The sequence below is a fragment of the Flavobacterium cutihirudinis genome (assembly GCF_003385895.1).
Lineage (GTDB): Bacteria > Bacteroidota > Bacteroidia > Flavobacteriales > Flavobacteriaceae > Flavobacterium > Flavobacterium cutihirudinis.
In genome coordinates this window covers 115,344-230,686 of record NZ_QRDQ01000010.1, presented here as the reverse complement: position 1 = coordinate 230,686, position 115,343 = coordinate 115,344, and the positions used below count along the sequence as shown (strand labels likewise).

At 34.6% G+C, this 115,343-nt stretch carries 85 protein-coding genes (2 of these 85 cut by a window edge); 38 read left to right on the top strand and 47 right to left on the bottom strand.

Annotated features, from left to right (window positions below; all coding sequences use genetic code 11):
* Positions 1-1,614 carry the 5' portion of a TonB-dependent receptor gene (locus tag BD847_RS15650; protein ID WP_115889202.1) on the bottom strand. 786 nt of this gene lie to the left of the window's left edge, so 1,614 of the gene's 2,400 nt are visible here — the first part of the coding sequence; its start codon is at positions 1,612-1,614; its stop codon lies off the left edge, out of view.
* A gap of 240 nt (positions 1,615-1,854) precedes the next feature.
* Here BD847_RS15650 and BD847_RS15645 point away from each other — a divergent pair, with 240 nt between their 5' ends.
* The 3 genes from BD847_RS15645 to BD847_RS15635 all read left to right on the top strand — a co-directional run bounded on the left by BD847_RS15645 (position 1,855) and on the right by BD847_RS15635 (position 6,068).
* Positions 1,855-3,135 carry an acetyl-CoA C-acetyltransferase gene (locus BD847_RS15645; RefSeq protein WP_115889201.1) on the top strand — a complete coding sequence of 427 codons (1,281 nt, stop codon included), beginning with the start codon at positions 1,855-1,857 and terminating at the stop codon, positions 3,133-3,135.
* 171 nt (positions 3,136-3,306) lie between these two features.
* Positions 3,307-5,217: a fumarate reductase/succinate dehydrogenase flavoprotein subunit gene (locus BD847_RS15640; RefSeq protein ID WP_115889200.1), complete on the top strand. Its 1,911-nt coding sequence runs from the start codon at positions 3,307-3,309 to the stop codon at positions 5,215-5,217.
* Positions 5,218-5,321: 104 nt separating this feature from the next.
* Positions 5,322-6,068: a succinate dehydrogenase/fumarate reductase iron-sulfur subunit gene (locus tag BD847_RS15635; RefSeq protein ID WP_115889199.1), complete on the top strand. Its 747-nt coding sequence runs from the start codon at positions 5,322-5,324 to the stop codon at positions 6,066-6,068.
* 170 nt (positions 6,069-6,238) lie between these two features.
* On the opposite strand, the gene BD847_RS15630 is transcribed toward BD847_RS15635, so the two are convergent.
* Complete coding sequence (locus BD847_RS15630) at positions 6,239-6,988, bottom strand: 4-hydroxy-tetrahydrodipicolinate reductase (RefSeq protein WP_115889198.1); 750 nt, start codon at positions 6,986-6,988, stop codon at positions 6,239-6,241.
* Between the two features lie 348 nt (positions 6,989-7,336).
* On the opposite strand from BD847_RS15630, the gene BD847_RS15625 reads away from it, so the two are divergent.
* The 8 genes from BD847_RS15625 to BD847_RS15590 all read left to right on the top strand — a co-directional run bounded on the left by BD847_RS15625 (position 7,337) and on the right by BD847_RS15590 (position 17,395).
* Entirely contained in the window at positions 7,337-7,771 is a 435-nt protein-coding gene (locus BD847_RS15625) for a DUF1810 domain-containing protein (RefSeq protein WP_115889197.1), read from the top strand.
* A 128-nt stretch (positions 7,772-7,899) separates the two neighbouring features.
* Positions 7,900-8,250 carry a hypothetical protein gene (locus BD847_RS15620; RefSeq protein WP_115889196.1) on the top strand — a complete coding sequence of 117 codons (351 nt, stop codon included), beginning with the start codon at positions 7,900-7,902 and terminating at the stop codon, positions 8,248-8,250.
* A gap of 246 nt (positions 8,251-8,496) precedes the next feature.
* Positions 8,497-9,192, top strand: a complete 696-nt coding sequence (locus BD847_RS15615; RefSeq protein ID WP_115889195.1) for an ABC transporter ATP-binding protein — start codon at positions 8,497-8,499, stop codon at positions 9,190-9,192.
* 95 nt (positions 9,193-9,287) lie between these two features.
* On the top strand, positions 9,288-11,519 hold the full coding sequence (locus BD847_RS15610) for a TonB-dependent siderophore receptor (RefSeq protein WP_244201621.1): 2,232 nt from the start codon (positions 9,288-9,290) through the stop codon (positions 11,517-11,519).
* A gap of 190 nt (positions 11,520-11,709) precedes the next feature.
* Positions 11,710-13,161 (top strand): ABC transporter permease, encoded by a 1,452-nt coding sequence (locus tag BD847_RS15605; RefSeq protein WP_115889193.1) that lies wholly within the window; start codon positions 11,710-11,712, stop codon positions 13,159-13,161.
* Between the two features lie 2 nt (positions 13,162-13,163).
* Positions 13,164-14,507, top strand: a complete 1,344-nt coding sequence (locus tag BD847_RS15600; protein ID WP_115889192.1) for a DUF3526 domain-containing protein — start codon at positions 13,164-13,166, stop codon at positions 14,505-14,507.
* Between the two features lie 176 nt (positions 14,508-14,683).
* A complete protein-coding gene (locus BD847_RS15595) occupies positions 14,684-15,328 on the top strand; it encodes a hypothetical protein (RefSeq protein ID WP_115889191.1) in 645 nt (214 codons plus the stop codon).
* Positions 15,329-15,823: 495 nt separating this feature from the next.
* Entirely contained in the window at positions 15,824-17,395 is a 1,572-nt protein-coding gene (locus tag BD847_RS15590; RefSeq protein ID WP_115889190.1) for an arylsulfatase, read from the top strand.
* A gap of 70 nt (positions 17,396-17,465) precedes the next feature.
* On the opposite strand, the gene BD847_RS15585 is transcribed toward BD847_RS15590, so the two are convergent.
* Complete coding sequence (locus BD847_RS15585) at positions 17,466-19,466, bottom strand: heavy metal translocating P-type ATPase (RefSeq protein ID WP_115889189.1); 2,001 nt, start codon at positions 19,464-19,466, stop codon at positions 17,466-17,468.
* Between the two features lie 500 nt (positions 19,467-19,966).
* Here BD847_RS15585 and BD847_RS15580 point away from each other — a divergent pair, with 500 nt between their 5' ends.
* On the top strand, positions 19,967-21,088 hold the full coding sequence (locus tag BD847_RS15580; protein ID WP_115889188.1) for a hypothetical protein: 1,122 nt from the start codon (positions 19,967-19,969) through the stop codon (positions 21,086-21,088).
* A gap of 12 nt (positions 21,089-21,100) precedes the next feature.
* Positions 21,101-21,877: a porin family protein gene (locus tag BD847_RS15575; protein WP_115889187.1), complete on the top strand. Its 777-nt coding sequence runs from the start codon at positions 21,101-21,103 to the stop codon at positions 21,875-21,877.
* A gap of 473 nt (positions 21,878-22,350) precedes the next feature.
* Here the strand turns inward: BD847_RS15575 and BD847_RS15570 are convergent, their stop codons facing one another.
* The 5 genes from BD847_RS15570 to BD847_RS15550 form a co-directional block, all read right to left on the bottom strand.
* Positions 22,351-22,920 carry a chemotaxis protein CheB gene (locus BD847_RS15570; protein WP_244201620.1) on the bottom strand — a complete coding sequence of 190 codons (570 nt, stop codon included), beginning with the start codon at positions 22,918-22,920 and terminating at the stop codon, positions 22,351-22,353.
* Positions 22,920-23,729: a CheR family methyltransferase gene (locus tag BD847_RS15565; RefSeq protein ID WP_115889185.1), complete on the bottom strand. Its 810-nt coding sequence runs from the start codon at positions 23,727-23,729 to the stop codon at positions 22,920-22,922. Before BD847_RS15565 ends, BD847_RS15570 begins: the two co-directional genes overlap by 1 nt.
* 19 nt (positions 23,730-23,748) lie before the next feature.
* Entirely contained in the window at positions 23,749-24,114 is a 366-nt protein-coding gene (locus BD847_RS15560) for a response regulator (protein ID WP_115889184.1), read from the bottom strand.
* 69 nt (positions 24,115-24,183) lie between these two features.
* A complete protein-coding gene (locus tag BD847_RS15555) occupies positions 24,184-27,633 on the bottom strand; it encodes a response regulator (RefSeq protein ID WP_244201619.1) in 3,450 nt (1,149 codons plus the stop codon).
* A gap of 139 nt (positions 27,634-27,772) precedes the next feature.
* Positions 27,773-28,987, bottom strand: coding sequence for a hybrid sensor histidine kinase/response regulator (locus BD847_RS15550; RefSeq protein ID WP_115889182.1), 1,215 nt, complete (start codon positions 28,985-28,987; stop codon positions 27,773-27,775).
* A gap of 285 nt (positions 28,988-29,272) precedes the next feature.
* Between BD847_RS15550 and BD847_RS15545 the strand changes: the two genes are divergently transcribed.
* Together BD847_RS15545 and BD847_RS15540 are read left to right on the top strand one after the other, a co-directional pair.
* Positions 29,273-30,121, top strand: a complete 849-nt coding sequence (locus tag BD847_RS15545; protein ID WP_115889181.1) for an SDR family oxidoreductase — start codon at positions 29,273-29,275, stop codon at positions 30,119-30,121.
* An 18-nt stretch (positions 30,122-30,139) separates the two neighbouring features.
* Positions 30,140-30,403, top strand: a complete 264-nt coding sequence (locus tag BD847_RS15540; protein WP_115889180.1) for a SemiSWEET family sugar transporter — start codon at positions 30,140-30,142, stop codon at positions 30,401-30,403.
* 12 nt (positions 30,404-30,415) lie between these two features.
* Here the strand turns inward: BD847_RS15540 and BD847_RS15535 are convergent, their stop codons facing one another.
* A complete protein-coding gene (locus BD847_RS15535; RefSeq protein WP_115889179.1) occupies positions 30,416-30,892 on the bottom strand; it encodes a CinA family protein in 477 nt (158 codons plus the stop codon).
* 214 nt (positions 30,893-31,106) lie between these two features.
* Between BD847_RS15535 and BD847_RS15530 the strand changes: the two genes are divergently transcribed.
* The 3 genes from BD847_RS15530 to BD847_RS15520 are packed head-to-tail and all read left to right on the top strand — an operon-like array spanning position 31,107 to position 32,219.
* Positions 31,107-31,493, top strand: coding sequence for a hypothetical protein (locus BD847_RS15530; protein WP_115889178.1), 387 nt, complete (start codon positions 31,107-31,109; stop codon positions 31,491-31,493).
* A gap of 21 nt (positions 31,494-31,514) precedes the next feature.
* Positions 31,515-31,910 carry a hypothetical protein gene (locus BD847_RS15525; protein WP_115889177.1) on the top strand — a complete coding sequence of 132 codons (396 nt, stop codon included), beginning with the start codon at positions 31,515-31,517 and terminating at the stop codon, positions 31,908-31,910.
* A 33-nt stretch (positions 31,911-31,943) separates the two neighbouring features.
* Positions 31,944-32,219 carry a PrgI family protein gene (locus tag BD847_RS15520; RefSeq protein ID WP_115889176.1) on the top strand — a complete coding sequence of 92 codons (276 nt, stop codon included), beginning with the start codon at positions 31,944-31,946 and terminating at the stop codon, positions 32,217-32,219.
* Positions 32,220-32,534: 315 nt separating this feature from the next.
* Here BD847_RS15520 and BD847_RS15515 read toward each other — a convergent pair whose 3' ends face one another.
* From BD847_RS15515 to BD847_RS15505, 3 genes are all read right to left on the bottom strand, one after another.
* Positions 32,535-32,909 (bottom strand): SpoIIAA family protein, encoded by a 375-nt coding sequence (locus tag BD847_RS15515; protein ID WP_115889175.1) that lies wholly within the window; start codon positions 32,907-32,909, stop codon positions 32,535-32,537.
* 242 nt (positions 32,910-33,151) lie between these two features.
* Complete coding sequence (locus tag BD847_RS15510; RefSeq protein WP_115889174.1) at positions 33,152-33,637, bottom strand: hypothetical protein; 486 nt, start codon at positions 33,635-33,637, stop codon at positions 33,152-33,154.
* 32 nt (positions 33,638-33,669) lie between these two features.
* A complete protein-coding gene (locus BD847_RS15505; RefSeq protein ID WP_115889173.1) occupies positions 33,670-34,332 on the bottom strand; it encodes an outer membrane beta-barrel protein in 663 nt (220 codons plus the stop codon).
* A gap of 360 nt (positions 34,333-34,692) precedes the next feature.
* On the opposite strand from BD847_RS15505, the gene BD847_RS15500 reads away from it, so the two are divergent.
* Positions 34,693-36,015: a hypothetical protein gene (locus BD847_RS15500; RefSeq protein ID WP_115889172.1), complete on the top strand. Its 1,323-nt coding sequence runs from the start codon at positions 34,693-34,695 to the stop codon at positions 36,013-36,015.
* Positions 36,016-36,462: 447 nt separating this feature from the next.
* Here the strand turns inward: BD847_RS15500 and BD847_RS15495 are convergent, their stop codons facing one another.
* The 8 genes from BD847_RS15495 to BD847_RS15460 form a co-directional block, all read right to left on the bottom strand.
* The gene (locus tag BD847_RS15495) at positions 36,463-37,968 is read right to left on the bottom strand and encodes an aminotransferase class V-fold PLP-dependent enzyme (RefSeq protein WP_115889171.1); all 1,506 of its coding nucleotides are present in this window, start codon (positions 37,966-37,968) and stop codon (positions 36,463-36,465) included.
* A gap of 12 nt (positions 37,969-37,980) precedes the next feature.
* Positions 37,981-39,984: a protein-disulfide reductase DsbD family protein gene (locus BD847_RS15490; RefSeq protein ID WP_115889170.1), complete on the bottom strand. Its 2,004-nt coding sequence runs from the start codon at positions 39,982-39,984 to the stop codon at positions 37,981-37,983.
* 246 nt (positions 39,985-40,230) lie between these two features.
* Complete coding sequence (locus BD847_RS15485; protein ID WP_115889169.1) at positions 40,231-43,023, bottom strand: M16 family metallopeptidase; 2,793 nt, start codon at positions 43,021-43,023, stop codon at positions 40,231-40,233.
* A gap of 78 nt (positions 43,024-43,101) precedes the next feature.
* Positions 43,102-44,235 (bottom strand): TlpA disulfide reductase family protein, encoded by a 1,134-nt coding sequence (locus BD847_RS15480; protein WP_115889168.1) that lies wholly within the window; start codon positions 44,233-44,235, stop codon positions 43,102-43,104.
* Positions 44,236-44,422: 187 nt separating this feature from the next.
* The gene (locus BD847_RS15475; protein ID WP_115889167.1) at positions 44,423-45,625 is read right to left on the bottom strand and encodes a TlpA disulfide reductase family protein; all 1,203 of its coding nucleotides are present in this window, start codon (positions 45,623-45,625) and stop codon (positions 44,423-44,425) included.
* A 68-nt stretch (positions 45,626-45,693) separates the two neighbouring features.
* Positions 45,694-47,100 carry a RagB/SusD family nutrient uptake outer membrane protein gene (locus tag BD847_RS15470; RefSeq protein WP_115889166.1) on the bottom strand — a complete coding sequence of 469 codons (1,407 nt, stop codon included), beginning with the start codon at positions 47,098-47,100 and terminating at the stop codon, positions 45,694-45,696.
* Positions 47,101-47,117: 17 nt separating this feature from the next.
* Positions 47,118-50,696 carry a SusC/RagA family TonB-linked outer membrane protein gene (locus tag BD847_RS15465; RefSeq protein WP_115889165.1) on the bottom strand — a complete coding sequence of 1,193 codons (3,579 nt, stop codon included), beginning with the start codon at positions 50,694-50,696 and terminating at the stop codon, positions 47,118-47,120.
* A gap of 164 nt (positions 50,697-50,860) precedes the next feature.
* Positions 50,861-52,012, bottom strand: coding sequence for a FecR family protein (locus tag BD847_RS15460; RefSeq protein WP_115889164.1), 1,152 nt, complete (start codon positions 52,010-52,012; stop codon positions 50,861-50,863).
* 280 nt (positions 52,013-52,292) lie between these two features.
* Between BD847_RS15460 and BD847_RS15455 the strand changes: the two genes are divergently transcribed.
* Positions 52,293-52,901, top strand: a complete 609-nt coding sequence (locus tag BD847_RS15455) for an RNA polymerase sigma factor (protein WP_115889163.1) — start codon at positions 52,293-52,295, stop codon at positions 52,899-52,901.
* Positions 52,902-52,935: 34 nt separating this feature from the next.
* Here the strand turns inward: BD847_RS15455 and BD847_RS15450 are convergent, their stop codons facing one another.
* The 4 genes from BD847_RS15450 to BD847_RS15435 form a co-directional block, all read right to left on the bottom strand.
* Positions 52,936-53,571, bottom strand: a complete 636-nt coding sequence (locus BD847_RS15450; RefSeq protein WP_115889162.1) for an HAD family hydrolase — start codon at positions 53,569-53,571, stop codon at positions 52,936-52,938.
* Between the two features lie 359 nt (positions 53,572-53,930).
* Positions 53,931-55,256, bottom strand: a complete 1,326-nt coding sequence (gene xylA / locus BD847_RS15445; RefSeq protein WP_115889161.1) for a xylose isomerase — start codon at positions 55,254-55,256, stop codon at positions 53,931-53,933.
* Positions 55,257-55,264: 8 nt separating this feature from the next.
* Positions 55,265-56,746, bottom strand: coding sequence for a xylulokinase (locus BD847_RS15440; protein ID WP_115889160.1), 1,482 nt, complete (start codon positions 56,744-56,746; stop codon positions 55,265-55,267).
* A gap of 3 nt (positions 56,747-56,749) precedes the next feature.
* The gene (locus tag BD847_RS15435; protein WP_115889159.1) at positions 56,750-57,757 is read right to left on the bottom strand and encodes a GntR family transcriptional regulator; all 1,008 of its coding nucleotides are present in this window, start codon (positions 57,755-57,757) and stop codon (positions 56,750-56,752) included.
* Positions 57,758-57,974: 217 nt separating this feature from the next.
* Between BD847_RS15435 and BD847_RS15430 the strand changes: the two genes are divergently transcribed.
* From BD847_RS15430 to BD847_RS15410, 5 genes are all read left to right on the top strand, one after another.
* Positions 57,975-58,424 (top strand): YhcH/YjgK/YiaL family protein, encoded by a 450-nt coding sequence (locus BD847_RS15430; RefSeq protein ID WP_115889158.1) that lies wholly within the window; start codon positions 57,975-57,977, stop codon positions 58,422-58,424.
* A 3-nt stretch (positions 58,425-58,427) separates the two neighbouring features.
* The gene (locus BD847_RS15425; protein ID WP_115889157.1) at positions 58,428-59,099 is read left to right on the top strand and encodes a beta/alpha barrel domain-containing protein; all 672 of its coding nucleotides are present in this window, start codon (positions 58,428-58,430) and stop codon (positions 59,097-59,099) included.
* Positions 59,100-59,108: 9 nt separating this feature from the next.
* Positions 59,109-59,921: an SDR family oxidoreductase gene (locus tag BD847_RS15420; protein ID WP_115889156.1), complete on the top strand. Its 813-nt coding sequence runs from the start codon at positions 59,109-59,111 to the stop codon at positions 59,919-59,921.
* A gap of 56 nt (positions 59,922-59,977) precedes the next feature.
* On the top strand, positions 59,978-61,165 hold the full coding sequence (gene uxuA / locus BD847_RS15415) for a mannonate dehydratase (protein WP_115889155.1): 1,188 nt from the start codon (positions 59,978-59,980) through the stop codon (positions 61,163-61,165).
* Between the two features lie 198 nt (positions 61,166-61,363).
* Entirely contained in the window at positions 61,364-61,927 is a 564-nt protein-coding gene (locus BD847_RS15410; protein ID WP_115889154.1) for a DUF2911 domain-containing protein, read from the top strand.
* Between the two features lie 58 nt (positions 61,928-61,985).
* Here BD847_RS15410 and BD847_RS15405 read toward each other — a convergent pair whose 3' ends face one another.
* The 3 genes from BD847_RS15405 to BD847_RS15395 are packed head-to-tail and all read right to left on the bottom strand — an operon-like array spanning position 61,986 to position 65,813.
* Entirely contained in the window at positions 61,986-64,190 is a 2,205-nt protein-coding gene (locus BD847_RS15405; RefSeq protein ID WP_115889153.1) for a xanthine dehydrogenase family protein molybdopterin-binding subunit, read from the bottom strand.
* Positions 64,191-64,197: 7 nt separating this feature from the next.
* The gene (locus BD847_RS15400; RefSeq protein ID WP_115889152.1) at positions 64,198-65,178 is read right to left on the bottom strand and encodes an FAD binding domain-containing protein; all 981 of its coding nucleotides are present in this window, start codon (positions 65,176-65,178) and stop codon (positions 64,198-64,200) included.
* Positions 65,175-65,813 carry a (2Fe-2S)-binding protein gene (locus BD847_RS15395; protein ID WP_115889151.1) on the bottom strand — a complete coding sequence of 213 codons (639 nt, stop codon included), beginning with the start codon at positions 65,811-65,813 and terminating at the stop codon, positions 65,175-65,177. The genes BD847_RS15400 and BD847_RS15395 overlap by 4 nt, the downstream gene beginning before the upstream one ends.
* 339 nt (positions 65,814-66,152) lie before the next feature.
* On the opposite strand from BD847_RS15395, the gene BD847_RS15390 reads away from it, so the two are divergent.
* Entirely contained in the window at positions 66,153-67,289 is a 1,137-nt protein-coding gene (locus tag BD847_RS15390; RefSeq protein ID WP_115889150.1) for a cysteine desulfurase family protein, read from the top strand.
* 249 nt (positions 67,290-67,538) lie between these two features.
* On the opposite strand, the gene BD847_RS15385 is transcribed toward BD847_RS15390, so the two are convergent.
* The 3 genes from BD847_RS15385 to BD847_RS15375 all read right to left on the bottom strand — a co-directional run bounded on the left by BD847_RS15385 (position 67,539) and on the right by BD847_RS15375 (position 70,121).
* Entirely contained in the window at positions 67,539-68,141 is a 603-nt protein-coding gene (locus tag BD847_RS15385; RefSeq protein ID WP_244201618.1) for a nucleotidyltransferase family protein, read from the bottom strand.
* The gene (locus BD847_RS15380; RefSeq protein ID WP_115889148.1) at positions 68,119-69,255 is read right to left on the bottom strand and encodes an XdhC family protein; all 1,137 of its coding nucleotides are present in this window, start codon (positions 69,253-69,255) and stop codon (positions 68,119-68,121) included. The genes BD847_RS15385 and BD847_RS15380 overlap by 23 nt, the downstream gene beginning before the upstream one ends.
* Positions 69,256-69,344: 89 nt before the next feature.
* Positions 69,345-70,121, bottom strand: a complete 777-nt coding sequence (locus tag BD847_RS15375) for a response regulator transcription factor (protein ID WP_115889147.1) — start codon at positions 70,119-70,121, stop codon at positions 69,345-69,347.
* 102 nt (positions 70,122-70,223) lie between these two features.
* Here BD847_RS15375 and BD847_RS15370 point away from each other — a divergent pair, with 102 nt between their 5' ends.
* On the top strand, positions 70,224-70,973 hold the full coding sequence (locus BD847_RS15370; RefSeq protein WP_115889378.1) for a DUF1349 domain-containing protein: 750 nt from the start codon (positions 70,224-70,226) through the stop codon (positions 70,971-70,973).
* A 156-nt stretch (positions 70,974-71,129) separates the two neighbouring features.
* Positions 71,130-71,462 carry a YegP family protein gene (locus tag BD847_RS15365; RefSeq protein WP_115889146.1) on the top strand — a complete coding sequence of 111 codons (333 nt, stop codon included), beginning with the start codon at positions 71,130-71,132 and terminating at the stop codon, positions 71,460-71,462.
* 85 nt (positions 71,463-71,547) lie between these two features.
* Here BD847_RS15365 and BD847_RS15360 read toward each other — a convergent pair whose 3' ends face one another.
* The 12 genes from BD847_RS15360 to BD847_RS15305 form a co-directional block, all read right to left on the bottom strand.
* The gene (locus tag BD847_RS15360) at positions 71,548-73,488 is read right to left on the bottom strand and encodes a family 43 glycosylhydrolase (protein ID WP_115889145.1); all 1,941 of its coding nucleotides are present in this window, start codon (positions 73,486-73,488) and stop codon (positions 71,548-71,550) included.
* On the bottom strand, positions 73,488-74,858 hold the full coding sequence (locus BD847_RS15355) for a glycoside hydrolase family 27 protein (RefSeq protein WP_115889144.1): 1,371 nt from the start codon (positions 74,856-74,858) through the stop codon (positions 73,488-73,490). The genes BD847_RS15360 and BD847_RS15355 overlap by 1 nt, the downstream gene beginning before the upstream one ends.
* A gap of 430 nt (positions 74,859-75,288) precedes the next feature.
* On the bottom strand, positions 75,289-77,709 hold the full coding sequence (locus BD847_RS15350) for a sugar-binding domain-containing protein (protein ID WP_115889143.1): 2,421 nt from the start codon (positions 77,707-77,709) through the stop codon (positions 75,289-75,291).
* 194 nt (positions 77,710-77,903) lie between these two features.
* Positions 77,904-79,487 (bottom strand): glycoside hydrolase, encoded by a 1,584-nt coding sequence (locus BD847_RS15345; protein WP_115889142.1) that lies wholly within the window; start codon positions 79,485-79,487, stop codon positions 77,904-77,906.
* A gap of 182 nt (positions 79,488-79,669) precedes the next feature.
* Complete coding sequence (locus tag BD847_RS15340; RefSeq protein ID WP_115889141.1) at positions 79,670-81,307, bottom strand: glycoside hydrolase; 1,638 nt, start codon at positions 81,305-81,307, stop codon at positions 79,670-79,672.
* A gap of 1 nt (position 81,308) precedes the next feature.
* A complete protein-coding gene (locus tag BD847_RS15335) occupies positions 81,309-82,910 on the bottom strand; it encodes a RagB/SusD family nutrient uptake outer membrane protein (RefSeq protein ID WP_115889140.1) in 1,602 nt (533 codons plus the stop codon).
* 11 nt (positions 82,911-82,921) lie between these two features.
* A complete protein-coding gene (locus BD847_RS15330) occupies positions 82,922-85,954 on the bottom strand; it encodes a SusC/RagA family TonB-linked outer membrane protein (protein WP_115889139.1) in 3,033 nt (1,010 codons plus the stop codon).
* Positions 85,955-86,000: 46 nt separating this feature from the next.
* Positions 86,001-87,398, bottom strand: a complete 1,398-nt coding sequence (locus BD847_RS15325) for a hypothetical protein (protein WP_115889138.1) — start codon at positions 87,396-87,398, stop codon at positions 86,001-86,003.
* 675 nt (positions 87,399-88,073) lie between these two features.
* Positions 88,074-89,612 carry a glycoside hydrolase gene (locus tag BD847_RS15320; protein WP_244201617.1) on the bottom strand — a complete coding sequence of 513 codons (1,539 nt, stop codon included), beginning with the start codon at positions 89,610-89,612 and terminating at the stop codon, positions 88,074-88,076.
* Between the two features lie 200 nt (positions 89,613-89,812).
* Positions 89,813-92,608 (bottom strand): glycoside hydrolase family 2 protein, encoded by a 2,796-nt coding sequence (locus tag BD847_RS15315; protein WP_244201616.1) that lies wholly within the window; start codon positions 92,606-92,608, stop codon positions 89,813-89,815.
* Between the two features lie 121 nt (positions 92,609-92,729).
* Positions 92,730-96,113 carry a DUF5107 domain-containing protein gene (locus BD847_RS15310; protein ID WP_115889137.1) on the bottom strand — a complete coding sequence of 1,128 codons (3,384 nt, stop codon included), beginning with the start codon at positions 96,111-96,113 and terminating at the stop codon, positions 92,730-92,732.
* A 14-nt stretch (positions 96,114-96,127) separates the two neighbouring features.
* Positions 96,128-97,504, bottom strand: coding sequence for a sugar porter family MFS transporter (locus BD847_RS15305; RefSeq protein ID WP_115889136.1), 1,377 nt, complete (start codon positions 97,502-97,504; stop codon positions 96,128-96,130).
* 353 nt (positions 97,505-97,857) lie between these two features.
* On the opposite strand from BD847_RS15305, the gene BD847_RS15295 reads away from it, so the two are divergent.
* On the top strand, positions 97,858-98,751 hold the full coding sequence (locus BD847_RS15295) for an AraC family transcriptional regulator (RefSeq protein ID WP_115889134.1): 894 nt from the start codon (positions 97,858-97,860) through the stop codon (positions 98,749-98,751).
* A gap of 212 nt (positions 98,752-98,963) precedes the next feature.
* On the opposite strand, the gene BD847_RS15290 is transcribed toward BD847_RS15295, so the two are convergent.
* Positions 98,964-103,010, bottom strand: coding sequence for a hybrid sensor histidine kinase/response regulator transcription factor (locus BD847_RS15290; RefSeq protein WP_115889375.1), 4,047 nt, complete (start codon positions 103,008-103,010; stop codon positions 98,964-98,966).
* A 441-nt stretch (positions 103,011-103,451) separates the two neighbouring features.
* Between BD847_RS15290 and BD847_RS15285 the strand changes: the two genes are divergently transcribed.
* On the top strand, positions 103,452-104,207 hold the full coding sequence (locus BD847_RS15285) for a LuxR C-terminal-related transcriptional regulator (protein WP_115889133.1): 756 nt from the start codon (positions 103,452-103,454) through the stop codon (positions 104,205-104,207).
* Between the two features lie 60 nt (positions 104,208-104,267).
* Here BD847_RS15285 and BD847_RS15280 read toward each other — a convergent pair whose 3' ends face one another.
* On the bottom strand, positions 104,268-105,326 hold the full coding sequence (locus BD847_RS15280; RefSeq protein WP_115889132.1) for a BamA/TamA family outer membrane protein: 1,059 nt from the start codon (positions 105,324-105,326) through the stop codon (positions 104,268-104,270).
* A gap of 336 nt (positions 105,327-105,662) precedes the next feature.
* On the opposite strand from BD847_RS15280, the gene BD847_RS15275 reads away from it, so the two are divergent.
* Positions 105,663-106,175: a hypothetical protein gene (locus BD847_RS15275; RefSeq protein ID WP_115889131.1), complete on the top strand. Its 513-nt coding sequence runs from the start codon at positions 105,663-105,665 to the stop codon at positions 106,173-106,175.
* Between the two features lie 38 nt (positions 106,176-106,213).
* Here the strand turns inward: BD847_RS15275 and BD847_RS15270 are convergent, their stop codons facing one another.
* Positions 106,214-106,534 (bottom strand): hypothetical protein, encoded by a 321-nt coding sequence (locus BD847_RS15270; RefSeq protein ID WP_115889130.1) that lies wholly within the window; start codon positions 106,532-106,534, stop codon positions 106,214-106,216.
* 247 nt (positions 106,535-106,781) lie between these two features.
* Between BD847_RS15270 and BD847_RS15265 the strand changes: the two genes are divergently transcribed.
* From BD847_RS15265 to BD847_RS15235, 7 genes are all read left to right on the top strand, one after another.
* Complete coding sequence (locus tag BD847_RS15265; protein ID WP_115889129.1) at positions 106,782-107,897, top strand: acyltransferase family protein; 1,116 nt, start codon at positions 106,782-106,784, stop codon at positions 107,895-107,897.
* Positions 107,898-108,150: 253 nt separating this feature from the next.
* Positions 108,151-108,609, top strand: coding sequence for an SRPBCC family protein (locus tag BD847_RS15260; RefSeq protein WP_115889128.1), 459 nt, complete (start codon positions 108,151-108,153; stop codon positions 108,607-108,609).
* Between the two features lie 390 nt (positions 108,610-108,999).
* Complete coding sequence (locus tag BD847_RS15255; protein ID WP_115889127.1) at positions 109,000-109,704, top strand: DUF6090 family protein; 705 nt, start codon at positions 109,000-109,002, stop codon at positions 109,702-109,704.
* A 10-nt stretch (positions 109,705-109,714) separates the two neighbouring features.
* Positions 109,715-110,530: a DUF5694 domain-containing protein gene (locus BD847_RS15250; protein ID WP_147298517.1), complete on the top strand. Its 816-nt coding sequence runs from the start codon at positions 109,715-109,717 to the stop codon at positions 110,528-110,530.
* A 297-nt stretch (positions 110,531-110,827) separates the two neighbouring features.
* Positions 110,828-111,628, top strand: a complete 801-nt coding sequence (locus BD847_RS15245) for an SDR family NAD(P)-dependent oxidoreductase (RefSeq protein ID WP_115889125.1) — start codon at positions 110,828-110,830, stop codon at positions 111,626-111,628.
* A gap of 226 nt (positions 111,629-111,854) precedes the next feature.
* Positions 111,855-112,406: a GNAT family N-acetyltransferase gene (locus BD847_RS15240; RefSeq protein WP_115889374.1), complete on the top strand. Its 552-nt coding sequence runs from the start codon at positions 111,855-111,857 to the stop codon at positions 112,404-112,406.
* 117 nt (positions 112,407-112,523) lie between these two features.
* Positions 112,524-113,117 (top strand): DJ-1/PfpI family protein, encoded by a 594-nt coding sequence (locus tag BD847_RS15235; RefSeq protein ID WP_115889124.1) that lies wholly within the window; start codon positions 112,524-112,526, stop codon positions 113,115-113,117.
* 240 nt (positions 113,118-113,357) lie between these two features.
* Here the strand turns inward: BD847_RS15235 and BD847_RS15230 are convergent, their stop codons facing one another.
* Complete coding sequence (locus BD847_RS15230; protein ID WP_115889123.1) at positions 113,358-114,401, bottom strand: serine hydrolase domain-containing protein; 1,044 nt, start codon at positions 114,399-114,401, stop codon at positions 113,358-113,360.
* Between the two features lie 90 nt (positions 114,402-114,491).
* Positions 114,492-115,343, bottom strand: partial view of a serine hydrolase domain-containing protein gene (locus BD847_RS15225; RefSeq protein ID WP_115889122.1) — the 3' portion only. It continues 204 nt past the right edge of the window; the window shows 852 of its 1,056 coding nt (coding positions 205-1,056); the start codon falls outside the window, past its right edge; the stop codon is at positions 114,492-114,494.

Here is a 115,343-nt window from a genome sequence, read left to right as displayed (position 1 = left end):
GATCCATGTATATCTTGCAGCAAGAGTTACTCTTAATCTGTTTTGGAAAAAACCAAGTTCATCCTGAAAATAACCAGCCGCATATTCTGAGCCGTAAAGTCCACCTGCTCTTTGGCTTAATGGTGTATCGTGGTCAAAAGCAGGTAAACCATTTGATGGTATTCCGTAATTTGGATTATAAACATTGAATGGATTAGCAGCTGTATCAAGATCATGAGATTGTCCCCAATCGGCCATATAATCTTTACTTCCTAAATCTACTCCGCTTAATATTTTATGACTAACAGATCCTGTATTGAATTTACCGTTTACAAATATTTGTCCCAAATACATATTGCTTTCTGCATCCCAAATTCCAACATTTCTGATAATTTCACCTTTTTGAAGTACGTTATTAATATCAGGTCCTACTAAACTTGGCCAAGAACTGTAACCTTGTTGGATATATTTAAAATAAGAAGTCTGAGCTGTAAGTTTCCAATTGTCATCAAACTTGTGTTCAAACTGTAAATATCCGCTATGATCCTGAATATTGGTATCTGGAATTCCCGGTTGTGTCATCGTAAAATCAACAGGCAAAGTTGCATAACCATCAGACGTAGGACCAAAAACATAATAAGAACCAACTTCAGTCAAATTTGCATACTGAAAATTGTATTCGGCAGTAATTTTTGTTTTATCGTCAATTTGGTATGAAATTACCGGAGCGATTACATAACGGTCGTTATGCTCAAACGGACGGTGAGATCCTTTTTTCTGTGCAGCTCCGTTAAATCTATAAAGTAATTTTCCTTTTTTATCTAATTTCCCATCAAGATCAAGACTTACTCTATAGAAATCATAACTTCCACCAAGTACCGAAACTTCACCTTTTGTAATTCCAGTTGGCTTTTTAGTTACCACATTATAAAGCCCGCTTGGATCACCGCTCGAAAGCATGAAACCTGCCGGTCCTTTTACAAATTCAATGTGATCTACAAAACTCATATCCTCTGTTAATGGTCCCCAGAAAGAAGAAACCACATTAAATCCATTTCTAAAAGCCTGTATTTGAGAACCACGCATTGTAATATTGGTATATAAATCTCCCCAGTGTTCCAAACGAACAGCACCACTCACGTTACGAATTACTCCGTCGCTCATACTTGTAATTTGCTGATCTTTTAAAGTTTGACCACTTACAATCTGAATATTTTGAGGAATCTCTAAAACTGGAGTCTGCAAACGTAATGACAATGATGGCTTGTCTTGTTTGTATTTATTTTTTGTAATAACAACTTCATCAAGATCTTCCTGACTTTCAGAAAGTGCGAAATTTTTAGTTGTAGTTTTTCCCGCAGTTACGGCAATGGCATCTTCAGTTGAGTGAATACCTACTGAATGAATACTGATAGTATAAGAACCAGGTTTAACATTCCTGATTTCGTACTGTCCATTTTCATTTGTTACAGCACTGTATTTTGTGCCTTTAAGAGCAACCGAAATACCTTCTGCAGGTACATTTCCGCTCAAAGATATTTTTCCGGTTACTTTCCCATTATTCTGACTTACCATGTTTAGCGAAGTCAACAACAACATTAGAAAGGAAATTCTTTTAATGAGTTTTAATTTCATTTTAAGATTATTTTAAGTTTTATTTGGCAAAAGTAATTCCTAATATCTTTTAATCCAAATTATTTTTAACGATTCTAAATAAAAATAAAAAAGACACCCTAAATCAGACTATTACCAAGACAATGAAGATATTAATCTCATACATCTTATAAGATTTAACTTTCTTTCTTCTCTTTTTTATAAAAAAACAATAAACTCTACTTATCTTTAAAGTTGAAAAACTACCAGAAACAAAAAAATATGAATCAAAATACTTCTATCCGTAAAGTTGCAATTGTTGGCTATAATCGAATTCCTTTCGCAAGAGCAAATACGGCCTATTCCAATGTAGGAAATCAGCAAATGATGATTGCAGCCTTAGACGGACTTATAGATAAATACCATTTAAATGGAAAATTATTGGGCGAAGTCGCTGGCGGTGCTGTAATCAAACATACTTATGACAGTAATTTAATGAGAGAATGTGTAATGAAAACCAATCTCGATCCAGCAACTCCAGCCTGTGATTTGCAACAGGCTTGCGACACCGGAATTGAAAGTGCCGTTTATATTGCCAATAAAATTGCACTAGGGCAAATTGATTCTGGAATAGCCGGCGGAGTAGATTCCATCAGTGATATTCCGATGGCAGTTAGCGAAAATCTTAGAAAGCTTTTATTGGAAGCTCGACAAGCAAAATCATTAGGAGGCAAAATAAAAACATTCCTGAAAATTCGTCCAAAAGATTTATCACCTTTGGTTCCTCGAAATGAAGAATCTCAAACCGGACTTTCGATGGGCGGACACACTGAAATTACGGCAAAGTATTATAAAATATCCCGCGAAGATCAGGATCAGTTTGCATTGCGAAGTCATTTGAATATGGCAAAAGCCTATGACGAAGGTTTTTTTGATGATATGATTACCCCTTTCAACGGACTTGAAAAAGATAATAATTTAAGAAAAGACAGTACCATTGAAAAATTAGCCAAGCTAAAACCCGCATTTGATAAAGTAAACGGAACGTTGACAGCAGGAAATTCTACTCCGCTGACAGATGGCGCTTCCTGTATACTTTTAGCCAGCGAAGAATGGGCAAAAGAACAAGGTCTTCCAATTTTAGCTTATATCACTTTTGCTGAAATTGCGGCAATTGAATATGTCAAAAAACAGCAGAATTTATTATTGGCTCCTCTGTTTGCTGCTTCGAGAATGTTGGAAAAAGCAGGATTAAATCTTCAGGATTTTGATTATTATGAAATTCACGAAGCCTTTGCAGCTCAGACTCTGGCTACTTTAAAAATTTGGGAAAGCCCGGAACTCAGCAAAGAAATTGGATTAAAGAAAACCCTTGGCGCCATAGACCGAGAAAAGTTAAACGTAAAAGGAAGCAGTCTTGCGGCAGCTCATCCATTTGCTGCGACTGGTGGCCGAATTATTGGTGTCATGGCTAAACTTTTAAATGAAAAAGGTTCAGGAAAAGGTTTTATATCCATTTGCGCTGCCGGCGGACAAGGCGTTACAATGATTATTGAAAAGTAATACATCTCGTTATCCGCTAAGCCGAATTGTTTTCCAAATCAAAGAAATAAAATCACGATAAAATATTCACTTGCAAATATTTAAATCAATATTTTATGCTATATTTAGAGTAAGCTTACAATTTAGTTTTCTTTTTAAAATTTTGTCTCATTTCATTTTAAACCGTTGAAAATGATGGAATCAAAAATACCCGAAGGACCTCTTGCCGAAAAATGGAGCAATTATAAAGCAAAAGCCAAACTTGTAAATCCAGCAAACAGAAAAAAACTAAACATTATCGTCGTAGGTACAGGACTTGCGGGAGCTTCCTGCGCGGCTTCTTTGGCTGAACAAGGCTATAATATCAAATCATTTTGTTTTCAGGATTCTGCCCGAAGAGCACATTCTGTGGCTGCGCAAGGTGGTGTAAATGCTGCAAAAAATTACAAAAATGACGGTGACAGTACTTACCGAATGTTTTATGATACGATAAAAGGCGGCGACTTTCGTTCCCGCGAAGCGAATGTATACCGTTTGGCCGAATGTTCAGCAGTATTGATTGATCATGCTGTGGCACAAGGCGTGCCATTCGCTAGAGAATATGCGGGTTATTTAAACAACAGATCTTTTGGCGGTGTTCAGGTTTCAAGAACATTTTATGCACGCGGACAAACGGGGCAACAACTTTTGCTTGGAGCCTATCAAGGTTTGTTGCGACAGGTTTCTCTTGGAAAAGTAGATTTGTACACCCGCCACGAAATGCTTGAATTAGTTGTAATCAATGGAAAAGCAAAAGGTATTATTGCTCGAAATCTAGAAACAGGAAATCTGGAGCGTCACGCTGCCGATGCCGTTGTTCTGGCTACAGGCGGTTACGGAAAAGTCTACTACTTATCTACGTTGGCAATGGGTTGCAATAGTTCGGCCATTTGGCGAGCGCACAAAAAAGGCGCTTTTATGTCGGGTGTAAGCTGGATTCAGTTTCATCCTACTTCTTTGCCTCAGCATGGCGAGAATCAGTCAAAACTGACTTTAATGTCGGAATCGCTTCGAAATGATGGCCGAATTTGGGTTCCCAAAAAAGCCGCCGATGACCGAAATGCAAACAACATTCCTGAAGAAGAACGTGATTATTATTTAGAACGCCGCTACCCTTCTTTCGGAAATCTTGCTCCTCGTGATATATCATCAAGAGCAGCTAAAGAACGAATTGATGCCGGTCACGGTGTCGGACCAATGAAAAATGCCATTTATCTGGATTTCTCCGATGCCATAAAAGCGCAGGGAAAAGATAAAATTGAAGCAAAATACAGCAATCTTTTTGCGATGTATGAAAAAATCACCGGAATCAATGCTTATAAAGAACCAATGCTTATTTCTCCTTCGGCTCATTTTACCATGGGCGGACTTTGGGTAGATTATGAATTAATGACCACAATTCCCGGTTTATTTGCTTTAGGAGAAGCCAACTTTGCTGATCATGGCGCAAACCGCCTTGGCGCAAATTCATTACTTCAAGCTTGTGTTGATGGCTATTTTATCGCACCTTATACGATTCCGAATTATCTTTCCGGAGAATTAAACGGACCGAAAATAGATACTTCCGATCCTGCTTTTGAAGAAGCCGAAAAATCGGTTCGAAATCAACTGGACAAATTCTTAAATACTAAAGGAACGCTTAGCGCGGATTATTTCCATAAAAAAATTGGAAGGCTTCTTTACGAAAAATGCGGCCTTTCCAGAAACAGAAAAAATCTGGAAGAAGCACTTGAAGGCATTGCATCACTAAAAGAATCCTTCGAAAAAGATTTATTAATAACAGGCGATGACACGCTCAACAGCGAATTAGAAAAAGCCGGGCGAATTGCCGATTATTTAGAATTAGCCGAATTAATGTGTCATGATGCGCTGCAGCGAGAAGAATCCTGTGGAGCACATTTTAGAGAAGAATATCAAACTGCCGATGGCGAAGCGGTTCGAAATGATACTGAGTTTTGCTACGTTTCGGCCTGGGAATGGAAAGGACAACAACAACCTCCCGAACTCCACAAAGAGCCACTTGTCTTTGAAGCCGTTGAACTTGCCGTAAGAAGCTATAAATAAATTGTGAATTATGAATTATGAATTGATAATTGATAACCCACAACTCATAATCCACAACTATTAACTCAAAAATCATAACTCAAAATTCACAATTCACAATTATTATGAAACTTTATCTTAAAATATGGCGTCAATTTGATACTTCTTCAAAAGGTGAAATGGTAAATTATGAAATAGACAACGTTTCAGAACATATGTCATTTCTCGAAATGCTGGATCTTTTGAATGAATCTCTTATTCAGAAAAAAGAAAGGGTTATCGAATTTGATCACGATTGTCGGGAAGGAATTTGCGGACAATGCGGCATTATGATTGACGGAAGAGCACATGGCCCATTAAAAAACACCACAACCTGTCAGCTTCATATGAGAAGTTTTAAAGATGGTGATACTATTTATATCGAGCCTTTTCGAGCGAAAGCATTTCCCGTATTACGCGATCTGAAAATTGATCGAAAAGCTTTCGATTCTATTATTACTGCAGGCGGATTTATTGGTGCTGCAACAGGTCAGGCTCCCGAAGCAAACTCTATTCCGATTTCGTATGAAACAGCCGAAGCTGCTTTTGATGCTGCGGCCTGCATTGGCTGCGGTGCCTGTGTTGCATCGTGCAAAAATGCCAGCGCTGCCCTATTTACCGGTGCAAAAATTACTCATCTTGCTTTGTTACCACAAGGTCAAATTGAAGCTTCTAAAAGAGTTTTAACAATGGTTCAGCAAATGGATGAAGCCGGTTTTGGAAATTGCTCCGATACCAGAGCCTGCGAAATCGAATGTCCGCAAGGAATTTCTGTTCTTTCGATTGCAAAAATGAATCTAGAGTATATGAAAGCTTTAGCCTTTAGGAAATAAACTTTAAGTATTGTCATTTCGACTGAAAGGAGAAATCGCACTCGCGAATCGACAGAGATTACTAATCATCGTTTCGGAATTACTAGTGCGATTTCTCCTTCGTCGAAATGACAAAAATGAAAAAAAACCTTAGCGTATTTGCGCCTTTGTGGCAAAATCAAATTGCAAAATCAAATCGCAAAATAAGGCGTCAGAATATCTTCAAAATTATAAAGCCCTTTTTCTTTATCTTTTAAATTTTCGGCAACGAAAATAACCCCGTTTCCAAAAGCTTCTCTCGAAATAGATTCATGAATCAGTCGCACAGTCTGATACGGGAAACCAAAAATCACTTCATGTTTTCCTACGATTCCTCCTGCTCTTACCGAATTTATACTTTCTTTTTCAACCTCCAAAGCTTCAGCAATTTTTACTGCTGTTCCGGAAGTTCCTTCTTTCGCTTTAAAATGTTCTTCGTTAATTTCGATATCGACCCAAGGCGCAATCTTCTTCAAAAACTTGGCAGCAAAAAGAAGATAATTAACTCCTAAAGTAATATTTGGTGACCAAAATACAGTTGTTTTACTGGACAGCTTTTTCAAAAATTGCAGTTCTTTTTCCTTATAATGTGAAATGGCTGAAATGATTTTTACGTTCTTCTTGGCAGCCGTTTCACCATACGTGTAAATTCCCTGATGCGATGAGAAATCAATAATAGCGTCTACAGGATGATTTTCTAATAAATCTTCTATGGAAGTTTTTGAACTTGAATAAATTAATCCGGGTTCTTCTGACTCAACACCAAAAAATTCCGGTACAGAACGATGTTCTAAAACGCTACTTTGTCTTAAAACCCACTCAAGGCTGAATTTCTTGTTTTCTAATAGTATTGAAGCTACTGACTTTCCAGTTTTTCCGAATCCGATTAATCCTATTTTCATATGTTATTGTTTTTTGAGCGAAATGCCCGTTAGAAGAAAATGGCATTTAAAATAAAGTTAAATGCCGTCTAAAAAAGTAATCATTAATCATTGTTGTTAATGACCGTCTTTTGCTAAAATAGAAAAAATATCACACGAATACTAGTAAACATTGACTTATATAACAATTAATCAACCTCTTAACAAGAATAATAGTGCTAATGCTTTTTACATTCCAGACGAAAACCAAACACTTTTCTTTCGTTTTATTTTGGAAAAAAGTAATGAAAAAAAATTATGGAAATGTACAACTAAACATATTTTCAGTAGATTTACGACCTGAATTGTCCCAAACAAAATCAGTAAATAATGGCCTACAACACAAATGAATTAATGCGTTTTTTAGACGCACAAAATAAACTGTACCTATCAACGCTGGCTGAAATTAAAAAAGGTAAAAAAGAGTCACCCTGGATGTGGTTTGTTTTTCCGCAAATAAAAGGATACGGATCCTGCGATACTTCAAAATTCTATGAAATTAAAAATGCTGATGAAGCAATTGCCTTTTTGGAACATCCCATTTTAGGCAAACATCTCATTGAAATTACATCGGAATTAATCAAAACTGAAGAAAAGACAGCAGCGGAAATATTCGGTAATCCGGATGATGAAAGGCTTCAATCCTGTCTGACATTGTTCGCCAGTATTCAGAATACAGAACCTGTTTTCCAAAAAGCCCTTCATAAATACTTCGACGGATCAACCGATTTTCATACGTTGCAATTATTGTACAGCAATCTTTAGTTTTGTGTTTCTTTATAAAAAGAGCATTATTCTAAGGCTTTTCAAAATAAGATAGTTATATTTGCAACACTGTTGCGTTTATTTATTTCATTTTTAATAATTTAAATAATCTCCAGAAATACCACCGAATGAAAAAGAAAGTTATTGTTGTAAATTTCTTGATGTCTTTTACAGTATTGTTCGCCATGCTGTTTCAGACCGTTCACTCGTACGAGCACGTGATCAAACAGTTTTCTGAAAAACATTGTGTTCACAAATATACCGAAGGTCAAAAAGAAATTACGCACAGCCACGCTGTAGACAATACTTGTCACATTTGTCATTTCGCTTTCAGCACTTATATTCCGAACTTTTCTCAGGAATTTTCTTTTTATAAAGTAAACGTTGAAACATCCTATCATTTCTTTTACTCAAAGAACGTTTCAACATTTTTTAAAGGAAGCCTTTTTGCACTTCGCGCACCACCCATCTTTCTTTAAATTTACTACATTTCATTTTTTAGACTATTAATGCAATTTATCTTTTTCAAAAATTGATAAAAAGCCGTCTATTATTATGTTTTGATTGATTTGCTTCTACAATGAAGTAGATTAAATCATGCTCTCTATACTTTGTAGTAAATCCATTCCGCTTTCAAATTAAAAATCAAGCTTTTACATGAACGTAAAGGGCTGATTTTGATATGTCTATTTTTCAAAAATCACAATATTCAAAATAATAAAACTATGCTTTCAGCAAAAAAACTAACCAAGAAATACGGGGATTATACCGCTTTAAATGCCTTAAATTTAACCATTAAAGAAGGAGAAATCTTTGCTCTTTTAGGTCAAAACGGAGCTGGTAAAACCACTACAATCAACTTGTTTCTAGGTTTTAATGAACCCACATCGGGAGAATTAGAAATCAATGGAATTTCTGTAATTGAAAATAATCAAGAAACTAAAAAACACGTTGCTTATATTCCTGAAACGGTAATGTTATACCCAAATTTAACGGGTTTGGAAAATCTTAAATTCTTCTCTTCATTAGCCGGTTTTAAATATTCAAAAGGCGAACTGACTTATTTTTTAAATAAAGCGGGACTTCAGACCTCTGCACACAATCAAAATCTAGGCGGATATTCAAAAGGGATGCGTCAAAAAGTAGGAATTGCAATTGCGATTGCGAAAAAAGCAAAAGTGCTCTTATTAGACGAACCAACAAGCGGTTTAGATCCAAAAGCATCTAATGAATTTTCACAGATTCTAAAAGAACTTTCAGCAGAAGGAACTGCAATTCTAATGGCAACGCATGATATTTTCCGTGCACGGGAAGTCGCTTCACACATTGGAATCATGAAACAGGGAAATTTAGTTACGGTAATCGAAGCTGATAAAATTTCTGCCAACGAATTGGAGAATCTGTATTTACAAACTGTTTAAAGGAAATCGCATTTTCCATCCATTATAACAAAATGAAAAATTTATTTTCTTTTATATTTCTAATAATAACTGTGTTTTCCTTGCATTCACAAACAGTGAATAAAAAAACCAGAGACAGTATTACTCAGGATTCGATTAAAATGATGAAGAATGAATTGCAAACTGTTGAGATTGTAGGCCGTTCAAGCAAAAAATACAATAGTGATTACTCCTTTTCTGCTACAAAAACGGCAGCATTAAACAAAGATATTCCGCAATCTATTTCGACTGTAACCAAAGAATTAATTGCTGATAAAGCCGCATTTTATTTGGCGGATGCTGTAAAAATGGCAAGTGGTGTAATTCCTGCCAGTTATTACAATCAGTACACGATTCGTGGTATCAGCCAAAATGAAGAAGGTCAGATCATTAACGGCATGCGAACACGTCAATATTATTTTCTGCAACCTTTAACGAGTAATATTGAACGTGTTGAAGTAATAAAAGGATCTTCGAGTGCTACATTTTCTTCAGTTGACCCCGGCGGAAGCATCAATATGGTGACCAAAAAACCTTTGGCAATTGACCGAAAGGAAATCAGTATGAGCGTTGGGAGTTTCAGTACTTTACGCGGAACTTTGGATTTTACAGGCTCGTTAAACGAATCGAAAACACTTTTATATCGTGTCAATGGTGCTTATCAACAAGCACAATCGTTTCGTGATTTGGTGAATAACAAATCGTTCTTGATCTCTCCTTCTTTCAGTTATATTCCGAATGAAAAAACTGCAATCAATACAGAATTGATTCTGAGTAATATGACAGGAACGCTCGACAGAGGACAGCCCATTTTTGGTGCCGTTACCGGAAAAACAAGTTTAAATAAAACACCGATAAGCTTAAATCTGGGTGCTCCGAGTGATTTTTTTAAATCTAAAGAAATGATTTTGACAACCAATTTTGCTCATAAATTCAATTCGAAAATTGGTTTTAATGCCACTTACATGAAGCAAACCTGGACAGAAGATCTTCAGGAACACAGAACCACAAACGCTTTTGGAGTTGATATGAACAATCAGCCTGTTACAAATCTTGCGATGATGCAGTTTGTACAACGTCAGCAAAATTGGGATATTGATAATCTGAGCGCGTATTTCAATTTTGATTTTAAAACCGGAAAAATCAAGCATAAATTACTGACAGGTTACGATTTAAGCAGTTGGAATAAGAACAAAGGCGGCGGACAAAATGCTGCCAGAGGTTATTTATTGAAGGACGGAACAGTCGCAAGTTCTTTTGTACCTGCGAACGCCTCAAACTACCAAACTGTAACAATTGACGGCGTTGTAATGCCAAAACCAAATGTAGAATATTTCAATCTGAGTAATCCAAAATATATTATCACAAGTCCGGAAGATTATACTTTAAATATTCGAACAGCGCTTCCGTCTGCTTTAACGACTACAAATGCCATTTATATTCAGGATCAGATTCAATGGGAAAAATTCACTTTTTTATTGGGATTAAGAAACGAATGGTTTACGGATATTACGAATTACGAAACCAACAATGAATTAACGGTTAAAAAATCGGCGTTGTTGCCTAGAATCGGAATTACATATGCCGTTAACAATGATATAAATGTCTACACCACTTATCTTGAAGGTTATCAGCCACAATCGAATACGGTGACTTTAATGCCTCAAACAGGATCTTTGCCAGGTGGAAGTTTGTTTGAACCGCTGGAAAGTGATTTGAAAGAAATCGGTATTAAAACCTCTTTCTTAAACAATACTGTGACTTTTAATGCTGCGGTTTACGAAATTAATCAGCGCAATATTTTAATGAATGCCAATGATCCTGTAAATCCGGATTTACTGGTAACCAGAGGCGCAGAAAGAAGCCGTGGTTTCGAATGCGATTTAGCCGGTTATATTACGCGGGACTGGCAAATTAATGCTTCGTACAGTTACATCGATGCAAAAATCATGGAGGATAGCAATCCCGCATTGATTGGTGCCCCAAAGCAAAACACGCCAAAAAACAGCGCCAATTTATGGACACGATACAACTTTGCTTCAGATTCGGCTTTGGAGAATCTCGGAATTGGTTTTGGAGTTCAATACCAAAGCAGTAAAATTCCGTGGTTTACAAGAGATTTCACACTTCCTGACTTTACCATTTTTGATGCTGCTTTATTCTACAAACCAAGCAAAAGCAACGTTCAGATTGCGGTAAATGCAAACAATTTATTAAATAAAACGTATTGGTTGGGTGCTCAGAATTATTTGCGATTATTTCCGGGAAGTCCAAGAAATGCAAGTCTTACCGTAACTTATAAATTTTAATACGTTGAAGTGAAAAACATTTAAACACATAAAGACATAGATTTTTTTATTCAAAAAGAAATTAAAAGAAACTAGTTTCTAACACATAGCTATGTGAATTTATGCAAGTGAAACGCCTTATTAAATTCTAACAAAAACTATGTCTCTATGTGTTTAAATAATTACACTCAACAAATAAATTTTAATTAATATGAAAATATTACATACAGAAATCCTTATCGCCAAACATTTTAAAAATTCTGTTTTTAAAAATTCGGCTGTATATATTATAACTCTTTTTATCGGTGCGCTGCTTTTGTACGCGGCATTTTCAGGCTGGGACAATTATAACAGCCAAAACGAAACCAGCGAAAAATACCAACACGAATCGCGCGAAGACTGGTTGAAAAACCCGGATAAAAATCCGCACAGAATGGCGCATTACGGAAATTTTGCTTTTAGAAAAAGTACTTCATTAAGTGTTTTTGAATTTGGAATGGAACCTTTTTTCGGGAATGCCATTTTCCTTGAAGCACATAAACAAAATACAGCCAATTTCTCTGAAGCAGGATTTTCAAACAGCATGCTTCGATTTGGAGAAATCAGCATTGCTATGGTTTTGCAGATCTTATTGCCGCTGCTAATCTTTTTCTTAGGCTTTAATGCTGTTGCTTTCGAAAGAGAAAACGGAACCTTAAAACTTCTTTTAAGTCAGGGAATCAGTTGGAAACAACTTTTATTTGGAAAAATATTAGGCATCGCAAGCGTTATTATGCTGCTTTTTATTCCAACGATAATTGTCTTGGTTTTTGTTTGGCTTTTGCTTCAGAATTTTAGCATTTCTGCCGATGAAACTTTTAAAATGATCTTGTTTATTCTCTTTCATTTTATTTATCTGATGTTCTTTTGTGTGATTGCCGTTTTGGTTTCGGCGTCAAGCAAAACTTCAAAAAAAGCGTTGGTTTCCTTAATCGGAATCTGGTTGATTCTAACTATTATTTTGCCAAGAACGACTCAGGCAATTGGTGCTTATTTATATGAAGCTCCATCGAAAGTCGCGTTTAACAGTGCAATTGAGCAAGATATTTTGAAACAAGGCGACAGCCATAACCCAAATGATGTACATTATAAAGCAATAAAAGATTCGTTGTTAAGAACCTACAAAGTCGATTCGGTACAAAAACTACCTTTTAATTATTCCGGATTTATTATGACCGAAGGCGAAAGAATCAGTTCTAAAATTTACAACGATCATTTGGAAGAACTGCTGAAAATTTATGCCAAACAAAATAGTTTTTCAAAAGCAGTTTCTTTTCTGAATCCGTATATCGCCGTGAAAAATTTATCGATGGGATTATCCAACACCGATTATGATTCGTACATCGATTTTCAGAAACAAGCCGAAGTTTACCGCTACAATATGGCGCAGAAAATGAATGCTTTGCAAATTAAATACATCAGCAATAAAAAACCGGGACCAAATGAAAAACCGCTTACAATTGGTAAAGAACACTGGGCCGATGTGGAAGAATTTCATTATGAACCAAAAGGAATTGCAAACGTGTTAAAAACAGAAATTCTCTCGATTATTTCAATTATAATCTGGATCATTTTTCTATTTGTTCTTATTCGTTTTGCTGCTAAAAATCTTAAAGCAATTTAATTATGTTACAACTCTTATTTAAAAATTTTATACGTTCGAAAGGAACCAAAATTGGCTTGCTTTTTTTACTGATTATTGGTTTTATAAGTCTTTTGATTGGGCATCAGTTTCAGGAAAAACAGGAAAATAATATTGCAGAAACGGCTAAATATCAAAAAGAACATATTGCCAGAAATGCCGCTTTTCATAAAGATGAAATTGGTCTTCTTTTATATTATGTCAAGTTTTCTTTGGTCAATGAAACCTTCCCTATAAACAGTTTGGCAATTGGGCAACGCGATGTTAATCCGTCCATTCAGAGTGTTACTATTCGTGGTTTGGAAGGGCAGAAATACGATTCGGAACTTAATAATCCGAGCAATCTTCTGGCCGGAAACATCGATTTTAGTTTTGTGCTTTTGTACCTCTTCCCTCTTTTGATTATTGCTTTTTCTTATAATATTATTTCCGAAGAAAAAGAATCCGGAACATGGAAAATTGTGGCTACACAAAGTTCAAATACTTTTTTATACATTCTGAAATTGTTTTATATCCGAATTCTATGTTTAATCGTGCTATTGACATTTGTACTTCTAATTGCAGTTTTATTTCTTCAGATTCCGGTTGATAAATCATTTATAGCTTTTTACGGAATTGCCGTTCTATACATTTTGTTTTGGTTTGCGGTTTGCTTTTTTATTGTTTCATTGCAGAAAAACTCCAACTTCAATGCTGTTATTTTATTGACAATTTGGTTGTTTTTGATTATCATTCTTCCAGCTGTTGTAAACACCTATATTATCAATAAATATAAAGTTCCCGAAGCTTTAGAATTAACGCTTAAGCAGCGAAACGCCTATCACGAAAAATGGGATATCGATAAACAGGAAACGCTGGAAAAATTCTATCAACATTATCCGCAATTTAAAAATTATCCTTTGCCTGATAAAGAATTCAGCTGGCTTTGGTATTATGCGATGCAGCAAATGGGCGACGACGAATCGGCGGTACAATCTAAAGAACTGGAGAAAAAACTGGAACAAAGAAACCATGCAAGTGAACTAATTGCTCAATTTATCCCGACACTTCATACACAAATTCAGCTGAACGAAATTGCTAAATCAGATTTGCAAAACCAGCTTTTATTTCTAAAAGAAACAAATCATTTTCATGAAAAACTGCGTTTACATTTTTACCCTAAAATTTTCAATAATGAGCCTGTAGAAAAAGAAAACTGGGCGAAATTTAAAGTCGAAACTTTTAACGATTCAACCGAAAGTAGTTTTTTAAAAGCATTTTTGCCTTTAGTACTTTTCAATCTTTTATTAATTGTTTTTGGATGGAAGAATTTTCTGAAAAATATTTAATCTAATCGTAATCCTAATCATTATTAGGATTACGATTTTAAAAAAATGCTTGCAAAACAAAGCCTTTAAGCGTTTTTTTAGATTTAAAAATTAATACAAAAACTTAACGTATGTGATGTTAAAATAAAAACTCATTTTACTATTTTTAGCGAAATTTTTAAAAGAATCTCAATAAAATGCATTCGCCTAAAATAAAATTAATTAAAAAAGTACTTTTTGTAAGCATTTTAATGCTTTTTGTTATTTATGCCTTAAGAGAAATCGTCTACAAGCCTTATATGTGGCAAAAAGCGATGCATACTCCTGAACATAGACTGCAAATGGGCAGTTTTGTTTTTAGTAAACAAGATGTATCAAGCAGCACGCAAAGCGGAAACTATAATTATTTAATTTTTAAAGTAATTGAAATAAACGGCGATTATGTCCGACTTTCTCCTGTGCGTAAACTTTTAGAAAAAAAACAACCAAAAACTTCTGATTCTTCGTTTACGAGAGAAACGTATCGAAGTCTAAAACTTAACATTAACAAATTAGAGGTAGCCGGAATACATCATGAAGATTTACATAAAATAAAAACGAACTTTACTCTAAACGATTATCTTTTAGAGAAATATCCTTCTTTGAAAAAATCACAATATTATTATGAAGAGGTATCTCCAAACGAAAAAAACATCAATATACCCTCAAAATATTTTAAACTGGTTTACTCGAAGGAAAAAATTATAGAGAAAAGAAAACTTATTCCGTACAGAATTACTGATAGTGAAACCCCGGAATTAGCAAAAGAATTATCTCAGAAAGCAAGTTTTATTCTAAATTAATTTATAAACTCCCAAATGGGAGTTTTTTTATGTAAATGATTTCAAAAATCGAAATTACATTTTTTACATATCCATATTTATAGATTCCTTTGGTCACAAATTTCTGAACCTTTTTAATTCAATGAAGCAGTTTTTTTATCTCTATATTTTATAAAAAATCATTTACTAAATATTTTTTTTCAAAACAATAAAGAGAGCATATGATCCATCATTTCCTTTTTAAGGCAAAATAGAAAAAGTTGTTGCTGATTTGAAGCAGCAAACATCAAGTATACTATAAAAATTTAAAGACAGCTTCATTATAAAGTGCCTCAAAAAAGTTAGATACTATTTGGCGCACTTTATTTGAATTTGACCTTTTTATGTTCCATATTACAAAATGCAACATAAAAAGGTCAAATTCAAACATTTAAACGCATAGCTTTATATCATAATTTTCCTAACTTTTTTTTATACTTCATTACAAACTGATTTTATAACCTTAAAAAAAATCTCATGAGCATGCTTAAAAAATTAAATCAGAATCAAAAAAAAATTAAAGTATTCTTGTTTTTGCTATTATTTATAGGATTTACAACAATTACTAACGCACAAAAAAACAAATCAAAACCTAATATATTGGTCATTTTTGGTGACGATGTTGGGGTTTCGAATGTAAGTCTTTATAGTCGTGGTCTAATGGGATTCACAACTCCCAATATCGATAAAATTGGTAACGAAGGAGCTGTTTTTATACAATATTATGCCCAGCAAAGTTGTACTGCGGGACGGGCTGCTTTTATTACGGGACAATCACCTTATCGAACTGGACTAACAAAAGTAGGATTGCCAGGATCCCCAGTAGGATTACAAAAAGAAGATCCAACAATAGCAGAATTTCTTAAACCATTAGGTTATGCATGTGGTCAATTTGGTAAAAATCATCTTGGTGATCAAGACAAATATTTACCAACTGCTCATGGATTCGATGAATTCTTTGGAAACTTGTATCATCTAAATGCTGAAGAAGAACCAGAAAATGCAGATTATCCAAAAGGAGAAGAATTTAAAAAAGCATTTGGTCCTCGTGGCGTATTAAGATCAACTGCAGGAGGAAAAATTGAAGATACAGGACCACTTACGAAGAAAAGAATGGAAACGGTAGATGAAGAATTTTTAGCCGCTGCTAAAGATTTTATCACAAAATCAGCCAAAGCTGGCAAACCTTCCTTTACGTGGTTTAACAGTACTAGAATGCATGTTTTTACACATTTAAAACCTTCCTCACTAGGGAAAACAGGTCTTGGAACTCAAGCAGATGGAATGGTTGAACATGATGCAATGGTTGGGGAACTTTTAAAACTCTTAGATGATCTTAAAATTGCTGATAACACAATTGTAATCTGGACAACGGATAACGGTGCAATGAAAAATCAATGGCCTGATGGAGGTTCGTCTCCATTTCGTTCTGAAAAAGACACGAACTGGGAAGGTGCTTATCGCGCACCGGCTGTTATACGTTGGCCTGGTGTAATTAAACCTGGAAGTAATTTAACTGGATTATTTTCTGCAGAAGATTGGTTGCCTACTCTAGTAGCGGCTGCCGGAGGAGATCAAAATATAGCTCAAAATGCCCAAAATGGAGTTCAGGAAGGAAACAATAATTTTAAAGTCCATTTAGATGGTTACAATCAGGTACCTTATCTAAAAGGAGAAAGCGGAAGTGTTCGACATGATTTTATTTATTTTGATGATGATGGTAATCTTGTTGCATATCGTGACGATCGTTTTAAATATACTTTTTCTGCTCAATATGCTAAAGGAATGGAAATATGGCGTAATCCAATGGTCAAACTAAGAGGACCTTTTATAATTGATCTATTAGCAGATCCTTATGAATATGCAGTTGATGGTTCGATAGGATACGAGAAATGGATGATGGATCGTGCATTTTTGATTTTACCAGCTGTATCTAAAGTAGCAAACTATTTAGAAACCTACAGAAAATTTCCGCCTCGTCAGGCACCAGCAACATTTTCAATAGATGAAGTAATTGCAAAATTACCTAAACCTCAAATTGAACGATAAAAATCTTAAAATCTATTAATACTAAAAAAAAAGTCCTAATTCAACAACATGAATTAGGACTTTTTTTTTACTAAAACTTCATCTTCTGAATTCTAACCGCATTCAAAATCGCTAATAAAGCAACCCCGACATCAGCAAAAACCGCTTCCCACATTGTAGCGAGTCCACCGGCACCGAGAATTAACACAAAAGCTTTTACCACAAATGCCAACGTAATATTCTGCCAGACAATCTTTTTAGTTTGTTTTCCGATATTGATTGCCATGGCAATTTTGCTTGGTTTGTCGTCCTGAATAACAACATCTGCAGTTTCGATGGCGGCATCACTTCCTAAACCTCCCATTGCGATTCCAACCGTACTCAGCGCAATTACAGGAGCATCATTCACACCATCGCCCACGAAAGCAATTGTTTCGTTTTTGGCTTTAATTTCGTTTACTTTATTGACTTTATCTTCAGGAAGCAAATCGCCAAAAGCTTTTGAAATACCAAGTTTGTCCGCAACAAACTGAACAACGTTTGTTTTATCACCGCTCAGCATTGTTAGTTTAACTCCTAACGATTTTAGTTTTGAAACGGTCTCTTTTGCATCTTCTTTAATTTCATCAGCAATAGTTAAATAGCCTGCAAATTTATTGTCGTAAGCAATCGCAATTGTGGTGTAAACTATAGAGGACGGATCAATATCATAAGAAATATTAAATTTATCGAGAAGTTTAAAATTCCCTACATGCAATTGTTTTGCGTTGAAAGAAGCTTTTAATCCATGTCCGGAAATTTCCTCGATGTCTTTCAATTCAACTGAAGAATCAATTTGTCCGACGTAATCGTGAATTGCGGTGGCGACAGGGTGTGTGCTTCGGCTTTCTAATACATTAATTAGTTTTAATATTTCGGCTTTATCAAATTCCGGTTTTATAATAACATCCTGAACTTTAAAAACACCTTCTGTCATTGTTCCCGTTTTATCCACCACTACATTCTGAATAGTCGAAATACTATCCAAAAAATTGCTTCCTTTAAAGAGAATTCCGTTTTTACTTGCAGCTCCAATTCCGCCAAAATAGCCAAGCGGAATACTAATGACTAAAGCACAAGGACAGGAAATTACAAGAAAAACCAAAGATCTGTACAGCCAGTCTTTAAAAAAATAATTATCGACGAAAAAAAACGGAATCAAACAAATGGCAATCGCCAAATAAACTACAATTGGCGTATAAATTTTAGCAAATTTTCGAATAAACAATTCCGCAGGAGCTTTTTTTGCAGTAGCATTTTGAACCAATTCCAGAATTTTTGACAATTTACTATCACTGTAAGCCGTAGTAACTTTTACTTCTATAATTGTACTTCCGTTAATCATTCCAGCCAAAACAGTATCACCTTTCTTTTTGGTATCCGGTTTGCTTTCTCCGGTTAGAGCCGCTGTATTTAGCGAAGCCGCATCTGATAACAATTCACCATCTAAGCCTAATTTTTCTCCAGCTTTAAGCTGAATAATTGCACCTATCTGAACGTCTTTTGCTTTGACTTTGACAGGAACATTATTCTCTAAAATAGTAACCTCGTCCGGGCGCTGATCCAATAAACTTTTAATACTGGATTTAGCTTTGCTTACGGCCATTCCCTGAAAAGTTTCTCCAATTGTATAAAACAACATAACGGCAACGCCTTCAGGATATTCTCCAATTGCAAATGCACCAATCGTTGCAACACACATCAGGAAAAACTCGGAGAAGACATCTCCTTTCATTATACTTTCGTAAGCCTCTTTTAGAACCGGATATCCTACAGGAAAATATGCAATTACGTACCAGGCAATTCTAACATATCCAACAAACCAATATTGCGGAAAATAATTATCAAAACCAATTCCAATAAGCAATAAAATGAATGATATAATTGAGGGCAGAAACAGTTTGAATAAGTTTCCTTCTACTTCATGTTCATGATCGTGACCATCGTGATCGTGACTACTATGATCTGCATGAACAGGTTCGTCATGACAACAGCAGCTTGGCGATTTTGCTTTATTTTTTGTGCTTTTTACTTCTATATCTTGATGTATCATTGAAAATTTTAAACTTTTATAATTTTGCTTAGCAGGTCTGGTTTTCCAAGTTTAGAAACCTGCAATATTAATGTTCTAAATTTACGGATTTTGTGGCAATTGTTTTTATCCCAAAATAATTTAAATACATAAAAGCCTTTATATCAATACATTTTTATCATTTCTGTTTAAAAAACTTTGGCATTTAATAACCAAAAGCAAACATAACTAACTACTAATCTAGTAGTTACAAAAAGTTTAAACGAATCGATAACGAGATAAAATACAATCAACTTTTTAACAGCCAGAATTGTATTTCGAATTGATTTTACACTTTCTTAAAAAATATTGTATGTGGTAAGAAAATTTCGTTAACTTTAACACTAATTAACACATTATTAAGCCTTAATATCCAACTATAATACAATTTATATAGCATAACAATAAAAAGATTTTCAAAATAGCATTAGTACATATTTTTTTTCGCAGTTCAATTAATTAACATTAAAACAGTCTAATCAATGAAATGTAACACACTAATATCAGCCTTTTTATTATTATTTAGCATGCAAATTTTTGGGCAGGTCTATACCGACAAAATTGTAGGGAAAAAAAATGCCGAGTTAAAAGATAGTCTTAAAGTAGAAAAGTACCCCTATGCTCTTCCAATTTGGGGAGAAAAAGTAGCTCAAAAAGGATATAAACTTCCCTATTCTGCCGGAGTTTCAGTTAATTACTTTTGGCAGGAATCTGAGATTGTTATCAATGATTTGAATATTGGTTTTAATCACGGCCCTCAATATAACTTAGATGAAATCGTACGATTTAATAAATCAACTGTAGAAGCCGGTGCACTTACTATTAGACCAGATGTTTGGTTGCTTCCCTTTTTAAATATTTATGGAATTTTCGGAAAAGCAAATACAGCAACTAAAATCAATGCAGGGATTTGGGTTCCGGATTCAGATAACAATTGGTCCGAAATTGCGAGTTTCAGTACCAAAGCAAATTTTGATGCCACAACTTTCGGTATCGGTATGACGCCAACAATTGGTATTGGAGGAGGTTGGTTTGCGCTGGATATGAATATGGCCTGGACCGATATCAGTTCGTTAGATAAACCTGCTTTTTCTTATATTTTTGGACCAAGATTAGGTAAAACTTTTAAATTCAACAAACCTGACACCAATATCGCCGTGTGGGTTGGAGCTTTTAGAGTTCATATTTCCGGAGACACAAACGGAGATTTGCCTTTGTCTGATTTTATTGATCTAAGCGGCGCTCAGGCTAAAGTAGACAGTGGTCTTCAAAAAGTATCCGAAAATCAAACAAAAGTAGATAATTGGTGGGATGGCCTTACACCGGCAGAACAAAAAAATCCGGTTAATGTAGCCAAACACAACACAGCAAACAGAGCCTTAGACAGAGCAGGAACTTTTCTGGCAACTCTGGACGGAGCTTTAAGCACTGCTAGTGATTCATCTGTACAGTATTCGCTTCAAAAAAGACCAAAAGATATGTGGAACTTTATTATTGGGTCTCAATATCAATTTAACAGACACTTTATGTTTCGTGCAGAATGTGGTTTCTTAGGAAGCCGTACACAAGTTCTGGGTAGTCTTCAATACCGTTTTGGACTGTAATTCATCCATTATATGAAAAAGATTTTATTAATCGTTTTTACCATCTTTTGTATCAGTTCAGCCCAATCACAAGTTTTAATTTCCTTAATTTTTGGAGATAAACTTAATTCGGAGTTTTTGGAATTTGGTTTAGAAGGTGGGGCAAATTTTTCTACCATTTCAAATATGGAATCTTCGGGAACAAATCCTGGTTTTAATCTTGGATTTTACTTCGATTTTAGATCAAAGAAAAATCCAGCCTGGATGATTAATACCGGCGTTATTGTAAAATCTCCTATGGGTGCGCAGGGAATTCCGGTTTATCCCACAGGCGATACCAATTTAGACAATACTTTTGCCGGCGGAAGTGTAAACCGTGAAATACGCTATTTTAATGTTCCTATTTTGATAAAATATCAATTCAAAAACAATATCTATGTAAAAGCCGGACCACAGTTTGGCTTGTTAGCAAAAGCTTTTGATGAATTCAAAACTGAATATGAAAAAGACGATGTTCTCTATAAAAGAAATATTCGCGATCAAATTCATGTTATTGATGCAGGACTTGCAGCCGGACTTGGCTATCATCTAAATGTTGGTAACGGTCTTAATTTTACCGTTCAGTATTATTACGGTCTGGTAACCGTAATGAAAGGCGACGGACCAAATAATCAATTCAACAGATCCTGGTATATTACTGCAGGAATTCCTATTGGAAAAGGAAAAGCGGCGAGAAAAAAAGCCGAAAAAGAAGCGGAACTGAATAAAATTATTCTTCCTGAAGACGAAAAACCTCAGCCAAAAAATTAAATTGTCCGTTTAGGAATAATTTTAAAAAAAATTGGAGGTTTAAATTCCTGCAAGGTTTTCAAAACCTTGTAGGTATTTGCATTCATAGAAATGGCACTATAAGTTGGGCTGCCAAATTTAATTAAATCTGCAAAAATTCATTTGGGCTCTTTTTTATCCCGCTAGGGATTAAATATCGGTAGAAAAAATATCTCAGTTAAATTTTGTCCCGTAGGGACTATATCTCTAATGCTATTTTTATTAAGAATTATATAAAATGTATAGTCCCTACGGGACAAATGCGCATTAGATAAAATTAATTTCTACCGATATTTAATCCCTAGCGGGATAAAAAAACGAACGAAATTCTAAAATTTATAACTTTAAAATTTACATCCAACCTACAAGGTTTTGGAAACCTTGCAGGAAAACTCAAAAAGTCTACTAGTTTTCACTCAATAAAAAAGCAAAATACACTGAACCTCGATTTTAGACTATTTTGTATTTACTGATGCAATAAAATGAAGGATTTCCTGAATATTTAAAATCAAATCGGGGTCACTATACAAAATCGCATTGTTTGGCATAAAAGGCATTTCAGCCGAAAGTGGATTTTGAACCGCAATTGTTCCACCTGCTGCTTTAATTGCTTTTAGACCTTCTGTCCCATCTGTATTGGAACCTGATAATAAAATCCCGATCAGAGACGAACCATAAACCTCTGCAGCTGATTCAAAAGAAACATCAATACTTGGACGACTGTAGTTTATTTTTTCGGAAGTATCTAAAGCAAGAATTTCTTCTTTTTCAAATAATAAATGATAATTAGAAGGTGCGATATAAATAAAACCCGGTAAAAGAGGCAATTTATCTTCAATAGCTTTTACTTTTATATTTGACTTTAATGTGATTAAATCCTCTAAAGTCTGATCGTCTGTACTTTTTCTATGAAGAACAATTACCAATGCAAAATCATTAAGTTTGATCAGCTCAGGCAAAATCTGCATTAAAGCATTCAAACTACCCGCAGATCCTCCAATAATAACTACTTTGCAATTCGACATTATTTTAATTTCCTCCATATTTTATCTTTATCCAATTGTTTGTATTTGTTAGGAGCAATAGAATATTTTATGGTTTCTTTTGTTCCTAAAGCTAAAAAACCAAGAACAGCTAAACTTTCATCAAATAAATTAATAACCCTTTTTTGAAGATCTGCGTCAAAATAGATTAAAACATTACGGCACAAAATCATATCAAACTCATTAAAAGAAGTATCTGAAACCAAATTGTGCTGTGAGAAAACCATTTTTTCTGCCAAATCACCATTGAACTTTGCAATACCGTAATTTGCAGTATAATAGCTAGAAAAATCTTCCTGACCGCCGGCATCACGATAGTTTTGCGAATATTCTTTCATCATTCTCAATGGAAAAATTCCTTTTTTGGCCGTTTCTAAAACCGTAGCATTAATATCGGTTGCATAAATTAACGATTTATGAAGCAAACCAGCTTCTTTCAGCATTATGGCCATAGAATATACTTCTTCGCCGGTTGAACAACCCGCGTGCCATAACCTGATAAAAGGTTTTGTTCCTAAAAGGGGTAAAATTTGCTTTCTCAAAACACTATAGAATGCCGGATCACGAAACATTTCTGTTACATTAACTGTAATTTCGTCAACCATTCTTTTGTAATATTCCGGATCAGACCGAACTTTTGAAAGAAACTCATGAAAATGCGTAAAGCCATCTAATTGAAAAACTCTATTTACACGCCTTTTAAGCGAAGCTTTCGAGTAACTTCCAAAATCAAAACCATAATATTCGTAAACTTCGTTGATAAGCGTCTCTAACTCAATATCCTCAATCATAATAACATTCAAATTTTACTCAAATTCTATTTAGAATAAGCAGTAATTTATCAACATCTACCGGTTTTGAAATATAATCATCTGCCCCAGCCTCTAAACATTTTTCTTTATCGCCAGTCATGGCTTGAGCAGTTACCGCAATAACAAAAGTTGATTCTCTTGACGGAATCGCTTTTATTAGCGGAATTGCATCGTAACCATCCATTTCCGGCATCATCATATCCAACAAAACTGCATCAATCTTTTCATCTGATTGTAATAGTTTTAATGCTTCTTCTGCACTTGTGCAAGACAGACAATCATAAGATTTGACACGTAATGTATGCGTTAATGCAAAAATATTCCGGGAATCGTCATCTACAATTAAAAGTCGTTTTTTACTCATTTATTATTATTTTATGAAACCTAACAGATTAAAAAAAACTGTTAGGTCTTTCGTGAAATCATTTTATTTTTAAACTTTATCGTAAAGCCAAACACGCAATAACGACAACAACTGATCAACATCTACCGGTTTTGTGATATAATCTGACGCTCCGGCTTTTATACATTTTTCTCTGTCTCCTGTCATGGCTTTTGCTGTAACGGCAATCAAAGGCAGATTTAAATATTTCGGATTCGATCTTATTTTCTCAGCTGTTTCATAACCATCCATATTTGGCATCATCATATCTAATAAAACTACATCAGTGTCTGGATTTTCATTCAGAATTTTGATTGCTTCATTTCCGTCAAAAGCCGTAATAATATTCATTTTAAAAACTTCTAAAGCTTTTGTAAGCGAATAAATATTTCGGACATCATCATCAACAATCAGCACTTTTTTATCGTGTAGAATGTTGTTGAGTAAATTTAGTTTTTTATACCCTTCTTTTTTATCTTTTCCTTCTTTTTTATCTTCAACCAAATGTAGAAACAACGAAACCTCATCTAACATTCTTTGGTACGAATGAGCCGTTTTTACAATAATCGAATCAGCATATTTTTTAATTTTTACTTCTTCCTTAAGCGACAAACTTTTTCCAGTAAAAACAATTACTGGCAAATTCTCCAATCCAGGATTTTTCTTCACACCATCCAAAATTTGGTAGGCTTGTTTATCCGGAATTCCCATATCCAGAATTACACAATCAACTTCGGTTTTGTTTAAAGCCTGAAGTCCTTCAGACACTTCACTCTTAATTTCTGAATTAATATTATACGTTTCTAGGAAATAAGCTAAAGCTTTGGCATGTTTCGGATTATCTTCAATAATTAAAACCTTTTGCGCTTCTTTATTAATAATATGTTCGATTCGTAAAAACACGTCAGGAATTTTCTCAAAAGCTACCGGTTTATCTAAGAAATCAACAGCACCTTTTAGCAAACTTTCTTGTTTTAATTTGTGTGAAGACATGATATGAACCGGAATATGCTTCGTTTCGGAGTGATTTTTTAATTCTTCCAAAACTTCCCAACCGCTTTTCACCGGAAGTTCAATATCCAGCAAAATACCAACTGGCTTATAAAGCACTGTAAAATTCAAGGCATAATCGCCGCGAACTGCAACAACACCTTTATATCCTTTTTGACGTGTAAAAGTCAAAAGTGATTTAGCAAAATTGACATCATCTTCAACAATCAAAATTACTTTATCGCCAACTTTAATTGAGTTTCGGTCGTCGTCTATTTCGTCAGGAATTACGGGACTTATATATTTTTTTGCGACAACTGGCTCCACTTCTGGTTCCAATTCTGTGAAATCCATTGGAGGTATTTTTTCCACATTTATTTTATTATACGCTGCACCAAATACAGGAAGACATAAAGTGAACGAACTTCCTTCATTAACTTTACTATGAAGAATTATTTCTCCTTTTAATAATTTTGCCAATTCCCTGCTAATTGATAATCCCAGACCTGTTCCGCCGTATTTACGTTTTGTAGATCCATCGGCTTGCTGAAAAGCTTCGAAAACAAGCGGTTGTTTCTCTAACGGAATCCCGATTCCGGTATCTTTTACAATAAAGCAAATAATTTTTTCGTCGTCTGTGCTAATTTTTATTTCAAGGCTTACTTTTCCTTTTTCAGTAAATTTAATTGCATTTGAAATCAGGTTTTTCAGAATTTGTTCCAAACGCATTTTATCTGTTTTGATGACAATTGGCGCTTCTCTTGCGATAATTTCAAATTCAATTCCTTTTTCTTTAGCAACCAGATTAAACAAATTCCAAAGTGTATCTGTAATTTCTTTAGTCGAAACATCAAGAAATTCCAGCTCCATTTTTCCGGCTTCAATTTTAGATAAATCAAGAATTTCATCAATAAGACCTAATAAACTGTTTCCTGAACTCTGAATTACTTTTGCAAACTCAATTTCTTCAGTGTTCATGCTTTGATTATTATTCTCAGATAATAATCGGCTTAAAAGCAAAATTGAATTTAAAGGCGTTCTAAGCTCATGCGACATATTCGCCAAAAACTCCGATTTATAGCGCGTTGTAAGCTCCAAAGCTTCTGATTTTTTCTGGATTTCGTTGTTTTTTTCTTCCAATAAAACACTTCTTTCAGACAATTCTTCATTGGTTTGTTCCAATTCTTCCTGTTGTACGCGAAGTTCTTCTTCAGAAGCCTGAAGTTTCTCTGTCTGCGCTTCCAATTCAGCATTAATTGCTTCCAGTTCGGTATGTTGTTGCTGAAGTTCCTCAGATTGTGCTTTCGTTTCTTCGAGTAATTCCATCACACGTCTTCTGTTCTGAGTAGATCGAAGTGCAATACCAATGTTGTTGGCAATTACGCTGAAAAATTCCAAATGAAGTTCTGAATAACCATAGATACTTGCTACTTCAAGTGCACCTTCAATTTTATTATCAAATAAAGGCACAGCCACAATATGCGTTGGTTTAACCTGACCTAAAGCATAATTGATCTGAATATTGTCCGGAGTCAGCGTTTTTAATTCTAAAACCTTTTTAGACGCAATCGCCTGCCCAATAAGCCCCTCTCCTTTTTGAATGCGTTCTCTCGTTTTGCTCGGTATATAACTATAACCACCAGCAGCAAGAAGCTCATTTCCATCGATCACATATAATACTCCTGCGCTACTGTTGGTATAATTGCACAAAAATTCTATAATATCTTTTGATAATTTCTCCAATGTTTTATCGCCTAACATGGTATTATTGAGTTCTGCAATACCGCTTTGAAGCCATTCCTTTTGTGACAATAAATCAAACGAGTGTTTTAGGTTAACTCCCATTGTATTAAGAGATTCACCAACACTACCAAGCGCATCTGCTTTTGTATCGTCTACACGAATATCATAATTCCCTTTTGAAATATTAGTTGCAATGGTACTGATAGCCTCAATTCTCTGCGCGGTTTCAATATCTTTTTTCTCTAATTCATTTTGTAAAAAAACACGTTCGTTATAGTCTTTCAGAATTCGGATTAAGAATACAATCGAAATTAAAAAGGCAATAAAAAAGGCAACCACAATCAAAACCAAACTATACGTACCATATCGCTCTGAATTGGCACTTCGTTCTTCCAGCAATTTTCGTTCGATACTCTCAATTTTTCTGATCATAGCACGAAGTTCGTTCATCATCTTTCTTCCTTCATTCAAATCAAAAGTCACCGTGTTTTTACCAAGACGTTTCTTGACAACCTGATTGTTTAGGTATTTAAAGAAATTAGCCCTTTTAACTTTCAGTTCTGCTAATTGCTTTTGCTGTAAAGGATTGTCATTGGTCAATACTTCCAGTTTTTCAAAATACGAATTTGATCTGGCTTCATACTCATTATAGCGCTCAGCAAATTGCTCGTCGCCAGTAATAAGGTAACCACGCATACTGGTTTGCGCTTCTGTAATAATTGCCGAACCTTCATTTAAATTATAAATCACTTCTTGCGTATGATTCACCCAAAAATTACTGTTTAACAGACTTTTGATGCTTATAAACGAAGCGACTGAACTAATCGTAAGCACCAACAAGGACACTAATGAACTGATTAGCAGATTTTTTTTAAAGTTATTCTTCATATATGATAATTGGCTAATGTTATTGGTATTTTAAAGGAAGAACTATGATAAAGCTTGCGCCTTTTCCTACTTCACTTTTAGCAGTAATTAATCCGTTGTGTTTTTCTATGATTTTTTTTGCGATAGCAAGTCCAATTCCGGTTCCTTCGTAGGTCTGACGATCGTTTAGACTTTGGAAAATAATAAAGATCCTGTCCAGATAAATCTCGTCAAAACCAATTCCGTTGTCTTTTACTATAATTCGGCAGAATTTCCCTTCCGGGGAAGCGGGACTGTCAAAAGATTTCTCGGAAATTAATTCTGATGAAATCTCGATTATTGGTGCTCCGTTTTGTCCCGAGAATTTAATGGCATTCCCAATAAGATTTTGAAAAACCTGTCGCAACTGACTCGGAATACTGTCAATTGTAGGAAGTTCTGAAGTTTTGACCGTTGCGTTTTTTCGGTCAATCAAATAATCAAAATCCGAAAGGACTTCTTGTAAAACGATATTTAAATCCGTTACTTCCGGTTTTACCTGCGCCGACAAACGAGAATATGCCAAAAGATCCGTAATCAAAGTTTGCATACGCTCAGCAGATTTGATAGTTCGGTCTACATAGTCTATCGCTTTATCATCGGCTTTCAAGTAGAGTTCTTTAATGATTTTTATAAAGATTTGAATTTTTCGGATTGGCTCATTCAAATCATGCGAAACTACCCAGGCAAACTGTTGCAGTTCGTGGTTTTTCATCTCAAGTTCTTCATTTTTTGCAACCAGTTCTTTCGTTCTTTCTGCAATTTTGATCTCGAGATTGTCCTGAGCTTCTTTTCTGATTTTAATTTCTTTCGAAAGCAAATCTTTAATACCTTTTAATTCATTTTGCTGTTCGTAAATCTTGATAAAAGTTTTCACTTTTAACATCAGCAAGTCCGTATCTACAGGTTTTGTAATATATTCTACAGCTCCACTTTCGTAGCCTTTAAAAATATATTTCTTTTCAATATTTAAAGCAGAAAGGAAAATGACAGGAATGTCCTTAGTACGTTTATTTCCCGAAAGGATTTTTACAACTTCAAAGCCATCGAGTCCCGGCATCTGAACATCCATTATTATAAGACAATAATTTGTCTTTAGTATTTTTCGGAGGGCTTCTTCACCAGATTCGGCAGTATCGACATCGATATTATGCAGTTCCAATGTTTTCTTTAAGGCAATAATATTTGCCTTTATATCGTCTACAATTAATACCATGTCTTAGTTAGGGGTAAAACGGGATGAATTAAGGTTTTTGAAATCATGTTTTATCTTTATACCTCAAATAAAAAGCATCTGATCCTACTTTTTACTATTATGGGCAAACCCTCAAATTTAGATAAAAATTTTTTTAATACTCTTTTACTCAAAAATAGATTCGTTACATAATTCCCATGTTTGGATTTAATTTTCTGCTTTAATTTTTTGCGATACTTTTTGATTTATTTCGGTTAATATGTAATTCTAATATTGCTGAACTTAGAATCTTTAAATAGCATTATTATGAAAAAAGTAATCACATTTCCAGAGCAAAAACAAGAACTTCCGGGTAATGAGTATAAGATGAATCCGGAACCGGAAATCATTAGAGAAAACTATACAGGCAGCGGAAAACTTTTAGGAAAAACAGCTTTTATAACAGGCGGAGACAGTGGTATTGGCCGAAGTGCTGCCGTACATTTTGCACGCGAAGGCGCTAATATTGCCATTGTCTATCTTAAAGAAAATAAAGATGCGCTTAAAACAAAAGAACTAATTGAAAAAGAAGGACAACAATGTCTCATTATTAGCGGTGATTTAACTGATGAAAAATTCTGCAAAAAAGCCGTTAAGGAATGTATTTCACTTTTTAGAACTATAAATGTGCTGGTGAATAATGCAGCCATACAATTTCCGCAAAATGAACTGGAAAAAATAACTTCAGCACAACTTCATAAAACATTCGAAACCAATATCTATCCTTTTTTTTATGTAACCAAAGCAGCGCTTCCGTATCTAAAAGAAGGTGACAGTATTATAAACACTAGTTCTGTAACTGCTTACCGCGGCAGCGAACATCTGGTTGATTATTCTAGTACTAAAGGCGCAATAGTAAGCTTTACCCGATCGCTTTCGACTATGCTGGCTAAAAGAAAAATACGAGTAAACGGTGTCGCCCCAGGTCCAATCTGGACGCCTTTGATTGTAGCGAGTTTTGATAAACTGAAAGATTTTGGAAAAGACAATCCTATAGGAAGAGCCGGACAACCATCTGAAGTTGCTCCTGCGTATGTTTTTCTAGCTTGCGAAGACAGTAGCTATATTACAGGACAGTTTATTCATATTAACGGTGGTGAACTTGTTGGAGGATAATAAAATTAAAAAAGTAACATGGATTTTACAGAAATTATAGGGTTATTGGCTGGAACTTGTGTTACAATTTCCGTAATTCCTCAGATTCTTAAAGTTTGGAAAACTAAAAAAGTAAGAGAAATTTCGCTTCGAACATTTAGCATTCTCACTTTCGGAATTTTTGTGTGGATTGTCTATGGAGTGTTGAAAAAGGATTTTCCGATTATTATCACCAATAGTATATCGCTTTTTCTGAATTTAATTATGGTCTATTTTCTACTTTATTATGAAAAGGAAAAATGACTTTGTTCGTCGTTAAATCTCTTTCAAAATTAAAGCTGCCACCGCATCAATGGCCTGATCGACGATACTTTCTGCATTGCCATTAAATTCATAACGTTTTGCGACTTGCTTCTTCTCAGGAAAAACAATATGTACAAAAATAGTTCCCACAGGTTTTGAAGAACTTTCACTTCCGCCCGGCGTCGTAAGTCCTGTTAAAGCCACGCAAATATCAGATTGCATATAGCGATGGAAATTTTGCGCCATAAGTTCCGTTACTGGCGCAGATTCTGCACTGTATTTTTCTATAGTTCCCCACGGAATTTGCAATAAATCTTCTTTCATCGAGACATGATAGCAAACCATTCCTCCTATTAAAACCCATCCCGAATTTAGAACAGTAGAAAACTCATAACACATTTTTCCTGCGGATGCGCTCTCTACAAATGTCACTGTTAAGTTTTTTTCGATTAAAGCCTGACAGCAGGCTGTAACTTTATCTGATGCCATAATCTCTCTTTTTATGATAATTACTCAAAATTACATGCAACTCTGTCTTTCGTTTTTATACAATTCAAAACAAATATTACATTCTGATTTACTGTTAATTATAGAACTCTCAATGGCATTTCTATAAGATAAAAAAAGAGGTTTGAATGTAGCTTTGTAAAACAAGCTTAAAGCAAAAAGCAAATAGTAATTAATTTTTTAAAATATAATAGCCATGGAAAATAGACACGACAAAGATTATGGTATTCACGACCCTGATTTTATAGACCAACAAACTCCTGCTGCTACCAACCCAAATTACGCTCCTGATGATGATCAATATCAATTTCAGGAAGAATTTATTGAAGATGACGAACATCCATCTCTTGATAGCACTAAAAATGAGTTTTTAAGAGCAGAAAATATTCCAGATAGAGAAAGAATTGTAAATGAAGATACCGGTATTACCAATGATGGTTATAAAGACGATCTTAATACAAATAACAATCCCGACGATTTGGATTATGAAAACGACCTGGAAAAAGATGGAGATCTTGATAATGATGAAGAATTGAGCGATTTTGACGCTGAACATTATCCTGAAAATCATCCAAGAGAATAAAAAATTATTTCTAACTTTATTATGGAAATAGGAACTCAGATTATTTGGCTACTATTACTGGCAATACCAATAGCCTGCATAAGCTGGACCGTAACGCATGAAGAAATCTTTAAAGAGCCACGCGAATGGTGTGTAAAACATTCACAAAATGACAGACATATTTGGTCACGAAAAGCTTTTTATCTTTTTACATGTGAATACTGTTTTAGTCATTATGTCACAATTGCCGCTTTACTGGTCACCGATTATAAACTTTTGTTAAATGATTGGAGAGGCTATTTTTTGGCGGGATTTTCGCTGGTATTTATCGCAAATGTTTACATGAGCCTTTTTGCACTGCTTCGTCAGGCCATAAAAAAAGAAAAAGTAGAAATAGAAAAAATAGAAAATCAAACCGATAGCGAGAAGCTGTCCTAAATACAAATACGTTTAATTAAAATTTTTATAATTATGGAAGATTTGAAATTCATAGACCCTCTTTTACATGGCATTAAACCGGAAACTAATACTTTATCTAATATTTCTGTAAAACACTTAGTATGCGCCGGATTGGGCTCATTACTTGCGGGTGCAGTTTTAAAGAAAACCGGTCACACCACAAGTGCTGCAATTGTTGGGAGTCTTGCAGTTCCATTATTGACTACAGCATGTTACAAACAAATAGCAAAATCGTATAAAGCAAAAAAAGAAAGTAATGACAGTAGTGGCATCGAATACAACCACTAAAAATCATTTCGCATTTCTGCTTAAATAGTAAAATTTAAAAAGCCACAAATTCCCGAATTTCCTCTGCACAAAGCAGATTATTATTCGTGAATTTGTGGCTTTAGTTTTTTTTAGAATATTGAAAGATGAAAAATGAAAAAAGAAAAAAGAAAAAAGAAAGAAGAAAGAAGAAAGAGAGAACAAAATTTAAATACAAGCCATAAAAAAACCACGGACTCATGAACTAATCTGTTTTAGAGAAAAAGAATTCGTGAATTCGTGGCTATTTTTGAGCTGTATTTTATTTTGCCTGAATTGAAATTATAAACCTAAAATTTAAGCCAGATTTATATTTCCTTCTACCCAATTTAAAGCTTTATTAAATGATTCTTTTTTAAAGCCTTTAAACTCTCCCGGAACTATAAAGCTAAAGCCATTTGTAAAAGAAATAATATCTTCTGAATCTGTAATGATTGCTGCTCTGTTCCATTTTCCAAGATGTTTTAATCCAAGTAATGCATCTTCGAGCCAGGCGCCGGCGGTAAAATTTTCGATATCGGTGTCCAAAACCAATAAAAAATTGATTTCATGCGTTTGTTTTACCAAGTGCTCAACCGCAGGTGTCACTACCGTTAGAAAGTCTTCTTTTGTTACTTCGGCCAATGCTCTAAAGGCTACTATATTATCTGTTGTATCAATTTGATGTATCATGATATTATTTATTTTGAATTGTTATTTACTAAGGTTATCATCGTTTCTAACTTTGATATTTGAATACGTAATCCAATCAAAAGTACCTACAGATTCGTATTCAAATCTTATATCATCGCATTGGAGTTTTATAAAATAACTATGTTTAAAATAATAAATTCCAAAACTGACTATTAAATCAGTTTTGGAAAATTATTCCTGACAAAAAGAAAATACATCATCTTGTCATTATTTATTTTTCTTTATTTACTAAGCTTTGACTTATCAATTTCGTCAATAAACGGAATTGAGTCCTGAATGCCGCTTCGAATTGCAACCTGAAGATATTGCTCCAATTGCACAAATTTTGCTGCATTTCGTCCGCCTATTGCTTTTTTTACTTTGCTGTATGTTTTAGACAATAGCTTTTCAGCATCAGCATTGGTTTTCAAATTAGCTTCAGTAAGTTCTGCTGCTTTGGCATCATCAAGTGTTGCATAATTCTCTGCGTAATCATTTAAAAGCTGAACTTTTCTTTGTCCAATTTCTTTTCGACTCACTTCATATTCATCATAAATTTTCTGAAATGCAGCAGTCTGCGCCTCATTCAAATTCATGTATTGTTTAACCAAATCGGTTTTTGATTTTCCGTAAATCGACTGAATAATGGCTACTTCATCTTTAAGGCTTGATTGCGCCAATGAAGGCAATGAAAGCAGTAGAATAAACAATAAAATTATTTTTTTCATATTACAATTTTTTGTTGGGGATATCTCTAAAACTATTTACTAAAGTCGTAGCTTAAAACAGCGCCAAGTCCAAACTGGAATGTTGATGCATAATCAGTTACAGCAATTGGTCCCCAATAGTAATCCCAATAGTAATCATATCCAACAGCAGCTGACATTGATTGTAAATACGCTTGAAGATTAATAGATAATGGTGAATTGGTTTTTACTTTCACACCCGCTTTGATTTCCCATGCAAAGTAAGTTCCGTTACCGCTCTGTGGTGATTCAAGAATCGCAACCCCTGCACCAGCTCCCAAGAATGGAAGTGCTTTTTGAGAACTTGATCCAAAATAATAGGTGTAATCTGCTAATATGTAATTCATAGCGCCTTTATCATTTCCAGCATTAAGCTGAGCACCCGCAGGATAAGAAGGAATACCTCCAGTGCCACCTACTGGAACTTTTGTATATAAAGGCATATGTGTATCCAGTCTGTTGTATTTTAATTCTATGGAAGCGTTATCCATTATAAAATATTCCAAACCTGCACCCCATTCAAAACCATCTTCTACACGTGCATATGAAGAATCGAAATCTACTTTGTCTGCAAAAGTGTAACCTCCATACACATTAAGCAAAAATGACTGAGCACTTTGTGCTGACATCGTCAGTGTGAAGAAAAAAACGGCAACTACTAAATGATACTTTTTCATAATTCTGGTTTTTTTAATTGGTTTAATTTTTTTAAAAGTTTGGACGAGTAAAAAAGAATTTCAACCCCATTTATTACGATAAATGTTCTTTTGCAGTAAATACCGCATTTTTTCATCTAACTATTTCGCTTATAAACGAATAGAAGAAATTCTTCTTTGCATCAAAATTATTCAAAATGCAAATTATTATAGATAAATTTGTAGGACTATTTGGTTTCAAATTACAATTTGAAACCAAAAAAACACTCAAAATTGAGGTTTCATATTTAAATTTCATTTGTTTGCCTTAAAAATGAACTTGGAATATTTTCTTTTTCCGCTCCAAAAAAAATGATTTTATTAACGTAAATCACTGCAATTATGGCCGAAACATATCAAGTAGTTACTAGCCTTTACGCTGATGTCTATAAAGCTATCGGAACAAATGGAAAACCAAAAGGGAAAAATAATACACTTCTGATGGGCTCTTTTGTCAAAATTCTGCCAGAAGTAATCAATAACTGGCAAAAAATTTTCGCTTTTGGAAAAGAAAGCTGGATCGACAAATCAAATATTGGTCTTTCGCCTTCGCTAAAATGCTTTTATGTGGATGTTGGTCAAGGCGATGGTGCTTTGATTGAAGCAGGAAATGATGAAAACGGCCTAAAAATAATTATTGATGGAGGCCCAAATGACAATTTAAGTCGTTATTTAAGCAAATGGCAATACAAATACTATTTCGATAAAAATCAAAAAGTACATTTGGATTACATTTTTATCAGCCATTTTGATAAAGACCATTATCAGGGTTTAATTGATATTATAAACGATGACCATTATACTATTGGAACCATTTTTCATAATGGAATTGCCAAATTCAATAATGAAAAAGTCAATTTTCCGAAAACAGAATACAATACAGAACTGGGCAAAAAGACAAAAATTAACTCGGAATATTATCTTGAAACCTCCTTTAATACTTTAGCCGAATTCAATGCTTTACAAGCAAAAGGCGGCATGCTCGATTTACAGGAAAAATTTCTAAATGCAGTCAACACCGCAACCAGTCAGGGACGTCTCGAAAACTTTAAACGTCTTGATCATACAAGTACAATAAATTCAAAAACCATAAACGGAAAAGACTTTAAAATTGATGTTTTAGGTCCTGTAACGTCTCAGATAAATAATAAACCGGCTTATAAATATTTTGATGATGAAGCGCATACCATCAACGGACATAGTATTGTATTGAAAATTTCTTATGGAAACCGTTCTTTTTTATTTGGAGGCGATTTGAATATTCCTGCAGAAGAACATTTGTTGGAGCATTACAATACCAACAATCCTTTTGAAGTCGATGTTGCCAAATCGTGTCATCATGGCGCTTCAGAGTTTACCACAGCTTTCATGAACAAAGTAAATCCGTATGCGACTGTAATTTCTTCGGGAGATAACGAAACGTATTCTCACCCGCGTGCAGATGCCATTGGCTGCGCCGGAAAATATACAAAATCAGAAAGGCCTTTAGTTTTTTCAACAGAACTGGCAAGATCGACAGCGGAAGGAAGTACGAGAGTAAAATACGGAATGATTAATTTAAGATGCGATGGCGACAATATCATCATGGCGCAAATGAAAGAAGCCGTAAGCAGCGGAAGTGTCTGGGATTTGTACGAACAAAGTTTCTTTAATCCAATTCTTTAAAATCATTACAAAAAAAAAAGTCTGCTTCGAAAAGCAGACTTCTATATAGATAACCCATTTTAGCAATATCGGCTGTTATGGCTACTGGCTGTTCGATTTTCATGTTTGGCTTATACATGCCGCCTTTGCTAAAAATGGGTTGTTTTTTATACTACCTTAGAAAATAACGCTTCTTTTATGGTTTTGGTATTCAAAACTGATATAAAATCGTTGTTTCAGGCAAAATTAGACGAAGTAAATTATGCTAAATAGCATTTGACCGTTTTACAAATCATTTGTTTTTAAAGCAAAACAACAATTCGACTAACGTCTAATTTGAAGCAGCAATGTTATCAATTAAAAAAGTAGTTTTCTTTAGCTTATTGTTATCGAATGATAATCATAACCGCATTTTTTAATGAAAAGACCTGATTTGAACAAATTCAATTCAGGTCATTTTTCGCTTTTTTATAAACTAAACCAACTTTGAACATCTTCTTGAATGGTTTCTTTTATAATAAGATTATCAAATTCATTAGTAACGGCGTTATATTGATACAATTTCTGCCACTCCTCAATATTTGAAACAATTAATTTAATGCTATTGCAAACCAATAAAAGTTCCTCATTTGTCATTGTTGGATGAATGGAAAGTCTGACCCAACCAGGCTTTTCAGTTAAATTTTGCTGAAGGATTCCGTTTGCTATTGCGGTTGATTTTTCTTCATCAATATTCAGCAGAAAATGAGCATACGTACTGGCACACGACCAGCCGCCACGAACCTGAATTCCGAAACGGTCATTCAATAATCTTACAATCAAATTGTAATGAATGTTTTCTATGGTGAATGAAACACAGCCAATTCTTTCTGATTCCAAATCTCCTAAAATCGTCAAACCTTCAATTTTTTGAAATTCCGAAAAACAAAGCGCCAAGAGTTCTTTTTCTCTCTTTTTTATGTTTTCAACTCCCATTTTATCTTTCAGTTCCAGACATAAAGCAGTTCGTATAACTTGAAGAAATCCTGGTGTTCCTCCGTCTTCCATTACCTCAATCGCGTCGCTGTAATGGTATTTTCCCCAAGGATTCGTACATTTTACATTTCCTCCACCGGGATTATCCGGAAAACTGGACTGATACAATTTTTCATTAAAAACCAAAATACCGCAAGTCCCAGGGCCTCCAAGAAATTTATGCGGAGAAAAGAAAATCGCGTCCAATTGTTCTTCAGGATTTTCAGGATGCATATCGATTTTGACATAAGGTGCCGAAGCCGCAAAATCAACAAAACAGTAACCGCCGTGCTGATGCATGATTTTGGCCATTTCATGATAAGGCGTGATAATTCCCGTTACGTTTGAACAAGCTGTAAATGAGCCTATTTTTAATCTTCTGTTGGCATATTTCTTAAGTTCTTCCGAAAGTATTTTCGGGTCAACCAAATTGTTTTCTCCGCAAGGCAAAACCACCACATCAGCAATTGTTTCGTACCACGGAACCTGATTGGAATGATGCTCCATATGCGTAATAAAAACAACCGGACGTTCGTCATCATAATGCAATTTTACATTGAGAATATTATCTACCGAACGCAAACCCATAATGCGTTGAAGTTTGTTTAAAGCCGCTGTCATTCCGGTTCCTGTTGCTACAAGACAATCCGAATCTGATGCATTTACATGCTCTTTTATTAATTGCCTTGCATGTTGATACGCGTATGTCGATGCTTTTCCGGTTTGACTGGAAAAAGAATGTGTATTGGCAATCATTGGCCCGATTTTACGAAGCATGATATCCTCAATAGGAAAATACAATCTTCCGCTTGCAATCCAGTCAGCGTATAGTAAATTTTGAGTTCCGTAAATTGATTCAAAACTATGATTAACACCAATTGTGTTTTCTCTGAATTCAGAAAAATGCTGTTCCAGTTTACCAGAATCTGTTTTCAAAATAGCATCCATTTCTTTTATCATTTAAAAGCTTGTTTATTTTTTGAATTTTTGAATTCCGCTTTGCAGCCAATTGTAATATTCTTGAATATCCGGATTGTATGCAGAAGGCTCAGCTAAATTTGTGCTGTTGTGATCTACAATTACATAAAAAGGCTGTGCGTTTGCTTTGTATGTTTTAATCTGTAAATCGCTCCATTTGTTCCCAATTGTTTTGATTTTTTTTCCGGTTGTTTCAGAAACGTATTGTTCGTTTTCAGGCAACTCTTTTTTATCATCCACATACAATGAAATCAAAACAACATCATTGTTCAAAACCCCCAAAACTTTCGAATCAGACCAAACCAGTTCTTCCATTTTTCTGCAGTTTACACAGGCGTATCCGGTAAAATCCAATAAAACTGGTTTTCCTACTTTCTTTGCATATTCCATTCCTTTAGTATAATCATGAAAAGTGATGATATTTTGAGGTCCGTGTTCTGCACCTTCAGGGAGTGAGCCTGTAATTTTTGCTTCAGCATTGCTCGAAACTCCAAGTCCGTTTGGTGATTCGCTGTATTGCATTGGAGGAGGAAATCCGCTGATTAATTTCAAAGGCGCGCCCCAAAGCCCGGGAATTAAATAAATTGTAAAAGTTAAAACCAAAAGTCCAAAACTCAATCTTCCAACCGAAATATGATTTAATGGAGAATCATGCGGCAAGGTAATTTTCCCAAATAAATAAAACGCCAAAGCTCCGAAAACTGCAATCCAGATCGCAAGGAAAACTTCTCTTTCCAACCAATGCAATTGTAAAACTAAATCGGCATTAGATAAAAATTTGAAGGCTAAAGCCAATTCCAAAAAGCCTAAAACCACTTTTACCGTATTCAGCCATCCACCCGATTTTGGTAAAGCATTCAACCAACCCGGAAAAGCGGCAAATAATGAAAACGGAAGCGCAATAGCTGTCGAGAAGCCCAGCATTCCTACGATTGGTGCAATTCCTCCTTTTGATGCCGCTTCAACCAATAAAGTTCCTACAATTGGTCCTGTACAAGAAAAGGAAACAATTGCCAAAGCCAAAGCCATGAAGAAAATCCCGATTAATCCGCCTCTATCGGCTTGTGAATCTACTTTATTCGCCAGCGCATTTGGTAACATAATTTCGAAAGCTCCCAAAAAGGAACAAGCAAAAACCACTAATAAAACAAAGAATATCAGGTTGAACCAAACATTTGTAGAAAGCGCATTCAAAGAATCGGCACCAAAAACTGCCGTTACAATGGAGCCCAATAAAACATAAATAATCACAATTGAGAAACCGTAAATCATTGCGTTTCTAATTCCCGCTGCTTTGGTTTTACTTTGTTTGGTAAAATAACTTACCGTCATTGGAATCATAGGAAAAACGCAAGGAGTCAATAAAGCCGCAAAACCTGATAAAAAAGCAATGATAAATATGCTCAACAATCCTCTTGATTCATTTTTCTTTGGAGAAGCGACTGTTGCATTTGACGCTGTTTGTTCTTGTTTTACAACTACATTTTCTTCTGAAATTGCAGAATCTTTAACGGCGACTGTTTCTTCGGCGGAAGCCAATTTAGGAGCATTCGGTATCTTAAAAGTCAATTCTTCAGAAGATGGCGGCAAACAATTACTGTCGTCACAAACCATAAATTCTACTTCACCGTCGATGTTCGAAATAACATCAGAAGTGAATTTTATTTTTTGTGTAAAAAGTGCTTTATCTTCAAAATATTTAATCTTCATATCGAAGATTTTATCCACAACTTCATTCCCTTTTTCTTCGGTTGTTTTTCCGATTAATTCGAAGTTTTTCTTTGCATTTTTAAAGGTAAAAGCTGTTCTCGACGGGCCGCCTTCTTCTATATATTGTCCGTACAAGTGCCAGCCAGACTGAATCACAGCCTGCGCTTTTAAAACATATTCTTTATCTGAAATTTTCTCTACAGAAGTAGTCCATTTTACCGGATTATACATTTGTCCAAATATGCTTCCGGAAAGCATTAAAAGGAATATTATGACAGTATTTTTCATTTTTTTGATTTGATATTTTATAAAAAAGAGCTGTCGGCAAACAGCTCTTTATAGCCTTTCAAAGAAATAATTAACTAATTCAATTCTAAAATAAAAATGATGAAAGACGATTATTGTTAGTGTTTTTTTAGTCGCAGTGTTCAGTCGCAGTTGTCGGTCGCAGTATTCAGGTTGCAACGAAATTGTAAACTGTGACTGTGACTGTAAACTGAGACTGTGACTGTGACTGTAAACTGCGACTGAAAACTACTTCAAAGGATTTCCGTTTTTATCCAGAGAACCTGCTTTGATGATGATCATTTTATCCAATTGAATGTATTTCTTGATTGCATCGTTTACTTGTTGCAACGTTGCTTTCTGAATATCGTTTGGATATTGTTCGATATAATTTGGCTCTAAACCTCTTTCTATAAAGCCTAAAATAGTTCTTGCCATTCCGTTTGTCGTTGACATTCCTACTTTAAAACTTCCAATCAAGTTGGTTTTCTTGTTTTCTAATTCGGTAGCAGTGATTCCATTTTTTACCCATTTATCAACCTGAACCATTGTCGCATCAAGACCTTTTTGAAACAATTCCGGGTTAAAAGAAGCATTTACAAACCAATAACCACCAGTTTGAATATTTCCGCCTAAGCCCGAAGAAATATTATACGTCAAACCATCTTCGTCACGAACCGTTTGCATCAAACGTCCAGCAAAACCAGCACCTAAAGTATAATTACCAATATAAAACGGAATGTAATCGGCATCGGTTCTTTTTAGACCTGTATATTGCCCTACATATAATTCTGCACTTGGTTTTTCAGCAATGGTCACAACTTCTGTTTTTGCAGCTACTTTTGCAGCTTCATCAAATTTTAGATTTTCGACAACACCGCCATTCCAATTTTTGAATGATTTCTTTAATGAAGTTCCTAAGTTTGCACCATCAGTATCTCCAACAATTACCAATCGCATAGATGCCGGACCGAAATATTTTTTATGAAATGCCTTCACTTCATCAAGCGTTGCATTTTTAATATTTTGAATGTCAGCCTCAACACTTAAACTATAATTTGGATTTGTTTTTGGATAAATCGCCTGCGCTAAAGCAATATCGCCTCTTTCGCCCGGATCGTTCAAATTTTGCTGTGTGTTTCCAATAAACTGTTGTTTTAAATTTTCAAATTCTTTTGCATCAAACAAAGGATTTCTAAGTTCTTCAGCCAATAAAGTCACCACCTGATCCAAATCTTTTTTCAGACATTTAAATCCGATATTTACTTTGAAAGGAGATGCATTTACGCTAAGATTTACTCCTAATTTCTGAAGCTTTTCAGAAAACTTAAACTTATCATTTAACGTCGTTCCTTTTGATAACATAGATGCTGTTAATGCCGGAATCATAGTGTTTTTACTTTCGCTTGCGTAGTTTCCTAAAGAAATACTTGCGGCAACGGTCACAAAATCTTTAGCAGAAGTTTTTACAGAAACCACATCAATTCCAGCGATTTTTTCTCTTTTATAAGCAGAACCTGATTTTTCTATTGCATTTTCTTCCAAAGAAACTTCTGAAGCATTTTTCAATTCTGAAAATGAAATTTCTGAAGAAGATTTATCATGTCCATGTTCATCTTCAGGATGTCTGTAATAAAACGGTCCATTTTCTGGAATAAAATGATTAGCCTGAGCTGTATCTTGCTCCTGAGAACCCGATTGCTTCGGAATAAAATATCCTGTTGTACTTTGGTCTTCAATCAAATATTTTTGTGCAACTCTTAAAACATCGGCTGGCGTTACTTTCTTCAATCGGTCAATACCGGTAACAAAATCCGTCCAGTCTCCAGATGCAATAGCTTCATTCAATTCAGATGCAATAACACCAGATCCGTCGCGAGCCAAAATAGTCTGAGCGCTAACTTTTGCTACAACACGATTTACTTCGTCCTGCGTTACACCTTCTTTTTGAATTTTAGCAACCACTTCACTAATTTTTGCATCAATATCTTCGTGTTTTGATGTCATTGGAAAACCAACTCCAATTGTGAAAAGACCAACTTCTTTAAAGTTTGTTGCACTTGCATAAGCGTAAATTCCCATACGGCTGTCAACAAATGTTTTGTTCAAAATCGCAGATGGACCCGCTCCGATAATTTCACCCAAAATGTTCAATGCCGGAAGATCTTCGTGCAAGGCACCCGGAATTTTATATGCCTTATTAATAACGCCCAATTCTCCTGGCTTTCTTACTACAATTTTGCGAGCACCATATTGTTCTGGCTCTTCTGTATAAGGTTGTGGCATTACGTTTGGCGCTTTTGTAATTTTCCCGAAATACTTTTCGATTAATCCAAAAACGTTCTCTTTTCTGAAATCACCAATAATGGTCAAAGTCGCGTTATCCGGCCAATAATAGGTATTGTAAAAATTACGCAAAACTTCAATTGGCGCTTTCTCAATATCCGATTTCCAGCCAATTGTTGAATGATGATAAGGATGCGCAATATAAGCCGCTGCCCAGATTTCTTTATCCAATAAACTGTTTGGATCATTTTCGCCGCGCTCAAATTCATTACGTACAACAGTCATCTCCGCCTCTTTATCTTCTTTTAATAATAAAGAATTACGCATTCTGTCGGCTTCGATTTGAATCGCCAATTCGATTTTGTCGCTAGGAAGCGTTTCAAAATAATTGGTACGATCGTACCAGGTTGTCGCATTCAATTGTGCACCCGTATTCTGCAAAACATCTGTAATCGTATTTCCGTTTTTCTTATTGAAACTTGGCGTTCCTTTAAACATTAAATGTTCTAATAAGTGCGTTGATCCAGTATTTCCTAAAACTTCATGTTTAGAACCTACGCGATATACAATTTGCACGGTTGCAACCGGTGAAGCATTGTCCTGCAAAAGCAAAATATTCATTCCGTTTGGCTGGTATAAATATTCTTCAATTCCACCTAACTCTTTTATTTTCTTAAAGTTAACCGAATTATTCTGCGCTGAAATTAGGGTGCAGAAAGCTAGTGAGCAATAGCCCAGAAAGATGTATTTTTTCATTTGTGTGTGATTTTTTGTTAGTTTTCAGTCTCAGTTTTCAGTTTTCAGTGAGACTGAAAACTGAGACTAAATACTGATTTATGATTTGCTGAAGATTTCTTTCAGTTTAGATTGTAATTCTGCTTCTCTTAAGTTTTTAGCAACAATCTTTCCATCAGGTCCAATTAAGTAGTTTGTTGGAACCATTTTTACTCCGTATAAAACGGCAGCTTCATTTTTCCATCCTTTTAAGTCTGAAACGTGAGTCCATGTTAAGCCATCTTTTTCGATTGCTTTTTCCCAAAGATTTTTCTTGTCATCTAAAGAAACGCCCAAAACCTCAAATCCTTTATCATGATATGTTTTGTAAGCCACAACAACATTTGGGTTTTCTTTACGACAAGGTCCGCACCAACTTGCCCAGAAGTCAACCAAAACATATTTTCCTTTGTAATCTGATAATTTTACTGTTTTTCCATTTACATCCGTTTGAGAAAACTCCAACGCAGGCGCTCCAATTGCTGTTTTATCATTAAGATCGATTGTAGCTTTTAATCTTTTTCCGTAGAATGTTTTTTGGATTTCCGGAGATAATATTGCGTAATATTCTTTTACTTTTTCAGGAGTTCCGTACGAAACAATTCGGTCTTCGATAACCAATGCACCACCTAAATTGTCTTTGTTTTTTCTGATAAATTTATCTGTCAAATCATCCGCAAATGCGCCAAGATCTTTCCATTTTTTATCCATCATTGCTTTTTGATCAGCAGTTAATTCTACTTTTCCACCTTTCGTTAAAGAATCAGATAATTTATAAACCGGACCTGCAACACCTTGTATTTTCTTGAACTCATTTTCATAATACGATTTGTAAAAAGCATTTTGAGTTGCTCCTGTAATTTTTCCATTAAAAACAGAATCTTTTTTAGCATCTAATTTGATTTCTTCATTATCTAAAAGAAAATACGCTCCGTATTCTTGTCCTTTAATTTTAATCGTATGAAATAAAGGCTCTGCAACTTTACCGTTGAAAGTAAAAACACCATCTTTTACTTCAGCAGAATCAATGATTTTTTTATCTCCTTTTTCATCTGCATATTCCAGATAAACGGTTCCTTTGTCTAATCCGGCAATATTTCCGTTGATTGTATATCCTTCTTTCTTTGAGCAAGAAGTAACTGTGGCCGCAAGCGCTAAGGCAAGCAAACCTGATTTTAAAATGGTACTTTTCATGTGATATTTTTTTTATTATTTAATTACGATGGTTTTTTTTTAGTTTTCAGTCTTTTGTAGCTTTCAGTCGCAGTCGCAGTTTTCAGCTTCTAACTACAGTAACTATGCAAACTGAGACTGAGACTGAGACTGAGACTGAGACTGAAAACTGAGACTGAAAACTGAGACTGAAAACTGAGACTAAAATCTATGATTTCAAAAGTTCTTTAAGTTTAGCTTCCAATTCCGCACCTCTTAAATTGTCGCCGATAATTACACCTTTACTATCCACTAAATAAGTTGCCGGAATTGTTTTTACATTAAACGATTTGCTCACTTTATCATCATCCAAAAGATTGTGCCATTGCATGTTTTCTTGCGCTAATGCTTTTTGCCATGCTTTCTCATCTTTATCAATTGAAATGCTTAAGATTTCGAATCCTTTAGCTCCATATTCTGCGTAAGCCGTTTTTAGGTTTGGAATTTCTTTTCGGCATGGACCGCACCAAGAAGCCCAAAAATCAACCAAAATATATTTTTTACCTGCTACGATGTCTTTTACATTATAGGCTTTTCCGTTTTTATCTTTCAAACCAAAATTAGCTACACTTGTCCCTATTAATGATTTCGGGTTTAAGTCTTTATCTACAACTTGTCCGTAGTAACTTTTCTTCGCAGTTTCAGAGAATTGCTCATAAATTGGCTTTTGTTCTGGAGTAAAATAGCTGTATGAAATCATCATAAAAAATGGTCCCCACCAAGTTGCTTTATGCTTTGCAATCAGATCTTTTGATGATTTTTCTACTTTCGTAAAAAATGCTTTTTCATCAGCTTCAAATTTTTTCCAAACTGCAAGCTTTTGAAGTGAATCTGACACTTTTGTGTTTTTATCACGATTTGCAGCACCAATTAATTTGCTTAACTCATCTGAATCTTTTGTATGATATGCCTCATAATCTTTATCAAGTTCATCTCTAAAAGCAGTTTCTTTTTTGTAATAATCATGCGATTTAGAACCTGAAACCACTATATCCTTAAAAGAAATCCATTCTCCTTCTTCTTTAGAAACACTTCCAGATGCTGTAATTTTTATTTTAGTATTTTCAACCATTACTGGAATATTTCCTTTGCTTTTTCCAAACATTACATAGAAAAAACGAGGTTCTTTTAATTTTCCTGTGAAAGTAAATTTTCCGTCTTTTAGGGTTGTTTCCGCAACCGGTAATTCAGAAGAATGTGTAGCGCCCGGAACCAATTGAACCGTTGTAGCATCAGCCAAACCAGTTATATTTCCTTCAATTGTATAGGAAGCCGGAGCAACTGCTGTTTTTTTCTTTTGTGCCTGAATGTTGGTAGAAACCAGAAACAAACAAGTGCACAATCCTAAAATTTTATATTTAATTGTGTTCATTTTTTAATTGATGTTTTTAGATTAAACTTCCCTTTCGGAGATTCCTAATCAGGAAGTTTTTTAGGTTATTATTTTGCTACGTTTTGCGTTATCGTTCCGTTTCCTGGATTTTTTGTCGCTCCCTGAGGGAATGTCATTGTCCATAAATGAGATTCTGATGATAAATTGTAGTTTGTTCCATCAGCCGTTTTAGATAAACTGAATTTATAAACACCTTCAGCATTTAAACGACGTGCATCTGTAAACGGAATTAGCGTCAAGATAAGCTCATTGTATTTCGTTTTAAAAATAGCATTCAGAGCAGTTGTTTTATCTGCAGTCGCAATATCCTGATATGAAGCCGGAAGAATACGTGTTTTACGCACTGCATTCAATAAATCTAATGCTTCGCTTATTTGACCAGCTCTGGCAAGACATTCTGCTTTAATCAAATACACTTCAACTGTTGTGATTCCTCCATAATTAAACATTCCTGACAATGTTCTTCTGTAATACGTTTCTGCTCCAACTGTTCTGATTTTCCAACGTGATTTAAAACGAACATCACCCGTTTCAAAACGTTGCGCGCGCTCTACCGGAATACTATATTCTGTAGATAAATAAGTTCTTTCACCATGACGGAATGTGTAATTCTCAACATAATCATATCCCATTGGAGATGGCGTATTTGTATAAGAATTAGGAATGTCGATGACAGCTTTGTTGTTATTGTAATATGCAACCCAATCGTATAGTTTATTGTTTTCGGCTAAAGCCAAATCAGCATACTTCAACGCTTCTGTATAATTATTCATTTGCAAATAAACGCGAGAATAAAAAGCATAACCAGCGCCTAAATTAGGATGTAACGGCGTTTGAGAAACTTTTGGTAAATAAGGCAAAGCGTCTTTTACATCAGTCAAAATAAAATCATACATTTCCTGAATCGTTACCTGTTTGCTTGGTGCATTAATATCTGCACTTGTAATCAAAGGCACTGATAATTTTGTTGAAGCTGTAGATGCTACGTACGTATCTGCATAAAAATTAGCCAAATTATAATACGACATGGCACGCAAAATTTTTGCTTCTGCCCAAATCACTCTTTTTTGTTCTTCGGTAGCTTCTGTCGTTGTCAAAGCATTTGCAATAATCAAATTAAAGGTTGAAATACCTGCATATTGTCCATAATAAGTACGTTCATCTGCCTGATTTAATTGGATACGATCAGCAGTTTCATCCCACATATAATTGGCTTTTGTTAAACGCTGAGCTGCCAGAGTAGCAATATCGATAAACTTATCGTTAATCAACGTTGAAGCTTGTGCAATATCTACACTTTGGTTAGTATATTCATCACGAATAAAAGCTTCATAGTCTGCCAATGTTGTTGGAATTTTAGATCCTTTTGGCGCATCATCCAAGTAATCGTTGCACGATGCAAAAGTCAATCCTAATGTTAATACGCACAGTGTCTTTATATATATATTTTTCATATTGATGTCTTTTTAAATTAGAAATTAATGTTTACACCAAAAACTAAACTTGGAGATTGAAAGCCATTTAAAAGATATTTAGCATCTCTGCTTTTGGCTACAGTAAAAACATTTTCAGCATTCAGATTAAAGCGAACATCTTGCAATTTCACTCTTTTTACAACTTCTTTTGGCATTTGATAAGCAAACGAAACATTGCTTAATCTAATGTTTGAGGCATCAAGAATATTGATATCTGCGTAACGGTAAATATCATAAGAATCTGAAGTATAATCGGCTTCGTATTCGTATACAGCGCGAGGAATATTTGTAAATGCTTCATCACCCGGTTTTTGCCAACGGTTTACAATATCTTTATTTACAGTAGTGATATCAGTTACATAACTACCTACTGCTGGCGAATAATTATTCTGTAACATTGGTAAAAATGTATTTCTGATTTTATGTCCTAACTCATAAATGAAAAGTGCCGAAAGTGAGAAATTTTTATAGTTTACCGATGTATGAAATGAGCCGCTATGTGTTGGTACAGTCGAACCATAATCATTAATTGCATCTAAGTCAGCCGGATTGTAGATAACTTTTTCACCCGCTGCATTATAAACCTGTGGTAAACCTTTATCACTTAAACCTGCCCATTTGTAACCATATATAGTATTGTAATTGTTACCCACTCTAGGATAAGCATCTGGATAATCTAACTGTAGAAAATATACCGGAGCTTCAACATTTACATATTCGACTTTATTTTGGTTATAAGCATATAAAACTGCTGCATTCCAAGAAAATGAAGGCGTTTTTACGATTGTTCCGTTTAAACTTGCTTCAAAACCTTTATTGGTCATTTCTCCATTATTCAGTCTGTAAGTAGAATAACCCCAGCCTTCTGTTGGAATTCCGTTACTGTTTGCTAATAAATCTTGACCTTTTTTATTGTAAACATCAAAAGTTCCGCCTAATCTGTTGTTAAAGAATGAAAAATCCAAACCTATATTAGTTGTCGTTGTTTTTTCCCACGATAATTCCGGATTTGGTCTTGAATTAACATATCCCTGATTTCCACCAACATTTGGATTGGCATAATAACTCGCTGTTAAATAAGGTGCAGAATCTTTGGCAACATTTCCTCCAATACCATATGACGCACGAATTTTAAGTGAATTAACCCAGTCTGCACTAAAAAATGATTCTTTATCAATATTCCAAGCTGCTCCTGTAGACCAAGTTGGTTTATTCTGGTATTTATTGTCTGTACCCCAAAGATTAGAGCGATCCCAACGTAAACTTCCAGTTAATGAATATCTTTTATCATAAGTATAACCACCAGTTGCATAAAAAGAAACATAACGGTTCACCAATTCACGATTTGCAGAGAAATTATTTAGATTCATAGAACCTCCAAAAATAGATCCGTAAACTTTTAGCAAATCAGCCTGATTTACTGGCGTATATGATAAAGTTTGATCATCCCAACCGTAACGAGTGTTATCGCCGTATTCTACTTTCGAATGACGAATTTCCATACCAGCAATTGCCGTTACATCATGTACATTGTTAAAAGTCTCATCAAAATTTAACTGCTGACGGAAATTGTAAGCATTAGTAAATTGATTGGTCTCTTTTAAAACATCTCCGTAAGGCAAATTATAAACCGCAGTATTTTCAGGAGAAATAGTTACCATACCGTTTACTAAACTACGAACATAATATGATTCTTTATCGCTTAATAAACTACTACGATCTGCAGTATATTCATACTGGAACATTGCATTATAAGTTAGCGCCTTACTGAATTTTACATTAAATTTTGCAAAAGTTCTGTTCAGGATGCTTTTTGTTTCAACAACATTTCTTCCAAACTCATCCATTGGTGTTATATCCATGCTGTAAAGACCATAATCTTTCATGGACTGAAGCGTAAAATTGTCGTATCGAGATGCAGCAGTAGAAGTGAAATTAGTACCATCGTCATTAATCAACTGATTATACATTTGATACTTAAAGTCTTGCTGAGTCACTGCATTGTAAGTTTGTGTATTACTTTTTCCGTAATTCACATAAGTTCCCAAATCTAAAGACAACCAGCTTGTAATATCTGTTGAATTCTTCAAATTCAATCCAAGAGATTGATTATCTGAATATTTATCTTCAAACTTATTTCCTTTGTAAGTCAGCGAGGCGTTGAAAGTATTTGATTCTGTTGCTTTTCCTAAACTTACGTTGTGCTGAATAAAATATTGATCACGTTTCGCATATTTTGCTACATCATTATAATATCTGTATCCTTGCGACCCAAGTCTATCAAGACGGCTATTCATTTCTGCCATGGAAGTATTTCCGGCATAACCATTTAAAATAGTCTGCATACCCTGACTTTTAAATGCTGCATTGTCTAGTAATGATTGTGCATAAGCACTTGCACCAGCATCCTTTAAATTAGGATTTGCATTTGCCCATCCTCTTTCTAAATCAATAATATCACCTGCATCTGTTAGATTTCCAGTATAATTTCTATATGGAGTAACTGTTAAATTGCTCGAAAATGAAATATTAGTTTGTCCTGACTTCGCTTTTTTAGTTGTAATTACAACTACTCCGTTTGCTGCACGCGCACCATAAATAGACGATGCTGCTGCGTCTTTAAGAACCGTAATAGTCTCAATATCTTCTAAGTTTAAGTTTGGAAGATTTTCTTCTAAACCAAAATACTGATTGAATTTTGTGTTTTCAATTGGGAAACCGTCGATAACATAAAGTGGAGTCGTTAAACCATTCATAGAAGTCGTTCCACGAATTTTTCCGTCTTGATAACCTACAATTCTTCCTTCTAATATCTTATCCAAACTGCTTAATCGTTGCTCTTGGAAATCTTTTGCTTTTAAGTTTGAAAAAGATCCCGTTGCTTTATCAGCCGAAATATTCTGGTAACCTGTCGTTAAAACAATCTCGCCCAATTCTAGTGTATCTTCCTTCAAGACAACATTGATTACACTTTTCCCTTCCACTTTAATCTCTTGTCTTATATATCCTAAATAAGAAAAAGCTAAAGTAGTCTGGCTGTTCACTGCAATGATTTGATATTCACCATTAAAGTCGGTATTTACACCTCTTCCAGATCCATTATCGGCTACAGCTGCGCCTACTAAAGGCATACCTTTTTCATCGGTTACTCTACCTTTTACGATAAAATCCTGTTCTACTTTTTTAGTTACAACCGGAGTTTCCGGTGCTTCTTTTCTTGGTGTCAGGATAATATGTTTTCCTGATACCTTAAAATCTGTACTCGAGTTGCTGAAAATTTTATTTAAGATAACATCGATAGAAGCATCATTTGCATTCACATCAATCGTTCTGGAAAGATCAACAGATCGTACATTGTAGACAAAACGATAATCTGTAGTGTATTCTAATCTTTCAATAACTTTTGCAACAGTCATATTAGTGACATTAAAAGAAATTTTAGATTTTTGAGAATACGACGTTCCGCCGTGCATTATAGTTAAGGCAGTAAGTAAAAATAATGTGGTCAGTTTCATTTTCAAATCAAATTTCAAAAAAGGCTTATCAAACCTGATTCTGTTCAAGAGTTTTTTCATACTTTTAAAATGTTTTTTAATGTTGGTTGGTTAATTAACTGATCGCATTTACTCTACCGGGAAATGTTGGCGCATTTTCCGGTTTTTTTATATAAATAGCGATCCTTTCATTTTTGAGTTTTTTACATAGGCGCTTTTTTAATTGTGAATTATAAATTGTTAATTTACTTTATCGTAATTCTATCTTTGTCAATCTGATAATCAATTGCGTAGCTGTCGCTGAAATATTTCAGTACTACTTCAATAGGTTCATTATCAAAACGGGCATTAAAAATCTCTTTTCCTAATGTTTTGTTTTTGTTGATGAATGTCACATTGTACTGACGTTCCAGTTTTTTAATGATATTATCAAAAGAAGCATTTTTAAACACTAGACTTCCTGTTACCCAAGCCGTATAATAATCTGTATTTACCTGTTCTGTTGTTATCGTGTTCTGTCCTTTCAGTGTCGAACCTTTTAACCCCGGAGTCAGGAAAACCTGATTCTGATTTGTTTTTTTCTCTTTATAAAGCGAAACTTTACCTTCAACCAAAACAATATCACTGCTTATATTATCTGTATACGTATCTACGTTAAACTTAGTTCCTAAAACTTCAACATTAACTTCCTGTGTATTTACTGTAAACGGATGTTTTTTATCTTTACTCACCTCAAAAAAAGCTTCTCCGGTTAAAAAAACCTGTCTATTTTGGTTTTTCACAAACTGAACCGGATAGCGCAACGACGTTCCTGCGTTCAGGTGAACAATAGTACCATCTGACAATTGCACTTCAAATTTTCTTCCGTATGGAATTTTTAATGTATTGTAAACCAATTTTCCATTGGCAAGTGTTTTGTTGTAAACCAATCTGTTTTTTTCCTGTTTTCCAATGATGTTTCCGTCTTTATCGGTTACATTCTTTGCGTCAGTAGGATCGATTATTTCTGTACCACCATTTCCAAGATCTAAAACAATTTCATCTACTCTTGGCACAATAACGTTGGACGCCGCTTGATTTGAATTCCAAGTTTTGTAAAAATACATAGCGCCAATAGCAACAACCAATATTGCGGCATATTTATAATAAGAAGAAAATCTTCTTTTATAAAACACATTATTTTCCTTTTGAATTCGTTCTGAAAGTTGTTTTCTTACTTCAGTAGAATCAAAAGTATTCAGGGCAGAATCTATTGCGTAATTGGTTTTTATAAAATCCTTAAACACTTTTTGATTCTCTTCTTCCTTCAACCATTCGGTCAGCAATTCAATTTCTTCCTGACTGGCCTGATTGGTTATAAATTTGACGATTAAACGTTCTGACTTTTTGATTGTCATTTTACTCTTTTTTAATATTATTACGAAGCTAAAAAACAAAACCCTAACAATTTGATAAAGTTTTTTTCATTTTGATGATTTTTATCTTTTTTACAAGTCTTTTCTTTCAATAAAACTATACTAATTTGATGGAATTTATCAAGTATTTATTTTATATTTGCAGCTTTCTACCCAATTTATTTGTACTAAATTTCAAATAGAAAACAAGAAAAAAGCACTTTTTTAAGAAAAACGACCCGCTTTTAAACCATAAAATTTAGAAATTTATATATTTGTTTTTATGAAAACTGATGTTTACAGTAATAATGATACCTTAATTGAATCGCTGCGAAACGGTGATGAAAGCGCTTATACCTATTTGATAGATACTTATCATCATAGACTTTGCGTATATGCCAACAGTTTGGTTAAGAACATTTACAGTGCTGAAGATATCGTTCAAAACGTCTTCATCAAAGTTTGGGAACAGCGCACGCGATTAAAATCGGATCACGCTATAAAAAGTTTTCTTTATAAGTTGGTTTACAATGAATTTATCGATTTATATCGAAAAAATCAATCCTTGTTTTCTTTAGAAAAATCGTATTATGAGGCGTTGAATGGCATTATTCAGGAAGAAGATCCTGAATCTTTTCAAAGGGTTATAAATGCTGTTAATAAAGAAATCCAGAACTTGCCTCCTAAATGCAAAGAGGTTTTTATACTTAGCAAAAAAGAAGGTTTAACCAATATTGAAATTGCGGAACATTTGGATGTTTCCATCAAAACTGTTGAAGCTCAAATTACAAAAGCCTTTTCTCTTTTACGTTCTTCGCTTGAAGAAAAAGTAAAAAGCGTTTTGTTTTTGTTGTTCGGAAAAAGAAAATTTTTCAACTCTTTTAATTCATAAAGAAATTAATCTCTTTTCTTTCATATAGAAAAAATCATAAACACGTAAGCTGACGGAGCTGCTCAAAATTTTCAAAAACTATGGCGCCTTCTTCAAGCAAATCTGTTTTGTTATTTTCATTGGCTAGACCATAAACCGTAAATCCACCCGATTTTCCGGCAATTACTCCGGCTTTACTGTCTTCAACTACGATGCAATCTTGTACGCTAAAACCCATTTCCTTGGCGGCATGCAAAAAAATTCCGGGATCAGGTTTCCAACTTTTAATTTGGTAGGAACTAAAGATCTTATTTTCAAATTTATCCAATAAACCGGCTGTTTCCAGATTCAGCCTTATTTTATCCACAGGACCGCTGGATGCCACACAATACGGAATTTCCAAATTATCAATAAAATCAATTACGCCTTCCATTGGCTGAACCTGAGTTTTAAAAGCATTAAAACTTTTTTCTCGGTATTCATTTTCAAAAGATTCAGGGAGTTTTTTAGCAATAGCTTCTTCTATATGACGAAAACATTCTTTTAAATTGCGTCCATTAAAATTACGATAAGCGTCTTCAATTTTCATTTCGAAACCGTGTTCGGCTGCCATCGAAAGCAGAATTTCGTTTCCTATTTTTTCGGTATCAACCAAAACACCATCACAATCGAAAATAATGCACTTTATCATTTTATTGATTTTTATAAAGTTATAATTTGAAAATGTCTAAAATGACAAAAATGAAATTTACAAAAAATAAAACACTTCCCGAAAGGTAAAAACACGCGTTGAAAAAATCTAACACGTAGAAACATAATTTTTTTGTGTGGAAAAAAGAATTTAAAAGAAACAAGTTTCAACACATAGATAAACTATGTGCATTTAAATTAGTGAAACGCCTTTTATAAATATCCAATCCCGATGCATCGGGACTATGTGTTGGAAAAATTGCACACAAAGCATAAAAAAACTAAAAAATCATTTTAAAGCAAAAAAAATCAGGCTGAATTACTCCAACCTGATTTTTTAATTTTAATATTTATAACCAATTAAATATATTGGTTGATGATATTTTCAAACAATTCTTGTTTACCGCTTTGAAGATTTAATTCTCCATTTTCGTGAGCGATCGTATAAAGATCTTTAAGATTTAATTTTCCTTCAGCAAACTCTTTTCCTTTTCCAGAATCGAATGAACTGTATCTTTCTGTTCTTAATTTTTCGTAAGGAGAAGATGTAATGATTTTATCTGCAGTCAATAAAGCTCTTGCAAAAGTATCAGCTCCACCAATGTGTGCCAAGAAAACATCTTCTAAATCTGTAGAGTTTCTTCTAATTTTTGCATCAAAGTTAACTCCACCACCTTGCAATCCGCCAGCTTTTAAGAAAACCAACATTGCTTCAGTAGTTTCTTGGATATTATTTGGAAATTGGTCTGTATCCCATCCGTTTTGGTAATCACCACGGTTAGCATCGATACTTCCTAACATTCCAGCTTTTGCAGCAACTTCCAATTCATGTTGGAAAGTGTGTTGTGCTAAAGTAGCGTGGTTTACCTCGATATTAATTTTGAAATCTTTGTCTAAACCATAATTTTTTAAGAATCCAATTGCTGTAGCCGAGTCAAAATCGTATTGGTGTTTTGATGGTTCCATTGGTTTTGGCTCGATGAAGAAAGTTCCTTTAAAACCTTGTGCTCTTGCATAGTCTCTAGACATTGCTAAGAATTGTGCCATGTGGTCTAATTCTCTTCCCATATCTGTGTTTAGTAAAGACATATAACCTTCTCTACCACCCCAGAATACGTAGTTTTCTCCACCTAAAGCGATTGTTGCATCCAAAGCTAATTTTACTTGTCCACCGGCTCTTGCTACTACATTAAAATCTGGATTTGTCGCTGCTCCGTTCATGAATCTTGGGTTTGAGAAACAGTTTGAAGTTCCCCAAAGTAATTTAATTCCAGATTCTGCTTTTTTCTGTTTTAAGTATTCTGTAATGAATGCCAAACGTTTTTCTGATTCTGCGAAAGTTGCACCTTCAGCAATCAAATCGTAATCGTGGAAACAGAAATAATCGAATCCCATTTTGCTGATAAATTCAAAAGCTGCATCTGCTTTATCTTTTGCAGCCTGATACGGATCTGAAGACTGATCCCAAGCAAATTGCTGTGTTCCTGGTCCGAATGGATCGCTACCTTGTCCACAGAAAGTATGCCAGTAAGCGATGGCAAATTTAAAGTGCTCACGCATTGTTTTTCCAGCTACGATTTGGTCTGGATTATAATATTTAAATGCCAACGGATTATCAGATTCTTTTCCTTCAAACTTAATTTGGCCAATACCTTTGTAGTATTCTTTATCTCCTAAAACTATCATTTGATTTCTTATTTATGTGTTAATATTAGTTCTAATTCTTGTTTCCATTTTTTATATGCCTTCTCATAAGGCGCTTTGTTTTCCAGCGGCGAAAATGTCATTACATGATCATTCTTTGTAATTCCTGATCCGAATTTCTCGTAATCACCATCTTTTAAACCAACTGCTCTTGCTGCGCCAACTGCTCCTGTAGTGTTGTAAATTTCGATTTCGTGACCAATTAAAGTCGCAATCGTATTGGAGAAAATTTCAGAACGGAAAAGATTGTCATTTCCGGCTCTAATAACATTAATTGTTGCATTATCGTCTTTCAGGCATTCCATTCCGTACACAAAAGAAAAAGCAATTCCTTCTAAAGAAGCTCTAAACAAATGCGCATTATTATGGATGTTTAAATTCAGATTTAAAAAATGTGTTCCGATTGTTTTATTGTTGAACATACGTTCAGCGCCATTTCCAAACGGAATTACCACAACACCTTCTGATCCAATTTCGATATTTGAAGCTTTTTCATTCATTGCTTCATAACTTTCATTACCTGTATTATTACGAAGCCATCTGTACTGAATTCCTGCTCCGTTAATATTTAAAAGTTTACCTACTCTTGGTGTTTCCAATTCGTAGTTTACGTGAACGAAATTGTTTACTCTTGTGCTTTTTCCAGAAGATATTTCGCTGACAGCGTAAAATACCCCAGAAGTTCCGCCCGTTGCAGCTACTTCTCCCGGATTCAGAACATTTAATGACAAGGCATTATTTGGCTGATCTCCCGCTCTGTAAACAATCGGAATTCCTGTTGGAAGACCTGATTCTATAGAAGCTTTTTCAGTAACAACTCCCTGATTCGTAAAATTCTCTACAATTTTTGGCGTTAATGACTGATCAATTCCGTAATAATCCAAAAGCCAGTTGGCTACATTATTTTCTTTGTAATCCCAAAGCATTCCTTCAGACAAACCATTTTTGGTCGTCGTTACTTCGCCTGTTAATTTCAAAGCGATGTAATCTCCAGGAAGCATATATTTGGCGATTTTATTGTAAACTTCTGGTTCGTTTTCCTTTACCCATTTTAGTTTCGAAGCCGTGAAATTTCCAGGTGAATTCAATAAATGCGACATGCATTTTTCTTCTCCAATTTCGGCGAAAGCCTTATTACCAATTTCAACTGCACGACTGTCGCACCAAATAATAGAATTACGAAGTGCATTTCCATGATTATCCACGACCACAAGTCCGTGCATTTGATAGGAAATACCAATTCCCTGAATTTTCGACGCATCGATATTAGCTTCGCGAATCGCTCTTTTGGTTGCTGTACAAATGTGTTGCCACCAAATTTCAGGATCCTGTTCTGCCCAGTCCGGCTGAAGCGACAAGATTTCCATTTCGTTTTGAGGTTCATTCAAAACGATCACTTTTTTACCTGTTTCTGCTTCTACCAAGGCTACCTTGACAGAAGAACTTCCAATATCATATCCTATATAATACATAACTTATAATGATTCTCTAACTATTAAATTTGTTGGCACATAACACTGAGTGTCTTCATCATGCGTAATGAATGCCGCCGCTTTGGTTCCTAATTCTTCAAAATCAGTCGAAACAACTGAAATACCTTTATAAATAAATTTCTTCATTGGGGTTTCGTTATAAGAAAGAAAACCAACATCCTTTCCTGGCTCATAATCTTTCGCTTTGCATTGTTCTAAGAAATATCCCAAAATTCGGTCGCTAACACTTATGTAGGCGACATCTTTTTCAATTATAAACTTTTTCGCATCGGTTATAATTTCATACGGAAACTCAAAATCCTTGCAAAATTTCTCAAAAAAGTCAACTGTTTCTTTTGGATGATTAGTGAAATCAGGATAAACAAACTGTAGCTTTTTATATTTTCTAAATAAGTCAGTCGCCTGAGTTAATGCATCATAAAATGCTCCTCCAAAATCCTGAAATACATAATTATTCGTTTTATCTGCTTTAATATTCCAATCGATTAATAATAATTTATCTTTTGAAATTGCCGATAAAACCGGAGCAACTTCTTCATCATCAAAATTCATTACTACATATTTATAGTACTTTCCGATGCTATTATTGATAATCGTTTTGAAAACGTCAATATTATAATGATGAAACTGAAGGTCTGTAATTACATTATCCGGCAGATTGTTTACAAACGAATGATACAAAACTTCTTTGTACGCTTTGAAAGTATCTAAAACTAAAAGTACTTTTCTGGTTTCTCCCGAAACATAATATCCTTTATTGGGTACCGACTCAATTGTTTTTTGATCTTTTAAAATAGAATATGCCTTAAAAACCGTATCTCTTGAAAGCTGATTTGTTTTGCAGATCGCATTAACTGACGGAAGCAAATCTCCTTTTTGCAATATGTTTTCAGCAATCGCATTTGTTATTCCGTTAACCAATTGCTGGTATTTTGGAATATCACTATCGTGATTGATTATAAACTCAAATTTTTCTTCTTCTTTTAGCATGCCGTTCTGTTCCGTTCTGGTCTGCTAAAGTAGTTAATTGTATGATATAAAAAAATACTTTTTACATTAAAAATGTTAACTTTTAAAGAAAAATATTGAATATTAAAGTCTGATGAGTTTAAATAGAAGATGAAAGGTTTATTCTCGAGAAAAACTAATTCTCTTTTAATACTTTTGTGATACACCGTTTACATACATAAACCTTAACAAAAAAAAAATGATAATAGATTCTCTACATAATGCAACAAAGTATTTTGATTTACATCCTAATTTTAAAAAAGCATTCGATTATGTTAATCAGAATGATATTGCCAATCTCGAAGAAGGAAGTTTTGAAATTGGCGAAGGCTTGAAACTGATTGTAATTGAAGGACAAGGCGCTTCGAGAGAAGAAAGCATAAAAGGTTTTGAGTGCCACGATAAAAATATTGATATTCAGATTTCGATAATTGGTCCGGAAACTTATGCCTGGAAACCAAGAGAAAAATGTGTGCAACCAAATGGCGACTACAGTGACGAGAGAGATGTTCGCTTTTTTCATGACAAACCTGATATGTTTTTTGAATTGAAAGAAAAACAATTTGCGATTTTGTTTCCCGAAGATGTTCATGCTGCCATGATTGGCGAAGGTCCAATCAAAAAAATTGTAATCAAAGTTAAAATATAAACTATGAGTACCATTCAAAACACTATAGAGGTGATTCTAAAACAAGGAATGCTTCCACTCTATTTTAATGCAGATGAAAATAAAAGCATTTCTGTTTTGAAAGCATTGTACAAAGTGGGCATAAGAGCCATTGAGTACACAAACAGAGGTCCGGAAGCTGTTTCAAATTTCAAAAAATTAATAGAAATAAGAAATACCGAAATGCCGGATATGTTGTTAGGAATTGGTACAATTAAAAATGTAGCTCAGGCTGAAACCTATTACAATGCTGGAGCAGATTTTTTTATAAGTCCCGGTTTTGTTCCTGAAGTTGCTCATTTTTTAATTGCTAAAAATCTTCTGTATGCTCCGGGTTGCATGACTCCAACTGAAATTATAGCAGCAGAAAATGCAGGCGTTAAATTCATAAAATTGTTTCCCGGTAATATTCTGGGACCAGATTTTATGACTGCGATCAAAGACATTTTTCCGTCCTTAATTTTTATGCCGACTGGCGGAGTAGACACCACCATCGAAAGTATTTCGGGTTGGTTTAATGCCGGTGTTTCCGCTGTTGGAATGGGAAGTAAACTGATCAGCAAAAAACTAATGGATTATGAAGCATACGACACCATTGAAAAGGAGACCAAAAGAGTATTAGACTTGATCGAAACAGTAAAAACCAATATTTCATAAACCATATCTATGAATTCAATATTCAATCTGAAAGGCAAAATAGCTTTAATAACAGGTGGTGCCGGAGTGTTGGGCAGCAACTTTGCAAACGTTTTGGCAGAACAAGGCGTTATTGTAGGCATTGTTTCTCAATCTATTGATAAAGCAGAAAATGCTGCAAGTATACTAACGAAAAATGGCGGTCAGGCTTTTGCAATTCAGGCGAATGTACTGGATAAAGATGATTTACAAAAAGCAAAAGACTTTATTGTTGAAAAATTCGGCCGACTTGATATTTTGATTAATGCAGCTGGCGGCAATATGCCAGGTGCAACAATTGGCCCGGAACAGGCAATTTACGATATGAAAACGGACGATCTTCAAAAAGTTGTTGATCTCAATATTATCGGAACTATGCTGCCTTCTCAGGTTTTTTCTGAACTTTTTGCAAAACAGAAACAAGGAATTATCATTAATATTTCATCTGCAGCAGCACAGCGTCCACTTACAAGAGTGGTTGGCTATTCGGCATCTAAAGCGGCAATTGATAATTTCACAAAATGGATGGCAGTTGAATTAGCGCAAAAATATGGCGAAGGTATTCGTGTAAATGCTATTTCACCTGGATTCTTCATCGGAGAACAAAACCGTGCTTTGTTAGTAACTCCTGAAGGAAAACTAACGCCCAGAGGTGAAAAAATCATCGAACATACACCAATGGGAAGATTTGGAACTCCCGAAGATATTGACGGCGCACTTTTATTCTTGTGCAGTGATATGTCAAAATTTGTTACAGGCACCACTTTAAATATTGACGGAGGTTTTGCCGCGACCAGTATTTAATTCTGAAAAAAATCTGTGAGGTTTTAAAAACGTACTCCAAAAAATAAAAACAAAATATGGAACAAACATTAAGATGGTTCGGTCCTGCTGACCCTGTTTCCTTAGCTGATATAAAACAAAGCGGAGCTACAGGAGTTGTAACAGCTTTGCATCATATTCCAAACGGAAAAGTTTGGACTATTGAAGAGATTCAAAAACGCGAAATCGAAATTGAACATCTTAATGGCAATCCAATAAATGGTTTTTCAGGTTTGAGATGGTCTGTTGTTGAAAGTATTCCGGTTCATGAAGATATTAAAAAACGTACCGGAAATTATCTTCAATACATTGAAAACTATAAGGAAAGCATTCGGAATTTAGCTTTATGCGGAATTAAATGTATCTGCTATAATTTCATGCCTGTTTTAGATTGGTCCCGAACCGATTTATCCTTTACTGTTGCAGACGGATCTAAGGCGTTGCGTTTTGATATAAATGCTTTTGCTGCTTTTGAATTGTATATTCTGAAAAGACCCGGTGCAGAAAAAGAATACTCAGAAACACAGATTCAAAAAGCAAAAAGCTATTTTGAAGCAATGAACGACGAGGAAAAAATAATATTGCAAAAAAACATTCTTGCCGGACTTCCCGGTGCTGAAGAAACCTATACTGTTGAGGATTTTTTAGTCACATTAAATGAGTATCAGCATATTGACAAACAAACACTAAAAAATAATCTCTATTTTTTCTTGCAGCAGATTATACCAGTTGCAGAAGAGCAAGGCGTTTTAATGGCAATTCATCCTGACGATCCGCCTTATCCAATTTTAGGCTTACCGAGAGTAGTGAGCACAGAAGAAGATTTAATAGAATTACTGAATTCAGTAGATTCAAAATCAAATGGATTTACGATGTGTACCGGTTCTTTTGGCGTACGCGCTGACAATGATTTGCTGGGAATAATAAAACGTCACGGCGACAAAATGAATTTCGTTCACCTAAGAAGTACCCAACGAGACAAAGAGGGAAGTTTTTACGAAGCAAATCATTTAGAAGGTGATGTTGACATGTACGAAGTTATCAAAGCAATTCTGGAAGTTGAAAAAAGAAACAATACTATTTTGCCAATGCGTCCCGATCATGGTCATCAGATGTTGGATGATTTAAATAAAAAAACAAACCCCGGTTATTCCGCAATTGGAAGATTAAGAGGTTTAGCAGAATTACGAGGTCTTGAACTGGGAATTAAAAGATCAATATTCTAAAAAAAATCCCAATAACTATAAAATCTAAAATTTATTTCTTCAGCTCTGCCCTTATCATTTAAGCCTTCGCAAAACAAAAAAGTAAAGCGCAACATTTCTTTAGATTATTATCAATTCATTAACAAAAAACAAACTGTAATGATATGATTTTTCTTCATTATTAACTTACTTTGTAGTTATTCTAAAAATTGTAATCTTATGAAAAAAGTTTATTTATTGGCAGTTACATTGTTTGCTGCTTTTACAATTCAGGCGCAAGATGTGGTAAAATTTGCTCCGCTTGATGCAAGTCCGGTTGACATTTCGTATTTCCCAAACAAAGCGGTTAAATTCAAAAAAACGGACAATCCAAATCCGATTGTCAAAGTTACTTACGCAAGACCTTCTGTAAAAGGAAGAACTATTTTTGGTGATGTTGTGAAATTTGGAGAAATCTGGAGAGTTGGTGCGAACGAAAATACTGAAATCAAATTTTACAAAGATGTAACAATCGGTGGTAAAAAAGTAGCAGCTGGATACTACAGTTTATTCGCTATTCCTGAAAAAGATAAATGGACAATCATTATCAATAAAGAATTGGATTTATGGGGTGGTTATGCTTATGACGAAAGCAAAGATGTTGTAAGAGTTTCTGTTCCTGTGAAATCTGTAAACGAAGTAATTGAAGCGTTATCTATTGCATTCACAACGCAGGGTAATGTAGCTAATTTAGTTATCGGATGGGATAAAACAACGGTTGAATTACCTATTACGGTTAAATAATTAATCGTTTTTTCGATATAAAAAAAGAGACATTTTTCAATGTCTCTTTTTTTTGTTTCTAAACCTTAACCGTTTCTATAATTTTATCCAATGTAATTGGTAAATCTCTAACACGTTTTCCAGTTGCATTAAAAACAGCATTTGCAATTGCAGGCGCCATTCCTACCAAAGCGGTTTCTCCCAAACCTTTTGTTCCCATCGGATTGCTAATTGGATCTTTTTTATTGACAAAAAACACTTCCTGTTTTTCAATATCAGCATTTACGGGAACATGATAATCTGCAAAATTGTTATTTATTGGACGGCCAAAACGATGATCAATTTCCAAAGCTTCCATTAATCCCATTCCAATTCCCCCAACCGCGCCGCCAAACATTTGTCCGGCAGAAGTTTTCTGATTGATAACAGTTCCAATATCCGCGCAGGAAACCACATGTGCCAGCCTGATTTTTCCCAAATTTGGATTCACCAATACTTTTACAAAATGAACAGAAAAAGAATAGATTGAATATTTCTTTGCTTCTTCTGCCGCTTTGGATAAATTCTCCACTTCAAAATCTTCCGGTTTGTTACTATTAATAAGTGATGCAAGCGAAATAGATTTTGAGTTGTCTTTTTTAGAAGAAATCAATCCATTTTCAAAAGTCAAATCGGTAATTGGTATTCCTTTAAAAGCAGCATTTTGACTTGCCAATGTCATCACTTTACTTACCAACAAATTACAGGCATCATGCACTGCAGAACCTACAGACGAAGTCGTTGCCGATCCTCCTTGTGTTGGTCCTTTTGGCAATCCGCTTTTCCCCATTTCGATAATGACATTTTCAGGAGCAAAACCAGTAATTTCAGCACCAATTGCCGTCATCATTGTTGCTGTTCCGGGCCCCATATCATTGACACTGCATTGAAGAACCAAATTTCCATCGGCAAGGAATTTTGCTTTAACAGAAGTTGGACTTCTATAACAGCCAAAAGTTCCTGTTCCCATTCCGTAACCAACCAACCAATTTCCTTCTTTAACGGAACCCGGTTCATTTTTACGGTTTTTCCATCCAATTTTTTCCATTCCCGCTTCGTAACATTCCAAAAGAAATTTACTGCTCCATGGTTTATTTTGTTCCAGATCTTTTTCGGCGTAATTACGCTTGCGGAATTCAATCGGATCTAAATTCAATTTATAAGCCAATTCATCCATTGCCGATTCTAAAGCGAAAGAACCTGTTGCTTCACCCGGGCCTCTCATCCAGATTGGCGTACAAGTATCCAACGGCACGATTCTGTAACGTGTCGAAACATTCGCACAATCATAAATAAATCGTGACATGTTTACGGTTCCTTCCATGAAATCTTCATAACTCGAAGTCATAGCAACAGCTTCGTGCGTCAAGCCGGTTAATTTTCCGTCTTTAGTGGCACCTAAGCCCATTTTTTGAATTGTATATGGTCTGAAACCAACATTAGTAAACATTTGTTCACGATGCAAAACTAATTTTACCGGACGATTTAGTTTTTTGGAGCCGATTAAAGCTGCAATTTCATACGGCCAAGTGTGCAATCCCATTCCGAATGCGCCTCCAATATATTCCGAATGTACTTCAACATCTTCTACAGGAACTCCAAAAACTCCGGCAATACTTCTTCTCGTCCCTTCAACACCTTGGCTTTTGGTATACAAAACAGGTTTATTTCCTTCCCATTTTGCAATTATATTCGCCAATTCCATTGGATTATGGACCTCTGTCGGAATTGTATATTCGGTTTCAAGAATGACTTCTGCATTTTTATATCCGTCATGTTCTCCACGATGATAATCATTTCCTTTATCCGTTTCTACTTTTTTCTCTTTATCGGCAGCTTTTTTAAGTTCTGTAGCATGTTCTTCTTTCAGATAATCTGCCTTGATTAAACTTGCTGCATAGCGCATACGCTCAAAAGTATCTGCGATTACAAGTGCAATTGGCTGATCATAATAAAGCACCGAATCATCTTTAAAAATCTGAAGCGGCTGACCAAAATTATGTTTGTCCTTTGCTTTCTCGTAACCTGAAGGCTTGTCTACATTTAAATGCGTAATTACCGCCAAAACTCCCGGCGCCCATTCTGCCTTTTTTGTATCTATGGTTTTAATTCTTCCTTTTGCAATTGTACTTCCAACCAAACAGGCATACACTACTCCAGGCGTTTTATATTCAGCCGAATACGTTGCAGAACCCGTTACTTTAGCAAATCCGTCAACTCTATTTATATTACTTGTCTTGCTCATAATCTAATTATTTTGATGCTGCTATTGTAAGTGCTTCTGTTATTGCATTCGCTCCAAGTGTCAGTTTAAAATCATTGTCGCCATAACCTCTTGCGCCTTTCATTCCTAACTTTCCTGCTTGTTTAAAAATATCTTCTGAAGCTGTTTTCCCTTTAAGGAAATCTTCTGTTTCAGTTAATCTCCATGGTTTATGCGCTACACCGCCCATTGCTAGTTTGGCGTTGCTTATTACATTGTTTTTCAACTCTAAAGCCACCGCAACAGAAACTAATGCAAAGGCATAACTGCTTCGATCACGAACTTTTAAATAATGAACATTTTTGGTAAAATTATTATCTGGAATTTCGATTGAAGTAATCAATTCTCTAATTTCGAGTGTATTATCTTTTTCAGGAGTATTTCCCGGAAGACGATGAAAATCAGTAAAATTAATTTGACGTTTTCCTTTTGGTCCTTCCACTAAAACTGTTGCGTCGAGCGCTGCCAACGCCACACACATATCACTCGGATGAACTGCAATACAGCTGTCTGAAGTTCCAAAAACGGCAGCCATTCTATTCGTTCCGCCAATTGCTCCGCAGCCACTTTTTGGAACTCTTTTATTGCATGGCATATCTGTATTATAAAAATACGGACAACGTGTACGTTGCAACATATTTCCTCCAACGGTTGCCATATGCCTAATTTGTTGTGATGCACCGGCTGCTAAAGCTAAAGCCAACAATGGAAGTTTCTCTTTTATAGATTGATCTTCGGCCACCTGACTGTTTTTCGCCAAAGCGCCAATGGAAACTTTTCCGTTTAAAAATTCTATTTTTTTTAAGTCTAATGCATTAATGTCAATCAGTTTATCAGGGGCAACGACATTCTTTTTCATTAAATCCACCAGATTAGTCCCACCAGCAATAAACATCACAGAAGTATCTTTGGTTATCGAGGCTACCGCCGAAGAAGAAGATAATGCTTTTATTATTTGAAAATTTTTCATAGCTCCTTTCCTCCTTCCTTTACTTCGGTAATTGCATCAACAATATTATGATACGCTCCACATCTGCAAATGTTCCCACTCATATATTCTTTGATTTCCTCTCTGCTGTTAGCGTGACCTTCTTTGATGCACGCGATTCCCGACATGATTTGTCCGGGAGTACAATATCCACATTGAAAACCATCATTTTTGATAAAAGCTTCCTGCATCGGATGTAGTTTTTTTCCTTTTGAAAGTCCTTCTATTGTAGTCACCTGCGCATTTTGTTGCATGGTTGCCAAAGACAAACACGACAAAATTCGGGTTCCGTTTACATGAACTGTACAAGCACCACATTGTCCGTGATCACAGCCTTTCTTGGTTCCGGTAAGCTGCAGTTGTTCACGAAGTAAATCGAGTAAAGTTGTTCTTGGCTCGATATTCAGATTGTGTTTTTTACCATTAACTTCAATAGAAAGTGGCACAGTTTCTAAATATTCAGCGATTTTTTCGTCCCACTTATTCTCCGAAGCCACAACTAATGTAGACGGTGTTAAAGCCAAGGCGGTAAATAGTCCTGATTTTTTTATAAAGTCACGGCGGGAATTTGAGTTTTCCGGAGTAACTTCGTTCTCATTTGTTTTTTTCGATGCCATTTAGTCTATTTGTTAAATTAGCAAAATCACTTTCGTCATTCTAACAAATTTAACAATCTTAATTCGGAAAAAATTATAAAATTCAAACATTACTCTTATTTAGAATAATTACAGTTTCTTTTTTTTCAACCACAAAGAGCGCAAAGGTTATTAGCCTAACTTACTGTAAATAAACACAAAGACCACAAAGCTTTATCAATTTCAACTTTGTGAACTTTGCAATTATCTAAAAACTAAATTTCAAAAAAAACTTCGCGTCCTTTGCGCTATAAAACACACAAAAAGCAAATTCATTTTTTTACCTCTAAAATTGTATTTTTACGAGATTAAGTTTTTACTATGCAAAATCAGCAACATATTTATCTGGATAATAATGCCACAACTCGTGTTGATGAACGCGTATTGGAAACTATGCTGTCCTATTTTACCGATTTATATGCGAATTCAACCAGCACGCATATTGCTGGCCTTACCATCAATGAAGCTGTGGAAAATGCAGCCTGGCAAACTGCAAATCTTATAAACGCAAATGCAGAAGAAATCATCTTTACGTCCGGAGCGACAGAAGCAATTAATTTAGCTATAAGGGGTTTGGCAAATCAGGAACGAAAAGAAATTGTTACTGTAGCAACAGAACACAAAGCGGTTCTTGAAACTTGCCGTTTTATGGAAACTTCCGGCTTTGAAGTAACCTATTTACCAACCAGACCAGATGGTATTTTAAATATTAATCTTTTAAATGAAGTTATCACACATAAAACACTGGTATTCATAATGATGTTATCAAATAACGAAACAGGTGTCATTCAGAATGTCATGGAAATTTCTAAGATACTTAAAGCTAAAAATGTGCTGTTTTTATGTGATGCAACGCAAGCTGTTGGAAAGATTCCGGTTGATGTTAAAACTATGGGAATTGATCTTCTGACATTGTCTGCACACAAATTTTATGGCCCTAAAGGTGTTGGTGCTTTGTATGTTTCGGCTCAAGCCAAAATAAAACTGCTTCCGCAAATTACAGGCGGCGGTCAACAACAAAAACTTCGTAGCGGAACATTAAATATCCCTGCAATTATTGGTTTAGGTAAAGCTTCAGAAATAGCTGTAAATCAATTAAAAGAAGATGAAATAAAAATAAAAAAATTACGTAACAAACTGGAAACTGGATTATTACAATTTGAAGGTTTTTTTATAAATGGAAATATTCAAAACCGAATTTATAATACTTCTAATATTTGCTTTCCGGGCGTAAATTCAGAACAATTAATTTTGGCTTTGGGAAATATTTCGGTTTCAAACGGAGCCTCTTGTTCGGCTGTTACTTCTGAACCTTCGCATGTTTTAAAAGCAATGGGCTTGTCTGATGAAGATGCTTTGAGTTCGATTCGTTTTAGTTTGGGCAGATTTACTACTTCCGAAGAAATTGATATTGCTATTGAGCGGGTTTTGAGTCTCGCTGAAAAATTAAAGAATTAACTTTTAATCGCGCAAAGTCGCAGTCCCGAGGCTTCGGGAGCAAAGTTTTTTGTTTCTCGCTGATTTTGCAGATTAGCAGATTTTCATCTATTGTAAGGCTCAGTTTGTCATTTCGAGGCACGAGAAATCTCACGCGGGATTCGGCAAAAATTGACGATTTAGAATATTGAATTTCTTGTGTGATTTCTCCTTTCAGTCGAAATGACAAACGAAACCTCCTTTCCTTTCTAACCCTGCAACTTTGAATCTTTATCTGAAAAGCTCCTTATAATCTTCTTCGGTATCAATATCAATATTTCCTTTCTCAAAAGGAACTTCCACAACATCATCAGCGTACTTTTTTATTAGTTTTTTTGCTCCTTCCTTACCTTCTAATTCCAAGAGTTCTCTAAAGTATTTTTTATGAAACAAAACCGGAGCTCCAAGAGTTTCGGAATAAGCAGAAGCAGCTATACCTTTTTCAGTCTTATAATATTCGTTTATTAAATTCTCAAAAACTAAACTGGTAACAAAAGGCTGATCACAAACTGCAAAAATGCATTGTTCACAATCAGCATTTATGTGCAATAATTCACCTAATCCTTTTACAATTGAAGATGACATTCCGCTTTCCCATTCAGGATTGAAAGAGAAATTTATTTCAGGTAATTCAAGTTCTTTTTCAATTGCATTAGAATTTGAACCAGTTACAACAATAACAAATGAATTAGGGACTTTTAAAGCTTCTAAAACTGTATTTTTTAAAAGTGTAGATTCTTTGAATTTTAAAAGCTGTTTTGGTCTTCCCAATCGGGAAGAATTTCCTGCTGCAAGAATAACAATACCTGTTCTATTTTGAGATTTCTGCTCCATAATGAATCTCATTGTGAATTTTTCCTGCTTTATATTTCAAGGAAGTTCCCTCTCTCTTTGAGGCAAAAGCTTTAATTTCGGAAATGATCGACAGAGCAATTTCTTCCGCTGTTTCTGCACCAATATCCAATCCAATAGGGCTATGAATTCTGTCTGACTGTTCTTCATTTAATGTGATTCCTTCCATTAGAAGTTCATCCAGCATTCGGTTAAGCTTTGACTTTGGGCCCAAAATTCCGATATAACGACAATCCGTTTCTAATAAAGATTTTAAAACCGTCAAATCATATTTATAATTGTGCGTCATCAAAAGAAAATACGTCTGATCACCAATACTAACACTTTCTAACAATTCTTCTGGTTTTGCCACCAAAACATGATGCGCTTTAGAAAAACGTTTTTTAGTTGCATGAGTTGCACGACCGTCAGCAATCGTAATTTTCCAGCCTAAAATTGCGGCCATTTTTACCAAAGGCTGAACATCGTTGCCAGCGCCGGCAATAACAAGCGAAATTGGTGGTTTAATATATTCGATCAACGCTTCATCGTGGCTTTCTTCCTGAAGTTTTTTTACGATTGTAGTTTTATTCTTCAACACCGTTCTGACTTCAGAAATCAAATTTAATGCATCGTTATTATGATGTAAAACAGGACTATCTTTTCTAAAAAAAAGTGCCGTACCTATTTGTGAAGCTCCTCTATTTAATGAAAAAATAGTAACAATTACAGCTTCTTTTCGCTCCAATTCTAATTGTCTTAAAAGCTCTAGTGGATTGTTTGAAACTTCCTCATCAATGTATTCGAAAAGAATATGAACAATTCCGTTGCAGCCCAATTGCAGGCCTACTTCAGCATCATTTTCATTGCTCGTATTGTAGGTCACAAGCTTATTTTGCTTTTGATTTATAGAAAGTAGCGCTTTTCGCAATGCGTCACCTTCCAGACAGCCACCACTTATGGCACCGGTCAAAAAACCATCTTCTGTAACCAGCATTCGCGCTCCGGCTTGCCTGTATGACGAACCTTCTACTTTTACAACTGTGGCCAAAGCACATTTTTTTCCTAAAACAACAGCTTCAGAATATGCTTTTAATATATCGTTGATTTCTTTCATAGATTAATTTTCATCAATCAAAATTACTATTGATGATCTTATTTCTTTTAAAATTAAAAAATAAAACAAACTTATGCTGTTATATTTTCTTAAAGTGTAATAATTCCCGTAACAAAAGCGGTCTGAATAGCCTCAGCTGTATTGGTGACCTTTAGTTTTTCGATAATATTTTGTCTGTGACGACGAACGGTGTACACAGAAATATTCATTTCTGCAGCAATCTGTTCACTTTTATTTCCTTTTGCAACACTCATCAAAACCTCAACTTCTCTTTTTGAAAGAATTGAATGAATATTGTTTTGATATTTTTCGGATTCAATTAACTGACCTGTCTGGATATTTATAATTTTTCCGTCAATTCCGGTTCTGGGTTGTAAATCTGTTGCCGGCGCGTACAAACATAATGCGAGCGAAATACTTCCGTTGCTGAATGTTTTCAGATAAATTGTGCGGTGATGAATATAACTGCAGTTTTCTATCGTTTGCTTCATTCTTATTCGGCTCGAAGTACTGTAATTACTATATTCTTCTTGTGGAAGTCCTTTTAAAAACTGATAAAAATTAAGCTCCAAAATATGACGTTCGATCAAATCATCGGAATGAATCTTCGTGAAAATGCATTCTTCAAAAGCCGAATCAATAACTGAATTTTCGTTTGGAAGTCCGAAAACCGAACCAAAACTTCCGGCATAGATATAACTACAATCTGCCTGATAATCGGATAAGACAGCAACACATTGTTCAATCTTAACATAATTGGCTACAAACTGTTTGTACATTTCGATGTCGTTAGATTCCCCGCTGGCAAATTTTTGTTCGAGAAAAGTAGTGGCTAATTGATCTTCAATTGAAGGATTTTGTGGCATTTAAAGATTGTAAATGGTTAATTTTACGTATTGTGCTTTCTGAAAAGCTGCTCTATTTTTGGAAAAACTAAAAATATTACTTTCTATCCCAAAAAACAATTTATGAAAACAAATTTTTATAATGCCTTCCTTATTTCTAGCCTTGTGTTTTTATCAAGCTGTAACGACAAAAAAGAAACATCAGCAATAACAGAAAAATCGGAAACAAAAGTAGATTCGGCTTTTGTGAATGGCTCTCCTTGCGACATTAAATTATCGTCTATACATTTTACAAAAGCTATAAATGGCGCCGACACATTAATTAAAACAGAAACTGGAGAAAAAATCATTTTTAAAGCGGGCGAAAAATCAGATTATTTTTCTGATCCTGACGGAAAATTATCAAATACTACCGCTCCAATGCTTTTGTCTAAAGTCGATAATACCAAGCCTTTTACGATAGTTTCTAAAGTTACTCCTGAATTTACTGAAAAAGGTTTGTACAATGCCGGCGTGCTTTATATTTATTCGAATGACAGTTTCTATCAAAAATTTTGTTTTGAACAGGATGAACGTGGCAATCACCGTGTTGTAACGGTTCGAACAATGGGAACTTCTGACGACAATAATCATGATATCGTAAAAGAACCTTCTGTTTACATGAAAATTTCTTCGGACACAAAAACGGTAGCAAGCTATTATTCTCTTGATAAGAAAAACTGGCAAATGGTGCGTTTATACAAAAACAATTATCCGAAAGAAATTTGGGTTGGAATTAGCACACAATGTCCCGTAGATAAAGGGACACAAAGTACTTTTGAAGAAATTAGCCTAGAAGAAAAAAGCGTTTCTGATTTTCGTTTAGGTATTTAATTCTCTTTTTCAAGCGACTTCATTCAATTATCAAAACCTTAATATAATTTATTGTTTAGATAATCATTTTTTCAAATTGACGTATGATTTGTATTACTAAGTTTTGTATTTTTATAATTAGCAAAAAAATATTACCTAACCTTAATTAAAAGATAAATGGGAAAATTTGTAATTACTAAAAGAACAAACGGAGAATTTCAATTCAATTTAAAAGCTGGAAATGGCCAGACTATTTTAGCAAGTGAAGGTTATACTACTAAAGCTGCCGCTACTAACGGAATCGAATCTGTGAAAACAAATTCGCAAGATGATGGCCGTTTTGACAGAAAAGAATCCAGCAATGGAAAACCATATTTCAATCTAAAAGCCAGCAACGGACAAATTATTGGTACTAGCGAAATGTACGAAAGTGTTGCGGCTAGAGAAAACGGAATCGAATCTGTGAAGAAAAACGCTCCAGATGCTGAAACTGATGATCAGACAGCTTAAGGCTTATTATTTATACTAAAAAAGGCTGTTTCTAAAATAATTAGAAACAGCCTTTTTTTATGACCAAAAATTAAACGCTGAAAATTTATTTTTTTATCGCATCAATTCCAGTATGCGTAGGCGTTACCTGTTTGATTGTTCCATCTGCATTAAATTCTAATTTATCCATACAAACTTCACGGTGAAAACCTCCTGCATCGCCCATCTTTATTCCTGTCGGATAAGAGAATCTGTGATATGTAATGTACCATTCATCTTTATTTGGAATTTGCAAAACCGAATTATGTCCCGTTGCGTGAATTCCGAGATTTGGAAGTCCTTGAATTACGATATTGTTTTCAGGGATTTCTACCGGTCCGCTTGGCGAATTTGAGATTCCGTATCTCACTTTGTAATTTGGACTTCTTGTATCATCTTCGCTCCAGAAAAAGTAATATTTTCCGTTTCTGTAAATTACATACGTTCCCTCTCGGTAACTGTCATTTACTGCAATAACCTTTGTACTTCCCGGTTTTAACGAAACCATATCCGGATTTAATTCGGCTACAGCCATATACATATTTCCCCAGTACAAATAACTTTTTCCTGTTTTTGGGTCTGTAAAAACGTCCGGATCGATTTCCTGACCGTCTTTAATTCCTTCAGGTCTTGTGCTTACGATTGCTTTTCCGCTGTCTTTAAAAGGTCCGGTTGGATTGTCAGAAACGGCGACACCCACTTTCTGTGCCGCTGTGAAATAATAGAAATATTTATACTTTCCTTTTATCTTTTTCTCCACAATACATGGCGCCCAGGCATTTCTGTTTGCCCAAGTCACATCTTTTTTAAGATCGAGAATAATTCCTTCGTCTTTCCAGTCTACCAGATTATCAGATGAAAATGTTTTGAAATAATAGCCCGACCAACCATCAAAACCATCGCTTGTTGGATAGATGTAATATTTTTTGGTTTTGTTTGAATATAAAATTTCAGGATCTGCGTAATAACCTTCTAAAACCGGATTGTTATTTACTTTCGGAAATTTTTCCGGCGTTCCCCATTTTGCCGTAATTCTTTTTAATTCAGAGCGCGTAATAGGCAAAATAGTTCCGTGACGCGGATTAAAATCCATTGAAATATCATTATTGATAACCGTGAAATTTTCTAAATCTTTTGTTTTGGTAAACTCATATCTTCCTTTTGTGTAGACATCATACATCAAAATATATTCGTCAGAATTGTTGAGTTTGAAAACACTTGAACCTTCAACGCCATCTTTAGTTTGTTGCAGATAATTATCGTTTTCTGTCCATTTTCCAGAAGTTAAATCGGTTGTCGTGGCTACTTTTATTCCGGCTTTTTCAGTTTCAGTTTTGTAGAAAAGATGATAAACACCATCTTTTTCGATAATATCGCCGTCAATGCAAGCGCGCTCCGACTTTGGAACAAACAATAATTTTGGCGCACTTTCCAGAGCTGTGAAATCCTTATTCGCGTAAGCGTAGTAAATTTTATCAGGCCCACCGGCATATTGCAGACTAAAGTAAACTAAATATTTACCGGCTTTTGCATCATAAATAGTTTGTGGTGCCCAAACACGTTTTAGATTTTCATTTCCGGGAAAAGTCGTTTGGATATTCACGACGCTACTTTTCCAATTTACCAAATCGGTGCTTTTAAGCAAAATCATGGCACGATTGCTGTCCCATCCTTTTGAAGAAGTCATATCCGTCAAAACCATATAAAAAGTTTTGCCATCTTCTCCGCGCAAAATATGCGGATCACGAACACCACCCGTAGAACTGATTGCCTTGCTGTCAATTACAGGCTTGTTATTATTTAAGTGATAATAATGATAACCGTCTGCACTCACGGCATAACGAACTGCTTCTTCTTCGACAGAATTTCCCGTGAAGTAAACAAACAAATAAGCCGTTAAATCTTTGTCAGCAATAACTGGCGGAATCCCTTTTGTATTATTATTTTGAGCTTGCAGTAAATTAAAAACTGCTAAAAATAGTGCAAGCGTAAATTGTATTTTCTTCATTATTTTTTGCTTTTTAATTGATACAGAATCGAACTGTGCGGTTTTAATTCTGCAGAAATTGTTGTTCCAGAAACCTTAGATTTTACCCCTGTCCACATATTTAGAGCTTCTGCTGAACCTGAAATTCCAAGATCTGAAAGATTAACTGAAATAGTTTCTGTCGCTTTGTCTGAGATGTTAAACAAAGCTAAATAAATACTTCCGTCTTTCGCATTTTTTGAAGTCACTGCAATTTTTCCGTCTTTCTGGAAAAGCTGTTTTACATTTGTGCTTTCGTTATGCATTTTAACTACTTCTTTATTTGTTAATAAAGACAACGTAAAAGCGTCATTACTTGGCAAATCTCCACCAAAAAACAATGGCGATTTGAAAATATTAAAGAACGTAATTAAGGTATATTGTTCATCTTTTGTCAAACGCGTCATTCTGTCTTCGCCACGTTCTCCTCTGATAGAAATACGTCCTAACGGAATCATATCACAATCTGGCCATGTTCCCGGTGCAATATGCGGATACCATTTTTGAGCCACATCCATCAAATGTGTTATGTGCGGCCATGTATCCCAAACGTCATCTACCATTCTCCACATATTAGCATGTGAAGCAACGTGTGCCGCCGCTTCGATTGGAGTTTCACCCGGAGAAGTACTTAGAACAATTTTGCGTCCGCATTTGTCGATTGCGTTTCTGATTAAGTTGATTTCCGCTTCGTGATATGGTCTTGACAAATCGTCAATTTTAATAAAATCAACTCCCCATTGTGCGTACAATTCAAAAATAGAATCATAATATTCCTGCGCACCAGGTTTGTCTGCCAAAACAGTATAGTTATCTCTTAACCATTCGCATTGCAAAGCTGTTGTATAAATTTGATCTGCGGTAACACCATTTGCGCCTTTAATTGGTAATTTATCTTCAACCGCTTTTTTAGGAATTCCACGCATGATATGGATTCCGAATTTCAATCCTTTTTTGTGTACATAATCGGCTAAGGGTTTAAAACCTTGTCCGTCTTTTGCAGAAGGAAATCTGTTTACCGCTGGCAAATATCTTCCGTACTGATCCATTACATAACGAGGATCTGTCTGATTGTAACCGCCTGCTTTATCATTTTCAACAAACCATCTGATATCAACAATAATATATTCCCAACCATATTTTTTAAGCTCTTTTGCCATATAATCGGCATTGGCTTTTACTTCATGTTCTTCTACTGTTGGTCCGTAACAATCCCAGCTGTTCCAACCCATTGGAGGCGTTTGAGCCCATTTTTTGAATTCTTCTTTCTGAAATATTTTGTTTTGTGCATTGGAAGAAATTGATACCAAAACAACTCCAATAACCAGAGTAATTTTATTCTTAATTTTCATTATAATATGGTTAGATGTTAATAAATGTAAAAATTACACTTCAAATATAATAAACTTTACTTGTAAAATGCGATTAACCTGCCTGTAAACCAAAAATACAGACAGGTTAACCGGCATTAAAAAAACTAATTAATTTTTTATTTTAAAGAAACAACTTCATTTTCCTAATAAAGCTCCATAGGTGTGTAATATTTATAGCTGTAATATTAGTGAGGTAAACTAAGCTCCAGCGGAGCGACATAAATAGTTTTGTTGCCCCCTTTAAAATATCACCCCGATGGGGTTTTATACGTTGAGATTCGATTATCTATAAATATATCGTCCCTCCGGGACTTAAGATTAATTTAATGCTTTACGAAAACCAATCGTTTCACATTCTAAATTAAATCCGACAGGTTTTAAAAACCTGTCGGGTTTGAAAAATCTTAAATTATTTTACGTTAATCGTAATTTCAACAGGTTTCAACCATTGACTTGTAAAAGTAACTTTAATTGGTTGCGCTTCTCCAGTTGCCTGAATATAAGCTGCAATATGTCCGTGGAATACTCTTTGCACATTATCTGTATAATCTGTCATGTCGCTGTTGTTTCCTGCTTCAAGACCTAATAAAACTCCCGGACCTGTGATGGTACAAGTAACTTCATTGTCTGAAAGCATTACCGGAAGACCATTTTGATCTTTAACCTGAACCATAATTTTAGCCACGCCTTTGTCTTTGCTGATTGTAATGTCTTTTTCAGCAATTGTCAATTCAACAGGTTGTTGTGTAGAATTGATTGCATAACGGCTCACTTCTTTATCGTTTTTATCTAAACCAACTGCTTCCAGTTTTCCTGAAGCAAAAGGAATATCCCAATAGATAATTCCGGTTTTTTCGTCATATAATTTAGTTTCGCCAACAACTTTTCCGTTTAATTCCAAACGCGCTTTTGCAGCATTGGTATAACAAACTACACGGATTTTTTGTCCCGCTTCGTAATTCCAGATTGCCCATGCATCTTTAGAAATATCTTTATCATTTTTCAATGGATAAGTTCCTAAATAAGCCATTGGTTTATCTGACCATAAAGACTGACGGAAATAACCACGAGGTTTGATTACGCCAGCAAAATCTACTAACCCTGAGTAAAATCCTCTTGAAGGCCAACTTCCAGATTCTCCAAGATAATCGATACCTGTCCATAAAAATTGACCAAAAATATATTTGTTGTTTTTTACAGCCAACCAAGGTTCCATATCGTGAACATTCTCACTTCCGTAAATTACTCTTTTTGGATATTTCTCATGATCAGATTTGTATTTGCTTTCCGTGTAATTGTATCCCGTTATGTCTAAAGCACCTGGATATTCGGTTTCATTCGACATTGCAACACCAGCTAAACCAGCTGTCGTTGGACGAGATTTGTCGTATTTTTTAACGGCAGCAACCAAACGTTTTGCAATTGCTCCTAGACGCATTGCATCTGGTGCATCTTTTTTGTATCCGCCATAAGCAGCTTGTCCAAAACCGTCTTTTCCATTGTCTAAAACCGGATGCGAATACGGATCATTTGGATAATCTACTTCGTTACCAATACTCCATCCAAATACGGAAAGATGGTTTCTATCACGACGTACAAAATCTTCTAAATCTTTTTCTGCCCAATCAGCAAAAATATCATATGAACCTTGGAATTCAGGAATACCTACGTTCCATCCTGTCATCCATTTACGTTTTGGGAATTCCCATTCGTCGTATGCTTCGTTTAAAACTAATAATCCTAATTCGTCACAAAGTTCATAGAAATCAGGAGCTTGTGGATTATGACTTGTACGGATCGCATTTACACCGATTTCTTTCAATGTTTTCAATCTTGTTTTCCAAACTTCTCTTGGAACCGCAGATCCTAAAACTCCTGCATCATGGTGCAAACAAACTCCTTTCATTTTCATCCATTTTCCGTTAAGGGCAAAACCATTGTTTGGATCGAATGTGAAGTTTCTGAAACCAGTTTGAGTAACCGTTTTATCAATCTCTTTTCCGTCTTTTAAAACGGTTGTTTTAAGCTGATATAAATTTGGATTGTCTAAATCCCACAATTGCGGATTTTTAACATTCAGTTTAACGGAAACTTTTCCAGTTTGCTTCGCAGCAACATCTACTTTAGAAGAAGATTTAGCAACCGATTTTCCATCTTTAGAAAGTAGTTCATTAATTACCGTAACCGATGATTTTGCAGCCGAACCATTTTCAACATCTACTTCAACATTTAAGGTTCCCGCTCCTTTTTTCACTTCCGGATACGCATAAACGCCCCATTGTGCAATATGAACCGGATTTGCATAAACGATCCATGCATTTCTATAAATTCCCGAACCGGTGTACCATCTTGAATCGGCACTTTGGCTGTGATCAACTCGTACAGAAATCGTGTTTTCTCCACCGTATTTTATAAATTCTGTAGCATCATAAGCAAAAGAAATATATCCGTTTGGACGTTTTCCTAATGAATGTCCGTTGATAAAAACTTCGCTTCTGTTGTAAACGCCTTCAAAATACAAATACACTTTTTCTCCTGATTTGCTTTGCGGAACATTTATTGATTTTCTGTACCATGCAATTCCGCCCGGTAAATAACCCGTACAACTTGCCAATGTTGGACTCAATTGTCCTTTTACACTCCAGTCATGCGGCACATTTACCAATTGCCATTTACTGTCGTCAAAACTTGTGTTTTTTGCATCTGGAGTTTCCTGAAGATTGAACTTCCAGTTGTCATTAATTTTCTTCGAATCTCCAAACGATATCTGACTGCTTGCAGACAAACATGAAAAGAGTAAAACAGGGAGTAAGGTCTTTTTAGATAACACTATATTTTTATTTTTAGTTAATTTTTTATTTCAAGTTTTTTTAGTCGCGGTTTTTAGTCGCAGTTCTCAGTCTCAGTCTCAGTCTCAGTTTTCAGTCTCAGTCGCGGTTTTTAGTCTCAGTTTTCAGTCTGATTAACTGTCCACTGAGACTGAGACTGAGACTGAAAACTGAGACTGAAAACTGAGACTGAACACTAAAGCATCTCTCCTACAAACGTCACAACTGACCTTGCCGGAATTTCCAGATCATCAATTTTCTGAACATTGCTTCTTTTTAAATTCGAAGTTTCAGAAGTTATGTAAGGTGTGAATTCATTATTTTTTAAAGTTCCTTTTGATAAATTGAACTTGTATTTTTGAGCTGATTTTCCACAGTTTACTGCAACTACAATCAGTTTTTTGTTCTGAACATCTTTGTAAGCTGTAAGCATTACATCATTAGCAGCATCCAATTCATTTTGATTTGGAACGTCAACTCTCAGCATTCCCGGACGTACAAAAAGCGAATAATTTCCTAAAGCCCAAAGTAATTTTGAATCGTGAAATTCGCCGTCATTTCTAACATAATTTGGCTCTGTTCCGCCGTTGCTTTTTCCGTCATCCAAATAGATTAAACCGTCTTTATAATCAACACGAGTAATAGAAGTCCACCATTGCCATGAAGCGGCATTTGCAACAGCAATATCATTATGAATCAGGCGCGCAACAAACAAAGCAGTCTGCATTCCTAAATCTCTTCCACCACCAGAACCACCCGGAATTTCATTTTCTCCCGGATTTTCTAAAATGCAATATTCAGACTGCCAATATTTTAAACCCGGATTCTTTTTGATTTCTGCAGCAATAAGTTTTCTGCTCAAAACCTGTCTTTCAATTGGCCAGGTTGTAAAATAACTATGTCCAAGAATCACGTTTTTTACATTTGGAAGTTTCGAAATGTTTGTTTTTGTTTTTCCGAAGAAATAATCAATTTGATTATCACGATTTTCGGCATTTACATTTTCATATAAATAATCAATCTGAGCGGCTTCTGCAATTACAATTTCCGTACTCATTTTGTTTGCTTTCAGTTTTTCTGAAAGGGCTTTTGTTACTTCAAAAATTTCCTGATTGGTTGCCGGAGTTCCTTCCTGACTATTGGTATCGCCATGTTTTGGCATCCATTCCCATTGCGGTTCGTTCAGCGGACTTACATAGTCGAATTTTATCCCTTCTTTTTTCTCCAATCCTTGAATACTTTGAACTAAGAAATCGGCAAATTTTGGAATTGCACCATCTTTTAGATTCAGTTTATTCTTTTGAGAAGAAAAAGATAATCCGTTGTTTGTCATAAAAACCGGCGGACTATTGGTAAAGATTAAAAATTTCTCTACTCCACGTTTTTTTGCGGCTTGCAAAAACCATCTTTGTCCTTCTTGTTTTGAGAAATCGTAAGTTCCGTCAGCATTCAGGAAACATTCGCTTCTTCTCCATTCATCAGAAACCTTACTGTTTTCGCCTTGTTCCGTACTTCCAGCTCCCAAATTGAATCTCCAGATCGAAAGCCCAATTCCTTTTGGATTTCCCTGCGCATCAATTTCTTTGCTAAAAAGTAAATCGGCAATCGCATTCTTCTTTTGCTCCGGCCAATTTTTCCCAACAAATTGAGTTCTCCATGCATCAGAACCTCCAAAACCATCCATGGTTTGTACTACGTTATCTGTACTGATAATGGCCGTTCGCTGTGCAAATGACAGCGAACTCATTACCAGAAAAAGTGAGATATATACTTTTTTCATTTAATTCTTTTTAATTCAATTATCCTCAAACTTTTGTCATTCCGACAGAGGAGGAATCACACTCGAAATTCCACAAAGTAAATCTCCAATCTTTGTCGAGTTTCGTGTGTGATCTCTCGTTCCTTGAGATGACAAGATTGTGGTAAAACCTTTGTCTCTTTGTAACTTTGTCCCTATGAACCTTAATTATATGTTCCAACAAAAGTCACAACAGACTTTGCAGGAATTTGCAAATTGGCAGCATCTACAGCAGCTCCTTTTTTCAGATTTGATGTTTCTGAAGTTGTATAAGGCGTGAATTTATTATCTGCTAAAGCTCCACCTGCAAGATTCAATTTATAGGCTTTCGCCGATTTGCTAATATTTACCGCAACGATAACAAGCTTTTTAGTCGCTGCATCTTTGTAAGCCGTAACCATTACATCATTAACTGCAGTTGCATTGTCGATTGTTGGAATCTGAACTCGAACCATTCCCGGTTTTACGAAAAGTGAATAGTTTCCTAAAGCCCATAATGTTTTCGAATCTCTTATGTATCCGTCATTTTTGCAATAATCAGCATTTCCTGCTCCGTTGCTTGCACCATCATCTACGTGAATCAAACCATCTTTGTAATCACCACGGCTAATTGCTGTCCACCATTGCCATGAAGTAACACCTCCAATTGCAATATCGGTGTTGATGATACGCGCTGTCCAAAGTGCCAATGACATTCCTAAATCTCTTCCTGCTCCAGCACCTCCCGGAAGTTCAGCAGTACCCGGACTTTCTAAAACACAATATTCTGAAGACCATAAACTAACTCCTCCAACTGATTGGATTCTCGAAGCTGCTGCTTGTCTTGACGAAATCATTTCGCTAAGTGGCCAAGCCTGCCAGTAACTGTGTCCTGAAATTGTTTTCTTTACATTGCTTAAACCTGTAATTTTTTTAGCAGAATTTGTGGCAAAGAAATAATCGATTTGATTGGATCTGCTTTCTTTACCCACAACTGTTTTATACAAAGGTTCATAAGCTCCGCCCTCTCCTACTACAATCTGAGCTGCAAGCCCTTTTGATTCTAATTTTGGAGATAGAACATTTACAAAACTGTAAATATTCGCATTCGTTGCAGGAGAACCTTCCTGTCCAGAACCGTCCCACTCGTATTGCGGTTCGTTGAACGGACTTACATAATCGATTGTTAATCCGTGTTCTGTTTTTAATTTATCTAATGAAGTAGCCCAGAAATCTGCCAGTTCCGGCATTTTTCCTTCTTTCAGATTGTAAAATTCTTTAATGCTTGCGTGTGCTTTTCCGTTTTGTGTCAAATATACCGGTGCGCTGTTGGCGAAAGCCAATAATTTTTCGACGCCACGTTCTCTTGCCGCTTTCATAAACCAAACCTGACCCGCTTGTTTGTTCATGTTGTAGCTTACACCGTCTGTAGTAAAACACTCTGAACGTCTCCATTCATCTGTAATATCACTTGCATCTCCTTGTTCAGCACTTCCGGCTCCAATATTAAATCGCCATAACGATAATCCGATTCCTTTTGGGTTTCCGTCAGCATCAAATTCTTTACTGAACAATAAATCAGCCAATTTGTTTCTTTTATCAGCTGGCCAATTTTTTCCAATAAAATTACATTGCCAGGCATCAGAAGCTCCAAAACTTTCCATTGTCTGAAGGTTCATATCCAAATTGACATTCAACTCAGCAATATTACTTTCTGAACCAGAATTTTCAGATTTTTCAGCATCGCAGCTTACAAAAATGGTGCTTGCGAAAAGTAAGCCTGCAAACAGCAGACTTACTTTATTATGATTAGAAAACTTCATCTTAATAATTAGGATTTTGTGTAATCAAACCACCACTTAAGTCAATTTCTAATTGTGGAATTGGCCATAATAAGTGTTTTGCAGGATTAAAGTTGATTCCTTTATCTTGTGCTTCTCTCAGGTTTGTAGTTTCATACGGATCTGTAGAATTCAGGTTGTACTGAACAAAAGTTCCGTTTGGTCCCAATAAAGATTCGATAACCGGTCTTCCTGTAGTTGGATCTTTTTCACGACGAATATCATACAAACGCAATCCTTCGAAAGCCAATTCTAAACGACGCTCTTTGTAAATTTGTTTCAATAAAGTTGGTCCTGATAAACCTGTTTTAGGATCTAATTTTACACGTGCTCTGATGATATTAATATCTCCCAACGCATCACCTCCAACATGGTAACTAGCCTCTGCTCTTGTAAGATACATTTCAGCCAAACGAATCAATGGCACATTTAATGGCAAGTGTCCGTCTTTTTTGTCTAAAGCACGACGCGTTGCAATTGGAATATAATATTTACGACAAATACGTCCAGATTTATTATCATTTAAACTGAATTTATGTGTTGGATTTAAAACCTCATCACCATAAGCCGCTTCACCCCATTTCGTAATTGTACTTCTACGACGGATTACGTCATTTTCAGAAAGATATGCATTCTCTAAATCACTAGTTGGCATACACCATCCCCAACCGTCAATAACATCTGCAGCATCATTACTTGGAAAGTTTTTCTTGTCTTCACCTCTAGCTCCAGAGAAAGTAGGCAACATAGATCCTAAACTTTTATCCTGAACTGTAGAAGATTGTGCTTCAAGAATAGATTCTACACCATTATGGTTGTTTACGTCCCAGATTTTCAAGAAATCAGTTTCAAGTGCATAAGGACCTTCTGTAATTACTTTGTTAGAATAAAGTTTAGCTTCAGCCCATTTTTCCTGAAACAAAGATACACGTGCCAATAAGGCATAAGCCGCCCATTTGTTAACTCTACCTTGTCTGTTCACCGGAATATTTTCCAATTTAGCAGCCGAATCTTTAAGGTCAGTTTCAATTTGCTTGTACACGTCAGCAACCGGGCTGCGCTCCAATTTCAAATCGGCAGTACCAAGTACATTTGTGTACAAAGGAACAGCTCCAAAAAGGTTAACCAACTCGTAATAACAATACGCACGAACAAATAATGATTCCCCCATATATTGGTCTTTCTGAGAATCAGAAAGCGGCGATCCAGCCATTTTTTCCAAACCAATATTAGCCGACTGAATCGTATAATAATGTGCTGTATAAATACTGTTCATAGAACCCATATTGTCTGAAGATACGATGTACTGCGCACAAGGTCTAAAAGCTGCAGGATCTTGTCCTGTATTACCCATCCAGGCATCATCAGTAGCAGTCTCATTAGTTAAACGAGGTGCCAATATCGTATACCAGTCGTTGGTAATCAACAATCTGCGGGTTAACTCGTTTACATAGTTTTCGCTTTCTTGTGCCGTTTGAAAATAGTTTTCTAAAGTCTGCGTTCCTCTTTCGTCTTTTTCAATAAAATCGCTGCAAGAAACTGCTAATAGAGAAAAAGTTATTATTGATACTATTATTTTTTTCATGTTCTTTTTTATTAAAATGCTACATTAAGCCCCATCAAGATTGTTGGCTGTACAGGATAATTCCATCCTCCAAAACCTGATCCTTTAACACTGTCTCCTTGATTAGGATCTCCTCCTCCAACTTCAGGATCAACTCCTGTGTAATTGGTCCAAGTCCATAAATTTTGTCCAGATAATGAAACTCTTAATTTATCTAAACCGAATTTATTATAGAATGAATAACCTACTTGTAAGTTTTTCATACGTACAAAAGAACCGTCTTCAACATATAAAGAAGAGAATTTTGTAAAGTTTTCGTTGTTGTCATCTTTAGACAAACGAGGAATAGTATTAGAAGTTCCTTCACCATGCCAAGCCATGTTTTCTAAACCACTTACTTTGTTTGTCAAACTTGCACCATTATATAAATCTGAAATATTTTGGTTTACAATATCATTTCCAATACTTGAATAGAAATTAGCTACTAAATCAAAATTCTTGTAAGCAAAATTGAAGTTTAAACCAATATTGTAATCTGCCCAAGGAGTACCAATTTTAGTTCTGTCCTTGTCATCTAATTTTCCGTCACCATTTACATCTTTAAAACGAACATCACCTACTTTTGCATAAGGCTGTAGTTTTGTTCCGTGCTCATCTGTATGTGAATTTAATTCTGTTTGATTTTGGAATAAACCGTCAGCAACATATCCATAAAAATATCCTGGCTCTTCACCTTTTACAGTAAGTGTTCTGTTTCCTGCCCCATATAATTTTTCATCAGCAGAAGAAAGCGAAAGCATTTCAACATTTACTGTTGTAAAAGTTACATCAACACCATAAGAGAAATCACCTTTTTTATCTTTATAAGAAACCAAAAGATCGATACCACTTGACTGCATAGAACCAACATTTGTCCAGATTGTAGAATAATTAGGGAATCCGCTGTATGTTGGGAATTGCTTTAAGAACAACATATCTTCAGTTTTCTTTTGGTAGTATTCTAAAGATCCTGAAAGTTTGTTTTTCCATAATCCGAAATCAAGTCCAAAAGAGATATCCTCAACTGTTTCCCATTTGATATCTTTATTTGCCATAGAAGATGGGAAAGCCGTATCTGTAATTACATCTCCAATTGGATAAAATCCTTGTCCGATATTAGACTGATAAACCGCTGTTGGCAAACCTTGGTTACCTACTTTACCCCAACCTGCTCTGAATCTAAGATCACTTAAAACATCTTTTGTAGATTCCATAAAACCTTCATTCAAAATTCTCCACGAAACAGATGCCGAAGGGAAATTAGCCCATTTGTTGTTTGTCATGAATTTAGAAGAACCATCACGTCTAAACGTTCCTGTGAAGTAATATTTCCCATCATAATTATAAGAGAAACGAGAAATATAAGACATCAAAGAGCTAGACCAGCTGTTACCACTACTATTACGGTTTTTAGTTGCCGCTTTAACCTCTCTCATTACATCTGAATTGTTTGGCACCCCTTCTCCGTAACCCCAAAGATCATTTCCGTTGTATTCTTCCATAGTGTTACCCACCATTAAAGACGCATTATGTTTTTCTGCAAATGTTTTAGAGTACGTAATTGTATTCTGCCAAGTCCAGTCAACATTTGTAGTATTCCATTTTTCAACACTGTTAATTTCTGCTTTTTCGTGCGCAGCATCAATGATGAAATCTGGGCTGAATTTATTTCTTACTTTATCACCAACCTCGATAGAAGCCTGTGTACGAATTACCAAACCTTTGATTGGTTCGTATTGCAAATAACCGTTTGTATTTAAATTGTACTGATCTGTAAAATCATCATATCGTTTTACAGCTGCAACCGGATTCCAAACATATGAAGGAGAACGCGCATAAATACTGTATTCATTTTCTAAACCTGTTAATTGATCAGCAGGTTTGTAGATTGGTGTAATTGGGTCGATTTTATCAAAATCTGCCCAGTTACCCGGACCACCATACGATTCGTAACGAGGATTTAAAGTAACTCCTGCGGAGAATTTGTCAGAGAATTTAAAATCGTTAGCAATTCTCATTGTAACTCTTTCCCATCCGCCTACTTCATAAATTGATTCTGCATTATAATAGTTCAAACTAATTGCATAAGTATGTTTCTCAGAACCTCCAGATACTCCTAAAGAAGCGTTTGTAACCGGTGCACCACCTCTAATTCCTGCTTTCCACCAATCTGTAGTTTTTCCTCTGTATTGAGAAGGGTTTGGCAAATAATCTGCATATCCAGAATTATTGTTTGCTGTATTCATAATAGTAGCATATCCTTCGGCATCAGCCATATTATAAGGATTGTTCATGATTTGCATACCAGAACTTATGTCAAAATTGAATCTGGTTTTACCAACTTTTCCTTTTTTAGTAGTAATAAGGATAACACCATTCGATGCACGAGAACCGTAAATAGCACTTGCAGAAGCATCTTTCAAAACCTCCATCGATTCAATTTCGTTATTGCTCAAGAAGTTAATGCTTGTTCCCATTGGGATACCATCAACAACGTACAATGGATCTGTGCTTAAGTTCACTGTAGAAATACCACGAATCAATACTCTTGGCTGCGCTCCGGGACCACCAACACCAGTTACCTGAACTCCGGACACTTTACCCTGAAGTGATTCTGTTACGTTACCAACCGTCATTGTCTGAAGTTCTTTTCCTTTTACAGAAGAAATAGAACTCGTTACATCGCTCTTTTTAACAGCAGCATAACCAACAACTACAATCTCATCTAAGGCCTGGCTTGATTCTTCCAAAACAACATCAAAAGTTGTTTTGTCTCCAACCGGAACCGTTTTATTAGTAAAGCCAACAAATGAAAACTCAAGCTGAGCATTTTTGTTTGGAACATTAATTACGAAGTTTCCATCAAAATCAGTTGCCGCAGTTGCTGAAGTTCCTTTCACAATAATATTAACACCCGGAATCGGCACGGCAGCCTTATCCTTAACAGTACCTGTTACTTTTATTTGTCCAAAGGATGCGGCAGTGCACATTAGGACTATAAAAAACCATATATATTTAAATTTCATATTAAGCTGTTTTATTAATTAAATGTTACAACAAAGTCATAACAACTTATTTTTTTGTAATAAAAATTCTTTCTAATTCGGTATCAAGAACTACTTTATAAACTCCCGGAGCAGCTGGATATTTAGCGTTTCCATTTTCTCCCGGTGACATTGTACAGATACCATTTTTGATCAATCTCCAAGATGGGCTCCACCACTGACCTGTAAAAGTCGCTTCCATTGTTCCTGTCAAAGTATATTCTCCAACCAATTGATAAGGATTTGCAGAATTGTTTGCTAAATGTAAACTTGTCATCACCCATGCATTCCATGTATCCCAGTTTGCATCTTTAATTCCACCACCGCATACACTCACGAAAGGTCTTCTTAAGGCTTCGTCATCATGCCATAAACCGTTAGCAATATCAGCCCAAACTTTGCTTGAAGGCGTGTATTTTTCAACAGTATATTTCAAAGTATTTGGATTTACTTTTATTTTGTAATATCCTTTTGTAGGCAAAATAATAGCAGTTGAATTTACATCGTCTACCAATCCTCCTGCTGGATTTAATCCAAAACAGTGTGGTGCAAAATCGGATTCCTGACCTAAGAAGAAAATCTCTTTATTATCCTGATCAGCATAATATTTGAATTCAAAATCCTGTCCGTCTTTCTCATGGAAATACATTGGAACACCCACTGCATCAGTAGTAAGGTTGGTACCTTTTGGCTGATCACATAAATAGATTGCAGGATATTCGTTTGTTGCAACAATATTTATATTTAAAGAACCTGTATTAGGAATAGCAAATTTATCTTTAGCTGTAATCGTTAAAACATAATCAGCAGCAGTTACTGGTAATGTATATGTTTTATTGAAAGTATACGATTGTGGCGAACCCGTCAATTGAACTGTTTCATCGATTCCTAATGCAGCACATTGTACTTGCACATAGTCGATACCTGAATCATCATTCACGACAAAGTTTACAGGCATTTCGTTACTTGTAGACAATAATATTACGGATCCTTCTTTTGGTGTAACCATAGTAATAGAAGGTGCAGCAAATTCTCCGTCTAAGCGTAGATTGATTTCTTCATTTACGACATTTCCTGAAACGTCTGTAATTACAAGTTTTATTTTGAAAGCTTCAGAAGTTCCTCTGTCTGCAGGAATTTCAAAAAAGTAACTCAGATCGTATGTTTTTAATAAAGGATCTGTTGCAAAAGTGATTACTTTATCAAGTGATAATTCCGGAATCTGGATTTCAACACTTTTTAATCCTAAATCATCTGCCAATGCAGCTTTGATTTCAAATTTTCGGCTTGGTGCTCCATAAATCTCTTTTGTTGATACTACTACAGTAGGATCATCTGAAGGAGCGAAACCAGATTCATTATTTTGACATCCCGTGAAAAGGATCGCAAAAAGGGCAAGAAAAAATAAAAATATATTTTTTTTCATCTCTCAATTTTTAAGGTTAGGTTAGTTAGATTGTTTTATTCTGAAATTGTTTTTTGAAATAAAGGAGTAAAACTCGCTTTGAAAAAAGATCTCAATTGTCTCTTTTCCTTCCGGAGAATCGGACAATAAAAAATCGGTGGTTTGGTTTTTGTCATGTTAGTAAAGTTTGATTAATATTCTTTTTTTGTTTTTTCTATTTCAACAGTTGCATTGCAACTCTTATATAATGTTTTATTTTTTTAGCCCGCGGTTTTTTCCGCGGGCTCGATAAGTTATTAGGTAAAACCAACTCTTACAATCATAAAGTTTAAAGAAGGCTCAATTCTTTAAACTGATCAAAAACTTACCAAAAAAATAAACACTAATTAATATACAGTAACCAACTTAACCAATTACTATATCTGCAAAGAAATGTTTATTACACACTTCGAAGGAGGGGTAAAATGGAAAAAAAAGGAGGTCAAAATCGCAATTAAGTATTATTTATAGATAAATTTTAGAGAGTATGAAAAAATATATGGATTTTTTTACACAATCATCAATAATTAAAAAATACCAGTTTTTCAGCTAAAACGTTTGAAATTCTCTAATGATTTTAGTTTTTAAGGCTAAAAAACATTAAATCTTCAAAATTACATTTAACCTTAGCTTAAACTTTTACCAATTATTGCCCTTTTATTTATAATTCCCTATGAAAGTACTGACTGATTTTGCAGGTATTTCAACTTTATTATTTTTTAAAATCTCACCTCTTTTTAAATTCGAATTTTCGGAGGTAACATAGGGTGATAATGCTTTTTTATCTAAAGGGCTACTCAAGTTCAATTTATAAGTCCGAGGTGAATCATCGGTATTAATAACTACAATCACAATTCTTTTTTTGATGGTGTCTTTATAAGCCGTAATCATTATTTTCTCAGATTCTGTTTTTTCATTTTGATTTGAAACTTTGACACGAATCATTCCGGGACGCACAAATCTTGAATAATTTCCGAAAGCCCATAATAGTTTTGAATCATGAAAAAAGCCGTCATTTTTACAATAACCATCAATCATACTTCCATTATTTGTACCATCATCCAGATAAATTAAACCGTCTTTAAAGTCGGCTCTAGTCAAAGCCGTCCACCATTGCCACGATGAAGCATTTGCAACAGCAATATCATTATGCATAAGACGCGCTACAAAAAGAGCAGTTTTCATTCCGAGATCTCTCTGATGGCCTGAACCTCCGGGAATTTCCGTTTCTCCTGGTTGTTCAAGAATACTGTATTCGGTTTGCCAATATTTTAAATTCTGAACTTGTTTTACACGAGAATTCAACTTTTCGCGATAAGCAATCTGATCTTTTATCGGCCAGACCGAAAAATAACTGTGTCCGGTGATTACATTTTTCACGTTCGAAAGCTTTGATATATTTGTTCCAGTCAAACCCCAAAATGCATTAATCTGATCATCCCTATTTTCATCATTTACATTTTCATACAAATAATTGATTATTGCGGCTTCACCCAAAACAATTTCTGTTTTTAAGGATTTTGAATTTAATCTATCTGACAAAAGCTTCGTAAAATCATATATTTCTTGATTGGTTGCCGGAGTTCCTTCCTGACTTGCCTGCCCGTTATTTCCAGCCATCCAATCCCATTGTGGTTCATTTATAGGGCTTAGATAATCAAAAGTGATTCCTTCTTTGCGTTGTAGATTATCAATTGTTTCAACCAAAAAATCCGCATAATTGGGCAGCATTCTTGTTTTGATATTCATGTTTTGTTTCTGTGGAGAAAAAGCTTTTCCGTTTATTGTCATTTGAACAGGCGGACTGATGGTGAAAGCCAGAAATTTTTCGACACCACGGTTTTTTGCTGCCTGCAAAAACCATCGTTGGCCTTCTTGTTTATTCCAATCATAAGAACCGTCAGGATTTTGGAAACATTCGCTTCTTCTCCATTCATCAGTAATTCCGCTATTACTTCCCTGTTCTGTACTTCCTGCTCCCAAATAAAATCTCCATATCGATAATCCAATTCCTTTCGGATTTCCTTGTTTGTCTATTTCCTGACTAAAAAGTAAATCCGCAATAGCATTCCTTTTTTCCAAGGGCCAGTTTTTCCCAACCATCTGACATCTCCACGCATCTGACGCTCCAAAACCATCCATCGTTTGAAGCTCTTGATTCAGGTCAATTTTTATTTGTGGTAAATTCGAATTCAAATTCTTTTTTGATACACAGGATATAAAAAATAAGCTAACGAATAAAAATAGAGTTATAGTAGTTGTTTTAAATACTTTCATCGTTTTAATGTTTTGTTTATTAATAATAATAAAACTCCCATAAGCAAAAAACAAACCTGCTTACAATAAAATTACTGCAAAGAGGTTTGTTTTTTGCTTATGGGAGTTAAGAGCTTTCTTTAGTAAATACTTTTAGCGTCTTCTTTACCTTTTTCTTTTTGATCTGCCAATATTGATTTTAGAACGTCCGGATTCTTAATCGCTTCCGGATTAAATGATGAACTGTTCATGTATTTCAAAACCGAAATCAGCATTTGTTTTGCGACTGGGCGTTTCTCCAAATCTGTTGTTAGATCGAAAGAAGCAATGACCAATTTTCCGGATTTAACGCTTCCTTCATAAAGTGAAGCCAGTTTACGGTTATTTGCAAAATTATCTACCATTTCTACAATCGGATTTCCTCCTTCGATTTTATCTGTAATAAGTGTTGTTGAATTTACATTCAAATCCCACCATTGCCAGTCGGTATTCATATCAGTAGGAAAATCAGCCAACGCTTTGTGCGACGGATTGCAAAGTACGCCCATTGTTCCCGCTTGTTTAGGAAAATGAACCGGACTCCAAAATACAGGAACAAATTTTCCTTCGATGCCTTTAATCTTTTTCCAATCCGGGTTTAATAGTACTTTCTTTCCGGCATTAAGTAACTTATACGCTTCCTCCAAACTTCGTGTATAAACCACTTGTCCGTAATCAATGGTTTGCTTTTGTGGATAAACCCAAATATTCCATTGATTTTTATAATTGGTTCCTTTCAGACTTACTTTAATAGTCAGTTTAGTCGCTTTTGTGATCTTCTGAAGACTTTCGTTTAAATCTAAAACTTTATGATTGTATCCAACTGAAATTCCTGCTTTTGTACTTCCTGAATCCAACACCGCGTTTCCATCATTTATACTCCACACAATTTCCTGATCTTTTAAAGCAGCAGCTGAATAATTGGTAACATCCAAAGAAGCCGTAAAAGTTTCATTATTTGTATAAGTAGCTTTTGCAAAACGAAGCAACGGCACGACAGGTGCAGAAAATTCTCTGAATTCCTCAGCCGAAATTAAGCCTTTGCTATCCCAGAAAGCATCCAATAAACCAACTAAAGCAGTCCCTTGTCCCGGAAAATCATGTAAATCCAATAACTGAAAGCCACTGATTCCCGCCGTTTTTAATGCTCTTTCTATTTCTTCTTTATAAAGAATTACAGCCAGTTTTCCTGAAGCATTTGTATAATCAGCCGCTTTATTGATTAATCCTTTGCGTTCCAAATCTTCCTTAACCGATTTAAAATTAATAGGTTCTAAAACTCCGGTATATTTAGAAATTTCATCCAGTTTAGGATAAACCGCATATTGCCCGATTTCGTGCGTTACCACAGGCACTGTCATACCTTCAACAGAAGTCACATAATCTTTATTAAAAGTTGGCGATTCACTATTAAAGACGCCTTGACCACGTACCCATCCCTTTTTAGTCCATTGCGTTATAAAGAAATCATCTTTCGGTTCTGGCCAATCTCCATGTCCTTTTTCAAAAGTAAAAGATGTTGTGGTGTAAAGATGTCTGTCGTCTTTGGCTTTTAAACTGTTCATTAATTTTGTCAAAACAGTCATATCGCCTTGAAGTTCATTCCCCATCGACCACATGCAAAATGATGGATGATTTCCGTATTCATTAATCATACGCTGTGCTTCAGCATATAAAAAATCGGTTGTTTTTTGATCTTTTCCTATTTCAAGCGCCCAAACCGGAAGCTCAACCTGAAGATAAAAACCCATTTCATCAGCAACTTCAAACGCAGCCTGAGGCGGACACCAGGAATGAAAACGCAAATGATTTAATCCCCAATCTTTTGCTGTTCCAAATACTTTTCTCCAACCTTCTTTATCCATTGGCGGATGTCCTGTGAGTGGAAAAATATTACATTCTAAAGTTCCTCTTAAAAAAACCGGCTGATTATTTATAGTTAAAACCGAACCTTTTCTTGAAAAACTTCGCATTCCAAAATCTACAGCTGCATTTGATTCTTTTTTTCCGGCTTTCAATTCGGCTTTTAGCTCATATAATTCAGGTGAAAATTCGCTCCACAGTTTTACGTCTTTTCCCATATTATAATCGACTTCAACTACCGATTCTCCAGCTTTTATCTGAATTTCCTTTTGAAGTGTTTCTACCGAAATTTTGCTTTTTTTGTTTACCGCCGAAATACTTAAAATTCCTTTCGCCGATTTATTCGTTTTATTATTAAATGTCAAACTAACTTTTGCACTTCCCGAGCTGATATCCGGTTTTATCTGAAGATTTGTAATTCTGACAGCATCAGAAGCTTCGATTTCCATTTTTCCGATAATACCGTTCCAGATAATCTGCGTGTGATTGGTATAAGAGTGCGCCATATTATCATCACTAATCTCAAACTGTTTACGATTATCAACACGAATAGTTAAACGATGTGTTTTTCCTGGTGTAAGATATTGTGTGAGATCAAAATAATGCGGTGCAACAACACTATTTTGCTCAAAAGAAAGTTCTTTTCCGTCAATCCATACATTTGTTTTCCAGATTACGCGCTCCAGTTTTAGAATAAATTCTTTTCCTTTCCAGTTTTTTGGTATCGTGATTTCACGGGTATACCAGGCAGCACCCAGATAACTGTTTTTACGGGTAAGATGACTCATTTGAGGTTTCTCTAAACCGGGTTTTAGTTTATTAGGAACTCCAAGTCCAGCGTCATCTGTAGTTCCTGGCAATTTCATCAATTGCTTAAAACTACTGTTCTGCCAGCCATTTTTCAGTCCGATGTCTGTACTGTCTAGCTGTACTGTCCATTCTCCGGCAATATTCATTACCAGTTTTTCACGAGAATCCCATGAAGAGAAGAAAAACAAAAACAAAACGGATAGTACGATATGTTTGATTTGCATTTTTTAATTTTTATAATTAAATATTTCTTTAGCCTAATAAAAAGAAAATAACCCGCTGGCTGTAATTAACAATCAATCCTATACTAATGCTAAAAACATTACTTCCAACGAGTTAAACTCTTTATTTGCGAAAGGTTTGTTTATTAATATCCAACTGCTTTACTTTCTGATAATATTTCTCAGCTTCAGCTTCATTACCTAGTCCGCTATGGCCGAGCGCCATTACATAAAAACAATGTACCTGATTTCTAACATTCAAATCATCATCCCAAATAGCAAGATCCGGTAATGAAACTGCAAAATAATCTATTCTTGATTTTTCGAACAAATATTTCTCTCCATGGGCCAGTAATTTATTGAAACGGCTGCGGGCCTTATCTTCATCGCCCAATTCGCGCCAAGCCAATCCTTGATAAAAAATCTTGTCCGGCTGCTGATCATTATAGAAAAAGGCCTGAACCGGTTCTGATGATCCAAGTGTTGCTTCGACAAAGTTTGCTGTTGCATTTTCCTGATCGCCTAATCCTTTATAGGCTAAACCTTTATAATAAAAAACCTCGTTTTCTTCAGCATTTTTTAGCTTTCCTTCCCCTAAGTCATACGGATAAACTTCAGTTTCTTTTAGCAATTGTAGGGCATCAGTAAATCTGTTTTCTGCTATTGCAATTTTTGCCAATTCTACTCTGCATAACGTATATTGTCCAGTTACTTTTCCTTCTCCGCCTTCCCAAGGATGGAATTTTCGCTTGGCAATCAATTCTTTCGCAACATCGTATTTTCCTAACTGATTGTAAAGTGTAATACGCTCAATACATAAATCGTCGCGTTCTTCTACTAAATTTGGATATTGATTTAAAACCTCTAAACGTTCTTCAGCAGATTTTCCTATTTTTTTATAAAGCTGATCCAGTTCCATAAAAATCCTTGAATCTGTAGTATCTAAAGTAAAAGCTTTTTCAAGTACTTCTTGAGCTTTGGTCTTGTTATTTGTTTTATTGAAATAAGCAAGAGCAAGGTTTCGCAATAAAGTAGGGAATTTATCATCTATACTATAGGACAATTCCCAACATTTAACAGCCTCATCATACTGACGGAATGCGTACCAGAAATTACCTAAGTAATAAGGCGCTTTTGCATCTTGCGGATTTACAATAATGGCATCCTGCAATATATTTACTTCTTCGATACGATTTGGGAAACACTTTTCTGGCGATTCTGCAGCCGCTTTTTTATACCATTCTAATGCTTTTTCTGCATTCCCATTCATGGAATCAAAATACCCCAAAGCATAATATACCATTGGATAAACTGCTTCAGAATCATTAATCGATTCCTGCAACAATTGCGATGCCTCTTCATATAAACCTGCACCTGCAAAGTCAAGCGCATATTCTATGTATCCGTGCGACCACTGACGCATAATAGTATTCATTTCGTCAAGAACCGTTTTGTCTTTGGTAATTAAATACTTTTCAAAACGACATCCCATATTGAAACGGTCAATTTTTAACGATTCTTCAATCCACGATAAAGCTTCTTGGTTTCTATTTAACTTTCTCAAAATAGAAGCCTTCAATTGACGTGCTTTATGATTGTGCCAATTGCGAATAAGAGATGATTCTACTCTTTCCAAAGCTTCTGACCATTCGCCTTTTATACTGTCAATTTGTGCCAATGCATAAAATCCCGCATCTTGCCAAGCCGCATTCCAAGTCGATTTGAAAAGCGAATTATAGGCATCATCATATTTTCCTTGTAATTTTAAACAATAACCAAGATTGTATAAAGGTTCTCCGTCAATCGGGTTTGGATTTCTTTCTGTTAAAACCTCAACTGCGGTTCTGAAATAGCTTTCTGCCTTTTCGAACTGCCCTCTTCTCAGCATTAACAAGCCAACAGCATTGTTACATCTTACGTCTTTCGGCTCTCTCTTTAAAGCTTCAAAATAATAATCCAACGGATTGTAAGTCGCATGTCTGTACTGTTCCAAATGCAATCCTGTTAAATACAATTGCTCCATTGAAGCAATATCTTTTGGATCTAATGCCGCTTTTGCAGGATCCGGAACCGGTTTTATTTCTGCTTTTTCTTGTTGATAATCCACCAGAATTTTTCCGTTAGAAGTATAAACTGTAAATATTAAATTCTCAGCAGCAATTTCTCCAATCGAAACTCTTTTTTTATACGGATTTACAGGAGAAATCATGATTTTATCCTCAAACAAAACATTACCCTGATTGTCTTTTAATTCAACTTTTAAATTTTCGTAAAGTCCCGTTGTATACAAGATTAAGTCGGCTTCGCTTCCTTCTACTTCAATATTTATAATGGCATCTTTAGTGGCATTTTTAACATATCCAACTTCCGCATATGGCATAAAATATTGTGTCCACGATTTTTCTTCATAGGCTTGAAGCCAAGAAAAATCAGGCTGATTATCTGTAAAAACTCCCGTCATTAATTCAATATACGGACCATCTTTATCCGTTAGGTTTCTGTCCCACGCAAGACCGAAATCGCCATTACCCCAAGTCCATTGTTTTTTACCCGGAGAAACATGATGATTGGCCACATGCAGCAATCCTGCCTGCACATCATCTTCGTAACCGCCAACAAAATTATATTTGGACTGAACCGCCATATAAGACGTTGGAACAGGAATATTTTTATATTTTGAAATGTCTACTCCAGCCGAATAATCCTGTTTGTAATATTCGCCGGTTGCGATTGGAAATTTAGAAACATCTCTTTTTCCGTGATCAAATACGGCATTCACATCTGGAGGAAAAACCGATTTATAACCGTCATTTACCACAACCGCCGGATTTGCCCACCAAAGGAACGTTTGCGGAAAAGCAGTACGATTGTAGATTTTTACTTTAATCTCGATATAAGCTTTATCAGGATGCAGCGTAAATCCCTGCATTCCTTTTGTTCTAAACATTCGTTCTACTTCATTACACCAAATGGTTTTACTGCCGTCTTCATTTTCTTCAATACTATAATCTGTTGGCAAAAATGTACTCGGACGGTGGTGCTGCGGCCAGTTGAACTCAATTCCACCAGAAATCCACGGTCCTGTAAGTCCAACAAGAGCCGGTTTTATAACCTGATTATAATATACAAAATGACGCTGTTTTACTTTGTCATATGCCATATGAACGCGGCCTCCCAATTCTGGAAGAATCATAATTTTGATGTATTTATTTTCTAAAAATACAGCGTTGTATGACTTATCTATTTTTTCGTCTGATAGTTTCTCTACAACAGGATAAGGATAAACGGCTCCTGAACTTCCCTGATAAACACGTTTTTCAAGAAAAATAGGATTCTTTTCTTCTTCGCCAATTTGGTATGTTGGCAATAAAATATCTTCTTCCCAAACGCGTACAACGCCATCTTCGTTAACAGTAGACTGAATTAAATAAGCTGTGATTTTTTCATCCTGACCTATTTCGTTTATTGATTGGCTTGAATACAAACCATCTGTAGTTGTATTTTTCATCTTAAAATATGCTATTATTTTGTCAATTCATTTTCGATTTCCTCTAAAGATTTCCCTTTGGTTTCCGGCAAAGAAACACGAAGGAAGAAGTATCCCGCTAAGCAGATAATTCCGTAAAGCCAGAATGTTCCGTAAGAACCAAGACTGCTGTTTAAAATTGGAAATGTGTAAGTAAGCACGAAACAAGCTGTCCAGAGCGCGAAGGTTGAAACCGCCATCGCCATTGCGCGAATTTTGGTTGGGAAAATTTCAGATAAAACGACCCAGGTAATTGGTGCCAATGTCATTGCATAACATGAAATTGCTGCAATAACAAGTCCTAAAACTGCAATTCCTGTTATTTCGAAATAATAGCAAGCGCCTAATAATGCGTAGATGAAGAATAATCCGATTGAACCAATAAGCATTAATGTTCTGCGCCCCCAACGGTCTACAAAATACATCCCGACAAAGGTGAAAATTACATTGGTTAAACCTGTAATAACGATATTAAATAAGATATCTGAAACGCCATAACCTGCAGCCGAAAATACTTCCTGTGCATAATTGAAAATCACATTGATGCCACACCATTGCTGGAAAACCGCAATTACAATTCCTAACAATAGAATCTTTGGCATTTTGCCTTCAAAAAGCATTTTATAATTCGCTTTTTCTTCGACATCAGTAGCTCTTAATTTTAATTGTTCAATTTGTTCAGAAGCAAAAGCTTGTCCGCCAATTTTAGTAAAAATAGATTCGGCTTTTGCATATTTGTATTGACTTGCGAGCCATCTTGGACTTTCAGGTATAATTAATATTAAAACAAAAAAAGCAACTGATGGAATTGCACCAGCCCAAAACATATAACGCCAGCCCCATTGTCCGTTCCAGGAATTCAGTATATCCTGTCCTTCTATAATTGGATCAGCAATTAACCAATTTACAATTTGTGCCGCCAATATTCCAATTACAACTGTAAGCTGATTTATGGAAACAAATTTCCCTCTGGATTCGCTTGGAGCGATTTCGGCAATATACATAGGAGAAAGATTAGAAGCAATTCCGATTCCAATTCCGCCCACGACGCGCCAGACAATAAACCATTCAATTGTGTCTACCACTCCGGTTCCTACTGCAGCCAGCGTGAAAAAAATGGATGCGACAATCATTAAAGGTTTTCTTCCGTATTTGTCAGACAGACTTCCTGAGATCATTACGCCCAACAAACAACCTAAAATTGCGCTTCCCATAACCCAGCCTTGCATCGATGGGGAATTTGTAATATTAAAGAAAACTTCATAGAAAGGCTTCGCACCTCCAATAACTACCCAGTCATATCCAAAAAGCAAACCGCCCATTGCTGAAACTAACGCTATGAAAAGCAGATACGAAGAATTAAACTTACTCATATATTTATTTTTTAATTAATTTATCTTTTACAAATATCGCTAGTTCGTCTTGCTGTCAAAATGTAATATTTATATAAAACATGTAAAAAACAACGATTTAAAACAAAACATTATTAAACTCAAAAAAGTTTCATCTGTTTTTTACACTAATTATTTTATTTCTGTTAAAAAGCACCAATAAAACAATAGAAGAACATAAAAAATATCTTACCAAGAACTAAAACCCACTTAATAAGATCGTCTTTTTATACTAATTATATCATTATATGTAAATTTTCACGCTTTAGCTAAATTCGGAATTAAAATATTTTTCCTTAGATTTGATTTTATAAAATTATAAAACAACACTCTTTATGGATCAGATAGCAGATGGATTTAAAGGCGAAAGAGCCATTGTTGTTCCTTATAGCATACGTAGTTTTCAATCTGAAAATGAATTGACAAAAAATCTTTTCGTTACACATATTGGTTATTACCCCAATGCAAAATACCATTTCAGAAAAAGATCCAAAGGAGCGCTTGAAAATATCCTTATATATTGCGAAAACGGAAAAGGATCTATAACCTTTGAAAACGAACAATTTTCGCTTACAAAAGATCAGGCTTTTATTATTCCTGCTCACAAAGCGCACAGTTACGAAGCCGAAATTTCGAAACCCTGGAGTATTTACTGGCTCCATTTTAAAGGATTAAATACTTCCCTGCATTCTTCTATTTCAGGAAAAATTATCAATTTAAGTGATACAAGATCCTCAGACCGATTGAACTTATTCGAAGAAATTTACCAAAATTTAGAAATGGGTTTTTCGCCTGACAATCTAGAGTATTCAAGCATTTGCCTGCAGCATTTTTTGGCCAGTATAAAGTACACCGATCAGTTTTTAAAAATAAAAACAGCAGATGCGGAGGTTTTAGACATTATACCAATGAGCATTATATACATGAAAAATAATCTTACCACTAAGATTACGCTGCATGAGATTGCACAACATGTAGGTTATTCTAGTTCGTATTTTGGAACTTTGTTTTTAGAAAAAACTTCCTCTACTCCTATGGATTATTACAATCAGTTAAAAATCCAGAAATCTTGTTCTCTTTTGCAATTCAGTACGATGAAAATAAAAGAGATCGCTTATCATTTGGGCTATTATGATCCGTTTCATTTTTCGAAATCTTTTCGGGTTGTTATGGAAATATCACCAAGAGAATATCGTTTAAGATACAAAACTCAGGCACAATCTTCATAGTAAAATCAGAAAGCATTGACGCTTTTAACCGAATGACTTGGATTAATTATTTTCAACACATAGAAACATAGGTTTTGGTGTCGAAAAAAAGAGATTAGAAGAAACAAGTTTCCACACATAGCTAAACTATGTGCATTTAAATTAGTGAAACGCCTTTTATAATCTTCAAAAAACTATGTTTCTATGTGTTAAAAACAATCTTGACCAATGGTTTAACTGATAATATTCAAATCAGAATTAAAGGAACTTTTATACTTTTTAATGTATTCTGATGGCGTCATTCCAAAGAGTTTTACAAATTGCTGTCTGAAGTATTTTGGGTCTTCAAAACCAACCTCAGCACTTGCCTGCGCAATATTCATATCTTCCGTAAGCATTAACATGGCAGCTCTTCGAATTCGCAGCGAACGAATAAAAGCATTTAAAGTTTGTCCTGAAATGATTTTGATTTTGGTATAAAGCGTTCTGTGGCTCATTCCCATTTCCTGAGCAAATGTTTTGATTGTGAAATCTTTTTTATGAATATTTCGCTCCACAATATCAATACACTTCTTCAGGATTTCCTGATATTCAATCGGCACTTTTTGGGTGTTTTCCTTAAGTGTAATACTATCCAGAAAATACGTTCTCAGATTGCTTCGGTTTTTCAGTAAAGATTCTACTCTTGCTACCAAAATATCGTCATCAAATGGTTTGGTAATATAGTCATCCGCGCCATCATTAATTCCTTGCAAATGTGTTTCTGGATTTTTTGAAGCTGTTAAAAGAATCACCGGAATATGAGACAAACCATCATTTTCTTTAATTTTTCGGCACAATTCCAAGCCATCCATTACTTCCATAGTAATGTCGCTAATAACAAGATCCGGCATGTGTTTTTTGGTTTGTTTCAAACCTTCTTCTCCATTATCTGCACTGTAAACAATATAATTATCCGAAAATAACTTAATCAGATAGTTTCTGATATCATCATTATCATCAATAATCAAAACCGTTCGTTTGTCGGTAAGCATTACTTTCTGGAAATCACTTTCTGAAACTATATTATTTACCTTTGAAGTAGTTTCTTCCGAATCATCAATTATTAATTCATCGAACAACTGACTTCTGCGTGGTGCATCATTTGTAATTTCAGCATTTTCAAAATGGCTGTCGCCTTTCAGGAACGTTAATTTAAAAGTACTTCCTTTTCCAACTTCACTGCTGCAACTAACTTTTCCTTTGTGTTTATCGACAAAATATTTCACGATAAACAGTCCAATTCCGAAACCGGTTCCTATTGAAACTTTGGAATTTATCTGTTTGAATTTTTCAAAAATTACATCAATATCGCCTTTGTCAATTCCTTCACCACTGTCTGAAATTTCCATTGCCACTTCAGCGGCAGTTTCGGTTAGTTTAAGATTGATTTCTCCTCCAGCGGGCGTATATTTGAAAGCATTTGAAATCAAATTAAATAATGAAATCTCGATTTTTTCGTAATCTCCAATTATAATAATTTCATTATTTGGACTATCAAAATTGTACCTGATATTTTTGTCTTTTGCCTGATTTACAAAACACAGGTAGACTTCATTGCATAAATCATTGACTTTTATAGGAGACAAACGCAATGCATCTGCATCATTTTCGGCTTTTCTGAAAAGTAAAAGCTGATCGATAAGACTCAACAATCTTCGGGCATTTCGGTGCGCAATAGCCAAATCACTTCCAGAAGATCCGTTTTCGCTTTTCTCTTTCTGAACAGCTTTCTTCAAAGGATTAATAATCAAAGAAAGCGGCGTTCTAAATTCATGTGAAATATAAGTAAACATCGAGGATTGCTTTTCGGCAATTTCTTTCTCTTTTTTGCTTTCCAACACTGCAATTTTTACTTTGTATTTTAGCTTTTCTCTATTTTTGCTATATTCTAAATAACCATATAAAAGCCCCGAAATACCCAACAAATACAATGTATACGCCCACCATGTTCTATACCATGGCGGTAAAACATGAATGGTTACCAAACTGACTTCTTTATTCCAGCCTCCTTTAAAGTTGGTTGTTTTAACCTTAAAAGTATATTTTCCTTCCGGTAATCTTGAATAATTGGCTTTTCGGGCCTGACCCACATTATTCCATTGTTCGTCCCAACCTTCTAAGAAATATGCATAATTGATTTTATCAGCGTTGTTGTAATCGAGCGCAACAAACTCAAATGATAAAGTGGTCTGATCATAAGCAAGACTTACCTCTTTAATCTTATTTTCTTCTGAAAAAACTTCAGCTTTGCTTTCTTCAATGGGCTGGTTGTTTACATAAAAATCAGACAATAACACATTTGTCGCCTGATTGAAGCCTTTTATTTGCTCCGGAAAAAAGATATTAAATCCGTTAATCCCTCCAAAAAGAAATTCACCGGTCGACAATTTTAATCCCGCATTAAAACTAAATTGATTGCTTTGTAAACCATCGTTTACAGAGAAATTTCGAAACGTTTTTCTTCTTTTATCAAATCGGCAAACGCCGTTATAGGTACTCATCCAAAGATTTCCTTCTTTGTCTTCCAGTAATCTTAAAATAGTATTTGACGGAAGTCCATCGTCTGTCGTAAATCTTTTGAACTTACTTGTTTTTCGGTCAAACAATAACAAACCGCCTTCCTGAGTTCCTACCCACAAATTTTTGTCTTTGTCTTCGTGGATGTATCGTATTTGGTTTCCGATAACTATTTTATTAATCTTCCCGTTCTTTTGATCTATCGAGATCAGACTTGAATAATTTCCGCCCCATAATTTTCCGTCGCTGGTTTCGACAAGACATTGCAAGTTTGTTATACTTTTATCATAAAGAACAAAACTGTCTTTTACTCTGTCAAAACGATACAAAGCACCTTCATTGGTCGCACCTGCCCAGATATTACCTTTCGAATCTTTATAAACAAACCAAACATTTTTTTCAATTTGTTTTGTATAAGAATTAAAGCAAGAATAATGCTTTACAGTATTGTTGGACGGATTAATTCGATTGATTCCGCCTGCCCAGGTAGAAAGCCATATTTCGTTACTATTATCCCGAGCAATTCCCGTTATAAAAGGACTTGAAAGTTTATTACTGTAGGCGGTATACGTATTTTGTTTTCGGTTCCAATATTTCAATCCAGCTCCGTCTGTTCCAACCCAAATATTCTTTTTCTCATCTTCGCAGAAAGACAAGATAAAGTTCTCAGCCGGATCGCCTGAATTGTATTTTATACTCTTAAAATATTTTGGTGTGTCGCTAAGCATACTTATTCCGCCGCGCAAAGTACCAAACCATTTATTTCCCGATTTATCCTCGTATAAACTCCAAACCGAATTACTTTTTACAAGTTGATTGGTGGTCAATGTATTGTATGAAACTGCTTTCTTAGACCCTCCCGAAATTTTAAAAACACCACAGCCATCTGTTGTAATCCAGACTTCATTTTTCTCATCAACCAAAATATCAGTCACACTGCATTTATTGGCAAAATAATTTTCTGAAAGAGAACCCGAATTGGGATCAAATAAAAAAACACCTTCATCTGTACCCAGCCAAAGTTTTTCGTCTTCACCGAGTTTCATTGCTTTTACTTCAATAGACAGCGGAAAAGCAACTTTCAAAGTTTTGGATTTGTAACTGTAACTGCATATACCAACATTACGGACAAAAACCCAACTATGATTCTTTTTTCTATCATTCATGATGGCAATAGCATCATAATTGTCCATTTTGATATTTCGGGATGGGAATTGCAACGGAACATGATTCCCAACAAAAGAATTATTCTCAAAAGCAATCAGACCTAAATTCTGTGACGCAACTAAAACAAGATTATCAGAAACTGCATTTGTCTGGTGTATAACATCTGTTAATACTTTAGCCGTTTTTTGGTTTGGAAGAAGGCATTCAACAGAATGAAAAATTGCTTTACTTTTATTGTAAATACTGATTCCGTTTGATCCACCAATCCAAATATTTTTTTTGGAATCACCTTCGATATTATAAATGGTATTAAAAGAAAGCGACTTTTTATCATTGATCCGGTTTCTAAAAACCTTAAAGCTATAACCATCATAACGATTTAATCCGTCATACGTACCAAACCATAAATAACCTTCGCTGTCCTGAAAAATTGTTGTTACAGAGTTATTGGACAAACCATCAGAAATATCTAAAAATTTCACCGGATTATCCTGCGAAAAAACTAAAGAAGAAAATCCAAAAAGAAATATACAATACAGAACAATATTCTTCAAAATAAAATGTGTTTTTGGCTTTGTGTACAAAGTACAATTATAAGCTTATTTTACAGATATTTCACTAAAAACATCGAACAAAAATCATATTTCATAGGCGTTGTATAGGATTTTATCCCGTGGCATTTTTTTTAATAAAGCTTTGCTTATAAATATTGTTTCAATCGATTTTTAAAAATGCCTCTTTTCATTTTTATCTTTTTTTCTTTCATCCAAACCAAGAAAAACAGATTTTAAATTTACTTAAGATTAAACAATTTTCAGATTTACTGGTCAAAAACATCTTATTATAACTTAACAAATGATCCATAAATTAAAATTGAATTCTGTCAACACTTTGCCAACAAACCATCAAAAACCTCATTTTATTAATTTTACAATTCCATTTTTAAATATTTTTTATGTTTATTTGCCTTAACAAATGTTTAATGATTTTATTTTATGCTGACTGAAATACAAAACCTTCATGATGTCTGGGAAACCAATCGTACTGTTAAAAGCACCAACCAACATCAGATATCTTTTGATGATCTTACCAATTCAATTATCAGTACAGGCCCATTTTCATTTTATATAATTGATTTTTTTGATATGTCACTTTCGCATATCAGTCCATCACTGTTCCAATTACATGATTTTGATCCCGAAACCATAACTTTTAATGATGTTTTGGGTGCAATTCATCCTGACGATATTAACTTTGTTGTAAAAGCAGAAGCATTCCTCACAAAATTCTTTTATGAGAATATCGGACGCGAAAAATTATTGAGCTACAAAATAAGTTACAGCCACAGATGCCGAATGAAAAATGGTGAATATGCATTGTTTAATCATCAGGCTTTGATGCTGACAATGGACGATAATGGCGGATACGGAAAATCGTTAAACATTCATACCCGAATTGATCATTTGAGTAGTTTCAATACGTATAAAATTTCGCTGATTGGCTTAAACGGCGAGCCTTCTTTTATGAATTTAAGTTTGGATGAAAACAATTCTGAATCAAGTGAATTTTCTAAAAGAGAAATTGACATTATCAAACTGATTGGTAACGGATTAAACAATACTGAAATTGCTGAGAAACTTTTCATCAGCCCGTTGACAGTAAAAAAACACCGCAATAATATTCTAACCAAATCTAATTCTAAGAATACAGCAGAACTTGTAAAAAATTGTATTCTTCAAGGTATTATTTAACGAGCAAAAATAACAACTAGTGATTTATTCTAAAAGTTGAGAATGAACAATTCTTGACTTTTAGAAAGCTTCACCAATTCTAAAATAAACTCCCCAGTCACCTTTACCAACTGCTCCGTCTAAGCCCACATTAAATTTTGATTTTTTAAAAGGATTATAGCGATAACCTACTCCTGCACCCGGATATAATTTCCAGTCAAAACTAGGTGTATCAGAACCATAAATAGTTGCCACACCTGCAAAGCCAACCAAGCCCATTTTACCAAAATTATAACGGTATTCTCCCTGAATATCCATCAAGCCGGCACCTCGATATTTACCTTCAGAATAACCACGAATATCAACACCACCAATTGTACTTTGTTGCTCAAAAGCGACATCTCCTAATCCGAATTTCCCAAAAATTCGGGCAGCAATTACATCTTTTCCTTTACGCGTGGGGAAATATTTATTTCCCTGAAAAGAGATACGATTAGAAGCTAATTCATTATCCAGGAATTCGGGATACGTCGACCAGTCCAATTTAATTTTATAACCCTTTGTTGGATAATAAACAGCATCTCTGGTATCGTACAACAAATTAACAACCAACGCATTGGAATGCGAGATTGAAGATGGCGAAATATCATCTTCATAAACCGTGTTGTAATGCGAATAGGTATAAGAAAGACCGCCATAGAATTTTCCAACTATTTTGCGCTGACCTCCTACACTAAAAATAGTAACTTTAGTGCCATAATCATAAAAATCAGGCTGATCAATATCGTCAACAAAAAACTGTGAATTCTGATTTCCATTAAAAAAGAAAAATTTAGCACGCCATTTATCTTCATCAAAATACCATCTGTTGAAAAATGCTAATACATACGATTTATTAGTAGTATAAATCGCTGAAAGTCCTGATAATGATTTTGGAGAAATCGTATCGCTTTCTTTCACTTTATACATCATCATCGGAATGTCGCCAAACATAAATTCAAGATTCCGATTATAACTCAAATAAGGCATTACCCTTAATTCTATTTTCTTTTCTTTTTTGGGTACAGAATCTGTTTTTGTTTGTCCTGAAGAAAAAGTAATACAACCTGCAAAAAAGAGTAACACAAGAAAATGTCTCATTTGTATATTTATTTGGTTATTCGGATATTTCTTTACAGAGAAATTCTGTATGAGTAAATTTAACCAAAAAGTTTAAACAACTGAAATAAAAAAGGTTACAACCTAAAGAAAGATAAAAACAACAGATTAGAATTCATAGAATCGTGCAAAAAGTCAAACTTCTTTTTTCATTTAAGATATCACAAAATATTTACTTGAAATATTATTTACCTTTATAAAAATTAAAACCCATTCAATTAAATCTTCATGTAAATTCAGAGACTTCAGAAATCTTTATCCTAACACTAAAAGCCAATCAAACGTTTTATCTAATTTATTCTATTGTTATTAAAAATTATGAGAAGTATTTCAGTACTTATACTTTTATTATTTGCAAGTTCTTGTCGATTAACGCAACATTATACAAAGTATATTGATGAAAATGAGAACGGGAGAATGCATTTGAAAAAAATGAAGTTTAAAAAGTCTTTTACCAACGAAATGTCTAGCAAAATTGAAGCAGATTCAATCTATTTTAATTTTTACGAAGATGAAACGATAGCATTAAAAAGATATACTTATTTGAGATTTTTTAAGTCAGGCCAATTTGCCGTCTTTATTAGTAAAACGAATAAAGTTGATGTCAATAATATTCAAAAAGCGTTCATCGTAGGTTATTATAATGTAGTAAATGATGTTTTACTATTAGAAATCCCTAATACATCATTTAGCAAAGCAGGCAAGAGTTCTATTAGAAAATTTAAAATCGAAGGTGTTGAATTAAAAGAAATTAGGAAAAAGAATGAAACTGAAACAATATTTACTAAAATAAAAGTAAACGAAATAAAACCAGTTTCACCAGATTGGTAAATTTACAATATGTGAAGGCAATTTAAGAACTGGACTTTTTACGCATCGTTAATGGCATAGTCGAAAAGTACCTGAGCTAGTTTTTCATCCGTTAAAGAAATACCAATATTTGCCTCTTCAATAGCATCAAGAAAATAAAAAAAGTCAAAAAGGTTGAAATACATTTTCCCATTAAAATAATATTCTATTTTAGCTTCTGTTTTTTCTATTTCAAAGAATCCTAATTCATTATTTATACCAAAAGGTTTTGTCATATATATTTCCACAACTTCCGAGTCCATATTTATAGATTGAGACAAACAAAAGTTTTCAAACGTTCCTCCAGATCTGAAATACTTAATCAATTTTATTAAATTCATAGTTTGTTTTAATTAGACATTATTAATGACTTAATATCAATAAATATTAAGCAAGTAATAATATTTTAATTCCGAATAAGATTTAAAACGTTTTTTGCTATGCTTGCGAAACTACAATTGTTTTAAGGAAATAAAACTAACCAAAAAACTTTAAAATTCGCTTTTCTTTTTCGTGTATTTTGAAAACTTAAGTGTTATGTTTGTTTGAAATTCAGCGAAAAATCAAACTTAAAATTAGAAGTATATAATGAAAGAAAAATTGGAGATTAAAACTCATGAAAAGCTATACGGATTAGATCATTTACGAGCTTTTGCAATTATTTTGGTTTTCTTTTTTCATTATTATATCATAAGTAACGGAGAACCTGAATGGCTTCCTGGTGTAGCTTCATTTGGTTGGACAGGAGTTGATTTGTTTTTTGTACTAAGTGGATTTTTAATTTCCTCACAACTATTTCTACAGATTAAAAAAGGGCAATTAATTTCGTTTAAAGTTTTTTTCATTAAACGATTTTTCAGGATTATTCCTGCCTATCTGGCAACCGTTGCTATTTATTTCTGCATCCCTTATTTCAGAGAAAAAGAAGCTCTGCCTGCCCTTTGGAAATTTCTAACTTTTACTCAAAACTTTAATCTTAATTTAAAAGATTACGGAACATTTTCGCATGGCTGGTCGTTATGTGTAGAAGAGCATTTCTATTTTTTCTTGCCCATTATTCTAATCTTCCTTCAAACTTCAAAACTGTTCTCCAAATCATTTTGGCTACTAATAGGCTTGTTTTTATTTGGTTTTGCGATTAGATTCTATAATTTTAATTACTTATATCTGCCAAAAATTAATAACGAAAATAGCTGGATGTACTGGTATAAATTTATTTATTACCCAACCTACAATCGCTTAGACGGACTTTTAGTTGGTGTTTCGATTGCAGCAATTTATCAGTTCTTACCAAATTTATGGTTCAAACTTTCGAAATATGGCAATCATTTTATCGCATTAAGTTTAGTTATTTTGACAGTTGCTTATTTTTTATGTGAAGACTTATTGACTTTTAAGGTGTCCGTTTTTGGTTTTCCGTTAATTGCTTTTGGTTTTGGAATCCTGGTTCTTGGTTCAATTAGCCCTACAAGTTTTTTATACCAAACGAATTCAAAAATTACAACATTTATAGCCAATCTATCTTTTTCACTTTATTTGACACATAAAGGAATAATTCATACAACGCACCAACTATTAAAAGATTTTGAAATAGAGCACAATATAATGCTTCTAATTTGTATGATTACTTGCGTTCTTGGAGCATATCTTCTTCACTTGACAATAGAAAAGCCATTTATGAAATTAAGAGACAAATTTATATAGGAGCTATGAATAGTATTCTCTTTCAGTCTTTTAAATCACACATTTTTTTCTGTTGTTAGAAATTTGAACAATTAAATTTTTAAATATTTTAGAACCATAAAACACTTATCTACAATGTTTTATAGTAAATTTGAAGATAAACTCAAAATCGATAAAAAGTCGATAAAAGAATGTGTTTTAAGAAAATAAAGAATTTAAGTTATTAAATATTTAGAGGTGAAAAACTGATTTAAAACTTTAAATAAAGAAAGCAATGCAAAAATTACAATTTAAAAAAGAAATTAAAGCATCGGCTCAAAAGGTATATGAAACGATGCTAGGCTTAAAAAACAAAGCCACTTATGAATATTGGACAGCAACTTTTAACCCTACTTCTACTTACGAAGGAAGTTGGGATAAAGGAAGTAAAATCCTTTTTGTAGGCGTAGATGAAAATGGTAAAAAAGGCGGAATGGTTTCGGAAATTGCAGAACACCAACCGGCTAGTTTTATTTCGATTCGTCATTATGGATTTCTGGACGGAGATACAGAAGTTACTACTGGTGAACAGGTCGAAAAATGGGCAGGCGGACACGAAAATTACACTTTTCAGGAAAATAACGGTAGTACAACTGTAACCGTGGAAATGGATACTATTGATGAATATTTGGATTACTTTAAAAACACTTATCCTAAAGCATTGGATAAATTAGAAGAAATTTCATTACAATAAAGAAAAAATCCTCATGAAACGCTGTGAGAATGTCTCCTGATTTCTCACCCAAAACCTAGGTCAATTATTTTTTTTCATATCCTAAATAAACAAAAAGCTTCAGATTCCTCTGAGGCTTTTTTTTATCAAAAAACATATTATAAAAATTCAACCAAATTCAATAATTCTAGAAAAACAGATCAAATTTTTCTCATCATTTTATTTATAAAGCCATATTCACATTAAATATCAAAAACATCCAGCAAAATAAAGTCTTGCGATGATTTGTAATGGAAATATTATATATTTGGCGACAAATATTGTGAGATATTTATCATAAATATACAAGTTGCGTGTCATTTTCCGAATATAGAAATAACTAATTGAGATCTAAAAATTACAAAACTAAATATGCAAGACGAAATAATAAAACACACCAAAAAAATACATTCAGAAATGAGCAATAAAAATCATTCTTTCAAAGAAAAAGTAAAAGAAATACTGACTGAAATTTTAATTATTGTATTTGCAGTTACACTTTCAATCTGGCTTCACTCTTGGAGCGAAGAAAGACATCAGCATAAAGATGCACAAATATTTTTAACAGGATTGAAAGAAGATTTACAAAATGATATTAAAAATCTGGAAAACACGAGAAAAACTTTAAATGAAACGCAACAACAAATATCATTTGTTTTACAACTTACACCTCAAAAAATAGATAGTATTAAGGCGAACCATAAACAAATTAATTCAGGTACAAATTTCATTAATACAGTAATAAATAATGGCCGATATGAAGGTTTTAAATCTAGCGGAAAAATAAATACTATAGAAAATCAAAATTTGAGAAATAGGGTTTTGAGCTATTATCAACAAGCTATCCCACAAATAACACTTATCGAAGAGTCATACGAAAAACTAACTTCAAGATATGTAGATTTATTAATTTCGGGAAAAGAAGATGAAGATATAAATATTACGATACTAAGAAAGAAGGTAAAGATTATTTTATCAGGTATTGATAATTTTACCAAATCTGGTCAAAAGCCTTATGAAGAAGCTATTAAACAAGCAAGAGAAATTATAAAAGAGATTGAGAAAGAAGAAAAATAAAAAAAGAAAAATGAATTTCATTAAAACAATTTCTACATTTTTAATTGCGCTTTTAATTACGACAATAACTTTTGGACAAGAATCTAAACCAAAAATTAAAATCTTATTAATCGGGACAATCCATTTTGAAAACCCGCATACAGATACTTTTGAACTAAAAGCAGACGATTTTCTAAATGCCAAACGTCAAAGTGAATTAGAAGATTTAACGAATGTTTTATCTCAAACAAAAGCAACTAAAGTGATGATTGAAAAACCATCTGATAATCAAAGATCTATCGATAGTTTGTATCGTTTATATTTATCAGGTAATTACAAACTCACCGTTTCCGAAAGAGAACAAATTGGTTTTAGACTGGGTAAAAAATTAAAATTAAATCAAATAAATTGCGTAGATAAATTTTATGCAATGCACGATAGTTTAATGGCTGCAACCGCAAAAGGAAATGATCAACTTTATTTGCTAAAAGATTTAGGAGTTCATGCCAATGCACTGATAAATGATTATGATACTAAATTGAAAAAAGGTACGATTACCGAAGTTTTAAAATACATAAATAAGCCTGAGGAATTAAAAAGAAATTTATCAATTTATCTGAAATATTTAACACAAATTGGAGCCGGTAAAAATTTTGCTGGAGCAGAATATGTATCAGAATGGTATTTAAGAAATCTTGCTATTTATTCAAATATTATAAATCAAGTCGGACCTTCGGATAAATATGTCGTACTGATCTTTGGTCAAGGACATATACCTATATTAAAACATTTGCTACAAAATAATGACGATTTTGAAATTGTTGAAGTCAATAGTGTATTAAAATAAATTAGCGCTGTGATTCCCCAAGCACGAACGTCAGACTTAAACGAATAATGCTTCATCCCAAAAAAAACAGAAAAAGCTTCAGATTACTCTGGAGCTTTTTTCGTACTAGTCGGGAGGTATTAAAATTTTGAAGATTATATCGTATAATCCCATTCGCATCAACATGATGTGTAATAAAAAATGAAACACTCATCAAAATATATTACCTAATTCGCTAGATTTGTGTGGTTTGTAATATATCAAAATAAGTTTTGCGCCAGCTTGAAAAGCAACTCTTCTAACTAAAAAACCCTTAATATGACAAATACACAAGAAAACGTAGTTTGGATTACCGGCGCTTCATCTGGCATTGGCAAAGCAATGGCTTTTGAGTGTGCCGGATTAGGATATAAAGTTGTTCTTTCTTCCAGACGTAAAGAATTATTGGATAAAGTAGCAGAAGAAATAAAGAGCTTGGGTAAGGAAGCATTGGTAATACCATGTGATATAATGGAGGAAACCGATATTGAAAATGCTGTTCAACAAATCATTAAAACCTGGGGACGCATAGACATAGTAATTGCGAATGTCGGTTTTGGCATTTTTGGAAGCGTGGAAAAACTAACCGCCAAAGATTGGAATAAACAATTACAAGGCAATGTTACAGGCTTAGCTTTAACGGTAAAATATGCGTTGCCACATTTAAAGAAAAATAATGGCCGAATTGGTTTAGTAGGAAGTGTAGCCGCATATCTTCCTAATCCTAATATAGGCGCTTATGGCGCATCAAAAGCTGCTGTACACTCAATTGGTCAAACTTTACAGGTTGAATTAATGGGAACTGGTGTCAGTTGTACGACGTTGCATCCCGGATTTGTGGTCTCGGAAATTGCTAGAATTGATAATGACGGCGTTTGGCATCCTGAACAACCCGATCCGCGTCCGTCGAATTTAATGTGGCCTACTGATAAAGCGGCAAAAGTGATGATTAGAGCTATTCTAAAACGAAAGAGAAATTACGTATTCACCGCACACGGTAAAGTAATTGTGTGGTTGCAAAATTGGTTTCCGGGATTAGTGAGGCTTATAATTTCAAAAGGCCCAAAACCAGATTCATAAAAGAATTAATTTTGATAAAAGCATATCTTACGAACTAAATAAATTAAAGGAAAGCTGTACAAGTGACAATGATACTAAAAAAGTGCGTGTTGAAAGAATCGATTTATGTCAATGACTGTACATCGATCCAAATTTGTATGGCTTTTTTGCGGTTTTATATCATATAAAAAAGTTAGCGGTCAGTTCTTGACGACAAAAACTAATGATTAGAAACAAACATAAAATCATGAAGAAAGAATTTCCGACTATAAAAACCGAAAGACTTTTACTGCGACAATTCGCAGATCATGATCTTGAAAATGTTTTCAAAGGACTTTCAGATCCAGAAGTTATTAAATATTATGGAGTGAGTTTTCAAACATTGGAAGCAACTAAAGAACAAATGATTTTTTTTGCTGATCTTGAAAAAAACGATACCGGAATTTGGTTTGCCATTTGCTCTGCTGATAATAAAATATTCTACGGAGCTGCCGGGTTAAACAATTTAAGTAAAGAACATAAAAAAGCAGAAATCGGTTTTTGGTTAATTCCAGGTTTTTGGGGGCATGGAATTATGAAAGAAGCAATTCCGTTGCTTTGCAGTTATGGGTTTGGCAATTTAGACCTTAACAGAATTGAAGGATTTGTAGAGTCGGAAAATAAGAATTGTAAAAACGTAATGGTTAAACTTGATTTTCAATACGAAGGAACTATGAAAGACTGCGAAATTAAAAATGGCAAGTTTATAAGTCTTGATATTTATGCTAAAGTAAAAGATAATTTAATAAAGCCTGATTAAGAATTCAAGTAAAAAAAGCCATTGTCTCGTCATGAAAAAAGTTTACATATTTACACTTAATCCTAATCCCATTTTACTACCAGAACGTTAACGATAATTTTAATAGACATGAGAACTATGAACATAGCAGTATTACTATTTGACGACTTTGAAACCTTAGACGTTTATGGGCCTGTAGAAGTTTTTGGACGACTTGTAGATATATATAGTGTTGCGTTTTATTCACTAGATGGTGGGCAAATAAAAAATAAACATGGAGTTTCTGTCTTGTCTGCGAAATTGGAAGACATCAACAAGGACTTGGAAATATTTTTAATTCCTGGTGGCTTGGGTACAAGAAAAGAAGTTGAAAATAAATTACTCATTGACAAAATAAAAGAAATAGCAACATTCAGCAAATTTGTATTGACAGTTTGCACCGGAAGTGCATTACTCGCAAGGACTGGACTTTTAGATAATAAAACAGCAACTTCAAATAAACGAGCATTTAATTGGGTAATTTCAAATGGGATAAATGTAAATTGGAACAAAAGCGCGCGCTGGACAATTGACGACAAATATTATACATCATCGGGTGTAAGTGCTGGAATAGATATGGCTTTGGGCTTCATAAGTAACCGACACGGAATTGAATTTGCAAGAAAAATTGCATTTGAAATAGAATATAACTGGACTGAAGATAAGGACAATGACACTTTTAAAGCGGAATAGAAACTGTTGCCAACAGTTAATCAACGAATGGATTCTTCAAAGTAATCCAAACAAAAGCTTCAGATTTCTCTGAAGTTTTTGTTTTCATCGGGGGAAGTATTCAAATATCAAATCTCTTTATTAAGGATTATTATGCGATTTTTTAATTGGCATCTAAAAATTAATGATGTAGAAAACTAATATAATTGACTTGATTCAAATTCAAGCTGTTGTTTTGTATCGATTATTTTTATCTTATATTTATTTATTGATGTCATCAAACAATTTATCAACTACTTTTTCTAAAATTTCTCCTGTTTCACTAAAGCTGGTATTTGTCAATATGGATATCCCTATATTTTGTTTAGGATAAATTACAAACCAATTTTGCATTCCGTAAATACCTCCGTGATGTCTATAAATTAATTTATCATCATTTTCTAAAATGTACCAATGGTAGCCTTCCCAAAAATCAGAACCTTCTTTGTATAATTTTTTATGCGATTCGTTTACAACAGGATTTGACTTTTCTAGTTGCAATTTCATGTATTTCACTAAATCCGTAGTCGTAGAATGTAATCCAGAAATTCCGCCCCACAAAGTTCGATTGAAATTAGGCATTAACTCGTTTTTATCGTTATAACCTTTTACCAATCTTGTTTTATCATTTTCATTTAGTGTAAACTTCGTTTGGTTCATTTTATTTGGCTTCAAAATAAATTCATTTACCAATTCCTCATAAGGTTTTTGATACACTTTTTCAAGAATATACGCTGTCAACTCTGGAGCAGTGTTTGAATAGAAGTATGTTTCTCCAGGTTTCGTTTCAATTTTGATTAGTTTTAATCCTTCAAAAAAAGCCTTTTTATTTTCGCTTTTAATAGGGAAATTTGGAAATCCACTTGTATGTGTGATCAGGTGTTTGATTCTTATAGGTTCACCTTTAAATTCAAAATTAGGATAAGGTTCATCAAGATAGATTCTGATATCATCATCTAAACTTATCTTTTTATCAAGTACGGCTTTAGCGGCTATATAACCTGTAAAAGTTTTAGTTACAGAAGCCAATTCATAAAGTGTAGAATCGTTTGGTTTGTTTCCTTTTCCGATAGTTAATTCACCAAAATGTTTTATTGTGGCTTCTCCATCTTTGTAAACTGCAACAGAAACAGAATGAAATCTTTTGTCCTCTAATAACTGGACAGCGTTATTTGTAATCGCATTTTCAACACTTTGTTTATTGGTTTGATGAACACTTTTACATGCAAATAATGTGAAAAATAAAATAATAGTTAAATATTTCATTGTTGTAATTTATAGTTTGATTTTCTGATTAAGTGGTTGAATAGTACATAACGTTTAGTACTACAGCGGGTTTGAGATTGTATTAAGTCTTTACTTTTTTTCTGCGATGGAGGCAATCGTATTTACGACCTCATTTATTCCGTGTCGCTTATCCGTAGGGATAAACATTCCGTTTGCCAAAAGAATTACGGTTAGTCCTTTATCAGGAAATTTTCTAAAGGCTGTTGAGAGTCCTCCTGAAAAACCATAAGAAACATCATTATTCTGTTTTATCAAATCCAATCCATAGGTAAAATCTCTTTTGATTTCATAATTAAATGGAGCCAATAATTGTTTTTTCATTTTATCAGATATAAAAAAGCCATTGTCAAAGTTTGTATTCCATTCAATGAAAGCATCTAATGTCATATTAAGTGCAGCAGCTCCATATTCATACTCAGGAAAATTCCAGTTTCTTTTGAGAAACTCAGCTGAACCATCCGTATTCACATATCCGTAACTTAAATTTTCAACTACTTTTAGATTATTTCCTTCAAAGACAACTGATCGTACTACCGATTGGAATTGAGTATCAATAATAAACTGACTCAGTGTTTTATGAACAACTTTTTGAAAAATTCTGTTAAGCAACCAATAATTAGTTTGATTATAATCAAATTGGTTTCCTGGTGAAAATTTTATGCTGTCATTGTAAACCTTTTGTTTTGCATTTTCTTCATTTTCAGTTGTATAATTTACAATATCGGGCAAGCCTGACGAATGTGTTATTAGATTTTTTACTTGCACGTTTTTCCAAGTAATCGGCAAGTCATCTAAAAAATAAGAAATAGGACTTTCCAGAGCTATCTTATTTTCTTGAATTAATTGATAAACGGCAATAACCGACATTACTTTAGTAGTTGAAAACAATGGAAATAAAGTTTTATCTGTTACAGGAACTCC

Excerpts from the sequence above, each read along its gene's own strand:
- BD847_RS15645 (WP_115889201.1), top strand. The coding sequence starts at position 1,855 with ATGAATCAAAATACTTCTATCCGTAAAGTTGCAATTGTTGGCTATAAT.
- BD847_RS15640 (WP_115889200.1), top strand. The coding sequence starts at position 3,307 with ATGATGGAATCAAAAATACCCGAAGGACCTCTTGCCGAAAAATGGAGC.
- BD847_RS15635 (WP_115889199.1), top strand. The coding sequence starts at position 5,322 with ATGAAACTTTATCTTAAAATATGGCGTCAATTTGATACTTCTTCAAAA.
- BD847_RS15630 (WP_115889198.1), bottom strand. The coding sequence starts at position 6,988 with ATGAAAATAGGATTAATCGGATTCGGAAAAACTGGAAAGTCAGTAGCT.
- BD847_RS15625 (WP_115889197.1), top strand. The coding sequence starts at position 7,337 with ATGGCCTACAACACAAATGAATTAATGCGTTTTTTAGACGCACAAAAT.
- BD847_RS15620 (WP_115889196.1), top strand. The coding sequence starts at position 7,900 with ATGAAAAAGAAAGTTATTGTTGTAAATTTCTTGATGTCTTTTACAGTA.
- BD847_RS15615 (WP_115889195.1), top strand. The coding sequence starts at position 8,497 with ATGCTTTCAGCAAAAAAACTAACCAAGAAATACGGGGATTATACCGCT.
- BD847_RS15605 (WP_115889193.1), top strand. The coding sequence starts at position 11,710 with ATGAAAATATTACATACAGAAATCCTTATCGCCAAACATTTTAAAAAT.
- BD847_RS15600 (WP_115889192.1), top strand. The coding sequence starts at position 13,164 with ATGTTACAACTCTTATTTAAAAATTTTATACGTTCGAAAGGAACCAAA.
- BD847_RS15595 (WP_115889191.1), top strand. The coding sequence starts at position 14,684 with ATGCATTCGCCTAAAATAAAATTAATTAAAAAAGTACTTTTTGTAAGC.
- BD847_RS15590 (WP_115889190.1), top strand. The coding sequence starts at position 15,824 with ATGAGCATGCTTAAAAAATTAAATCAGAATCAAAAAAAAATTAAAGTA.
- BD847_RS15585 (WP_115889189.1), bottom strand. The coding sequence starts at position 19,466 with ATGATACATCAAGATATAGAAGTAAAAAGCACAAAAAATAAAGCAAAA.
- BD847_RS15580 (WP_115889188.1), top strand. The coding sequence starts at position 19,967 with ATGAAATGTAACACACTAATATCAGCCTTTTTATTATTATTTAGCATG.
- BD847_RS15575 (WP_115889187.1), top strand. The coding sequence starts at position 21,101 with ATGAAAAAGATTTTATTAATCGTTTTTACCATCTTTTGTATCAGTTCA.
- BD847_RS15570 (WP_244201620.1), bottom strand. The coding sequence starts at position 22,920 with ATGTCGAATTGCAAAGTAGTTATTATTGGAGGATCTGCGGGTAGTTTG.
- BD847_RS15565 (WP_115889185.1), bottom strand. The coding sequence starts at position 23,729 with ATGATTGAGGATATTGAGTTAGAGACGCTTATCAACGAAGTTTACGAA.
- BD847_RS15560 (WP_115889184.1), bottom strand. The coding sequence starts at position 24,114 with ATGAGTAAAAAACGACTTTTAATTGTAGATGACGATTCCCGGAATATT.
- BD847_RS15550 (WP_115889182.1), bottom strand. The coding sequence starts at position 28,987 with ATGGTATTAATTGTAGACGATATAAAGGCAAATATTATTGCCTTAAAG.
- BD847_RS15545 (WP_115889181.1), top strand. The coding sequence starts at position 29,273 with ATGAAAAAAGTAATCACATTTCCAGAGCAAAAACAAGAACTTCCGGGT.
- BD847_RS15540 (WP_115889180.1), top strand. The coding sequence starts at position 30,140 with ATGGATTTTACAGAAATTATAGGGTTATTGGCTGGAACTTGTGTTACA.
- BD847_RS15535 (WP_115889179.1), bottom strand. The coding sequence starts at position 30,892 with ATGGCATCAGATAAAGTTACAGCCTGCTGTCAGGCTTTAATCGAAAAA.
- BD847_RS15530 (WP_115889178.1), top strand. The coding sequence starts at position 31,107 with ATGGAAAATAGACACGACAAAGATTATGGTATTCACGACCCTGATTTT.
- BD847_RS15525 (WP_115889177.1), top strand. The coding sequence starts at position 31,515 with ATGGAAATAGGAACTCAGATTATTTGGCTACTATTACTGGCAATACCA.
- BD847_RS15520 (WP_115889176.1), top strand. The coding sequence starts at position 31,944 with ATGGAAGATTTGAAATTCATAGACCCTCTTTTACATGGCATTAAACCG.
- BD847_RS15515 (WP_115889175.1), bottom strand. The coding sequence starts at position 32,909 with ATGATACATCAAATTGATACAACAGATAATATAGTAGCCTTTAGAGCA.
- BD847_RS15510 (WP_115889174.1), bottom strand. The coding sequence starts at position 33,637 with ATGAAAAAAATAATTTTATTGTTTATTCTACTGCTTTCATTGCCTTCA.
- BD847_RS15505 (WP_115889173.1), bottom strand. The coding sequence starts at position 34,332 with ATGAAAAAGTATCATTTAGTAGTTGCCGTTTTTTTCTTCACACTGACG.
- BD847_RS15500 (WP_115889172.1), top strand. The coding sequence starts at position 34,693 with ATGGCCGAAACATATCAAGTAGTTACTAGCCTTTACGCTGATGTCTAT.
- BD847_RS15495 (WP_115889171.1), bottom strand. The coding sequence starts at position 37,968 with ATGATAAAAGAAATGGATGCTATTTTGAAAACAGATTCTGGTAAACTG.
- BD847_RS15490 (WP_115889170.1), bottom strand. The coding sequence starts at position 39,984 with ATGAAAAATACTGTCATAATATTCCTTTTAATGCTTTCCGGAAGCATA.
- BD847_RS15485 (WP_115889169.1), bottom strand. The coding sequence starts at position 43,023 with ATGAAAAAATACATCTTTCTGGGCTATTGCTCACTAGCTTTCTGCACC.
- BD847_RS15480 (WP_115889168.1), bottom strand. The coding sequence starts at position 44,235 with ATGAAAAGTACCATTTTAAAATCAGGTTTGCTTGCCTTAGCGCTTGCG.
- BD847_RS15475 (WP_115889167.1), bottom strand. The coding sequence starts at position 45,625 with ATGAACACAATTAAATATAAAATTTTAGGATTGTGCACTTGTTTGTTT.
- BD847_RS15470 (WP_115889166.1), bottom strand. The coding sequence starts at position 47,100 with ATGAAAAATATATATATAAAGACACTGTGCGTATTAACATTAGGATTG.
- BD847_RS15465 (WP_115889165.1), bottom strand. The coding sequence starts at position 50,696 with ATGAAAAAACTCTTGAACAGAATCAGGTTTGATAAGCCTTTTTTGAAA.
- BD847_RS15460 (WP_115889164.1), bottom strand. The coding sequence starts at position 52,012 with ATGACAATCAAAAAGTCAGAACGTTTAATCGTCAAATTTATAACCAAT.
- BD847_RS15455 (WP_115889163.1), top strand. The coding sequence starts at position 52,293 with ATGAAAACTGATGTTTACAGTAATAATGATACCTTAATTGAATCGCTG.
- BD847_RS15450 (WP_115889162.1), bottom strand. The coding sequence starts at position 53,571 with ATGATAAAGTGCATTATTTTCGATTGTGATGGTGTTTTGGTTGATACC.
- xylA (WP_115889161.1), bottom strand. The coding sequence starts at position 55,256 with ATGATAGTTTTAGGAGATAAAGAATACTACAAAGGTATTGGCCAAATT.
- BD847_RS15440 (WP_115889160.1), bottom strand. The coding sequence starts at position 56,746 with ATGTATTATATAGGATATGATATTGGAAGTTCTTCTGTCAAGGTAGCC.
- BD847_RS15435 (WP_115889159.1), bottom strand. The coding sequence starts at position 57,757 with ATGCTAAAAGAAGAAGAAAAATTTGAGTTTATAATCAATCACGATAGT.
- BD847_RS15430 (WP_115889158.1), top strand. The coding sequence starts at position 57,975 with ATGATAATAGATTCTCTACATAATGCAACAAAGTATTTTGATTTACAT.
- BD847_RS15425 (WP_115889157.1), top strand. The coding sequence starts at position 58,428 with ATGAGTACCATTCAAAACACTATAGAGGTGATTCTAAAACAAGGAATG.
- BD847_RS15420 (WP_115889156.1), top strand. The coding sequence starts at position 59,109 with ATGAATTCAATATTCAATCTGAAAGGCAAAATAGCTTTAATAACAGGT.
- uxuA (WP_115889155.1), top strand. The coding sequence starts at position 59,978 with ATGGAACAAACATTAAGATGGTTCGGTCCTGCTGACCCTGTTTCCTTA.
- BD847_RS15410 (WP_115889154.1), top strand. The coding sequence starts at position 61,364 with ATGAAAAAAGTTTATTTATTGGCAGTTACATTGTTTGCTGCTTTTACA.
- BD847_RS15405 (WP_115889153.1), bottom strand. The coding sequence starts at position 64,190 with ATGAGCAAGACAAGTAATATAAATAGAGTTGACGGATTTGCTAAAGTA.
- BD847_RS15400 (WP_115889152.1), bottom strand. The coding sequence starts at position 65,178 with ATGAAAAATTTTCAAATAATAAAAGCATTATCTTCTTCTTCGGCGGTA.
- BD847_RS15395 (WP_115889151.1), bottom strand. The coding sequence starts at position 65,813 with ATGGCATCGAAAAAAACAAATGAGAACGAAGTTACTCCGGAAAACTCA.
- BD847_RS15390 (WP_115889150.1), top strand. The coding sequence starts at position 66,153 with ATGCAAAATCAGCAACATATTTATCTGGATAATAATGCCACAACTCGT.
- BD847_RS15385 (WP_244201618.1), bottom strand. The coding sequence starts at position 68,141 with ATGGAGCAGAAATCTCAAAATAGAACAGGTATTGTTATTCTTGCAGCA.
- BD847_RS15380 (WP_115889148.1), bottom strand. The coding sequence starts at position 69,255 with ATGAAAGAAATCAACGATATATTAAAAGCATATTCTGAAGCTGTTGTT.
- BD847_RS15375 (WP_115889147.1), bottom strand. The coding sequence starts at position 70,121 with ATGCCACAAAATCCTTCAATTGAAGATCAATTAGCCACTACTTTTCTC.
- BD847_RS15370 (WP_115889378.1), top strand. The coding sequence starts at position 70,224 with ATGAAAACAAATTTTTATAATGCCTTCCTTATTTCTAGCCTTGTGTTT.
- BD847_RS15365 (WP_115889146.1), top strand. The coding sequence starts at position 71,130 with ATGGGAAAATTTGTAATTACTAAAAGAACAAACGGAGAATTTCAATTC.
- BD847_RS15360 (WP_115889145.1), bottom strand. The coding sequence starts at position 73,488 with ATGAAGAAAATACAATTTACGCTTGCACTATTTTTAGCAGTTTTTAAT.
- BD847_RS15355 (WP_115889144.1), bottom strand. The coding sequence starts at position 74,858 with ATGAAAATTAAGAATAAAATTACTCTGGTTATTGGAGTTGTTTTGGTA.
- BD847_RS15345 (WP_115889142.1), bottom strand. The coding sequence starts at position 79,487 with ATGAAAAAAGTATATATCTCACTTTTTCTGGTAATGAGTTCGCTGTCA.
- BD847_RS15340 (WP_115889141.1), bottom strand. The coding sequence starts at position 81,307 with ATGAAGTTTTCTAATCATAATAAAGTAAGTCTGCTGTTTGCAGGCTTA.
- BD847_RS15335 (WP_115889140.1), bottom strand. The coding sequence starts at position 82,910 with ATGAAAAAAATAATAGTATCAATAATAACTTTTTCTCTATTAGCAGTT.
- BD847_RS15330 (WP_115889139.1), bottom strand. The coding sequence starts at position 85,954 with ATGAAATTTAAATATATATGGTTTTTTATAGTCCTAATGTGCACTGCC.
- BD847_RS15325 (WP_115889138.1), bottom strand. The coding sequence starts at position 87,398 with ATGAAAAAAAATATATTTTTATTTTTTCTTGCCCTTTTTGCGATCCTT.
- BD847_RS15315 (WP_244201616.1), bottom strand. The coding sequence starts at position 92,608 with ATGCAAATCAAACATATCGTACTATCCGTTTTGTTTTTGTTTTTCTTC.
- BD847_RS15310 (WP_115889137.1), bottom strand. The coding sequence starts at position 96,113 with ATGAAAAATACAACTACAGATGGTTTGTATTCAAGCCAATCAATAAAC.
- BD847_RS15305 (WP_115889136.1), bottom strand. The coding sequence starts at position 97,504 with ATGAGTAAGTTTAATTCTTCGTATCTGCTTTTCATAGCGTTAGTTTCA.
- BD847_RS15295 (WP_115889134.1), top strand. The coding sequence starts at position 97,858 with ATGGATCAGATAGCAGATGGATTTAAAGGCGAAAGAGCCATTGTTGTT.
- BD847_RS15285 (WP_115889133.1), top strand. The coding sequence starts at position 103,452 with ATGCTGACTGAAATACAAAACCTTCATGATGTCTGGGAAACCAATCGT.
- BD847_RS15280 (WP_115889132.1), bottom strand. The coding sequence starts at position 105,326 with ATGAGACATTTTCTTGTGTTACTCTTTTTTGCAGGTTGTATTACTTTT.
- BD847_RS15275 (WP_115889131.1), top strand. The coding sequence starts at position 105,663 with ATGAGAAGTATTTCAGTACTTATACTTTTATTATTTGCAAGTTCTTGT.
- BD847_RS15270 (WP_115889130.1), bottom strand. The coding sequence starts at position 106,534 with ATGAATTTAATAAAATTGATTAAGTATTTCAGATCTGGAGGAACGTTT.
- BD847_RS15265 (WP_115889129.1), top strand. The coding sequence starts at position 106,782 with ATGAAAGAAAAATTGGAGATTAAAACTCATGAAAAGCTATACGGATTA.
- BD847_RS15260 (WP_115889128.1), top strand. The coding sequence starts at position 108,151 with ATGCAAAAATTACAATTTAAAAAAGAAATTAAAGCATCGGCTCAAAAG.
- BD847_RS15255 (WP_115889127.1), top strand. The coding sequence starts at position 109,000 with ATGCAAGACGAAATAATAAAACACACCAAAAAAATACATTCAGAAATG.
- BD847_RS15250 (WP_147298517.1), top strand. The coding sequence starts at position 109,715 with ATGAATTTCATTAAAACAATTTCTACATTTTTAATTGCGCTTTTAATT.
- BD847_RS15245 (WP_115889125.1), top strand. The coding sequence starts at position 110,828 with ATGACAAATACACAAGAAAACGTAGTTTGGATTACCGGCGCTTCATCT.
- BD847_RS15240 (WP_115889374.1), top strand. The coding sequence starts at position 111,855 with ATGAAGAAAGAATTTCCGACTATAAAAACCGAAAGACTTTTACTGCGA.
- BD847_RS15235 (WP_115889124.1), top strand. The coding sequence starts at position 112,524 with ATGAACATAGCAGTATTACTATTTGACGACTTTGAAACCTTAGACGTT.
- BD847_RS15230 (WP_115889123.1), bottom strand. The coding sequence starts at position 114,401 with ATGAAATATTTAACTATTATTTTATTTTTCACATTATTTGCATGTAAA.